General features: G+C 41.2%; 96 protein-coding genes, 1 tRNA gene and 4 pseudogenes (2 of these 101 running past the window's edge). 51 read left to right on the top strand and 50 right to left on the bottom strand.

Translation table 11 applies throughout. The features are described 5' to 3' along the window. The 3 genes from NLP_RS28020 to NLP_RS28010 form a co-directional block, all read right to left on the bottom strand. Window positions 1–446, bottom strand: partial view of a class I SAM-dependent methyltransferase gene (locus tag NLP_RS28020; protein WP_104909178.1) — the 5' portion only. Its footprint begins 277 nt before the window's first position; only the first 446 of its 723 coding nucleotides appear in the window; it begins with the start codon at window positions 444–446; its stop codon lies off the left edge, out of view. A gap of 154 nt (window positions 447–600) precedes the next feature. Next, window positions 601–1,305 (bottom strand): mobilization protein, encoded by a 705-nt coding sequence (locus NLP_RS28015; protein ID WP_104910072.1) that lies wholly within the window; start codon window positions 1,303–1,305, stop codon window positions 601–603. Window positions 1,306–1,567: 262 nt separating this feature from the next. Beyond that, a complete protein-coding gene (locus NLP_RS28010) occupies window positions 1,568–1,834 on the bottom strand; it encodes a DNA-directed RNA polymerase II (RefSeq protein WP_104909177.1) in 267 nt (88 codons plus the stop codon). Between the two features lie 407 nt (window positions 1,835–2,241). On the opposite strand from NLP_RS28010, the gene NLP_RS28005 reads away from it, so the two are divergent. Both NLP_RS28005 and NLP_RS28000 read left to right on the top strand, forming a co-directional pair. Continuing rightward, the gene (locus tag NLP_RS28005) at window positions 2,242–3,138 is read left to right on the top strand and encodes an NmrA family NAD(P)-binding protein (RefSeq protein ID WP_104909176.1); all 897 of its coding nucleotides are present in this window, start codon (window positions 2,242–2,244) and stop codon (window positions 3,136–3,138) included. Between the two features lie 12 nt (window positions 3,139–3,150). After that, window positions 3,151–4,071 (top strand): helix-turn-helix domain-containing protein, encoded by a 921-nt coding sequence (locus NLP_RS28000; RefSeq protein ID WP_104909175.1) that lies wholly within the window; start codon window positions 3,151–3,153, stop codon window positions 4,069–4,071. 175 nt (window positions 4,072–4,246) lie between these two features. Here the strand turns inward: NLP_RS28000 and NLP_RS27995 are convergent, their stop codons facing one another. After that, complete coding sequence (locus NLP_RS27995) at window positions 4,247–4,963, bottom strand: pirin family protein (protein ID WP_104909174.1); 717 nt, start codon at window positions 4,961–4,963, stop codon at window positions 4,247–4,249. A 973-nt stretch (window positions 4,964–5,936) separates the two neighbouring features. Between NLP_RS27995 and NLP_RS36255 the strand changes: the two genes are divergently transcribed. The 6 genes and pseudogenes from NLP_RS36255 (at window position 5,937) to NLP_RS27965 (ending at window position 12,447) form a co-directional block, all read left to right on the top strand. Then, window positions 5,937–6,158: a hypothetical protein gene (locus tag NLP_RS36255; protein ID WP_104909173.1), complete on the top strand. Its 222-nt coding sequence runs from the start codon at window positions 5,937–5,939 to the stop codon at window positions 6,156–6,158. 614 nt (window positions 6,159–6,772) lie between these two features. Further along, window positions 6,773–8,131 carry an APC family permease gene (locus tag NLP_RS27985; RefSeq protein ID WP_104909172.1) on the top strand — a complete coding sequence of 453 codons (1,359 nt, stop codon included), beginning with the start codon at window positions 6,773–6,775 and terminating at the stop codon, window positions 8,129–8,131. Between the two features lie 114 nt (window positions 8,132–8,245). Continuing rightward, window positions 8,246–8,908 carry a class I SAM-dependent methyltransferase gene (locus tag NLP_RS27980; protein ID WP_104909171.1) on the top strand — a complete coding sequence of 221 codons (663 nt, stop codon included), beginning with the start codon at window positions 8,246–8,248 and terminating at the stop codon, window positions 8,906–8,908. A 348-nt stretch (window positions 8,909–9,256) separates the two neighbouring features. After that, a pseudogene (locus NLP_RS27975) lies at window positions 9,257–10,067 on the top strand (glucose 1-dehydrogenase). Between the two features lie 62 nt (window positions 10,068–10,129). Next, on the top strand, window positions 10,130–11,533 hold the full coding sequence (locus tag NLP_RS27970) for a glycoside hydrolase 100 family protein (RefSeq protein WP_234017098.1): 1,404 nt from the start codon (window positions 10,130–10,132) through the stop codon (window positions 11,531–11,533). 611 nt (window positions 11,534–12,144) lie between these two features. After that, the gene (locus NLP_RS27965) at window positions 12,145–12,447 is read left to right on the top strand and encodes a hypothetical protein (protein ID WP_104909170.1); all 303 of its coding nucleotides are present in this window, start codon (window positions 12,145–12,147) and stop codon (window positions 12,445–12,447) included. A gap of 642 nt (window positions 12,448–13,089) precedes the next feature. Here NLP_RS27965 and NLP_RS27960 read toward each other — a convergent pair. The 7 genes from NLP_RS27960 to NLP_RS27930 all read right to left on the bottom strand — a co-directional run bounded on the left by NLP_RS27960 (window position 13,090) and on the right by NLP_RS27930 (window position 21,236). Then, window positions 13,090–14,142 (bottom strand): saccharopine dehydrogenase family protein, encoded by a 1,053-nt coding sequence (locus NLP_RS27960; RefSeq protein ID WP_104909169.1) that lies wholly within the window; start codon window positions 14,140–14,142, stop codon window positions 13,090–13,092. Window positions 14,143–14,154: 12 nt separating this feature from the next. Then, on the bottom strand, window positions 14,155–14,463 hold the full coding sequence (locus NLP_RS27955) for a putative quinol monooxygenase (protein WP_104909168.1): 309 nt from the start codon (window positions 14,461–14,463) through the stop codon (window positions 14,155–14,157). A gap of 102 nt (window positions 14,464–14,565) precedes the next feature. Continuing rightward, entirely contained in the window at window positions 14,566–16,206 is a 1,641-nt protein-coding gene (locus NLP_RS27950; RefSeq protein ID WP_104909167.1) for a lipoxygenase family protein, read from the bottom strand. A 92-nt stretch (window positions 16,207–16,298) separates the two neighbouring features. Further along, complete coding sequence (locus tag NLP_RS27945) at window positions 16,299–17,732, bottom strand: c-type cytochrome (protein WP_104910070.1); 1,434 nt, start codon at window positions 17,730–17,732, stop codon at window positions 16,299–16,301. A gap of 75 nt (window positions 17,733–17,807) precedes the next feature. Beyond that, window positions 17,808–18,233, bottom strand: coding sequence for a hypothetical protein (locus NLP_RS27940; protein ID WP_104909166.1), 426 nt, complete (start codon window positions 18,231–18,233; stop codon window positions 17,808–17,810). A 12-nt stretch (window positions 18,234–18,245) separates the two neighbouring features. Beyond that, window positions 18,246–19,712: a c-type cytochrome gene (locus tag NLP_RS27935; protein WP_104909165.1), complete on the bottom strand. Its 1,467-nt coding sequence runs from the start codon at window positions 19,710–19,712 to the stop codon at window positions 18,246–18,248. 66 nt (window positions 19,713–19,778) lie between these two features. Next, entirely contained in the window at window positions 19,779–21,236 is a 1,458-nt protein-coding gene (locus NLP_RS27930; RefSeq protein ID WP_234017097.1) for an NADH:flavin oxidoreductase, read from the bottom strand. Window positions 21,237–21,832: 596 nt separating this feature from the next. On the opposite strand from NLP_RS27930, the gene NLP_RS27925 reads away from it, so the two are divergent. The 3 genes from NLP_RS27925 (at window position 21,833) to NLP_RS27915 (ending at window position 26,520) form a co-directional block, all read left to right on the top strand. Further along, window positions 21,833–23,842 carry a hypothetical protein gene (locus NLP_RS27925; RefSeq protein ID WP_104909164.1) on the top strand — a complete coding sequence of 670 codons (2,010 nt, stop codon included), beginning with the start codon at window positions 21,833–21,835 and terminating at the stop codon, window positions 23,840–23,842. A 168-nt stretch (window positions 23,843–24,010) separates the two neighbouring features. Then, complete coding sequence (locus NLP_RS27920) at window positions 24,011–25,483, top strand: esterase/lipase family protein (protein ID WP_104909163.1); 1,473 nt, start codon at window positions 24,011–24,013, stop codon at window positions 25,481–25,483. 245 nt (window positions 25,484–25,728) lie between these two features. Beyond that, complete coding sequence (locus NLP_RS27915) at window positions 25,729–26,520, top strand: SDR family NAD(P)-dependent oxidoreductase (protein ID WP_104909162.1); 792 nt, start codon at window positions 25,729–25,731, stop codon at window positions 26,518–26,520. Window positions 26,521–26,690: 170 nt separating this feature from the next. On the opposite strand, the gene radC is transcribed toward NLP_RS27915, so the two are convergent. Next, on the bottom strand, window positions 26,691–27,422 hold the full coding sequence (gene radC, locus NLP_RS27910; protein WP_104909161.1) for a RadC family protein: 732 nt from the start codon (window positions 27,420–27,422) through the stop codon (window positions 26,691–26,693). A 225-nt stretch (window positions 27,423–27,647) separates the two neighbouring features. Here radC and NLP_RS27905 point away from each other — a divergent pair, with 225 nt between their 5' ends. Both NLP_RS27905 and NLP_RS27900 read left to right on the top strand, forming a co-directional pair. Beyond that, entirely contained in the window at window positions 27,648–28,064 is a 417-nt protein-coding gene (locus NLP_RS27905) for a toll/interleukin-1 receptor domain-containing protein (RefSeq protein ID WP_104909160.1), read from the top strand. Between the two features lie 21 nt (window positions 28,065–28,085). Continuing rightward, complete coding sequence (locus NLP_RS27900) at window positions 28,086–28,499, top strand: toll/interleukin-1 receptor domain-containing protein (protein ID WP_104909159.1); 414 nt, start codon at window positions 28,086–28,088, stop codon at window positions 28,497–28,499. Between the two features lie 161 nt (window positions 28,500–28,660). On the opposite strand, the gene NLP_RS35685 is transcribed toward NLP_RS27900, so the two are convergent. From NLP_RS35685 to NLP_RS27890, 3 genes are all read right to left on the bottom strand, one after another. Continuing rightward, the gene (locus NLP_RS35685) at window positions 28,661–28,783 is read right to left on the bottom strand and encodes a hypothetical protein (protein ID WP_267894896.1); all 123 of its coding nucleotides are present in this window, start codon (window positions 28,781–28,783) and stop codon (window positions 28,661–28,663) included. 9 nt (window positions 28,784–28,792) lie between these two features. Next, window positions 28,793–29,731 (bottom strand): phosphoribulokinase, encoded by a 939-nt coding sequence (locus tag NLP_RS27895; RefSeq protein WP_104909158.1) that lies wholly within the window; start codon window positions 29,729–29,731, stop codon window positions 28,793–28,795. Between the two features lie 214 nt (window positions 29,732–29,945). Beyond that, the gene (locus NLP_RS27890) at window positions 29,946–30,380 is read right to left on the bottom strand and encodes a CoA-binding protein (RefSeq protein WP_104909157.1); all 435 of its coding nucleotides are present in this window, start codon (window positions 30,378–30,380) and stop codon (window positions 29,946–29,948) included. 438 nt (window positions 30,381–30,818) lie between these two features. Here NLP_RS27890 and NLP_RS27880 point away from each other — a divergent pair, with 438 nt between their 5' ends. Beyond that, the gene (locus NLP_RS27880) at window positions 30,819–31,481 is read left to right on the top strand and encodes a class I SAM-dependent methyltransferase (protein WP_104909156.1); all 663 of its coding nucleotides are present in this window, start codon (window positions 30,819–30,821) and stop codon (window positions 31,479–31,481) included. 258 nt (window positions 31,482–31,739) lie between these two features. Here the strand turns inward: NLP_RS27880 and aroA are convergent, their stop codons facing one another. After that, window positions 31,740–33,020 carry a 3-phosphoshikimate 1-carboxyvinyltransferase gene (gene aroA, locus NLP_RS27875; RefSeq protein WP_104909155.1) on the bottom strand — a complete coding sequence of 427 codons (1,281 nt, stop codon included), beginning with the start codon at window positions 33,018–33,020 and terminating at the stop codon, window positions 31,740–31,742. Between the two features lie 196 nt (window positions 33,021–33,216). Here aroA and obgE point away from each other — a divergent pair, with 196 nt between their 5' ends. Continuing rightward, window positions 33,217–34,245, top strand: a complete 1,029-nt coding sequence (obgE, locus tag NLP_RS27870) for a GTPase ObgE (protein WP_104909154.1) — start codon at window positions 33,217–33,219, stop codon at window positions 34,243–34,245. Window positions 34,246–34,405: 160 nt separating this feature from the next. On the opposite strand, the gene NLP_RS27865 is transcribed toward obgE, so the two are convergent. Then, window positions 34,406–37,468, bottom strand: a complete 3,063-nt coding sequence (locus NLP_RS27865) for a PAS domain-containing sensor histidine kinase (RefSeq protein WP_104909153.1) — start codon at window positions 37,466–37,468, stop codon at window positions 34,406–34,408. A gap of 74 nt (window positions 37,469–37,542) precedes the next feature. After that, window positions 37,543–37,677, bottom strand: coding sequence for a hypothetical protein (locus NLP_RS35680; RefSeq protein ID WP_267894895.1), 135 nt, complete (start codon window positions 37,675–37,677; stop codon window positions 37,543–37,545). Between the two features lie 86 nt (window positions 37,678–37,763). On the opposite strand from NLP_RS35680, the gene NLP_RS27860 reads away from it, so the two are divergent. The 5 genes and pseudogenes from NLP_RS27860 to NLP_RS27835 all read left to right on the top strand — a co-directional run. Beyond that, window positions 37,764–38,369, top strand: coding sequence for a vWA domain-containing protein (locus NLP_RS27860; RefSeq protein WP_104910068.1), 606 nt, complete (start codon window positions 37,764–37,766; stop codon window positions 38,367–38,369). Window positions 38,370–38,428: 59 nt separating this feature from the next. After that, complete coding sequence (locus tag NLP_RS27855) at window positions 38,429–39,034, top strand: vWA domain-containing protein (RefSeq protein ID WP_104909152.1); 606 nt, start codon at window positions 38,429–38,431, stop codon at window positions 39,032–39,034. Window positions 39,035–39,061: 27 nt separating this feature from the next. Further along, on the top strand, window positions 39,062–39,457 hold the full coding sequence (locus tag NLP_RS27850) for a salt stress protein, Slr1339 family (protein ID WP_104909151.1): 396 nt from the start codon (window positions 39,062–39,064) through the stop codon (window positions 39,455–39,457). Window positions 39,458–40,303: 846 nt separating this feature from the next. Then, window positions 40,304–40,546 (top strand): annotated as a pseudogene (locus NLP_RS27840) (multidrug ABC transporter permease); the annotation flags it as partial. 469 nt (window positions 40,547–41,015) lie between these two features. Continuing rightward, a pseudogene (locus tag NLP_RS27835) lies at window positions 41,016–41,327 on the top strand (hemolysin D); the annotation flags it as partial. Window positions 41,328–41,393: 66 nt separating this feature from the next. Here NLP_RS27835 and NLP_RS27830 read toward each other — a convergent pair. From NLP_RS27830 to NLP_RS27820, 3 genes are all read right to left on the bottom strand, one after another. Beyond that, window positions 41,394–41,990, bottom strand: a complete 597-nt coding sequence (locus tag NLP_RS27830) for a Uma2 family endonuclease (RefSeq protein WP_104909150.1) — start codon at window positions 41,988–41,990, stop codon at window positions 41,394–41,396. A gap of 156 nt (window positions 41,991–42,146) precedes the next feature. Further along, entirely contained in the window at window positions 42,147–43,727 is a 1,581-nt protein-coding gene (locus tag NLP_RS27825; RefSeq protein WP_104909149.1) for an FAD-dependent monooxygenase, read from the bottom strand. A gap of 162 nt (window positions 43,728–43,889) precedes the next feature. Next, entirely contained in the window at window positions 43,890–44,702 is an 813-nt protein-coding gene (locus tag NLP_RS27820; protein WP_104909148.1) for a class I SAM-dependent methyltransferase, read from the bottom strand. A 388-nt stretch (window positions 44,703–45,090) separates the two neighbouring features. On the opposite strand from NLP_RS27820, the gene NLP_RS27815 reads away from it, so the two are divergent. The 3 genes from NLP_RS27815 (at window position 45,091) to NLP_RS27800 (ending at window position 48,162) form a co-directional block, all read left to right on the top strand. After that, the gene (locus tag NLP_RS27815; protein WP_199784710.1) at window positions 45,091–46,266 is read left to right on the top strand and encodes a WD40 repeat domain-containing protein; all 1,176 of its coding nucleotides are present in this window, start codon (window positions 45,091–45,093) and stop codon (window positions 46,264–46,266) included. A 400-nt stretch (window positions 46,267–46,666) separates the two neighbouring features. Then, window positions 46,667–47,146: an AAA-like domain-containing protein gene (locus NLP_RS27805; RefSeq protein ID WP_267894951.1), complete on the top strand. Its 480-nt coding sequence runs from the start codon at window positions 46,667–46,669 to the stop codon at window positions 47,144–47,146. Window positions 47,147–47,247: 101 nt separating this feature from the next. Further along, complete coding sequence (locus NLP_RS27800; protein ID WP_267894950.1) at window positions 47,248–48,162, top strand: AAA-like domain-containing protein; 915 nt, start codon at window positions 47,248–47,250, stop codon at window positions 48,160–48,162. A 134-nt stretch (window positions 48,163–48,296) separates the two neighbouring features. Here NLP_RS27800 and NLP_RS27790 read toward each other — a convergent pair whose 3' ends face one another. From NLP_RS27790 to NLP_RS27765, 6 genes are all read right to left on the bottom strand, one after another. Continuing rightward, the gene (locus NLP_RS27790; protein WP_104910066.1) at window positions 48,297–48,833 is read right to left on the bottom strand and encodes a universal stress protein; all 537 of its coding nucleotides are present in this window, start codon (window positions 48,831–48,833) and stop codon (window positions 48,297–48,299) included. Between the two features lie 549 nt (window positions 48,834–49,382). Beyond that, entirely contained in the window at window positions 49,383–49,892 is a 510-nt protein-coding gene (locus NLP_RS27785; protein WP_104909146.1) for a hypothetical protein, read from the bottom strand. Window positions 49,893–49,921: 29 nt separating this feature from the next. Next, complete coding sequence (thrB, locus tag NLP_RS27780) at window positions 49,922–50,836, bottom strand: homoserine kinase (protein ID WP_104909145.1); 915 nt, start codon at window positions 50,834–50,836, stop codon at window positions 49,922–49,924. Between the two features lie 98 nt (window positions 50,837–50,934). Continuing rightward, window positions 50,935–51,915, bottom strand: a complete 981-nt coding sequence (locus NLP_RS27775) for a thermonuclease family protein (protein ID WP_104909144.1) — start codon at window positions 51,913–51,915, stop codon at window positions 50,935–50,937. Between the two features lie 218 nt (window positions 51,916–52,133). Then, the gene (locus NLP_RS27770) at window positions 52,134–53,822 is read right to left on the bottom strand and encodes an NAD(P)H-quinone oxidoreductase subunit 4 (RefSeq protein ID WP_104909143.1); all 1,689 of its coding nucleotides are present in this window, start codon (window positions 53,820–53,822) and stop codon (window positions 52,134–52,136) included. A 187-nt stretch (window positions 53,823–54,009) separates the two neighbouring features. Further along, window positions 54,010–54,729: a response regulator gene (locus NLP_RS27765; protein ID WP_104909142.1), complete on the bottom strand. Its 720-nt coding sequence runs from the start codon at window positions 54,727–54,729 to the stop codon at window positions 54,010–54,012. Between the two features lie 721 nt (window positions 54,730–55,450). Here NLP_RS27765 and NLP_RS27760 point away from each other — a divergent pair. Further along, window positions 55,451–56,545: a hybrid sensor histidine kinase/response regulator gene (locus NLP_RS27760; protein WP_104909141.1), complete on the top strand. Its 1,095-nt coding sequence runs from the start codon at window positions 55,451–55,453 to the stop codon at window positions 56,543–56,545. A 621-nt stretch (window positions 56,546–57,166) separates the two neighbouring features. On the opposite strand, the gene glpK is transcribed toward NLP_RS27760, so the two are convergent. Then, a complete protein-coding gene (glpK, locus tag NLP_RS27755; protein WP_104910065.1) occupies window positions 57,167–58,681 on the bottom strand; it encodes a glycerol kinase GlpK in 1,515 nt (504 codons plus the stop codon). A gap of 732 nt (window positions 58,682–59,413) precedes the next feature. Here glpK and NLP_RS27750 point away from each other — a divergent pair. Beyond that, a complete protein-coding gene (locus tag NLP_RS27750; RefSeq protein ID WP_104909140.1) occupies window positions 59,414–60,103 on the top strand; it encodes a CPBP family intramembrane glutamic endopeptidase in 690 nt (229 codons plus the stop codon). Window positions 60,104–60,133: 30 nt separating this feature from the next. On the opposite strand, the gene NLP_RS27745 is transcribed toward NLP_RS27750, so the two are convergent. Next, window positions 60,134–61,294: a PAS domain-containing protein gene (locus NLP_RS27745; RefSeq protein WP_104909139.1), complete on the bottom strand. Its 1,161-nt coding sequence runs from the start codon at window positions 61,292–61,294 to the stop codon at window positions 60,134–60,136. A 987-nt stretch (window positions 61,295–62,281) separates the two neighbouring features. Between NLP_RS27745 and NLP_RS27740 the strand changes: the two genes are divergently transcribed. Beyond that, complete coding sequence (locus tag NLP_RS27740) at window positions 62,282–62,902, top strand: hypothetical protein (protein ID WP_104909138.1); 621 nt, start codon at window positions 62,282–62,284, stop codon at window positions 62,900–62,902. A gap of 224 nt (window positions 62,903–63,126) precedes the next feature. Further along, window positions 63,127–63,200: transfer RNA gene (locus NLP_RS27735), tRNA-Val, on the top strand. 385 nt (window positions 63,201–63,585) lie between these two features. Here NLP_RS27735 and NLP_RS36250 read toward each other — a convergent pair. Further along, window positions 63,586–63,714: a hypothetical protein gene (locus NLP_RS36250; RefSeq protein WP_442946634.1), complete on the bottom strand. Its 129-nt coding sequence runs from the start codon at window positions 63,712–63,714 to the stop codon at window positions 63,586–63,588. A gap of 1,107 nt (window positions 63,715–64,821) precedes the next feature. Then, window positions 64,822–64,995, bottom strand: coding sequence for a hypothetical protein (locus NLP_RS33690; RefSeq protein WP_158680556.1), 174 nt, complete (start codon window positions 64,993–64,995; stop codon window positions 64,822–64,824). 420 nt (window positions 64,996–65,415) lie between these two features. Here NLP_RS33690 and NLP_RS27725 point away from each other — a divergent pair, with 420 nt between their 5' ends. The 3 genes from NLP_RS27725 (at window position 65,416) to argJ (ending at window position 70,338) form a co-directional block, all read left to right on the top strand. Next, the gene (locus NLP_RS27725; RefSeq protein ID WP_104909137.1) at window positions 65,416–67,389 is read left to right on the top strand and encodes a PAS domain S-box protein; all 1,974 of its coding nucleotides are present in this window, start codon (window positions 65,416–65,418) and stop codon (window positions 67,387–67,389) included. A gap of 18 nt (window positions 67,390–67,407) precedes the next feature. After that, entirely contained in the window at window positions 67,408–68,922 is a 1,515-nt protein-coding gene (locus tag NLP_RS27720; protein ID WP_104909136.1) for a hybrid sensor histidine kinase/response regulator, read from the top strand. Window positions 68,923–69,174: 252 nt separating this feature from the next. Beyond that, complete coding sequence (gene argJ / locus NLP_RS27715) at window positions 69,175–70,338, top strand: bifunctional glutamate N-acetyltransferase/amino-acid acetyltransferase ArgJ (protein ID WP_104909135.1); 1,164 nt, start codon at window positions 69,175–69,177, stop codon at window positions 70,336–70,338. 1,101 nt (window positions 70,339–71,439) lie between these two features. Here argJ and NLP_RS27710 read toward each other — a convergent pair. From NLP_RS27710 to NLP_RS35670, 4 genes are all read right to left on the bottom strand, one after another. After that, window positions 71,440–72,390 (bottom strand): xanthine dehydrogenase family protein molybdopterin-binding subunit, encoded by a 951-nt coding sequence (locus NLP_RS27710; RefSeq protein ID WP_104909134.1) that lies wholly within the window; start codon window positions 72,388–72,390, stop codon window positions 71,440–71,442. 129 nt (window positions 72,391–72,519) lie between these two features. Next, window positions 72,520–73,017 (bottom strand): FAD binding domain-containing protein, encoded by a 498-nt coding sequence (locus tag NLP_RS27705; RefSeq protein ID WP_234017093.1) that lies wholly within the window; start codon window positions 73,015–73,017, stop codon window positions 72,520–72,522. Continuing rightward, the gene (locus tag NLP_RS35675) at window positions 73,004–73,096 is read right to left on the bottom strand and encodes a hypothetical protein (RefSeq protein WP_267894894.1); all 93 of its coding nucleotides are present in this window, start codon (window positions 73,094–73,096) and stop codon (window positions 73,004–73,006) included. Before NLP_RS35675 ends, NLP_RS27705 begins: the two co-directional genes overlap by 14 nt. 19 nt (window positions 73,097–73,115) lie before the next feature. Then, a complete protein-coding gene (locus tag NLP_RS35670) occupies window positions 73,116–73,553 on the bottom strand; it encodes a (2Fe-2S)-binding protein (protein WP_267894893.1) in 438 nt (145 codons plus the stop codon). Window positions 73,554–73,666: 113 nt separating this feature from the next. On the opposite strand from NLP_RS35670, the gene NLP_RS27695 reads away from it, so the two are divergent. After that, a complete protein-coding gene (locus NLP_RS27695; protein WP_104909133.1) occupies window positions 73,667–74,860 on the top strand; it encodes an FAD-dependent oxidoreductase in 1,194 nt (397 codons plus the stop codon). 423 nt (window positions 74,861–75,283) lie between these two features. Here the strand turns inward: NLP_RS27695 and NLP_RS27690 are convergent, their stop codons facing one another. Then, complete coding sequence (locus tag NLP_RS27690; RefSeq protein WP_104909132.1) at window positions 75,284–75,793, bottom strand: DUF6174 domain-containing protein; 510 nt, start codon at window positions 75,791–75,793, stop codon at window positions 75,284–75,286. A gap of 257 nt (window positions 75,794–76,050) precedes the next feature. On the opposite strand from NLP_RS27690, the gene NLP_RS27685 reads away from it, so the two are divergent. The 9 genes from NLP_RS27685 (at window position 76,051) to NLP_RS27645 (ending at window position 85,389) form a co-directional block, all read left to right on the top strand. Then, the gene (locus NLP_RS27685) at window positions 76,051–76,899 is read left to right on the top strand and encodes a CmcJ/NvfI family oxidoreductase (protein WP_104909131.1); all 849 of its coding nucleotides are present in this window, start codon (window positions 76,051–76,053) and stop codon (window positions 76,897–76,899) included. 84 nt (window positions 76,900–76,983) lie between these two features. After that, on the top strand, window positions 76,984–77,157 hold the full coding sequence (locus NLP_RS27680; RefSeq protein ID WP_234017092.1) for a hypothetical protein: 174 nt from the start codon (window positions 76,984–76,986) through the stop codon (window positions 77,155–77,157). A 58-nt stretch (window positions 77,158–77,215) separates the two neighbouring features. Then, complete coding sequence (locus tag NLP_RS27675) at window positions 77,216–77,725, top strand: gluconokinase (protein ID WP_104909130.1); 510 nt, start codon at window positions 77,216–77,218, stop codon at window positions 77,723–77,725. Window positions 77,726–77,863: 138 nt separating this feature from the next. Beyond that, window positions 77,864–78,187, top strand: a complete 324-nt coding sequence (locus NLP_RS27670; RefSeq protein ID WP_104909129.1) for a DUF1815 family protein — start codon at window positions 77,864–77,866, stop codon at window positions 78,185–78,187. 327 nt (window positions 78,188–78,514) lie between these two features. Beyond that, complete coding sequence (locus NLP_RS27665) at window positions 78,515–79,411, top strand: inositol oxygenase family protein (RefSeq protein WP_104909128.1); 897 nt, start codon at window positions 78,515–78,517, stop codon at window positions 79,409–79,411. 809 nt (window positions 79,412–80,220) lie between these two features. Beyond that, window positions 80,221–81,222: an ABC transporter substrate-binding protein gene (locus NLP_RS27660; RefSeq protein WP_104909127.1), complete on the top strand. Its 1,002-nt coding sequence runs from the start codon at window positions 80,221–80,223 to the stop codon at window positions 81,220–81,222. Window positions 81,223–81,347: 125 nt separating this feature from the next. Continuing rightward, a complete protein-coding gene (locus NLP_RS27655) occupies window positions 81,348–82,406 on the top strand; it encodes an ABC transporter substrate-binding protein (protein WP_104909126.1) in 1,059 nt (352 codons plus the stop codon). A 431-nt stretch (window positions 82,407–82,837) separates the two neighbouring features. Beyond that, window positions 82,838–84,394, top strand: a complete 1,557-nt coding sequence (locus NLP_RS27650) for a sugar ABC transporter ATP-binding protein (protein ID WP_104909125.1) — start codon at window positions 82,838–82,840, stop codon at window positions 84,392–84,394. Further along, window positions 84,391–85,389, top strand: coding sequence for an ABC transporter permease subunit (locus NLP_RS27645; protein WP_104909124.1), 999 nt, complete (start codon window positions 84,391–84,393; stop codon window positions 85,387–85,389). The genes NLP_RS27650 and NLP_RS27645 overlap by 4 nt, the downstream gene beginning before the upstream one ends. 55 nt (window positions 85,390–85,444) lie before the next feature. On the opposite strand, the gene NLP_RS27640 is transcribed toward NLP_RS27645, so the two are convergent. After that, complete coding sequence (locus NLP_RS27640) at window positions 85,445–85,756, bottom strand: hypothetical protein (protein ID WP_234017091.1); 312 nt, start codon at window positions 85,754–85,756, stop codon at window positions 85,445–85,447. Window positions 85,757–85,808: 52 nt separating this feature from the next. On the opposite strand from NLP_RS27640, the gene NLP_RS27635 reads away from it, so the two are divergent. From NLP_RS27635 to NLP_RS27625, 3 genes are all read left to right on the top strand, one after another. After that, entirely contained in the window at window positions 85,809–87,209 is a 1,401-nt protein-coding gene (locus NLP_RS27635; protein ID WP_104909122.1) for a sugar porter family MFS transporter, read from the top strand. 431 nt (window positions 87,210–87,640) lie between these two features. Beyond that, the gene (locus NLP_RS34410; RefSeq protein ID WP_199784709.1) at window positions 87,641–87,937 is read left to right on the top strand and encodes a Gfo/Idh/MocA family oxidoreductase; all 297 of its coding nucleotides are present in this window, start codon (window positions 87,641–87,643) and stop codon (window positions 87,935–87,937) included. Between the two features lie 128 nt (window positions 87,938–88,065). After that, the gene (locus NLP_RS27625) at window positions 88,066–89,682 is read left to right on the top strand and encodes an iron uptake porin (RefSeq protein ID WP_104909121.1); all 1,617 of its coding nucleotides are present in this window, start codon (window positions 88,066–88,068) and stop codon (window positions 89,680–89,682) included. 23 nt (window positions 89,683–89,705) lie between these two features. Here the strand turns inward: NLP_RS27625 and NLP_RS27620 are convergent, their stop codons facing one another. After that, window positions 89,706–90,182: a HEAT repeat domain-containing protein gene (locus NLP_RS27620; protein WP_104909120.1), complete on the bottom strand. Its 477-nt coding sequence runs from the start codon at window positions 90,180–90,182 to the stop codon at window positions 89,706–89,708. Between the two features lie 62 nt (window positions 90,183–90,244). Between NLP_RS27620 and NLP_RS27615 the strand changes: the two genes are divergently transcribed. Then, complete coding sequence (locus tag NLP_RS27615; RefSeq protein ID WP_234017090.1) at window positions 90,245–91,012, top strand: SDR family NAD(P)-dependent oxidoreductase; 768 nt, start codon at window positions 90,245–90,247, stop codon at window positions 91,010–91,012. 59 nt (window positions 91,013–91,071) lie between these two features. Continuing rightward, window positions 91,072–91,365: a hypothetical protein gene (locus NLP_RS27610; protein ID WP_104910063.1), complete on the top strand. Its 294-nt coding sequence runs from the start codon at window positions 91,072–91,074 to the stop codon at window positions 91,363–91,365. A 3-nt stretch (window positions 91,366–91,368) separates the two neighbouring features. On the opposite strand, the gene NLP_RS27605 is transcribed toward NLP_RS27610, so the two are convergent. Beyond that, window positions 91,369–91,944, bottom strand: a complete 576-nt coding sequence (locus NLP_RS27605; RefSeq protein WP_104909119.1) for a TIGR04376 family protein — start codon at window positions 91,942–91,944, stop codon at window positions 91,369–91,371. A gap of 176 nt (window positions 91,945–92,120) precedes the next feature. On the opposite strand from NLP_RS27605, the gene NLP_RS27600 reads away from it, so the two are divergent. Next, window positions 92,121–93,629 (top strand): DUF3131 domain-containing protein, encoded by a 1,509-nt coding sequence (locus NLP_RS27600; protein ID WP_199784708.1) that lies wholly within the window; start codon window positions 92,121–92,123, stop codon window positions 93,627–93,629. A gap of 273 nt (window positions 93,630–93,902) precedes the next feature. Here NLP_RS27600 and NLP_RS33685 read toward each other — a convergent pair. The 8 genes and pseudogenes from NLP_RS33685 to glmM form a co-directional block, all read right to left on the bottom strand. After that, window positions 93,903–94,013: pseudogene (locus tag NLP_RS33685) on the bottom strand (Uma2 family endonuclease); the annotation flags it as partial. A gap of 128 nt (window positions 94,014–94,141) precedes the next feature. After that, the gene (locus NLP_RS27595) at window positions 94,142–94,780 is read right to left on the bottom strand and encodes a peroxiredoxin (protein WP_104909118.1); all 639 of its coding nucleotides are present in this window, start codon (window positions 94,778–94,780) and stop codon (window positions 94,142–94,144) included. Between the two features lie 605 nt (window positions 94,781–95,385). Beyond that, window positions 95,386–96,558, bottom strand: coding sequence for a hormogonium polysaccharide biosynthesis glycosyltransferase HpsP (gene hpsP / locus NLP_RS27585; RefSeq protein ID WP_104909116.1), 1,173 nt, complete (start codon window positions 96,556–96,558; stop codon window positions 95,386–95,388). An 84-nt stretch (window positions 96,559–96,642) separates the two neighbouring features. Beyond that, window positions 96,643–97,818, bottom strand: coding sequence for a hormogonium polysaccharide biosynthesis glycosyltransferase HpsO (gene hpsO / locus NLP_RS27580; RefSeq protein ID WP_104909115.1), 1,176 nt, complete (start codon window positions 97,816–97,818; stop codon window positions 96,643–96,645). Window positions 97,819–97,877: 59 nt separating this feature from the next. Beyond that, window positions 97,878–98,858: a hormogonium polysaccharide biosynthesis glycosyltransferase HpsN gene (hpsN, locus tag NLP_RS27575; RefSeq protein WP_104909114.1), complete on the bottom strand. Its 981-nt coding sequence runs from the start codon at window positions 98,856–98,858 to the stop codon at window positions 97,878–97,880. A 271-nt stretch (window positions 98,859–99,129) separates the two neighbouring features. Beyond that, window positions 99,130–100,785 carry a hormogonium polysaccharide biosynthesis protein HpsL gene (gene hpsL, locus NLP_RS27570; RefSeq protein ID WP_104909113.1) on the bottom strand — a complete coding sequence of 552 codons (1,656 nt, stop codon included), beginning with the start codon at window positions 100,783–100,785 and terminating at the stop codon, window positions 99,130–99,132. 287 nt (window positions 100,786–101,072) lie between these two features. Continuing rightward, complete coding sequence (locus tag NLP_RS27565) at window positions 101,073–101,837, bottom strand: glycosyltransferase family A protein (protein ID WP_234017089.1); 765 nt, start codon at window positions 101,835–101,837, stop codon at window positions 101,073–101,075. Window positions 101,838–102,185: 348 nt separating this feature from the next. Next, window positions 102,186–103,658: a phosphoglucosamine mutase gene (gene glmM, locus NLP_RS27560; protein ID WP_104909111.1), complete on the bottom strand. Its 1,473-nt coding sequence runs from the start codon at window positions 103,656–103,658 to the stop codon at window positions 102,186–102,188. 572 nt (window positions 103,659–104,230) lie between these two features. Between glmM and NLP_RS27555 the strand changes: the two genes are divergently transcribed. Further along, on the top strand, window positions 104,231–104,947 hold the full coding sequence (locus tag NLP_RS27555; RefSeq protein WP_104909110.1) for a biliverdin-producing heme oxygenase: 717 nt from the start codon (window positions 104,231–104,233) through the stop codon (window positions 104,945–104,947). A gap of 212 nt (window positions 104,948–105,159) precedes the next feature. Here the strand turns inward: NLP_RS27555 and NLP_RS27550 are convergent, their stop codons facing one another. Beyond that, entirely contained in the window at window positions 105,160–107,178 is a 2,019-nt protein-coding gene (locus tag NLP_RS27550) for a LysR family transcriptional regulator (protein ID WP_104910061.1), read from the bottom strand. 171 nt (window positions 107,179–107,349) lie between these two features. Next, window positions 107,350–108,423 carry an LLM class flavin-dependent oxidoreductase gene (locus tag NLP_RS27545; RefSeq protein WP_104909109.1) on the bottom strand — a complete coding sequence of 358 codons (1,074 nt, stop codon included), beginning with the start codon at window positions 108,421–108,423 and terminating at the stop codon, window positions 107,350–107,352. A 571-nt stretch (window positions 108,424–108,994) separates the two neighbouring features. On the opposite strand from NLP_RS27545, the gene sfnG reads away from it, so the two are divergent. From sfnG to NLP_RS27530, 3 genes are all read left to right on the top strand, one after another. Further along, complete coding sequence (gene sfnG, locus NLP_RS27540) at window positions 108,995–110,092, top strand: dimethylsulfone monooxygenase SfnG (protein ID WP_104909108.1); 1,098 nt, start codon at window positions 108,995–108,997, stop codon at window positions 110,090–110,092. Window positions 110,093–110,243: 151 nt separating this feature from the next. Then, window positions 110,244–111,452 carry an SfnB family sulfur acquisition oxidoreductase gene (locus NLP_RS27535; protein ID WP_104909107.1) on the top strand — a complete coding sequence of 403 codons (1,209 nt, stop codon included), beginning with the start codon at window positions 110,244–110,246 and terminating at the stop codon, window positions 111,450–111,452. 195 nt (window positions 111,453–111,647) lie between these two features. Next, window positions 111,648–112,697 (top strand): hypothetical protein, encoded by a 1,050-nt coding sequence (locus tag NLP_RS27530; RefSeq protein WP_104909106.1) that lies wholly within the window; start codon window positions 111,648–111,650, stop codon window positions 112,695–112,697. Between the two features lie 268 nt (window positions 112,698–112,965). On the opposite strand, the gene NLP_RS27525 is transcribed toward NLP_RS27530, so the two are convergent. Then, window positions 112,966–114,651: an iron uptake porin gene (locus NLP_RS27525; protein ID WP_104909105.1), complete on the bottom strand. Its 1,686-nt coding sequence runs from the start codon at window positions 114,649–114,651 to the stop codon at window positions 112,966–112,968. A gap of 660 nt (window positions 114,652–115,311) precedes the next feature. Between NLP_RS27525 and NLP_RS27520 the strand changes: the two genes are divergently transcribed. Next, a protein-coding gene (locus NLP_RS27520; RefSeq protein WP_234017088.1) for an acyl-CoA dehydrogenase family protein crosses the window boundary here: on the top strand, window positions 115,312–115,343 show its 5' portion. The gene runs 1,144 nt beyond the window's last position; only the first 32 of its 1,176 coding nucleotides appear in the window; it begins with the start codon at window positions 115,312–115,314; its stop codon lies off the right edge, out of view.

Here is a 115,343-nt window from a genome sequence, read left to right as displayed (position 1 = left end):
ATCGCAATATCAAACTGCTCTGATGCGTAGTTTAACTGATGAGCTGCTCCCAACTCAACACCTTTGAACAGCTTAGAATTCAACTGTGGTCCGCGAGAATTCAGTGTATCGCGTGCCACATTACTGATTTCTTGCCCATGAAAAAATGCTTGCCAATCCCGCCAAGGATAGATTAAAAAACTGATCCCACAGCCAATATCTATGCAGTGTTGGTTTTTTTGAGGTTTAGCAATTTCCCAAAAAGGGGAAGCAATTCTCCCTGAGAAACTCCCCCCAATCCACTCCCGGAATATCGGCATCGCCTGTACTTCTGCTGGGAGTTCAAAGGTTTCGCGTTGATATTCTCGGTTAAAGCGATAGGCTATTTGAGCTAATCTTTCGTCCCAGTTGGTTGATTTGGGTGAACTAAAGAGATTTTGGAACTGCGAATCGGGCTTTTTAGACATTTAAGTTTTTGCTACTCTTTTTAAGGATTGTAGTCAAATTTGCAAAGCGATCGCTACGGCGGGCGGGTACGCCATTGCACCCCCATCCAATCTCCTGCTAAGGTTTGTCCGAAGTCATTGGTACTAATGACCAATGACCAATGACTAATGACTACTATTCAACTTTTTCATACCAGATACCTACTTTCTCAAAAGCACCATAAGCAAGCTTCAGAAAATTCACTATTCTCTGTTTCCCAATTATCCCAAATTCTTTATACTCTCTAGCCTCTGCAAAAGTCAGGCGATTTTGGTCAATTATGTTTCTTTCTCTGTATGCTAACTTCGGAAAATCTATAACTTTTATCTGATATTTATTTACTATGTTCTGATAGTTAGAGTCTGACTCTAAATGCTCCCAATCATCACACAGCCCTAAATTCCTCACCAGAATATGAGGAATTTTCTCACCATAAGTATTCACTGACTGAGCAAACAAGTTGATGCTGTCGTATCCTCCAGTCGATACAAACCATTTGCAAAACAGAACTCCCTGCGAACTTCCTAGCTCAAGTAATTGATTAGATTCAATCCACTCTTGTACTGCTCTATGCGATTGTGCTGCTAAATTCACAATTACTGGCTTATCTATCGCCCACTCAAATATTCTATCTGCCTTATTTGCCTGTCGTTCGTTCTCACTAAACACAGCATATTTACATATCTCCTTATATATCCCTGCAACATCTGGATTCGATCTATCTGTCTCTACTGGTACAAATGGGATTCTCTTATCCAGACAATACTGAATCATTGTCCTGGCAAAGAGAGACTTTCCTACCCCGCCTTTTTCACCATCCACAAAATGAATCGTCGGCATTACAGCCACCTCTAATAGTTATTAAAGTCTGATACATCTTTCCCAAACTAAGAACTTTTTGGCCATTACCCCCAAGTATTTTGGTGGTTTTATGAGAAAGTATAACCGTGATTTGGATATATTCCAACAGTCTCATTTTACACAGGTAAAGTCCGTCTGCGCAGACTAATATCATGTCCGGTTCCGCCCGGACAGGTGAGGACACCCATCCCACAAGAAAATTTATTGCAACATTTGAGTAATGACACGCCAGTAGAGTGCGTTATGTCCACGCCAAATCAACAAATGCGATCGCCAAATCAACAAATGCGTTCGCTAAATCAACAAATGCGATCGCCAAATCAACAAATGCGATCGCTAAATCAACAAATGCGATCGCTAAATCAACAAATGCGATCGCTAAATCAACAAATGCGATCGCTAAATCAACAAATGCGTTCGCCAAATCAACAAATGCGATCGCCAAATCAACAAATGCGATCGCTAAATCAACAAATGCGATCGCCAAATCAACAAATGCGTTCGCCAAATCAACAAATGCGTTCGCTAAATCAACAAATGCGTTGCCGTAGCCCGCACTTCTCTACGAGACGCTCTTGCTAGCTTGCTTCTACGTTCGCGTAGCGTCCCGCAGGGAAGTGGTACGACAAAGCTCAGTGACCACCGCAGGCATCGCCATGATTGCAACTATTCAGAACTTACGCATTGACAAGATAGACAAGAAGTGCATACCAATAATAGAGACAAAAACAAGCGAACGCTATTTACCAGAGGCGTGAAAAACAGATAATTTACTTATCTAATTAGTTAAGCAGCAAAATTCCACATTTTGGATACAATTACCGATAATTCGGCTAACTTTAAAGATAAAAAATTACTTACCATAAATAGAGAAATTCAAATTTTAATTTAGAAATAGTTTGTGAGTAAATATTTATGAAAGTTATAGTGACAGGTTCTTTAGGAAATATTAGTAAACCACTGACACAAGAGTTAGTGAAAAATGGGCATCAGGTGACAGTTATCAGCAGCAAAGCCGAAAGGCACAAAGATATTGAAGCTCTAGGCGCAAAAGCTGCCATTGGCACAATGGAAGACGCTGGCTTTCTATCAGCGACTTTTAAAGGCGCAGATGTCGTTTATGTGATGGAATCGCTTGCCCCCGATGCTTTCTTCGACCCGAATGTTGATGTTATCGCGGCTATCACCGAGATTGGCAAAAACTACAAACAAGCCATTGAACAATCGGGTGTAAAACGTGTCGTGCATCTGAGCAGCATCGGTGCTGACAAAGGAGTTGGCTTGCTCCGGTTTCATTACAATGTCGAAAATATTTTAACAGAGCTGCCGGAAGAGGTCTTTATTAAATTTGTGCGCCCAGTCGGTTTTTACACTTACATGTATACCTTTATCCAAACCATCAAATCACAAGGCGCGATTGTCGGCAACTATCGCGGCGATGAAAAAGAACCGTGGGTCTCCCCTTTAGATATTGCTGCCGTGATTGCCGAAGAAATTGAAAAACCTTTTAATGGTAAAGAAATTCGTTATATTGCAAGCGATGAAGTTTCGCCAAACGAAATCGCCGAAATTCTGGGCGAAGCCATCGGAAATTCCGATCTCAAATGGCTGGAAATTTCTGACGAACAATTTTTAAATGGTCTATTGGAATCAGGAATGAACCCGCAAACTGCACAGGGTTTTGTGGAAATGAATGCCGCTAGGCGTGGAGGCAGATTGTATGAAGACTATTTCCGCCATAGACCAATATTGGGTAAAGTAAAGCTGAAAAATTTTGCGAAAGATTTCGCGGTTGCTTACAACCAGCAATAATTACATTTCGATATGACAAACACACAACCGCGTAGATTTAAAACGATCACCGAATATCATCGGATGCTGGAGCTTCCTAAACCTGAGCATCCTTTAATCAGCGTGATTAATTTAGAATCCATTAAATATGTGCCTCCCCAAGAATTAATAAATCTTGTCTTTGATTTCTACGCAATCGCGCTCAAAAGAACACCGAACACTAAATATAAATACGGTCAGCAGGAGTATGATTTTGATGAAGGCGTAATGTTTTTTATGTCGCCTGGTCAGGTTTTCGGAGTGGAGATTGATAAAGATGCAGCATCAAAGCGTAGGGGATGGTCACTACTAATCCATCCCGACTTTTTATGGAATACATCGCTAGCCAAAACGATCAAGCGATATCAGTATTTCAACTATTCGGTCAATGAAGCTTTGCACCTCTCGGAAAAAGAAGAAGCAATCATAAACGATATTATCGAAAATATGGAGCAGGAATATCGTTCCAATATTGATAACTTTAGTCAGGATGTAATTGTTTCACAACTTGAATTACTGCTTAATTATTCAAACAGATTTTATCATCGGCAATTTATCACCCGTAAAAAAGCGAGTAGTGATTTGCTGGTGAAACTGGAGGATTTATTAAACGAGTATTTTGACAGACAAAATGAATTACAATCGGGAATTCCAACCGTCAAGTATATTGCCGATAAATTAAACGTATCGCCGAATTATTTAAGCGATATGTTAAGAACGCTGACGGGACAAAACGCCCAACAGCATATCCACAATAAATTAATCGAAAAAGCCAAAGAAGCGTTATCCACAACATCGCTTTCAGTCAGCGAAATCGCGTATCGGCTCGGTTTTGAACATCCGCAGTCGTTTAATAAATTATTTAAGAATAAGACAAGCGTCTCGCCACTAAAATTTAGAAACTCGTTTAGTTAGACTAGTTTTTTGACAATGCGTAAGTTCTAGTATTGTCGCATTCTTTTTTCAAATTGGTATAATTATGCAGATATGATATAAGACAAAACAAGGGGCTTAAGCCCCTTGTTTTAACCTGCAAAAGCAGGTTTTGTTTGTTTAGATGCGGTTTCTTACTGCCCTTTTGGCTGCAATATTAGCCTAAATCGAAAAGCAAGATTTCGCCGCCGATGTTGGTGCTAATTTCTAGCTGTTCTTCGCCGTTGATTTGTACACCATCACCGGCTCTGAGTTCTTCACCATTTAAGTCAACTATGCCTTGCGCTATTTGTAACCAGGCATAGCGATCGGGTTTGACTTGATAATTAACAACATCACCATCCTCTAAAACAGATGTGTATAAATCAACATCTTGGTGAATTGTCACAGCACCATCACGCCCATCTTTAGCAGCAATCAAGCGAAGTTTGCCACGCTTTTCTTCTAGAGGAAAAGTTTTTTGTTCATATCTTGGTGCTAACCCTTGTTGATCGGGAAGAATCCAGATTTGCAGCAAGTGTAGTGGTTCAGTTGGCGAAGGATTAAATTCACTGTGGCTGATTCCAGTTCCAGCGCTCATAATCTGGGCATCACCAGGGCGAATCACTGAGCCAGTACCCAAGCTATCTTTATGCTCTCCAGCACCTTCTAAGATATAGGTGAGGATTTCCATGTCACGATGACCGTGGGTAGGGAATCCAGCACCAGGGGCAACGCGATCTTCGTTAATTACTCGCAGAGAGCGAAATCCCATGCGGTTGGGATCGTAAAAACTACCGAAGGAAAATGTGTGATAACTATCGAGCCAGCCTGTTTGAACGTGACCACGGGCATTGCGATCGTGAATTAAGTGGGTAATTGTATTTTGAGACATAAATCTACCTCGTTGTTAATTGTTTTTAGAATAATTTATCAGAACAGAATTCAGGAGTCAGGAGCCAGAATTCAGAATTGAATTCTGTGCAACTGGTGGATAAATAAATGGATTGAAGACCCCCACCACATTTACGATTTGGTGGTCTACAATCAGTGGCGGGTCTGAATCCCCCACTGATTTATTCTGACTCCTGAATTCTGACTTTTGAATTCTTCTTCAAAATTCTTAGGACTTACGCAATAACTCTCTGAAACCCTCTTGCCTTCTCTGCAAGACGCTGCGCGAACGTGTTCTTTGCGTTCTTCTCCCAAGAGAAGACGTTAACGCGAATGCAGTTAGTTTTTTCACAATTTGGCGTAAGTCTTAGTTCTGATTGATTAGACCTAATTTGTAACTATTTAAATAGTAAAGTATATACATATAAAATGAGAAGTACGGTTTACCCTATAATGCTTATGTATCAGTTACTATAAAACTTAATTCCACACCTTGAGCATCAATTGAAGTTACTTTTGGCGCCGCATGAAAGGGAAAGAAGAGTAAGTAAAAAAATCTATTTATCGGCATTGTTCCGACATTGATTCAACAAGGCAAACTCACAAAGTATTTACCGCCCTACAACACGCGGTACACGTTTATTATCCATGCTGTTTACGACTTAGGGATTGATGAAAAGATAGTTAGTGAATAGTGTGGGCACAAGGTAGACATATCTAACAAACACTACCAAAATGTAGCTATTTTCGCGGGGAAAACTAACCCACATCTACCAGCTATCACTAATCAGCAGGTACAACAACAATTCAGGATGGAACAGCTAGAGGAACAGTTACGCCAACAACAAGAACAAATGGAAGAGATGAGAAAGCTACTTCAAGATAGAGATAAATAAACCTTATCATTCAATCATCAATTATCCCTTGAAATAAGCACTCAAGGGGTTTTTTAGTGTCTATCTCTCAAACTTGAATTGGAAACAGTAAAAGGGTTTAGTCGCTACGGTGCGATAGTTGAGTGGTTGAAAAAAGAATATGGACTTGATATCGAGTATGGAACGGTTTATGCATTGGTTCGGTATCGATTAGGAGCAAAACTCAAAGTACTGGTGCATTCCTACTTAATCGAAACTATGGAGCGATCGCTGTCTGTAGTACAGCAGGGTGTAAATAAAGCATCCATTTTAAATCAATGAAACGTTTGCGGTATAAAAATTACGCGTAGCAGTACCAGCTTTTCAATCAAACAACGCACGATTACCCCTTATGAGTCAATCATTCTTTAGATAACAATAAATCTCACTAGTGGAAGACGTTTTACCCTATTTGCAGAATGATGTTGTCTAGCAAGAGAATTTAGAGCGATGCCTACGGCGGCAAACTACGCAGGGAGGTTAATCTTAATGTGGTCAGATGGATATTACAGTTTGAAGACATACAGCAGAATTCAAAATTTAGGAGTAAGACACGCTTTATACCTGGGTAACAGACTTAGCTTGTGTACCTTACCAACTTGAAATATTCTGTATCACTGGTGAGTGTCACTTTTCGATCACATTTATTGTTAACCATAGAAGTACAGGTAAAACAGTGATTTAAGGTCTTATTGAATTGTGAGTTCCTAAATCTGGAGTACATAGATGATTCCTCTGTTGAACAAAGACTGTAAAACAAGGCGTTGCAAAATTATGGGGTGATTTCGCCCAATCTGGAACGAATTTTCAATGGTTTCAACCGCCAAATCATCCCGCATTTATGCAACGCCTAAAACAAAGCCAAAAGTCCCAACTCAACACTAATAAGGAGTAATGTGAGTAGACGTAAAAACTACAATTTGCTCGCTCAGACAATATCAACTGAAGTAACAACACCCAAACCATCCCTGACATTACCAGACGCAGTAGCTCTAATTGTCGGTGTTGTCATCGGAGCGGGAATTTTTGAAACTCCGGCTCTAGTGGCCAGTCAGGCAGGTAGCAATATTGCTGTACTGCTTTTTTGGCTAATGGGTGGTGTGGTATCTCTGGTAGGAGCACTGTGCTATGCAGAGTTGGCCACTGTCTATCCCGATGTTGGTGGTGTCTACTATTATTTGAAACGTGCATTCGGGCGGGGAGTCGCCTTTTTATTTGCCTGGGCGCGGATGACAGTGATTCAAACTGGTTCCATTGCTCTTTTGGCATTTGTTTTTGGCGATTATGTTTCTCAGATATGGCGGCTAGGCACGTTTTCGTCTTCTATATATGCAGCCATAGCGATCGCCCTTTTAACTGTTTTGAACATCATTGGTTTGCAACAGGGTAAGTGGACACAAAACTTGCTGAGTGCTGCGAAAGTTCTAGGTTTGTTGCTGGTAGTCATTATTGGGCTTACTGCCATTCCTAATTCTGCCACTCCTGTAGAATCTACATCATCAGGAACCTGGGGACTAGCAATGGTGTTCGTGTTCCTATCTTACGGTGGCTGGAATGAGGCGGCTTATATCGCCGCAGAAATTCAAGATGGACGACGTAATATTGTGCGATCGCTAATGTGGAGTATTGGTATCATCACTGCCATTTATCTGCTAATCAATCTGGCTTACCTGCGGGGACTGGGATTAGCAAACATGGCACAGTCAGAAGCAGTAGCCGCAGATTTAATGCGCTCTCTTTGGGGTGAATCGGGAGCTTTGTTTATCAGTGTGCTGATTGCGATCGCTACTTTGGGAGCAACTAACGCCACAATCTTTACTGGAGCTCGCACCAATTACGCACTGGGGCAGGATTTTTCGCTATTTGGTTTTATGGGACGCTGGCAACAACGTCCTAGCAGTCCTACCTATGCTTTATTCTTGCAAGCAGCGATCGCCTTAGTATTGGTTTTTTTAGGCACGCTCACCCGCAAAGGCTTTGAAACAATGGTGGATTACACTGCCCCGATCTTTTGGTTTTTCTTCCTGCTTTCCGGCATATCACTGCTGGTATTGCGCATCCGCGAACCCCACATAGTTCGCCCTTTCCGTGTGCCATTTTATCCTTTCACTCCATTACTGTTTTGCGCTGTCTGCGCTTACTTGCTGTACTCCAGCTTGGTTTATACAGGTGTGGGAGCAATCGCAGGTATTTTAGTGGTGGCAGCAGGTATTCCCCTGTTGTTCTGGAATAACTACCGTCAACGTAGGACTTAATACAATTTTGGATTGTGCAACCTAAACCTCACACAATAAGCAATTCAAAATTCTATGACTATCAGTTGTTTTACTAACTACTGACCACAAGCTACTGAATTAAGGAGAAAATTCATGAACTTCAAAAAAATTCTGTTTTTATTAGTTACAAGCGTTAGTATTACCAGCTTGGGAATTGCTGGGTGTACGCCACCACAACAAGATTTGGAGTCCGGGACACAACAGCCTTCTACTTTAACAGGTCAGACCGAAACCGAAACACCATCGGCGACAACTCCCACAACTCAAGTCCAAGAACGTCCTGGAGATGTTCCTTATGTACCGACACCACAGCCAGTGGTAGATGCAATGCTGCAAGTGGCAAAAGTGGGTAAAAATGATGTGTTGTACGACCTTGGTAGTGGTGATGGAAGAATTGTCAATACTGCGGCACAAAAGTTTGGTACGCGCGGCGTTGGTATAGATATTGACCCCGAACGCATCAAAGAAGCTAATGCTAATGCCCAGAAGGCAGGAGTAACCGATCGCGTCAAGTTTGTCCAACAAGATTTGTTCAACACTGATTTTAGTAAAGCAACAGTAGTTACAGTTTATTTACTGCCAGAGATCAATGCCAAACTCCGTCCCAAGCTCTTGAAAGAACTTAAACCTGGGACTCGCATTGTCTCTCACGCCTTCGATATGGGTGATTGGAAACCACAGCAGACTCTCAATGTCGAGGGCAAAACTATTTACTATTGGGTAGTTCCCGAACAAGTGCCAGCGAATTTGCGATAGGGATTAATAGCAATTCGTAATTAAGAGGTGTCAGATTCAAGCTAATACCAATTTGAAAAAAGGATGCGACAAATAGACCATTTGTAGAGACGCGATTCATCGCGTCTTTACCCAAGGATGTGTTGCAATCATTAATTGAATTGGTATAAGTTTCCATCTCTTGAATCTGTAGCCTGAGTTTTGAGAATTGTTTTCAGAGATTCAAAATTATTAAATACCTATTTTTTAACTTTAAAATCCCTCCAATAGGGGTTGACAGTAGCAGCCTTAAATTTACAAAAGAGTAATCTAAAATCCAAAATTGTTTGACTGGTGCAAATTCAAATCAGGGCAGCTTTGGGAGGAAATATGATAGGCTTAAAAGGGAAAAATGCTTTAATTACAGGTGCAACTTCAGGTATCGGTCAGGCGATCGCTATCAGACTCGCTCAACAAGGGTGCAACATTGCCATCAATTACCGCTCATACCCTGAAGCCGCGGCAGACACGGAAGAGATGGCATTGCGAAAATCTTGCGGAAATATCGAAAATTGTGGTGTAAAGTCGCTGCTGCTTCAGGGAGATGCCTCCCAAGAATCAGACATTGTTGAGATGGTCAACACCGTAGTCAAGGAATTTGGCAGTTTAGATATTCTAGTTAATAATGCTGGCATTCAAACAGAAAGTCCATCTCACAAAGTTACCACAGCAGACTTTGACCGGGTAATTGCAGTCAATCTCCGGGGTGCTTATCTCTGCGCCCGTGAAACTATTAAACACCTCCTGTCTGTTAATCGTCCGGGAGCGATCGTTAATATTTCCAGCGTTCACGAAATTATTTGGCGAACGATGTATATCAGTTATTCCATTAGCAAAGGCGGGATGGAAAACCTAACCAAAACTTTCGCTTTGGAATATGCAAGCCTTGGTATTCGTGTCAATGCCATTGGTCCCGGAGCAACGATTACGCGAATGAATCAAGCCTGGATAGACGATCCTGAAATAAAAGGCAATTGTGGAAAGTCACATCCCAATGGGACGTGCTGGCTTCTCTGAGGAGATAGCAGCCGCAGTAGCTTTTTTAGCTTCGGATGAAGCCGCCTACATGACTGGACAAACGCTATTTGTAGATGGTGGATTGACTCTATATGCTGACTTCCAAGAATCTTGGTCAACTTGAGGTTAGGCTGGCGTACTTTCCACAATTAAGCCGATACATACCATTAGTGGAATTAAACGCCCATGACTAGCGCGATCGATAAGAACAGTCAGATGGAAGCAGAAGCCTGGAAATTATTGGAAGATTCCGTAATTTATTACCAAGGAAAACCCATTGGTACTGTAGCCGCCCACGATCCGGAGTCAAATACACTCAATTATGACCAGTGCTTCCTCCGCGATTTTGTCCCTTCTGCCTTGGTGTTTCTTATGCACGGTAAAGCAGAGATTGTGCGTAACTTCTTAGTAGAAACACTGAAATTACAAAGTCATGAAAAGCAGATAGACTGCTTTGAACCGGGAGCGGGATTAATGCCTGCCAGTTTTAAAGTGCATTCTAAGGGGAATGAGGAATTTTTGGTCGCTGATTTTGGAGAGCAAGCGATCGCTCGTGTTCCCCCGATTGATTCTTGTATGTGGTGGATTCTCCTGCTACGAGCTTATGAAAAAGCTACAGGCGATTTGACCCTAGCGCGTCAGCCAGATTTTCAAGCTGGAATCAAACTAATTTTGGATCTTTGCTTGGTGCATCGGTTTTCCATGTATCCAACAATGTTAGTTCCTGATGGTGCATTTATGATTGACCGTCGCATGGGAGTTTACGAACATCCTTTAGAAATTCAGGTGTTATTCTACGCGTCTTTGAGGGCTGCTAGTGAATTGCTTTTAGCAGATGGGGATGGCAATACTTACCTCAACAAAGTCAATAGACGATTGGGATCTTTGAAATATCATATCCGCAACTATTATTGGCTAGACCTGAAACGATTGGGGGAAATCTATCGTTACAAAGATAACGAATTTGGTAAAGAAATTGTTAATAAATTCAACATCAACTCAGAATCAATTCCTAGTTGGTTGACCGAGTGGTTGCCCGAAACAGGAGGATATTTAGCAGGAAATCTGGGGCCGGGACGGATAGATTTTCGCTTTTTTGCTCTGGGAAATCTGATGGCAATCTTAACTTCCTTAGCCAGCGTTAAAGAATCTCAAAGCATTATGAATTTATTCGCCCAACGTTGGCAAGACTTAATCGGCTATATGCCTGTTAAAATTTGCTTTCCCGCTTTGGAAGGTTTAGAGTGGAGGATTGTTACAGGATGTGACTCTAAAAACAGGGCTTGGTCTTATCACAATGGCGGTAACTGGCCCGTTTTACTGTGGTTATTTACCGCTGCGACACTGAAAGCCGGTCGAACAGAACTTGCTCAAGCAGCGATCGCTATTGCCGAAAGGCGTTTATTTAAAGATAAATTCCCGGAATACTACGATGGCAACAATGGTCGTTTAATTGGCAAAGAAGCCCGAATTTATCAAACTTGGAGCATTGCCGGATTGCTAGCTGCTAAAAAGCTTGTGGAAAATCCAGAGTACTTGGAATTAATCAGTTTTGCAGAGGGTCTTGAAGGCCCAGGCTGTAGCCTGTAGGTAGCGAATCAATACAGTTCGGTTAAGGTTTTTTGATGAAAATTCTAACTCGCTAAAGGCCCGATTAATCCCCGTCAAGACGAAAGACTGATTATTGTAGAGACGGCGATTCATCGCGTCTCTTGCCTTAACCGAACAGTATTGCGTAGTGAATACCTCGCAATATTTTACCCCAAAGATAATTTAGTGGTGTAATTATACAGGGTGTTTCTGCTAACTAGTACAGCGGGCGCTTAAATCCAGCTACCATCTCAATTCAGCAGACAATAGGCAGACAAGTTGTTCTGAGCAACTGGTTAAAGGTAGGCAAACTTTCGGCTGTACTAGCTATACTGACATAACATTAGAAGCGGGCAAACTTTTAGTAAGTATAATCTAGGAAATAGTATATTTGTTCCATAAAAATCCTAATTAAAAGGTTCCAGCGATCGCACAGCCTGCTTCTCCATCAGAGAGTAAGCCAACGATTGACCCTGCCTCTGAATAACCTTCTCAAATACCCGATAACTGATACACTATATTGTAAGAAGTATCTGAAGTGTCATACTTAGTAATATGTAATATCACCAGATAGTCTTTGCATAATTATCACGTTTTAACGTGTATTAACCATGAAAACTACTTCAGATTTAATTCCAGAATTTGAAAAACTATTCAGACAAAAATTACAACTAAATAATTGTAAACTAAGAAAGAAAAGACAAGAGAATAATTATGAAATTATTACTCCAGCTAAAGACATCTTTTTGATGTATTGGTCTGAGTTTCCAGAAGTTAACTTAATATATCAGGCTATAGGGGTACGCACTCAACAAACTGGAGTTTATGAGCGAGCTATTCGCTCCCACATTAGTTTTTGTGTGAGTAGCATCCAAGAAAATCCTAGCCCGGAATCACCATTATTAATGAAATAGCTAATACTCAGATAACACAGACAATATTTACTAAGCTCTCGCCAGTTCTGTTATATAACTGACGAGAGTTAATTGCCGAAAATGTGTTTATCAAGAGATAAAAATGCAATCAGAAAAAGATCGAGATCGGCTAGATTATAAAACCTTGTTAGCCAATGTAAAGCAAGCCTTAAAACTGGTAGCGATGTCTAAGACGGGCTACGCCTACGCCATCTGACCGAAAAAGACTCATGATACAAGCCCCTAAATTTATTTATGGAGAAGAAAAAAATGTACTTTGAGACGCGTTGCACGTTCGCCCTTGGCGTCTCGGAGAGAGAAATACGGCATCCGTTTACTTGCCCCTAAATTTATTTATGGTATTAGTTTTGATTTTTGACTTTTGACTTCCCCGTTCGCGTAGCGTCTCGCAGAGAAGGGGCTGACTCCTTTCACCAAAATGTAGAAAATCGCGTTGAGAACCTCCCACATCTCAACTTCAAGAAAAGCGACCACTCGGTTTCACCTTTGAATTAGGTCACTAATCAATTTATATTGTGTCAGGGTTAAGTTGCTAGGGTAAGCTTTGCTCATATCACTCTCTATTCACAGCCTATACTAATAAAGCTTTTTTACAACATTCTCGACTTTTCAAACAACCTCTTAATTGAAACCGATAACTCCCGGAATTTCAAGAACAAAATCTGCCCCATATACGGATGCAGGAGTCTGAAATCCGACCCTAACTTCGCCTTTAATCACCCGTTTAATAACTGCTACAGCCGCTAATGCCGTAAAATCGTATGCTTCCGGCCCTAAGAGCTTTGCACTTACTTGTTGACCAGTTTCATCCTCAGCAAAACCAATTACTCTAACTTGACCCTTCGCTCGTTCTGCTGCCGTTGGCCCAGTCGGTAGAGTTTTAATTAGACTTGCTAAAGCACTTTGGAATAAAGACGAGTTAAATAACCATCCCAAATACTGGCTCGACTCCATCAGGAAGCGCACAGGATTAGGAAATACGGTGTAAACCTCGATGTTGGGAATACCTGTAGTCTGGAATGCAGTGATAATATCTGCACGCCAAGGGTTTGTTACTGCTGTTACCGGGCCATAACCAAAATCAATTTTACGTCTTTTTGATGCTGGTCGTGATGGGATGAGCTTACTCGCTTCTCGAACTACCCCGATGTGATGTAAAGTTGGCAGCACCGTATTTGCGGTTCCCTGAGATACACCGCCCACTGTTTCATAGACTAAAATCAGTCGCGTTGCGCTCACTAAGTGGTCTTTGAGGTAAGCAGCTACACAATCAGTAGGGACAACCCCAAATCCCACACCAGGAAGAAGCATTATCCCTGCACTTTTAGCCTCAGTATCTCGTGCCTGTAGCGCCTGAAATTCAGGTACTTCGCCAGCTATGTCTAAATAGTGAGTTTTAGTTTGGAGACAAGCATCGACAAGTGGCTTTGAGGTTTTGGAGAAAGGCCCAGAGCAGTTGATGACAGCAATTATATCCTCAAGAGAGCGAGCGATCGCTTGCGGATCGTCTAAGCCAAAAACCCGAAAGTCCAAACTTAATTCATTGGCTACTGCTGCTAGTAAACTTTGATTACGTCCAGCTAAAATTAATTCCAGTCCGTTATTTTTAGCAGATTCAGCAATGAGTTTTCCAGCATAGCCAGTTGCACCATACAATAACACCCTTGATGTCATTATTATCACCAGCTAGGAGTTGTTCGCAATCTGCTGCCATAACCTGACTTCAGGTGGTTCAACTAAAAATTGTGCTGATTTTTCCCCTAAAGCTTTAATATACGGCTGCTCTAGGTGTTGAGCCAAAATTTCCTGGCTGACCCAGTTTTCATGTAACAGAAACAAAGATGGATCTTCAACAGATTGATGTAAATCGTAATTAATACAACCTTTTTCTGCAATTGTAAGAGCTATTACAGATTGAAATTCCTGTTTGAATCCCTGCTCCAAACCTGGCTTTACTTTTAATCGAGCGGTGACAGTTACTTGCTGATTTGACATTGTTATCCCTCTTTTTTATGAGATTAGTTCAACGGGTCGCGTTCAAGATTCTCCAATTTCAGCTAAGAAAAGTTCGGGGTCGAAGTGTCCCCAATCCCCAGTTCAAGTATTGATACTGTTAATAATTTGCGAAGGCTTGAAGTAGTTGTAAGGTATGGGACGAGTTTGATTTCTAATGTCTATTTGCCGTTCTATTTCATGTAAATTCTGTTGGAATTGCACCACAATTTCCTGCGCCAATGGATCGGCAAACTCCTCATCATAAAAACCCAATTTGTCATAGTGGTACGATGTTAAAATCTCAGTCCACATTACTTGGTCAGCAGCTTGTTTAAAGGGAGGAAGTATCTTCATAATAGTTTCCAAGTCCACACCTTTAATTTCTGGAATTGGGTGGTAGGCTGCATAGGGCATATTGGGTACAAAAGCCATATATTCGTACTGAGAAAAATTCAAAGCAGAGTGTAGAGGAGCGCAAGTGAATACTACCACACTGATGATTTCAATCAGTTGTTCTAAGGTCTCAATCTTGTCTGGCATTCCCTTGACTTTACCACCATCTTGGGCCACTAATTCTCTAGCCCAATTTTGCAACTCATAGTCATCAATTAACTCTTGTGAGGTTTTGTAATAGAGTTGCAAGTATTCAGCCACAAACTTTTCGACAGCATTCCAAATTAATATGCCATCGTCCCGGAAAGGAAAGTGCGGTAAAATTTCTGGGTCATCCGTTCGGCGACTTTTTATTAACCGAGGGAAGGTAAACTTTTCAACACTCCATTCTTCATAAACCTTCGCCACAAAGCCAAGAGACTCTGCCAATGAGCCTGCCATAAACTCATCAACCGGGCCTCCCGGCTGTAAAAACTGAGTGCGTCCCAAATCGTTATCAAATAGCATAAAACGGAAGTGAGGTTTTAACAGTAAGGCGATGGGATGATTTTCTGCTAGTTGCCGCGCAGTTACAATTGCAAACGGAGCCATAACTGCATGGGTATAGGCAAAATGACTACCCAATTCTTGATGGTTGCCATCAGCAATTTGAACGCAGGTTTTTGCCAAAAACCAATCTAAATGGGGGTCATCTGGTGTATAAATCACGCTTTTTGCACCAGAGTCATGATTAATCTGGATGGCAACAGGCACTAGAGAACCACCATTAGAACTATCATTACTTTGCCAATAAAATAGAGCTTGTGGCTTGGGAAGGTACTTTTGAATATTATCGTAGACACCACCTTGAATATCAGATAACAGAGGGTAATCTAAGAAATACAGCTTGCCTTCCTTGAGTGCCTTTTCCAACGTCAATTTTGTACCTGCAACCTTCTGAAAATGGGAATCTGTGACAGCAAAATTATCAGGTAATACATCAATTCTTTGGATAGCTAGTGGGTTCGCTCCAGAGAGTCTTTGTTCCGCAAAACAAGAGTCTGTTTTGTAATTCTTTATAACATCGGGTTTTGGTAGTAGTGATAAAAGTTCTTCATATTCTTCCAATTCATCTAATGGGTCTAAGAAGTTTCTGGCTTTAGCAGCTAGCATATTTGGTGCAAGAGTTGCCATACTTGCCAAACGTTTAGCAGTATATTCCGCCGAGAATATTTCCTTATGAGGAACTTTATCAATAATTGGTAGAGGAGCTAGATAATTGTAATTAAATTTGTACTCTTCTCGATTTTTATCTAGCCAATTGATTCGGACATTAACATCAGGATCTTTTTGTGGTAAGTATGGTTTCACGATTATCTCCAATTCGGTTTTTGAGCGTTTGGTAGTTAATGATTAACGTCAGAAAGGTGCTGAATCACATCAGGATGTAGCAACGACTTGAATTACAGAGTTTTCAGATACTCAATCAAAGCTTTTTTATTCTCATCAGATAAATCAGTGCCATAAATATGTCCCTGATTTGAATTAGCTGTTACTGTCGTATCGTATTTAAAACCTATAGCTTTGGCTTCATCTCCTTCAGTAATAAAACCAACTTTTTTCGGGTTGTAGACATCATATCCCCGATAGAAAAGTTGAGGACGATTCTCTGGTTTTTCTAACAAATCTTGTAGAGATGGGACTGAACCATTATGTAAATAAGGCGCTCTTAACCATAATCCATCTAGAGAAACAGATACATACCCATTGGTTTTGCGTAAGTTTTTGAAGTCCCAAGGGTAGCCATCACCAAAATGATTGTAAGTATCTGCTCCTTCTTGCGTCCACATATCTAACCGATGGCGGTCAGTTCCCACTTCTTCCACAGGGATAACAGTACCTGTTCTTTCCCCACCAAAAGCGTGACAAGATGCACAAGTATTAGCAAAAATTTGACTTCCTTTTGCAGCTACTTGCTGATCAATAGCAAATGGATATTTAGGAGGTGATAGTTCTTGAATAAAATCTTCTACCCGTTGTAAATCGGCTACAGGAAGTGATTTTTTGGTAGCACCATCACCAATTGCTCCAGTTTGAACAGTTTCTGTTAGTGAAGTTTCTAACCCATCCCAATGGAGTGCAAACCCTTTGTGCATTTTTTTATTCCAAAGAGGCATCATATCAGAGTTGCCTATAGTGTTATCTTTGGGCAACTTCAAAGTATTGAATTTAACCGGATTAAAAGGATCAATTCGACCAGGGCCCCAGTTAGGACGAGAATCTGTCCAACTATAGTCTTCTTTTTGTTGCAGCAGCGCTTTCTTAGTTTGAGGAATTAGCAGATAGCGATAAAGTAAATTTTCTAACCACGAAAGCTGATAATTATATTTGATTTCGTCAAGGATATAATCTGCTGTGAATCTAGGATCGCCAGCAGTTGCACTTAAAAATCGTAAATAGCCTTGTGAATCAAACTTATTAGCAGGAGCAGCGGCCACAATTGTGGGTTTATCTTTCTCTGTTTTTCTATAAGTGGCAGTATGGCAAACAGCGCAAGTTATACCGACGCGAGGGAAGCCAATAGTTTTTTTCGTAAACCCAACTGGCATTTCTTTACCTTCTTCCCATGTGATTCCCAAGGAAGTATAACCACCTGGTCTTGGTAACTTATCAGGGAATATTCGTGGTAGTACCAGCCAAATCCAATAGGGAACACCTTGTGCTTCTTCTGTACCAATAGAACCATATTTAAAATGTTCTTCAGGCGATTCATAATATGTGGGAACCTCTCGAAAAAGGTTGTACCATCCCACATACCCAACTACACTAGCTAAAAGGATCGCAATTAAAACAATGCTTGCGATTACCCTACCTATTTTATTTTTGAGTATTGTCATGGCACTCTTTTGCTCCTTTGCAGAAGAATCTGTTTGTAGTGCAGGCAATATACCCACACTAGACTAGGGATAAAATTAGGAGAATTGCTTCACAGTAGTTGCAGCAATTGCATTTTGATTGCGCATTGCTAGTGTCAGAAGAATTACTTCCACTAATCCAAAAAACAGGTCTACAAAGGCAATAGATAAAAATCCTTTATCTTGACCAAATAAAAACACTGCACAAATGAAAAATGTTGACCCAAAAGCTCTTGAAGGAAATATTGATATCCAGGCGGTTGCCTGATATCGGTATGGGTCAAGTGCTCCAGGAATATAAAATGCACTAATAATAAATAACAGCATTCCCGCAGCGCGAACCCAGATAATTGGCACTGGTATATGCATCTGAAGAAACGTCAGCATTAGTTCTGGAAAGAAACAAGAGGGAATGACAAAAAACATATTAACGATAATGCCGAGCCAAGTAACGCGACTAAACCATTTAGCGTAATTATTCATTTTTTTTTCCTTTTAAAGCTTTTTCATGTACTCAACTAGTGCATCTTTATCTTCTGTGGGAAGATCGACACCATACAAGTGACCACTATTACTATTTCCAGATTTTGTGGTATCGAACTTAAAGTATTGCTTACCGTTTTCTACACCGACATCAGATACAAAACCAACTTTTGCTCTGTCAATCACATCGTAGCCACGATAGAATTCTTTTGGTCTGTTCTCTGGTTTTTCTAGTAAATCCCGTAGGGTGGGGACTGAACCATTGTGCAAATAAGGGCCGCGTAACCAAACACCATCAAGGGGCATATTTGCATATCCATTAGTTTTGCGGAAATTCTTAAACCGCCACGGATAACCTGCATACAAGGTATTTTGGTTAGACATCGTTTCGTAGGTATATGAATCGAGACGATGGGGGTCTGTACCAATTTCTTGAATTGGTACAACTTTGCCTGTATACGCACCACCAAAAGCATGACAACTAGCGCAATTACTCTCAAAAAGCTGTTCTCCCTTCGCTGCGATCGCTTCGTTAACTTCGTAGGGATATTTTGGTGGTGGTAGTTCCCAAAGCCAATCGGCAACTCTCTGAATTCGAGGCAAATCAATTGTTGTAGGTGTAACTCCAGCACCTAAAGCTGCACTCTTATTTCGTTCATTAACGGAAGTGTTATTACCATCCCAATGTAATTGCAATCCTTCACGGGGTTTTTGATTCCAAATTGAGGGAAAATCAGAAGTACCAATCAGTTCATCCTCACGCAATTTATCCATTGGAAAATGGAATTGAATTGCTTTATAAGGATTAAAAGTATCTACTCTTCCTGGGCCCCAATCTGGTTGTTGTGCAACGAAATCAAGTCGAGATGCCTGATTAATTAGTGCATCTCTAGTTTGGGGAATTGCTATGAAGCGATAAAGTAATTTTTCAATGGGATTAAGACCACCACTGATTTTTTCAATTTCTGGCAACATCCGGTTAGCAGTAAAGCGCTCATCTACACCAACTGCTGATAAGAATTTGATATATCCCTGCAAATTAACCACATTTGCAGGCATTGTCGTGATGACTTGATGTTCGCTATTAGGCGTATTTCGCAGCGTTCCTGTATGACATACAGCACAATTCAACCCAACTCTATCGATAAAGACTTGCCGTTGCGAAAAACCTATAGGCAAATCTTTGTCAGATTCTTTGATAAATCCCAGAGAAGTATAACCTTTTCCAGGTAATTTATCTGGGAATAATTCTGGTAAAACTTTCCAAATCCAGTAAGGAATGCCATTGACCGGTTCGCTGCCGATTGAACCATATTTAAAGTGGTTTTCAATATCAGCATAATCCACTGGGGAGTTAGACAAAACAGGCCAAAGGAAAAATACTGCTACTGCTCCAATACCTACAATCACAACCCAAATTCGCTGGAAGACTCCCTTGATTGAGGTTGGAAGTAGGGTAGGGTTTGTTTGTTCAGTCATGAAACACTCCCTATATCGTCGAGATTATTTGTAAGCGAAATTGTCGATGTGATACGCATCGCTTTTTTATCTAGATAAATTTGCAAACTGAGGTTCATGAAAGACTGACATTACTTCTTCCATCATCTCTTCATAACTATTGAAGCGATCCTGCTCGTAACAACCTAAAGGATTTTCAATTACATTCAGTAGGCATTTATTACAATAGGTACAGGGTTTATCTGCCAAATCTTTACCTGCTTTAAAAGATTTAACTAGATCGTTGTTAGCAATTAATGTACGAGCCATTGTAACGCCATCACAATAATGCTCGTTAATTGCCTGACGAATATAAGAAGCCTGCTGCAAACCACCTGTACATAATACGGGAATATTAACGTGCTTTTTAATTTCTCTCGAATCTAGTAAGTTTCTGCCTTGGTTCTCTATCAGTAACTGCTTGATTTTGGGGTCTTTTACATAATCACCACTAAATACCTGAGGAGGCAATTGCTTTTTGACGCGGTTCCATAAAAGATTGAAAATTGGATGCAAAAATGCTTTGCGGAATAAAATGTAGTTGCGTGTAGTCTCTATGCCACTCGACAACATAGCGTCATAAGTTTTAGTAATGATATCAAAATTAAAATCACCAATGGGATTGAGTGGGTGAGGAAACAAGCTACCAGTTGATACATGTACGGCATCAGCTCCGGCTTCTTCTGCCCATTGACAAACTTGGATGGAATCTTCTATGGTATTACCTGGTTTTTCCCAAAAGGTGACGGCGTTGTTATAGTCAACGGCACTAATTTTGAATTGCAGATGAAAGTCATTGCCTACTTCTTTGCGGATTGCTCTAATGACATCTAGCAAAAACCGCGCTCGATTCTCTAATGAACCACCGTATTCATCTTGACGGTCGTTAATTCCAGAACTGAGAAATTGGTTAAAAAGATATCCATTAGCACTGTGCAATTCCACTCCATCTAAACCTGCTTCACGAGCACGTCTAGCACCATCGGCAAAGTATTGGATTGTTTCTTTAATCTCTGCTAATGTCATCGCTTGACACAGAAACCCGTGGAATGGCTCAGTTTGGCTGGTGGAACTTAACGCTTTTTTTCCTGAGTTTTCTACACCACCAATATCTTGCTGTCGCCCAGAATGACTTAACTGCAAAATCAATTTACAGTCATATTCGTGGACTTTTTCACCTACTTTTCGCCAAAAAGGAATGCGATCGTCGCAGTCAATGGTGGCGTAATTGGGCATAATTCGTCCCCGGATGGCGACTGGCACAAAGGAAGTAATAATAGCTCCTACACCACCACGAGCAAACTTTTCTTCCCAGTTAATTCGGGCTTGAGTGCCTGAACCATCATAGTTATCCCATCTTCCAGAAATGCTTGAGCGGAATATTCGATTTTTTACTGTGAGATTACGGAATCTCAATGGCTCAAAGATAATATCGTTTTCCATGTGTTCCTCTGTCTTTCGTGTTGTTTCGGCAATAAAATTAGGTATCAGAATTGTTCGTAGCACTAATAGCATCGCCAGAGAACTGTTATTTCTAGTGTCTCTGCGAGGGTAAGTTATTTAGTTCTACAAATCAACAGTGCAGGTTTTCGGATGCGATGCCTACGCTAAATATTAAGTTTTTGTTACTTAGGTTTACCTACCAACTTTCAGGATGTTGGTTTTTACAGTTATATAAAGACTTTTGCAGTTTGTAAACCTACACCATCAACCAACAAATTCTTAAAAAAGTGAAAACTTTCGCATTTTATTTCTCTTAAAAGGTTAAGGCAAGCTTAAAAGTAGCTTCTAACAATTTGTTACAAACTTAACCAACTATGCAGTAAATCGATATAACCATAACAAACTGGTTATTGAACACCGTTGTTAGTTTACAATTTTTTAACTTTTTGGTTTAAAAATGTATAAAGGTTTATTGATGACGTTTTGCAAACTTGTGTAGTAAGTTCATATATAACCAACGTCAGTAGGGTACATTTTAAATCATCAAAATATCCCAAGGCTAAATCCGGAAAATGGGAAATCAATGATGGAGCATTAGTGTACCTCTGCAAACGTGAGGTGCAGTGGAAAAGGTTTAGGTGTTACAACCAGAGAGTTTTATGAAAAAGACAAGTCTAATTTTTAAGGGCTGTCTGCTCCTCCTGTTCGTGACTATGTTTATAGTCTGCGGCTTTTATGGAACGCCTACAGCTCTAGCCAATAAGTATAGTGAGACACCTGCGCCCATAATTACTGACTATTCAAATACTGATGTATCTGAATACCCTAATAACTGTGAGGGTATCGGTTATCTCCCAGACTACACCAAGGAGAAGTTGACAGATGCCGAGAAACGGGGTCGTTGCACTTGGTACTTATGGACTGGCGGTAACGCTAAGTACTATCGTGATTTAGCGAAGCGAACACGTGGCGGTGCTGATCTGCTAAAGCTGATTGACTCGCGTGTGCATGACGAGCGATTTCAACGTTATGGCGCAATTAACGATCCTGGATGTGAAAAAGCGACAGCACCAGATGAATACGGATTGCTGCTAGATAAATGTAAAGATCCGCTCTCAACTGGCGTTATTGGGTTGCGTAAGTTCCCCAACCCCAACTTCGACCGGGCAAAATGGAACTCCGTTGAATATGCCAAAAACTCACAAGTTGAGCCTCCTTACGTGATTGGGCAGTCCTGTGCTATCTGTCACGTAGCATTAGATCCGCTCAACCCACCCAAAGACAAGGAACATCCAAAATGGGAAAACCTGGTAGCAGCATTGGGTAATCAGTACATCAAGGAAAACAAATTCTTTGATACTAGTGTCGCGGACAATAGTTTTATTAAGCAAGTACTTAACTCTCAGAAACCGGGGACTTCTGATACTTCTCGGATTGCCACCGATCATATCAACAATCCGAATGCGATCAATGCCATTTTTAATTTAGGCGATCGCCCCAAATATCCAGAGGTGATGAACGATGGTTCAACCAAGGATGTCAATCATATTCTCAAGGATGGTGCAGACTCTACAGGAGTGCCAATTGCCTCATTACGCGTCTACGTCAATATTGGGATGTGCGGCGATTACTGGACAAGTCTCCATGAGCCTTTATTAGGCAGAATTCCCCAAAAACCTTTTGACATCGAAAAGGCGCGGAAGGAGTGCGAAGGCTGGAGACAGACAGAAACACGTATGGCTGATGCCGAAGCATTCCTGAAAAGCATCAAGCCGATGCACCTGAAAGATGCACCAGGTGGTGAAGAGTTCTTGACTAAAGATGAGGAAGTTCTCAAACGTGGCAAGCTGGTTTTTGCTAGCACTTGTGCTAGTTGCCATTCCAGCAAAAAGCCATCGGCTGCGATCGCTGCTGACCCCGAACAGGCTCAAAAATGGTACGAAGAGTCTGTACTCAGTAGTAATTTTCTCGACCACAACTTCTTGTCTGATGACCAGCGTTATCCAGTTACACTAATTGGTACTAATGCGGCGCGATCGCTAGGGACAAATGCCACTAAAGGGCATATTTGGGATCAGTTCTCGTCGAAGACTTACAAAGAACTACCTTCACCAGGTACTTTGACGCTGTATAACCCCTTCGATCAGAAAAAACCCATCGAATTTAAGATACCTGACGGCGGTTTGGGATATTACCGTACACCTTCGCTAGTGAGCATTTGGGCAACAGCACCACTTCTTCACAACAACATACTAGGACTTTACAACGAAGATCCTTCAGTGAAAGGACGTGTAGAAGCCTATACGGATGCTATGGAAAAGCTGCTGTGGCCTGAAAAGCGTGAGGGAATTATCAGCAGGACAGATCGAGATACCAAATTAGAGCTTCCCCCAGGAGATCCAAATCCGAGATTGAAACTTCCTGTTCCTAAAGGTACGCCTGTGAATTTGCTAGCAAGCATCAATATGAGAGAGGCAATTACATCTCTCAATCTCAGTAACCTTTTCCAAGACTTGAAACCGGGCGGTGGAATTAAGGGTAAGTTGGCACGCGTGCTTTTAAGAGCCAACAAATCTCCTGACTTTGTGGAAGATGAGGGTCATTATTTTGGCTCAAATCTGCCAGATGAAGATAAGAAAGCGCTAATTGAGTTCGTGAAAACGTTCTAAGTACAGCTCACGTGTAAAACCGTAGTGTTTTGAACGCTCCAGGGGCGCAGAGAATTCGCTACGAATTAATAAAATGTTGTACTAAGATAACTTGTTTGGATATTTTTTCTCGTTCCTAGATTTAACCTGAGAACGAGAAAAAATATTTATTAAATAAGAAGGACATATATGCAGTATTTACCAATCATCTTTGTTCGTGGATATGCAGGTACACAAAAAGATGTTGAGCAAACAGTTGACGATCCCTTTTATGGATTCAATAGTGGTTCAACCCATATTCGAGTAGATGAGAAGGAAAATCCTCAGAAGTTTTTTTTCGAGAGTCCATTGCTGCGGCTAATGACCGATCATGGTTATCAACCGATTGTTGACAATCAGAATGTGAGCAATCAGATTAAAAGATTGTCCGATCAACTTCATAAAACTATTTGGATCTATCGATTTTATGATATATCTACACCTAGCTTTGGCTCCTCAAGTGTAGTCCGACAGGAGATGGAGGACATAGCTAAGGGTTTAAGAGACTTGATCCAGAAAGTCAAGGAAAAGACTGGTGCTAATAAAATTTATCTAGTTGCCCACTCGATGGGCGGCCTTGTTTGTCGCAGCTTGATTCAAAAGATTTATCCAGAACAAGGCGAGCAAGCTGCTGATAGCATTGACAAATTCTTTACCTACGCTACACCTCATGGCGGTATTTATTTTGATGTTGGGAGTGGCTTGCTTGAAAATCTCAGGGACAGGTTTCAATTGAATAATTCTGATGACTTTGGCCCTCAGCGGATGTATCAGTATTTAACACCTGATATCAAGCCAACGGCTGATTTACCCGATAACTTTCAGCTAGAAAAACTACAAAGCATAGAGAATGCATTTTCGCCAAACCGTGTTTTTTCTTTGATCGGCACGAATGCACATGATTATGAAGAAGCTTTTGGTCTTTCACGCAATCTTGTTGGGGTGAAAAGTGATGGTCTAGTTCAAATTGATAAAGCTTATATCCTTGGATCTCATCGTGCTTATGTTCATCGCTCTCATGGTGGGCCTTATGGCATATTGAACTCCGAAGAAGGTTATCAAAACCTGCAACGATTTTTGTTTGGTGATATCCAAGTGAAACTGTCTCTAAGCAATGTTGAGTTAAAAGACCTGGACAATAATTTTTATCAACTGGAAACTAGGGTGGCTTTGCGTGGTCTTCCTATTCCTATATATGAGCAAGCGATCGCTCATTATTGCCCAATTACACAAGAGTTAACCCGAACAGATAAACCTGTTCCTCTATTTACAGCTTTCTTAATTCCAAAAAACTCAGCCAGTGATGATAATACCTGTAGATATGCCCTGCGTTTAGCACTGCATTCCTTCACAAAACAAGAGAAGAATTGGTTACGTGACCATCATCTCGACCAAGTGCCCGTGTGGTCTGACTATCTAATTACTGATGTTGCCGAATCAAATAGTACTTATGAGGCTAAATACAGTTGGAATTCTGATGAAAAAGAGCCAGTCACAAAGTTAAATCCGACTTCTGAATCCAGTTCGGGTGTATATGTTGCGTATGTTTCCTTACCTGAACGTGGGCAAAAAGTCTTAGGAACCAATGCGGCAGTTCGCTTGGAAATTTCCCAATGGCAATAAATAAGTGCTTATTGTTATGTATTCAGTGATTAGTTATGGTTACTTAACACTTTTTAATTATTTTAGAGAGAGAATAATCAAAGCTAAAGAGCGTTAGGTTAATAATGACTAATAACTAATGATTCATAAAAGACATGAGTGAAAAAGAATGGAGAGATGCAATCTACGTCTCTATAAAGGTTCTGGATTAACACATAGTTATTTCACCTGTCTATTTGTTTTAAAGCTGTTAAGAGAGGAAAATTATGCAAAGTAATCGCAAACAAACGGCTCTTATTACTGGTGCATCTGGCGGCATTGGTTATGAATTCGTTAAATTATTTGCTCAGGATGGTTACAATCTTGTGTTGGTAGCTAGAAGTGTGGAAAAGCTGAATAAAATCGCCAATGAATTTCAAAATAAATTTGGCATTGATGTCAAAATTATTTCCAAAGATTTATCTAACCCATCAGCCCCAGAAGAAATTTTCAGGGAGCTAGAACAAGCATCGATCAACGTTGATGTATTGGTGAACAATGCTGGGTTTGCTACCTACGGATTATTTAATGAAATTGATCTGAATGCTGAAATACAATTGCTACAAGTCAATATCTTATGTCTGACACATTTAACCAAGTTATTTCTTAAAGGTATGGTTAAGCGGGGGTCTGGAAAAATATTAAACTTGGCCTCCACTGCTGCTTTTCAACCAGGGCCACTGATGGCAGTATATTACGCTAGTAAAGCCTATGTTTTATCGTTCTCAGAAGCGATCGCTAATGAATTAGAAGGTACAGGCGTTTCTGTAACAGCACTTTGTCCAGGGCCTACAGAATCTGGTTTTCAACAAAGAGCCGCAATGGAAGACTCAAAGTTGGTAAGTGGTCAAAAAATTATGACTGCGGAAACAGTAGCCCAAATCGGCTATCGTGGTCTATTTGAAAACAAAACTGTTGTCGTTCCTGGAATTAAAAATAAGCTACTCGCTGAATCTGTAAGATTTACTCCTAGAAAGCTGGTAACAAAACTAGTCAGAAATATGCAAGAAAGCAAGTAATAAGTCGGTCGGCGTAAATAATTATCAGAAGGCAGGGAGCAGGGGAGAAGGTACAAACCTAGTAAAATAATGGGCGAAAACACCCTTGCTCCTTTTCTCACTAGGGTTGAGAGCAAGAATCTTTATAGATGGTTTTTCTCCCCCTGCTTCCCTGCCTCCCTGCTTTTTCACTAATCCCCCTGTGGATGCTCATCCCACAAGGTTGTCAGTTCCCGTAAACTTTGATGATTGCCATTGCCCAAAATCAGATGATCTAGTACTGGAATGCCCAAAAGCTGCGCCCCTGCTAACAACTGACGCGTCAATTCTATATCTTCCTGGCTCGGTTCAAGGTTCCCAGAAGGATGATTGTGGGCAACTATTACCCGCGTTGCACCTTGACGAATAACTTCTCGAAAAATATCACGGGGAGAGGCTAGGGTTTCGGTTGCAGTACCAATGGTAATTACTTGCGTACCCAATAAGCGATTCTTGACATCTAACAGCACCACTGCAAAACGTTCTTGTGTCTGCCACATTAAATCTTGACTGAGAGTAGCAGCAGCAGCAAGTGGGCTATCAATTAATGTGCCATCATTAGGACGAGATTGAAAAGCGCGTTTACCTAATTCAATTGCTGCTAAGATACTTGTCGCCTTCGCTGGGCCAACACCAGAAATTTGCATTAACTCAGCAGGGCTAACTTCTCGCAGAACTACCAAAGGATCGCGTTGGTGTTTGCCTAATTCGCTCAAGATATATTGTCCCAAACCCACAGCAGATAGTTTTCCCGGCCCTTGACCAGTGCCTAGAAGAATTGCGATTAACTCTGCTGTGGCTAAAATTTTTGCACCATGCGTCATTAATCGCTCACGCGGACGCTCATTTGTAGGTAGGTCGGCAATTCTGAGGCAATAGGTCATATTAAACTAAGAAAATCGTCACCAGACATCAAACTATCCTTATTTATCCCTGGTTTGCTTTCAAAATCATCTTTATTTGAGAAAATCTTTAATTTTGGGGAATTTTACCTCTAGTTCCTATGTAGAGATACCTTTGATAACACCATCTTCTCAAATACTTGCCACAAGATTTAGATAAAATTGGATTTAGTCTATTAATCGAACAAACTTGAGATAGGAGATGAGATGAAGGTATTTATCAGCTACAACTCCCAAGATAGAAAGTTAGCTTGGCAAATTGCTGATGCTCTGCGAAATGCAGATTTCCAAGTTTGGGACGAGACTCAACTCTTCCCAGGCGATAACTGGGCAGAAGTTATTGCTAATGAGCTTCGAGAGTCTGATGCAATGGTTATTTTACTAACGCCTAACTCAGTTTATTCTCCCTACATGAGTGCCGAAGTAGGCTATGCTATAGGCGAACAGGGCTATAAAGGTCGGGTAATTCCTGTCATTGCTGCTCCTTCTGAAGAAATTTCTCAATTAGAACTAGAAATTCCCTGGATTCTGAAGAAATTTGGGATAATTTACTTATCAAATCTTGAGCATGATGAGGAAGGTTTGAGAAATATTACCCAAGCTCTCAAAAAAGCTGCTGCTTAACAGGAGTGGATTTTCTAAATAATGATTCCAAGTGAAGCTTTTCTTTCCCATTCAAGCCAAGATCAAGAATTTGTTTCTAAATTAGCAGAAGTTCTGCGTCATCATGGCATTCCAGTTTGGTACAGCAAAACGAACATTTTAGGTGCACAGCAATGGCATGATGAGATTGGAAATGCGCTAAAAAGATGTGATTGGTTCCTTGTAGTACTTTCTCCAAACTCAGTAGATTCAATGTGGGTTAAGCGGGAGTTAATATTCACCCTGCAACAGAATCGTTTTGAAAATAAGATTGTTCCAATTATTTATCAACCTTGCAATTATGAGCAGCTTTCTTGGGTGTTATCGAGCTTTCAAATGATAAATTTTCAAGAAGCTTTTGAAGATGGTTGTCGTGATATTTTACGTATATGGGGCGTAGGCTACCAGTTACGTTAGTAATTCTATGGCTACAGAATCAGTCCAGAAGGGTCAAGCATCCCGCTATTTTATGCAGAGGAATTGATCCAGAAAATCGATACTAGCTTATAAAGTTATATTTACTTATTCAAATTAAGAAGAGGATCAACTCTGGTTGCTAAAAGATGAGTATAAGCCGATTAAAGGGTGTGTTTGTGCATCTGAAGTTTGAGTAAGCAAAGTGCGTAGTTTACTACAGTAGGCATCGCATAATTCAGCAGCCCAACACTATAGGCGATCGCAAACACTTTTAACCCCTTCATTTTCGCTAATTACTGATAAATTTGCGTTGCTTTGAGCATGTGGTAGGTAATGATCAACTGAGTCAGAGCCAGAGGATAACTTTGGAGTGCTTCTCCAGTTGTACCAGCAATTTTACCCAGTTCTGGATTACTTTCGCGATCGCAAATATTTCGTAAATGAGGCATATCAGAACAAATAATATGCTCTAGCTTATTTACCTGTTCTAAGGTGGCATGACCATCAACTTCTAAGACATCTACAGGTTTACTCATATCCCTGTCTAGCCCCAGGCGGATCGCAGAGTCAGAATTACCATAGCCAGAGTTGATAATCTCGGTAAAATCTGGATGGGGAATTGTCGGACGAAGTACCAGACGAACATTCAGGTGTCCATTGGTTTCATCATCTTCCCCAGTGGGTGGATAAAAACTAATGACTATATCAGACCATTGCCGCTGCGGACGGATAAACTCTGCTGAATCTGATTCGCGCTTTTCTAATTCCGCGATTACCTGTTCAGCAGTGTAGCCGCGCTTTTGCGTATCCCGCTTGACTTTCCACTTAGTGCGTAGTTCTTCAGGGGGTGCAAGGTAAACTTTCACGTCGTAGGAATCACGAGCAGCACGGGTAGAATAACCGAGTAATCCTTCAATAATGACGAATTTATTCGGCTTGATATAGTGCGGTGGCTCGAATTTGCCGGTTTTATGGCTGTAAACTGGCTTAAGAATTGGTTGTCCTGTGCGTAGCAGCGACAGATGTTGCTGCATAATATCTAAGTGATTGCAGTTGGGGTGAAGGGCAGTGATGCCAATTTCTGCACGTTGTTGGCGATCGTAACGGTGATAATCATCTGTACAGATGATTGTGACATTTTCTGGGCCGAGTACCTGAGCAATTCCTCGCGTTAGTGTTGTTTTACCAGCCGCGCTGTCGCCGACAATACCAAGAATTATTGGACGGCTCATCATAACCTCCCACAATAAAAATAACTTTAGTAATAAAATTACCTACAATAGTTTTTATTTTAGAAGGGTTTAAGCAAGTAAATCAAACAAACACTTAGTATGCAATATCTCTACACATAAAATGTTTGTGCGTAGGCGCAGCCCGTCGTAGACATCGCTTTTTAGATAAAAATAACAATTTACATTCTTGTTAGAATATCTGTACGCATAAAAACTAAACATCCCCTGTTGAACCTACTCTCAGCCGCAGATATTCAATTTTGATACAAGCATCCATAACCACATTGAGTCCTGCATCTATAGCTTTTTGTGCTGATGGTTGATGGCAGATACCCAGTTGTGTCCATACAGTTTTAGCATTGATAGAAATTGCTTCATCCAAAATTTCTGGCAAGTACTCAGAACGACGAAATATATTAACAATATCCACGGGTTCGGGTAATTCTGGGAGTGCAGCATAACTGCGTTGACCGTCAATTTCTTGAATTAGGGGGTTGACGGCATAGACTGTATAGCCTTTTTGCCGCAAGAATTGGGCGATTTGATAACTGGTGCGATCGCGTTTATCAGAGTGACCCACAACAGCGATGGTTCTGGCTTGGATTAACACCTCACGCAGGGCGTTATCATCTTCTTTAAGGTTTGGCATGATTTAAAATATCCTCAGCGATCGCTTTGTTTATCATACTGAGTTGCATTTACAGCAGAATTCAAGTATTTGAACCCTGTTGTAGGGGCGCAAGGCCTTGCGCCCCTACCGCATGGTCTATTTACCTAAAAATAGCTGTAAATATAATTTTGAATTCTAAAAAATCATTCACGAATATAAAAGACTCGTCGGCGAGTATAAAAGACTCATTCACGAGTATCAAAGACTCGTCGGCGAGTATAAAAGACTTGTCGGCGAGTATAAAAGACTAATTCACGAGTATCAAAGACTCGTCAGCGAGTATAAAAGACTCATTCACGAGTATCAAAGACTCGTCGGCGAGTATAAAAGACTCGTCCACGAGTATAAAAGACTCGTCCACGAGTATCAAAGACTCATCCCCTATTCTCCATGCCCAATGCCCAATGCCCAATACCCATGACAACTAAAACATTAGGACTCGAACAAAACCTCCACGACTATTTACTGTCAGTCTCTCTCCGAGAACCGGAAATTTTAACCCAGCTGAGACAGGAAACAGCCCAGTATCCGATAGGGAGAATGCAGATTGCTCCCGAACAAGGGCAGTTTTTAGCGTTACTGGTGCAATTATTGGGAGCTAAGAAAACTTTGGAAATTGGGGTATTTACAGGTTATAGTTCCCTGGTGGTGGCATTGGCATTACCAAAAGACGGTAAAGTGGTAGCCTGTGATATCAGTGAGGAATTCACAACGATCGCTCGGCGCTATTGGCAGCAAGCAGGAGTGGCGGATAAAATTCAACTGCACATTGCCCCAGCTTTGCAGACTTTGGATCGGCTACTGGCAACAAAAGAAGCAGAAACTTTTGATTTTGCCTTTATCGATGCAGATAAGAGCAACTATGATGGCTATTATGAGCGATCGCTGCAATTAGTGCGTCCGGGAGGATTGATTGCGATCGATAATGTCCTCTGGTCAGGCAAGGTTGCCGACCCCCAAATGCAAGATAATAGAACTAAAAGAATTCGTGCTTTTAATCAAAAACTGCATCAAGACCAGCGAGTTAGTCTTAGTTTAGTAGCGATCGCAGATGGCTTAACTTTGGCACTGAAAAAGTAATGTCTTTTAACATCTGTCGATTAACATACAGCAGAATTCAGAATACACAATTCATGAGTAAAACACGCTTTATATCTGAGTAACAGACGAATCGTTGTCTACCTTGCCAACTTGAAATCTGCTGTATTTGTCGTTTTTAGGACTTACGCAATAACTCTCTGAAACTCTTATTCCTTTGCGTCCTTTGCGGTTCGTTTTTTCATTATTTTGCGTAAGTCCTGGTTTTAACTAATTATTGTCCTTTAGCGAAAATAGCTCTTATTGCTCTAACATTTGGAAAAATCGGGTAAAGTAATCTGGAAAAGTCTTCGCTGTACAACCAGGATCTTTAATTACAATCCCTGGAACCTTCAAGCCAGTGACAGCAAAAGCCATCGCCATTCGATGATCGTGATAGGTTTCAATTGCTGCCGGGGTAATGGGGCCAGGCTGAATTTTCAGTCTATCTGCAAATTCTTCAACCTCAACACCTAACCGACGCAACTCTGTGACAACAGCTTTAATTCGGTCGGTTTCTTTATATCGAATATGTTCCACGTTACGAATGGTAATTGGGGAACTGGCAAAGGGGGCGATCGCTCCTAATGTTTGCACTAAATCTGATATATCATTCATATCAATGTCGATGCCTTGCAATTGCTTTGGCCCCGTCACTTCGGTGTAATCATCCGAATCCTTAATTTGGCAACCCATTTGTTCTAAAACATTCAGCCACAAAATATCACCTTGACAAGATTGTTTAGTCAAATGTTTTACCCGCACCCGTCCACCCGTGACGGCGGCGGCGGCAAAAAAGTAAGAAGCATTTGACGCATCGGGTTCTACAGTGTAATGTCGAGCTTGGTAAAGTTGACCTGCTTTAATCTGAAATTGATTATCGCCGATTTGAATCACCTCCACGCCAAAGTCTGCCATCAGACGACAGGTCATTTTGACGTAAGACTGAGAAACCAACGTACCTTCAACCTCAACAATTGTGTCTTGTTGAGCATAAGGCGCAATCATCAGTAATGCCGAAAGTTGCTGACTTGTTTGGTTGGCTTTTAAGCGAAAATTGCCGCCAGCGAATTGCCGACTATAGATGGTGTACGGCATAAACCCGGAGTTTCCCTCAAAGTTAATGGTTGCTCCACCCGTTTGCAGCACCGTCAACAAGTCACCCATCGGTCGTTCTCGCATCCGAGAAACGCCATCTAGGCGATATTCGCCATTCCCTAGTGCCACCAGCGCCGAAATAAACCGTGCTGCTGTACCTGCCAAACCCACAAATAAATCTGCCTGTTTAGCTGGAATGTCACCTCCCCTTCCCGCCACTTGAATTTGTGCCAGTTGAGGATTCAAAGTAATGGGAATGCCCAACTGCTCTACGCATTTGGCAAAATACTCGCTATCTTCACTAAATAAGGCATTTTCTAAAATGGAGTCACCTTGCGCTAACGCAGCGACAAGCAACGCTCGATTGGTAAGACTTTTAGAACCAGGAATTTCTACCGTGGCATCCACTGGCCGATTCAGAGCAGGAATTGCAATGGTATCCACTTTAAACCTCTACGTAGGCGGTTAGCTACAACTTTCTTTATATATTCCCATATCTTGAGCAAAAGGGGCAGGGGAGTAAAGAGTGTGAGTTACAAGTAAATAGTGAGGAATAAGATTTTAAAACTTATAATTTATAACTCGCCTATAACTCAGCACTGGCTTAAAGCCAGCTATCCGCTAACAGGACTATAGAAAGATGCAATTTATCGATCAAGCAAAAATTGAAGTTGAAGCTGGTAAAGGCGGCGATGGTATTGTCGCTTTCCGGCGAGAGAAGTACGTGCCGACTGGCGGCCCCTCTGGTGGTAATGGGGGACGAGGTGGTTCGGTATTATTCGTTGCTGAAGAAAACCTACAAACTTTGTTGGACTTCAGATACAACCATCGCTTCCAGGCAGAAAAGGGTACTCGTGGCGGGCCAAATAACTGCACTGGGGCAGCAGGAAAGGATTTAATTATCGAAGTTCCCTGCGGTACAACCATTTATGATGCTGAAACTGGCGAACTATTGGGGGATTTAATTGAACCTCAGCAGACTTTGCAGATTGCCCAAGGTGGTAAAGGCGGACTGGGAAATCAGCATTTCTTGAGTAACCGTAACCGCGCCCCCGAATATGCCCTCCCAGGATTACCAGGGGAAATAAAGCAGCTGCGTCTGGAGTTAAAACTTTTGGCAGAAGTGGGGATTATTGGCTTACCAAATGCTGGTAAATCCACTTTAATTTCATCTTTATCAGCTGCACGTCCAAAAATCGCAGATTACCCTTTTACTACCCTCATCCCAAATTTGGGTGTAGTGCGGAAACCTACTGGCGATGGTACTGTTTTCGCCGACATTCCCGGACTAATTGAGGGAGCAGCGCACGGTGCAGGTCTGGGACATGATTTCTTGCGCCACATCGAGCGCACGCGGGTGCTACTTCACTTAATTGATGCTACTAGTGATGATGTGCTTAGAGATTACTACACAATTAAGGAAGAATTACAAGCTTATGGACGGGGTTTAGCAGAACGTCCGCAAATTTTGGCGCTGAATAAAATTGATGCAGTCGATCGGGAAACTGTCGATTTGGAGGCGTTAGCCACCCAACTTAATCATCTCTCCTACGCCCCGGTTTTTGTGATTTCAGCAGTTACTCGCACCGGGTTAGAGCCGATGTTACAGGAAATTTGGGGAATTCTCGACCAAATGAAGGTTCCTGAAGAAGTGGAGGCATTTAGATAATTACTAATTCATAATTCGTAATTCGTAATTCGTAATTACTACTTTCTTTCTGAAAGTAGCTGTTGGCAGCAGAAATACTTTTTTTTACTTACAGGATCAAGCTTTTAAAATTACGAATTACGTAGCTTGCTTCTCGCCAGCGAGTATTATCGATTACGAATTATGTTGATGTATCTTGGCTCAGGGGAATCTTAATCACAAACTCAGCGCCTTGTTCTAGCTGCGAAAAACATTCTAAGGAACCGCCATGTCTTTCTGTAATGATTTGGTAGCTAATGGCAAGACCCATTCCTGTACCTTGACCGATGGGTTTGGTGGTAAAGAAGGGGTCAAATAGTTGTTTTTTTACATCTTCTGGTATTCCCAACCCATTGTCGGTAATCCTAATTATTACCTGATTTGGCTCCTGTAGTTGGGTGCAAATGCAAATTTGCGGGGAAGTTCTTTGCTCTATGTTTCGGGCATTTTCCCAAGGGATAGGACAAATCATGAATGACTCTTCCAAGGCATCGATCGCATTTGACAAAATATTCATAAATACTTGATTTAGCTGCCCCGCGTAACATTCAACCAACTGTAGCTTACCGTATTCTTTGATTATTTCAATTGTCGGACGTTGGTCATTACCCTTGAGGCGGTTTTGCAAAATCATCAAAGTACTGTCGATTCCCTGATGGATATCAACAGCTTTCATTTCGGCTTCATCCAAGCGCGAAAATGTTCGCAGGGAAAGTACAATCTCGCGAATGCGGTCTGCCCCAACTTTCATTGAATTGATTATTTGTGGGAAATCTGATTTCAAAAAGTCTAGTTCGATTTGGTCTGCAAAATCCTGAATTTCTAGCACAGGTTCAGGATAATGACTTTGGTAAAGTTGCAAAAGTGAAAGTAAATCTTGGGTGTATTCCTTGGCAGGGCTGAGATTGCCATAGATAAAATTGACTGGGTTGTTGATTTCGTGTGCCACTCCTGCAACTAGTTGACCCAAACTGGACATCTTTTCAGTTTGAATTAAGTGAGTCTGGGTGTGTTGAAGTTCGCGGAGTGCAACTTTAAGTTCTTGGGCTTGTTGTCGTAGTTGCGCTTCCGACTTTAGCAAGGCTTCCTTGGCTTGTTTACGTTCTGTGATGTCCCTAACAATAGCTACCCGACAGAAAGGCTCTCCTGTTGCAGGATGTTTAACCATAAACAGGCTGCAATCAGTGGGAATTTCTATACCCGTTTGAAAATGCCTATAGTGAAACTCGCCTTGCCAGGAACCATGTTGAAATATCAAAGGAGTAATTTGCTCTATGAACTCTGCAAAAGCTTCTGGAGAATAAAAATCAACCAAGGATTTGGTTTTGGCTACTTCCAGGCTACTAAGTCCCACCATCTTGAGTCCGGCAGGGTTCACATAGACAATTTGTCCTTCCATTGAAGCAATGCCAATAAAGTCGCTGCTATTTTCAATCAAGGCGACAAATTTTTGCTGTTCCTCTTCAGCTCGTTTGCGTTCTGTGATGTCTAACACCATTGAGGCAACACCAAGCAGCTGGCCATCAGCAGCCACTAACGGGTTGTTATACCACTCACCGACTATCGTCCTACCATCTTTAGTGACGTTCTCATTCACACTAAAACTCCCTCCTTGTTGTGTTAACAGGGCAATGAGAATCTCATTTACGTGCTTTCTAGCGTTTTCAGGTACTACGATCTCAAAATGATTTCCCAGCATTTCCTCTGTGGTATAGCCAAAGATTCTTTCTGCTGCTCGATTCCATGTCTGAACCTGAAAGTTGGTATTCCATTCAATAATGGCTAAGGGTGTTTGTTCAATTAGCAACGCCAGTCTTTGCTGTGAAGCCCTAAGTTGTGCCTCTGCTTGCTTGTATTCGGTAATGTCGCGATAATACCAAACCCTACCGTAATAGTTTTCTAAAGGTGATGTATCACTACAAGCCCCTTGCTGTTTACGCACGGGTGCAGAATAGCGCTCAAAAATCTTTCCAGACTTGAGGAAAATTTCATCATGGCTGCTTTCCTCTGGATGCTGGTAAAGATACTCCACCTTAGCCAGAAATTCGTCTGGATTTACTAGTTTGTCTAGTACCCATCCCAGAAGTTGGCGATCGTCGCGTGTTTCGAGGATTGCAGCAGGAATTTGCCATAACTGGGAGAATTTCTGATTAAATGATGTAACTGTAAGATTTTCATCAATAATCAGAATTGCGTCGATGGAAGCTTCATGTTGAGCTTGGAGTACAGCATTCATGCGGTGTAGGTTTTTCTCTGCTTGCTGGCGATCGCGCAGTGCAGCTTGCTGTTCGCTGATGTCGCCAAGCAACCAACGCCAGCCGACCTGCTGACCCTGTGAATTATACATCGCAACCATCCTGATCCGAGCCGGAAAAGCTGTACCTCTTCGTGGCTGTAGATAGACTTCCCAATCCTGCACCTGCTGCAAATTTGCCAGTTGGTTCATGAAGGTTTGGTGGTCTGATTCAGTGATAAACAGGATGAATGGTTTACCTAGTAGAAATTTTTGTTTCACAGATAGTAAAGCTGCTGCTACATAGTTAGCCTCTTTGATGATGCCGTCTACATCAGTCACCAAGTAAGCATCTGGGGCGAGATCAAACAAATCCTGGTAACGCCGATGCTCAAATTCAGCCGTTTCACGAGCGATCGCTAGTTCTTCGTTTTGTAGGCGCAGTTCTTCTTCAACTACTTGGAGTTCTTCTAAGGTTTCCCGAAGTGCCTCGCAGGTTTCCATAAGATTAGTAGTATCAGTAACTCTGCCAGTCACACTCGGAATTTTACCGACTTCATTCTGTAAAATGATGTCACGAATACTACCCACCAGAAATTTATTACCAGTCTCATCTTCAAAGCAAGACTTTTTTGTAGAGATGAGATGAGTTATACCCTGAGCATCAGTAAAAATATTCTGGTTCTCATTAGGAATATTTGCGGTGAAAACCAGTTCATCTTTTTCCCGCAACACATCAGCTTCTGCTTGCGGAAAAAAATCATAGTCTGACTTGTCAATTAATTCTTCTCGGCTATGACCGACGAAATCACAGTAGGTATCGTTAAGTAATACCCAGCGATGTTGACGGTCTTTGACAAAAATTGGGTCAGATATGCCGTTGATTGTCTGATACAGAAATGCTAAGGAAAAGTTTTGCTGCTGCGTGTTTTGTTTTGGCGCGGATTTATCTAAAAATCTAGAATGGTTCATACCCGAATTTATCTCTAAAATTGAGCTAAACAAAAGCTGTTTAGATCCGTGAGTGTCAGCATTAGTATGATTTATTATTCCCAGACTAAATATTGATGCAACAGGGAATTGGGGACTGGAAAGATTTTGTTCTCTAGGGGAATAAAGAGATTAGCTTTGGTTAGGCGATTAGCATTCATCAACTGTGGCGCGGCTTTTTTGAGTAGCATAATTGATACGAAACCTTAAAATGCTTGCTGTATCGTTAAAATCCTGGACTAGACTAGAACCACAGGGTAACAATCAGAGAAAGATTATGATGAGCGATCGCGACTATACCTTAATCATTGACAAAAGCGGTAGTATGTCTACACCCGACCAAGTGGGCGGTAGAAGTAGATGGGAAATCGCGCAAGAGTCTACTCTCGCTTTGGCCAGAAAGGCTGAACAGTTTGATCCCGATGGCATTACCGTTTACGTGTTTTCTGGGAGATTTAAACGTTATGATGATGTCACCTCAGCCAAAGTCGCCCAGATATTTCTCGAAAATGACCCTTCTGGCACAACAAACTTAGCAGGTGTACTTCAGGATGCTCTCAATAACTACTTTCAACGCAAAGCAGCTGGTAAAACCAAGCCAAACGGAGAGACAATTTTAGTCATCACCGATGGTGAACCAGACGATCGCAAGGCTGTGTTTGAAGTCATCATTCATGCTACTCGCCAGATGGAGCGTGATGAAGAATTAGGAATTTCGATTATTCAAGTAGGTTCAGATGCCCAAGCAACTAAGTTCCTCAAAGCTTTGGATGACCAGTTACAAAGTGTTGGCGCTAAATTTGATATTTGCGATACCGTCACTTTAGACGACTTAGAAGAAATGAGTCTTGTAGATGTATTGACGAACGCAATAACTGACTAATATGTTTGTCGATCGCCCGTAGTTCAGCAACTGTTAATTCTTAATTGGAGAATTGAATAATGCTAGAAAATCGTGATTATACCTTGATTATTGACAAAAGTGGTAGTATGGCAACCCAAGATCAAAAGGGTGGTAGAACTAGATGGGTTGCAGCCCAAGAATCAACTTTAGCTTTAGCTAGTAAATGTGAGCAATTTGACCCAGATGGTATTACTATCTATGTATTTTCTGGGAAATTCAAGCGATACGAAAATGTCACATCCAGCAAGGTATCACAAATTTTTCGAGAGAACGATCCCTCTGGTACAACTGACTTGGCAGGTGTGTTAAAACATGCAACTGATGATTACCTTCAACGCAAAGCAGCCGGTCAAACCAAGCCAAATGGTGAAACAATTTTAGTAGTTACTGATGGTGAGCCGGACGATCGCAAAGCAGTCATGAGGGTGATTATTGAAGCTTCTCGGCGCATCGATCGAGATGAAGAATTAGCCATTTCTTTTATTCAAGTTGGTACAGATCAGCAAGCTACCCGCTTTCTCAAAGTCTTAGATGATGAACTCCAAAGCGCTGGTGCTAAGTTTGATATCTGTGACACAATTACTATGGAAGATATGGAAGATTTGAGTCTATCGGAAGTGCTGCTCAATGCCATTAATGACTAGCTATACTATTTATTAGGAATTGCCAAAATGGATTCTATTGATAAGCTATTAGCTGAACTCCAAACTGAATACAAAGAAGTACAACCACAACAGCAGCAGTCAAAATCAGTTGTAGCCAAATCGTTTATTTCATCATCGCCAAAGTCGGCATCTTTAATGGATAATCTTTTGGCAGAAGTTAAGGCTAATTTTGCCCAAGAGGATGCTGCTATTGAGTTAAAAAGACAGCAAGAAGTAGAACAAGAACGAATTCGACAAGAACAATTCAAAGCCAAACAACTAGAAGCTTTGAAAGTGCAAGCGAAAGAATGGTTAGCCAAAGTAGATCCACTTTCGTCTGAAGGACTTTGGTTTGAAAGGTTTGCGGAAAGTTACTCCTCAAAATTAGAGGCAGCGATTGAATATTTAAGAAGCAATGAATAAACTCACAATAAATACACTGTAATTTTTATTTTTCTATAAAACCATATCAATTCTGCATAAACAATCCTTAACTCAAGCGGCATGATTTTTATGCAATAAAAAATCATGCCGCTTTATCGTCCAAACATTCTTTTTTATCCGGTGCATCTGGAGTTGGGAAGACAACAATAGTCAATGCCCTTTGATCCCAAAATACAAGTGCATCTCACTTTTTTTTGCACTTTGATTCTATAGATGTTCCGTCTTTAACTGATATGATTGAGTACGCAGGTTCAGTAGAAAGATGGCAGGAAATAATAACTTACAAATCTTGCGAACAAGGGTATCAACTTGACCACGATCAAAAAAATTACTGGTCATTCTGACTTAAAAGTGGTTTCAGCATACATCAAGGTTAGTGATAACGACGTAAAGAGCGCGATCGCAACTCTATGAACGCCAAACTCTTATTCCTCCAAATCGAGATTTTCTCCCTTGCGCTTGCAGCAAGGTGAGTATGACCATCCTGTAATGAATGGCTATGGCACTGGAGAATCTTGCAAATCAGGTATGGGAGCAGGTTGACGAGATTTACCCTAACTTATGACAAAGCTTGGGGTTGCGGATAAGCTGAAAATCTCAAATTTCAAAACTATCTGCGATCGCAATTTCCACATCTGCCTTTTTACGCTTGGCCCTGATACTGTCCACGCTACCCAAGTAAACGCGATTTTTCTTGCGGCCTACCATCCAGCAATAGCGGTATGATTCTTGATCAGGACTTACGCAAAATCATGAAAAAACGAACCGCAAAGGACGCAAAGGACACAAAGGAATAAGGTTTCAGAGAATTATTGCGTAAGTCCTATTGATGAAGCGATTAGTGCCTTAGATTACAATGCCGAAGCCCAAGTTTGCCGTAACTTGGCGACAGCTTTCCAAGATAAAACAGTGTTTTTCATTACTCACTGCCTTAGCACAATTCGCAATGCCGATGTCATTCTAATGATGGATCAAGGTGCTGTAGTAGAACAGGGAACTCATGAAGAATTGATGGCGCTCAAAGGTTATTACTACTGTCTGTATCAGCAACAGGAAGCGAAAGTGTAGGCAGGGGGCAGGGAGCAGGGGGAAATATTGTTGCTTTGACTTCTGAACTGTGAAGTTTAACCTCTGAACTTGGAACTTCGACCTCTGAACTCGGAACTTCGACCTTTAAACTCGGAACTTCGACTTCTGAACTCAAAACTTCAACCTCAGAACTCGGAAGTTCGACTTCTTAACTCGGAACTTCGACCTCTGAACTTGGAACTTCGACTTCTGAACTCAAAACTTCAACCTCAGAACTCGAAATGTCGAGACTATAACTTGGAAACTCAGCCTTAAAACATAGAACGCAGCACTTTTACTTATGAATATTCAATATAAATTCGATCAACCAGTACTTTTACAACAAACCCCTACTTGGTCACGAGCGATCGCTTGGACTATTTTTGGAGTTAGCACCTTCACAGTAATTTGGGCTTCAGTCTTCCAAATTGATGAATCAATTCATGCGATTGGCAAGTTAGAACCACAGGGTGCAGTCAAAGAAGGGCAACAAGTAGATGTGAGAATTGATTCCTTTCCCTTCCAAGAGTATGGTGATATCAAAGGCGAACTAATTGAGATTGGCTCTGATGCCTTACTTCCAGACCAAGTTTATAATTTCTGGCGTTTTTCCGCAAAAGTCCGCCTACATGGGTAGAAGTTACTGATTAATCAGCGTCAAATTCCATTGCAATCAGGGATGTCCATTAATGCTAATGTGAAATTGCCTCAGCGCACGATTATGAGTATCTTCACTGATTTCTTAGTGCAAAAGACTGAAAGCTTAAAGTCTCTACGCTGAGCAAAATCGTTTTTCATAGCAGTTTTCAAGCGTGAAACCCAGCATCCCATAAGTATGTGCGATCGCTTATTTCTGGAGCGCCTGTTGAAAAGTCTTGATCGCCTCTACGTGATTCACCATATTCATGCAACGTAACAACAAATCTAGATCGATTCCTTTCACCTCTTCACTACTAGAAACCTTTTCATAGTGAAGTGTATTGCCTTCTCCCCGCAGATGATAGACTTCTAACACACCATCTTCCCAAAACCACACTTCCTTGATCTTCAACCGCTTGTATGCGTCCAGTTTGTTGATGCCGCCACTGGAAAATACCACCTCGATCGCCAGATCGGGTAGCATCCGACCAGGAGCAAGTTTATAAGATTCATCCGCCTCTCGCTTGACGGCGACTGTTTCACTTTCCAGAGTCCTTGAGCCAGTTGGAGTAAAGTCGAACCCTGCCATGAGCAGGTAAAGTTCCAATAATGCAGCAATCCTCTTTTTAACAGTTTCGTGGGGTTCTCCAGGCATTCGTCGTATTTCCAGAATTCCATTCAGAAAAGAGAGCCGATATCCTGGACGGTCTAACAATTGCTCAACTGCTTTGAACTCTCTCCAGGTCATTCCCTCAAACAGAAGAGGTGATTCTTTTTTTGGTGTTGCTATCGTTGCTGGGGTCATTTGAGTCTCCAGTTTGTTTCCAGATTAGAAATAATCAGGTTTGGAGGGCGATCGGGCGATCGTTTCATTATTCTACTTGCATTGAGAGATCCGATCGCGATCAATAGAAATTCCTGCGTTTCTTGGGTTACAGAACCTCTACATCACAATCTTGTCTTAAAGTTGGATCTGAATTTTTGTCACGAACGATGACAGTGCTAACCACAGAGCAACCGCTTGTCTGATTGATTGCTCATCAGGTTCGCTGTCAGAAGCCCAGGTGATAATCCCATCAGGACGTATCAGTACAGTGCTCAAGCCTAATTGTTCTTTCGCCCGGCCCGAAACATACTTCATTCGGTCGCCGTATTCACTCGCCAAAGTTTTAAGTGAAGCATTCATATCGAAATCAAGCAGTATCCCGTGGCCATCGTGCATTAGCTCGCCAATCCTCGTACCGTCTTCGAACTCAAAATTGGGAACGCTGTGGCCTACTAAAGGGTGGGCGCCACCGAGATTGTAATGCATGAAAACACCCCAAACCCTTCCTGCAATATAGGTGGCACCATCGCGCGTGTTCATAAGGTCGCGGACAATTGCATTCAGCGCGCGCGCATGTGGGTCTGGTCTCATGATTGCAACCTGGGCGCGTGACCAATCCAGAACCTGTGCACCAATTAGGTGTCGTTCAGTATGATAACTGTTCAACAAGCCTGACGGCGCAATATTATGGATGGTTGCGGCGAGCTTCCAGCCCAGGTTCATGGCATCGCCCAGTCCAAGGTTAAGCCCTTGACCTCCCAACGGCGAATGAATGTGCGCGGCATCGCCAGCTAAAAGAATCCGTCCGTTGCGGTAGGTTGTGGCCTGCCGTGCTCGGTCAGTCCATGTGGTCACGATATGCAGAGCATTGATAGTAACGTCGGTGTTCGAAATGCGGCGTAGAACCTCCTGCACGTGTTCAAGCGTGATTGGCTTTTCTGCATTATGAAATGCCCCGCCATCAAAATCCTGCATTATTAGGTAACCTGGCTGGGATTGGAAGTACATGCCTGTTGGCGTCACGTTTCGGCCTGGACTGAGCTTCTCCAGGTCGCCAATGTCAACCTGAGCAGAGTAGCCGGTAAATTCTGGCTCCGTACCGGCGAATTCAAAACCGCCCACCTTGCGAACAACACTACGGCTTCCATCGCAACCCACGAGCCATTTACTTTTAAAAGATTGGTCACCTGACTGAACAGTTACTCCGTCCTCGGTTTGATGAAAGTCAGTAATGGCAAGCCCGCGCTTGATTTCTACACCCAAGACTTCTGCTCGGCGAGACAGCACAGATTCAAGCTCCTCGATTTCAGATATCAAACTGGTGTCGGTTGAGCTTGGGAGGCGATACTTCCATTGTGAAGGGTCAATATTGCTGTCAAGAAATGGAATGCCCGCGAAGTGTCCTCCCTGACGACGGGGTTGTGACCCTTGTCCAAGGGCTGAGGTTTTGTGAGGGTCTTTAAGGCGTTTATGTATCTCAAGTTCTTTTAGCAACCCACGACGGTAAAGCGCTTCAATAGTAGGCGCCGAGAGTCCCCGTATCCCAAAAGGAAGCTGCTTTAAGGGCGAGTGCGGATTCTCCGCCTTTTCCAGTATCAGGACTGAACATTTGGCCAAGGCCAGTTCACAGGCCAGGAAAAGTCCTACTGGACCGGCCCCGGAAATGATTACGTCGTAAATCGATTGGCTTTGGTTGTTATTCGTGAGTGTTTCCATTTGTATCACCTATTGGTCTTTGTCACAAGTTCTACGACAACAGGCAAACTCTTAAAACCCTTCTGCCTTAAAGCGCCTCACCTTTAATGATCACCAAAAGTTGCCAAGAACCCAACCTGTATCTTAGTTGCATCGACTTAGTATAAAGTGCTTGTTTTATCCTCACATTTCTAGCTTCCGGCCAACCATATACCACAAACCCACGGCATAGCGGATGTAATTGAGTTTTGTAAAACCTGCTTTCGCAAACTCGTACTCGAAGTTGAAATGGATAAAGTCATCCAACCACGGTTCTTGAAAAGAAGCGCTCAGGGCGTATTCACCCCGATAGGTGTCAGCGTATAGTACCCAACCTCCAGGTTTGGTAATCCGGTACATCTCTTTAAGAATCTTAGGCGTCCACTCTTTAGGCGTCTCGTGGAAGAGTAGTGATGACGTGACAAGATCGAAGGAGTTGTCAGGGTAGCCAGTGTTACGGGCGTCCACCTGCTCAAAAGAAGCTCGCTCACTAAATCCAGCCTTGTTAAACTTGTGCTGACTAATCACCAGCATGTAAGGCGAAACATCAGTAATGCGAAAAGTGGCCTGTGGAAACCGCCGTGCTAGGGCCAGCGCTCCACCAGCCGTACCTGCACCAAGCTCTAGCACCGTCTCAATTTGAGTGTCTTGAGGAATTAGTTCAGCCATTTTCTCGCGCAACTGCTGACAACTAACATTGTGGCTGAGGGGAATAATCGCATCCATAGCAGCATCCCAACCTAAGCACGATTGAGGGTTGGTGTAGGAATCAGTTGCCCCATGAATGGGAGCGTGGATGTAGTCAGGGTAATATTCATGCTCGGTACGGTAGCCTTTGAGTTCCTCCGCCCAATTAATTGAGGCATATTCCTGCATTACTGAGGGCATCGCTGCGGTAATGCGTTGAATTACCTCGGTTCGATACGCTTGTTTTTTCTCTGCGTTCCATCTCGGCATAAATTATCTCCTACTTACATTCGTTACTGGCGTTTCTATACTCCAACTTGAGAAGGAGAAATAAACTGCAAATACAATATAGTCTAGTCTCTTTTTTGTATGAGATGCATAGGATGCTTGGCAAACTGTTAGTTGTGAAGATGATGCCACGTATAAATTGCCTGTTGTTTTGTTCAGCTTGGAAAGCCAAATCCGGAATGCCACAAATCAATGTTGTAGCCCTATACAGCTAAACTCAGTAAACCAAAAAGTTTTCCACCTTAAGCGAGCATTAGGATATTTTGTATTCTCTAATCCTTTTACTTGAGCAAATCTTGAACCAGGAAAATTTTTAGACAAAAAGGTTCTACAAAAGTCCTAGCAAATCTTCTGTTCTAATAGAGGCAAAATGAAACAACGACAAATATTGACGCAAGCAAAAAAGCAGGCACAGGTGTTGTCAGCGAACCACAAAGCGCGGCGGATTCGGTTGGGGGCAATTGCGCTGAGGGTAATGCTGATGGGGGCGATCGCATCAGGATTTGCGGCTTGGCAAAGTCCGAAAACAGTGATTGCTGCCAATAGCGATCGAGCGGTTGCAGAGGTTAAACCAGTGCGGCGAGAGAAGGAACATTTATTGAAACACTCAGCAGTTTCTGAGCGAAATGTGAGCGTCACGAGTCAGAAGCAGGCGATTAATGGAGTAAGAGAGCAAAAAAGCCGAAACGGCGCACTGATCGCCACGCTGAGGGGACACAGTGCTGATGTGTGGAGTGTCAGCTTCAGCCCTGATGGACAAACAATCGCCTCTGGCAGTTACGACAAGACCATCAAGCTGTGGAAGCGAGACGGCACACTGATCAACACGCTAAAAGAAGACTCGCTTGTGCTCAGTGTCAGCTTCAGCCCTGATGGACAAACGATCGCCTCTGGCAGTTGGGATGGCACCATCAAGCTGTGGAAACGAGACGGCACGCTGATCAACACGCTGAAGGGACACACTGATTTTGTGTACAGTGTCAGCTTCAGCCCAGATGGACAAACGATCGCCTCTAGCAGTGGGGATAACACTATCAAGCTGTGGAAGCGAGATGGCACACTGATCAACACGCTGAGGGGACACACTGATCTTGTGCACAGTGTCAGCTTCAGCCCGGATGGACAAACGATCGCCTCTGGCAGTGGGGATAGTACCATCAAGCTGTGGAAGCGAGACGGCACACTGATCAACACGTTGAGGGGACACAATGCTGATGTGTGGAGTGTGAGTTTCAGCCCAGATGGACAAACGATTGCCTCTGGGAGTTGGGATGGCACCATCAAGCTGTGGAAACGAGACGGCACGCCGATCAACACGCTCAAAGTAGACTCTCTTGTGTACAGTGTCAGTTTCAGCCCAGATGGGCAAACGATCGCCTCTGGCAGTGCGGATGGTACCATCAAGCTGTGGAAGCGAGACGGCACGCTGATCAACACGTTAAGTGGTCACGATGATTTTGTGCTCAGTGTCAGCTTCAGCCCAGATGGACAAACGATCGTCTCTAGCAGTTTGGATAAGACCATCAAGCTGTGGAATTTGAACTAGGCTAGTTTAACCAGACTCGGCTGTTATCGGCTGCGAAATTAGCTAGAAGAACCTTGAGCGGGATTGAAGCAATGAATATGATGCAAAAAGGACAAGTGAATGGAATTGACCAAGCCAACAGTGTGTCTCAAGCGAAGTTTATCAAAGAAATCTTTGGAGTGAGTACTTAATGTAATACGAGTGACACAGATTGATTTAGGATTTACGCATCGTACATAAGTACTACACGCAATTTGGGTGTTTCAGCCATGTTTAGCACCTAGTGATGGCTACGCCCGCCAAAGGCATCGCAAAGGAAGCGAATAAATCGGGGTTATGCCAAGCGCCTGAAACGACTAAATACCGTAATTAACATTATGGTTAATTTGTACAGTGCGTAAGTCCTAATTTTTAAGCTTATATCCCGTTAGATATTAATCAATTTCCTTTCAATGTGGGGCTACCGATTAAGTTACCAGAATTTAGTTTAGAGCAGATGCAAGAATTGCCAGTGCGTCATGGACTCGATTGGGCCAAAGGTGAGAAAGGATTAGAAAAGCTGGCTCCTCTACTAGCAATGATTGGTGGTCATCCTTATTTAGCTCGTCTGGCTCTTTATAACCTGGGACATCAAACAGTAACTCTAGAACAGCTACTAAAAGAGGCTCCCACAATTGCCGGCATCTATAGCAACTATTTACGGCATCATCTAGCAAATCTCCAAGAACATCCAGAACTGGCGATCGCGCTCAAACGGGTAGTTACCTCTCCAACAAGTGTGCAATTAGAAGCGATCGCTGCTTATAAATTAGAAAGTATGGGTTTGGTAAAACTTGAAGGAAATCAGGCAATGCCTAGCTGTGAGTTATATCAGCTGTATTTCCGAGAGCAATTAACTTAAACGCTATGAATAAATACGAATATCAAATTGGCGGTAGTCTCAAAGTCGATGCTCCTAGCTATGTAAAAAGACAGGCTGACTTTTAACTTTATAATGCTTTAATTCAAGGGAAATTTTGTTATGTATTTAGTTCCCGACAGATGGGTAAATCTAGCTTGCGGTTACAAACAAGGCATAAATTAGAACAAGCAAGCTACAGTTGTGTTTCTATCAACATGACTCGCATCGGCAACGGCAATATTACTCCTGCTCAATGGTATAAGGGCATAGTAGTTGACTTATTAAGGAGCTTTAACGTCTTTAGCAAAGTTAATATAAAAGCCTGGTGGTCGGAGCGTGAAGATTTACCTGCATTACAGCGATTGAGCCAGTTTGTTGAAGATATTTTATTAGTTGAACTAAAAACTGAAAAAATATTTATTTTTATTGATGAAATAGAACTGCTGTTGTCGGGTTTAGTAACCAAGCAGCAAGGGCAACTAATAGTAAAAAACCGGATTTATGAAGAGGTTTTCAACCAAACTTGGGTAGAAAAACAATTAGCAAAATTGCGACCCTACTCCCAAGCATTGAATGCTTGGGTAGCCTCAGAACACCGTGATAATTCCCGACTATTGCGCGGGACAGCCTTACTTGAAGCTCTAGCTTGGTCACAAGGCAAAAGCTTGAGTGATTTGGATTATCAATTTTTAGCAGCTAGCCAAGAATGCGATCGCCGAGAAGTTGAGACATGGCTAGAAGCAGAACGAACTAAAGAAGTTAAAGCTCGACTAGTTCAAGAGCAAAAAGCAGCTAGATTTCAAAGATTATTTTTTCTAAAGGTGGTTTTACCAACACCGCCTTCACCCTGGATGAGGATAACTTTTGCTCCCCGACTGATGAGGGTGTGGAGTTCGGCTATTTGGCGATCGCGCCCCACAAAGTTAGAATCTAAATCTTGGGGTTTAGCGTCATTGCCTTCTATATTGGGAATATGGCTAATTTTTAGCGAATGTTGGGTTGTTCTAAATCCCTGAACCACACTTTGCTTTTGGGGGATAGGCAGCATACTGAGCGTCGTCGTTAGCGCAGCCTCTCCAAGAGTTGTAGCGCTCACGCCAAGGTATTGCCTACCCTAATTATGCAAGTTAAATGTGGAATAGCTTAGTAGTTAGTTAACGCTGAAAGCGCTTGTAGTTTCTTTGACAACTTCATCTATTTTAGGAGTAGCTGAAAGATGCACAACATGCACTGAACAAGGACCATGGTGAAGAACGTAGTTACTCACACTACCGAGAAACAGTTCCATCAACCGAGAATGACCCCGACGCCCCATAACAATTAGGTCAGCGCCACAACTATGGGCTAAATCACAAATAATGCGACCAGGATTACCAACATTTTGTGTAAATTCCGTAGTGACACCTGCTGTGTTTGCTTGAGCAGAGAAAGATTGCAACATCTGGATTCCTAGATTTTTAAAGGTATCCCACTGTTGTTGGTATAACTCAAAGCTTTGACTGGTCATTCCTGGATAGTAGTCCATATTAGACAGCATAGGTACATAAGGACTACCCTCTTCTTCCGAAGATAGGACATGAAGTAACATTAAGCTAGCTTGTGTTAATTTTGCTAAATCCAATGCTTCTTTAAAAACCTGTTGCCCTATTTCCGAGCGAGCTAATGCAACTAGAATCTTTTTAAAGATCATAATAGACCTCCGATTTTATTGGTAATTGGTCTTTACGGTTTTGGGTTTCCAGATGCTGGATTGTCAAAAATGACTAATCCCTCAACTATATTTAGCGACTTTTGAATTTTAAATCTCTTAAAGGTTTTCGCCCTATATTTATATTTATAGCAAAACAATTTGAGAAACTTGTGAGGAAAGCGAGCATTTATCTTTGAGCATCAGAGAGCATCCAATTTTGGAAGAAATATTTTTGAACCCTGAGCCTAAATCCCTCTCTCAAAGTTGCTATGCATTAGTCACATTTTTCTTAAGATTGCTGTAAAGAAGTCAGGAACAGGATTGTAGAACAAGGCGATATATGGATATTTGACAAAAGCAGAAGAATGTAAATGACGAAAATTTTCTAGGCGATCGCTAACCACAAACCGGAGAATTTGAGTGGATAACTATCAATGCTTTTGCTCTTGTTTTAAGTAAGTTATATTTTTGTTGAGAAAGATTAGGGTAATGGATAGCCTAAAAGGAGAGATCAATGTATTGCATACAAACGAAAAGGGTAAAGCATTAAACAATCCGGTTAACAATTGTCCACACTTCTCCATCAGAGCGGACATAGGGAACGGAGATTGTCTTAAAGCCAGTAATAAAGGGCTTGTAATAAATCTGCCAATACATTGGACTCAGTTGATTGGCACAAGCCTTCAGAAAACGCACTTCTGCGGCCAGTTCACTTGCTAGTTGATTAATGCGTTGAGCATGAACCTGAGCCACTTCTTTGGCTTCCTCTAGCTGCTGCTGTTGGATAAGTTCTTTAGATTCCCCTTGCCAACGCACTAATTTAGTTTGTTTTTGTTTGATTTGGGCTTCCAAGGCAGCGATCGCTGCATCTATGCCTTGGAGTTCAACTGATAATTGGGCATTTTCCCTGGCTTGACGGCGGTACGCTTCAACCATTGCTTGGGGTGAATCATTCTCGCCAGAGATGACATTATTAATAGTGAGTGCAGCGCGTTCTTCTAAGAGAATCTGAATTTGAGAGTTAAGCGCCGCCATTTCATCCTGAATTTGCTCCATAAATCGAGTTTTAAGTGCTGAGTAAAATATTAAAAGCTTTTTGCGCCTTGGGTATCGAGAGAAAGCGATCGCACCTCGGCTGTAATTCCTTCTTCTTGCCAAGCAGCTAGCATCGCCGCCTCTACTGCCTTTGAGTGTAACTTATCCACCAAAGCTAACAGTGTCGGTCCCGCACCACTAATCACCATACCATAAGCACCAGCACTAACAGCTGCGATGTTGAGAGCATCATAACCAGGAATCAAAGCTTTGCGATAGGGCTGATGCAACTTATCTTGTAAAGCTGTCTTTAACCATTGTCCGTTACCAGTTTCCAAGCCGCGCAATAATAACCCCAAATGTGCCGTATTAAAAATCGCATCGGCGCGACTTACTTCAGTTGGCAGAACGCTCCGCGCCTTTGAAGTGGAAAGTTCAAAATCAGGAATAGCCACAACTGGTACAACATCTTTATGCCAGGGAACATCACAAATTTCCCAACCTGCGCCACTGGTAGCAGCAAGACGACATCCTCCCAACAAAGCTGGAACTACATTATCAGGATGTCCTTCCATTGCGATCGCTAACTCCATCACCTGCGACTGACTCATAGGCGTACCCTCAAGTTGATTAGCCGCAACCAACCCACCAACAATTGCTGTCGCCGAACTACCCAAACCCCGCGCCAACGAGACACCTAACTTAATCTCTATTTTCACAGTCGGCGGTGTTTGCTCTATATGTTGATAGAACTTGACAAACGCTTGGTAAAGAAGATTGTTCTCATCAGTTTGAACTCGTTCAGCTTCTGTACCAGTGATATCAATAGTTAACCCACCTTCTTCGAGCCGAGTGAACTTGAACTCGTTGTACAGCTTTAATGCTACACCGATGCAATCAAAACCAGGCCCCAAATTTGCAGTTGTGGCGGGAACGGTAACAGTGATGGCAGAAACAACAGACATTGGCAAAACTCACTAATCATCAACCAGCATCCCATGTAAAGGGTTGATTTGCTCATGAGTTATGGTAATTGTCTGTAAGTTAGTAAACATCAAGCTCATTAATCAATCACACTGCTACTTTTAATAATCCAATTTTCTACCCTACGAATAAGAGTATCTACCCATTCTTGGGTTAAGCGTTTTTCATAGTATCTTGGCAGATGGACTTTACCCACAGCTTTGTACAAAGCTCTTTTCCAAGCCGTGTATTCATAAACCGCTTCCTCATCTCCCTTAGCTGCTTTCACTGCTATTTGGAAGAACAGGATGTTAACCTCGTCTCCTTCTACACCGTTATACCCACTTTTTAAATCCCAATCTACACCTTTACACATTATGGCTGTATATTGTATTTGATCCAAGTAAACCTGTTCATAATATCGCATTGGACAGTAATTACGATTAAATTCGCTGCGATTTTCTAGGTCTATAATCTTCTCTTGAATATCTTCGGATTTTTTTATCATTGATTCAAGCGTAGCCCTTGAGGTACGATTAGGTTCCATCAAAAGACTTATCTTTTCACCCTTTTCTTCTGCTCTATAAATCCAAGGTGGAGTAGGAAATAAATTGTTAGTCCATAGTCCTAATCTATATTTTTTTCTAGCAAAGTATTGAGCATCTAAGTAACTGGCTTCAATTTCTGTAGTTAAAAAATCATAATAAGCCCAAGCATTGCCTGTTATGACCATAAGCCAGCTTAAGGAATAACCATTTATAAAAACATCAGCAATATGGCGTCCGTGTTTTTCGTCAAGAGCAATAAATCTTATGGCTATTACAGACGCTGTATTTGAGAACTGATTTTCTAACCATTTTTTTGAGTCTAATCCATATTCTTGATTATGCTCAGGTGCATCGATGTAAGCAAGACGAATATTTAGGCTCTCTTCACCCTTACGGACTAGTAAACCATCACCATCTATAACTTTTATGACTTTACCAGTTTCTAGGTCTCTATACGAGTCAGCATAAATAACTGAAAGATGTTTTTTAACAAGCAATAGAAACTCAGTATTTTTCTGATATGATTCAACCATAAGTATGCTTAGATACACAGAAATATAATCTGTTGTAGCATAGCCTTTGTGCCTCACTCTAATTTAAACAATTGACACTTAGCTACAGACGTAGCACCAAAAATACCCGCAACCAATATAAAAGTGGTAGCGGGTTAAGTAATATCAAAGCTACTTAGATGCCAAAAACTATCGAAAAAACGCTCACCAGATTTTCAACATTTCTGGGTTTAATCAGTTTACTTAATAACTCCCAAAACGGGCGCTACCTCAACCTCTGAAATTTGCGGAACCAAGAAACCCTCGGCATAAATTTGGGGATTTGTTTGCGAGACTATGGCATAAGACTGGCGAAGATTAGCATTGACTGCGACAGTCTTCACGTCGTACATCTGCATCGCCATCTTCGGATAGAAACCAATACCAATAATCATCAGTAGAAAACAGGCAGCGATAAATACCTCACGCGGTCTAGCATCGTCGTAGACTGCATCTTCTGGTACGAGACAGTCCGTACCAAAACAAACTGTTCCCTCATCTTCTTGATTTTCCGAACCTGCATTATTAATGTCACAGATGAGTGCTGCACCCTGACCATAAAACACCTCTCGCAGCATGGAAAGTAGATAAATCGGTGTGAGGATAACTCCAACTGCGGCGAGAAAAACTGTAACGGTGCAGAAAGTGGAACTGTAAACGTCACTGCTTGTTATACCAACAAATACTGATAGTTCGCCAGCAAAGCCGCTCATCCCAGGAAGTGCCAGAGATGCCATTGCTGCGATTGTAAACAGGGCAAAGACTTTGGGCATGGCTTGAGCAATACCGCCCATATCTTTCATTACCATTGTGTGGGTGCGATCGTAAGTAACACCTGCTAAGAAGAACAGCACTGATGCAATCAAACCATGCGAAATCATCTGCAACATCGCACCGTTGATTCCCAAATCAGTGAAGGAGGCAATCCCAAGCAATACAAACCCCATGTGAGAAATCGACGAATAAGCTAAACGCCGCTTCATATTGGTCTGAGCAAAGGAGTTCAAGGCACCATAGATAATGTTGACAACACCCAGAATGGCTAGAACCGGGGCAAAGTAAATATGTGCATCGGGAAGCAACTCAAGATTCAGGCGAATCAGTCCATATCCACCCATCTTCAGTAACACACCAGCCAAAATCATCGATACAGGAGAGGATGCTTCGCCGTGGGCATCAGGCAACCAAGTATGCATGGGGAAAACAGCAAGCTTGACACCAAATGCAATCAACAATCCTGCATAAAGTAGCAGTTGTAGACTAAGAGGATATTCCTTCTTGGCGAGGGCGGTTATATCAAATGTCATATCACCGCCGCCATATAACCCCATTGCCAGGGCTGCCACTAAAATAAATATAGAAGCCGCTGCGGTATACAACAAAAATTTCGTAGCTGCATAACGACGCCTTTGCCCACCCCAAATGCAGACTAGTAGGTAGACGGGAATCAGTTCTACTTCCCACATGATGAAAAATAGCAGCAAGTCTTTAGCAACGAACACCCCTACCTGTGCCGAATATAGCACCAGCATCAAAAAATAGAAGAGGCGAGGTCGGCGATCGACTTGCCAAGCTGAAAATATCGAGAGGGTGGTGACAAATCCGGCTAAAAGCACAAGTGGCGCTGAAAGCCCATCGACTGACACCGCCCAGTTAAAACCTAACTGAGGCACCCAGGCATAATTTTCCACCATTTGAAAACTAGCACTGCTGGCATCGTAATGCTTCCAAAAGGCGTAGCACATTAATGCAAAATCTGCAATACCTACACCCAGTGCATACCACCGCACGCGCTTACCATCTTTATCAGGCAACACAGGGATGAGCAGGGAAGCAACAAGTGGCAGTAAGACAATCGCGGTAAGCCAGGGAAATTGATCCGCTATCATGTATGTATATAAAAATACTTATTTAGTCAATTATGTCATTCTACTAAACTTTGTAACAATTTCTTCATAAATCTTTGTCCCAGTTAACCGCTTTGACCGAAAAACAATTGACTGGAGACTGGGAAAGAAATATTTTTATTTGTTAAGTGTTCTGGTGTGTGCAGTTGATGATAGCTATTTACGTTACTCACGGTACTAATCCCGCCCGCAAAGCACGGACAGCAGCTTGTGTCCGGTCAGCAACACAGAGTTTATTGAGAATACCTCGAACATGAGTTTTGACAGTACCGACTGTTAAATAGAGCCTTTTCGCAATTTCTGCATTGTCACACCCAGCGACAATCAACTCTAAAACATCCATCTCTCTATGAGTTAAAGGATAGCTGACTATACTTTTTTCAGTATCTGGGTCAATACCTTCAATTAAGACTCTTTTTCCAGATGCGCCTCTGTTGCCATCGGGGAAATCTTGACGTATTTGTTGTAGTACAAGGTCTGCGATCGCTGGATCGATCCATGAGCTACCTGCATAAGTCGTTTGTACAGCCTCTACTAGTTTCTCTGTTTCTATATCCTTCATGCAATAAGAATCTGCACCTGCTGCAAATGCTGCTAAAACTGCTTGTTCGCTATTTTGCATCGTTAAAATTAGCAGCTTTGTTGTGTAGTCTTCATTCTCTGCCTGATATTGCCTAAATGTGCGTGTTAGCTCAATACCATCCATGTCAGGCAAACCAATGTCAATAGTAGCAACATCCGGCTTGAGAGTTTTCAGAAGCCTAATGCCGTCGGTTGCATTAGCTGCTTCACCAACAATGTTAAACTCTGCCTGGGTTTGTAAAGCAGACCGCAAGCCGATTCTTGTCAGGTTGTGATCTTCAATTACAAGGATCTTGATTTCACTCATAGTTGTTTAACTTTACTGTTATTTATCTAAAGTACAGATTAAAATAATCTCGTTCTTCTATTCGGGATCTTATACAAAAAGCAATGCGTTTGGTATTATTCTCTGAACTTCATCTACCATTAGACATAGATAACCTTATCTCGTAAGCTTTTTTAAGGCAAGAGTTTCGATATGACAATATAAGTAGGTGGGCGGAAGTAAATATTTATCGTTGGGATAAGGCAGGAGGCCGGAGGCAGGAAGCAGGAGGGAAGAGGATTTTAGCCTCGTTCATTTTTGTTAACATAGTTTGGTTTTATTCTGCCGACCTACTTAAGTTAATCAAAAAATATTTCTATACATTAACCTAACGCTTGATGTTTTATGCTAAATAATTTTTCATGAAAAATCTGGTAGCAAGCAAAAGTAGGTGACTATTGAGTAGTTACCCTTGCTTTGAGTGGGATTATGCACACAAAAGGGACTAAAATAACTCACTTTAGTACCCAGGTACTGATATTAATTGGATAATTCAGGTGGCTAAGATACTTATAAAAAGATATGTTGCTTTAATTAATTGGCACATTAAATATATAAAAAAACAGTTTAATTACGTAGAAAAAAGGTATTCAACTCAGGAAACTCTAAAAGAAAATGTTAATCCTTAATAATCTCAGCACTGGTGAAGTAAGCTATTACTAGATTTGCTAGGGATAGCCAAGCACTTCTTTTTTATTTAGCCATGTTTTTACCTAAAACTGTCAAAAAAGATAAAATTCTCGTTGTCGATGATATTTTTGACAATCTACTGGTCTTAGAAGCAGTCCTAGAAGATGAGGACTATGAAATTAGCTTGGTAGAAGATAGTAAGATTGCTCTGGCTATGGTTGAAGAGTCACCGCCAGACATAATTCTCTTAGATGTGATGATGCCGGAGCTAGATGGCTATGAATTTACTCGGCGCATCCGACAGAATCAGGCGTTGCCATTTATCCCGATTCTGCTGCTCACGGCTCATTATGAGTCTAGCGTTGTTGAAGGACTTGACGCTGGTGCAGATGACTTCATTCGTAAACCATTCGATCCTGATGAACTACATGCAAGGGTGCGATCGCTCCTGCGCCTCAAGCATAGTATTGACGAACGAGATCAGATGGCGAACCTCCGGGCAGATTTTGTCTCGCGTTTTACTCACGATTTACGTATACCATTGGTAGCCTCCAACCGCGTATTAAAATTATTGCTGGAAGGCAGATTTTGCGATGTTTCGCCACAATTGCAAGAGATAATTGATACCATGATTGGCAGCAATCAAGACCTGCTGGAAATGGTAAATACCTTGTTAGAAGTTTATCGTCATGAAGCGGGCTGTAAAACCTTAAAAATTTCTCCCTGCAATATTCAGGAATTAGTTAGTGAAGTTTCCCAAGAATTAACTCCTTTAGCTGAAGAAAAAGGATTAGCTGTAAATATTGATCGAGGTGAAACTGCAAGCACCATTATGGGCGATCGCTTAGAACTGCGGCGAGTTTTGACAAATCTCATCGGCAATGCTATCAAATTTACAGACAAAGGTTCTGTAAATATTCACTGTTATCTGACTTCGGTAGCTGTGAATATTGATATCCAAGATACAGGACCAGGAATTTCTAAACCAGATCAGGCAATATTATTCGAGCGATTTCGTCAAGGGAAACACCAACGTTCTGGTAGTGGTTTGGGACTATATCTCTCTCGCTGTATTATCGAAGCACATCAAGGCACAATCGATGTGACATCTGAACCAGGACAGGGTAGTACATTTACTATACGTTTACCTGTAGCTGAAGAAAACTAAAAGTAGGCAGACAAAAAATTATTACTTATTAATTACTGAAACAATATTGGGACGTTCTTTATCTTCGCAGCCGACATGAGGACTTTTCAAACATCCATTAAGAAAATATTTTGCGATCGCTATTGTCAAAATGCCTAAAAACCTCAGCTAAAACATAGACTTAATAAAGGGAGAAGGTTCAGTAAATAATTATTTAACTTAAACCTTCTTCCTAAATAAAGTTTCACCTAGTACAGTACCGCTTAAATCTAACTACTATCTCAATTAACTAGACAAATTGCTTGATTAACTTGTTGCAGGGAGAAAAACCCCTGGTTCCAGGCGGGTGAGGAAACCAATCAATACGATTTGGTTAAGCCCAAAAAATAAAAATGTATAGGTTGAGGTTGAGGAACGAAACCCAACATATTGCAGGGTTTGTTGGGTTTCACTACAAATATTCTTAACCGAACCGTATTGGGGACTGCCTCGCCAACCTAGAATTCGCTATCCCATCGTTAAAAAGCGTACTTCCCCTTCACGTAAAGCCGAGCCAAAACCTGCTTGATTGTAATAGTGTTTGTTCCTTAGACTTTCCCTTTTCAGGATATGAATTTTTGCTTTAACTCGTTTTTGGATCGACTACTCCTCCCAAGCCAGAGTACGTTTCACTGCCTTTTGCCAAATACCAAAGTTGGACAACGGGAAATCGCTCCTCGGCTCAAACACACGCTCAATTTGCCGTTGTTCTACCAGTGCTTCATAGCTCTGCCAAAATCCTACAGCTAAACCTGCCGCAAATGCTGCACCCTGAACGGTCGTATCGCGCATTATCGGACGTTCAACTGGAATACCTAATACATCAGCTTGAAACTGCATCAGGAAATTGTTCTCACAAGCACCACCATCTACAGTTAATCGCCCAACTGGAGTACTGCAAGATGCATTTATCGCCTGCACCACCTCCAGAACTTGATAAGCGATCGCTTCCAGGACGGCGCGAACCAGATGCTCTGGTTGTACACTGGCGGTAATGCCGAAAAAAGCTCCCCTGGCGCTCATATCCCAGTAGGGTGCGCCCAGTCCACTAAATGCTGGCACAAAGTAGACTCCGCCATTATCTTTTACCTGATTGGCCATCGCTTCAGTTTCAGCAGCAGTTTTAATCAACTTCAGACGATCGCGCAACCATTGAATACAAGCGCCACTAGTAAACATACTGCCTTCTAAGGCATAGCCTACATCTAAAGTCTCCCTGGAATTTGCTTGTGTCCATGCCACTGTAGAAATGAGTTGATGGTGCGATCGCACAATTCGATTGCCTGTATGAGCTACCAAAAAGCTACCAGTACCGTAAGTACATTTCATCAAACTGGGGCGATCGCAGCCATGACCAAATAGAGACGCTTGCTGATCTCCCAAGATGGCAGTAATGGGAATTTCAGCACCCAACAAAGTTGCATCAGTGACTCCAAATACTCCTAAACTCGTCTGAATCTGGGGTAAAATGTGAGCCGGAATCTGAAACAGATCCAGTAAATTCTCATCCCATTCACAGGTTTTGAGATTCATCAACATTGTACGGCTGGCGTTGCTGTGGTCAGTGGCGTGGACTTTCCCACCTGTGAGGTTCCACAGCACCCAGCTATCAATAGTGCCTGCTAAGACATTGTTCAGGTCAATATCAGTAAAATTGTCTAATAGCCATCTGAGCTTGGAAGCCGAAAAGTAGGCATCAATGATTAATCCGGTGCGATCGTAAATTTCTTCAGCGTAGCCTTGTTCTTGTAACTGGTGGCAAAGGGGAGCAGTGCGGCGATCTTGCCAGACGATCGCTCTATGGAGTGATTTACCAGTAGTTTTGTCCCAAATCAAACAGGTTTCGCGCTGTACAGTCAGTCCCAAGGCTGCGATCGCTGATGGCGCAATCTGGGCATTTTCAATTGCGGTTTGCATCACCCAAAAGGTATCCTGCCAGATTTCTTGAGGATCGTGTTCTAACCATCCTGGCTGAGGATAATACTGAGTTAGTTCTTTATATGCCTGTCCAACAATCTTGCCATCTGCGTTAAATACAAAGGCGCGGTTGCCTGTCGTACCTAAATCCAGTGCTAAGATGTAGCCCGATGATGGAGTTTTTTTGCCAAGTGTGTGCATAGCTGCTTTGAATGCTGCGTAGGCGTAGTCCGCCATAGGTATCGCGATTTTAGCAATACGCCCTCAACCACATATACATTATTTTGGGTACATTTTGAATTCCTTGTTTGTATCACACTAGGATTTGACGAAAAGCTATACTTAGCACGATGGGTATTAATGTCCGCCTCAAATCCCATATCCTTTACAGCATTGCAGCAGGCTGTGCATTTTAATTATGTGTAAGTAAATCGGCACAGTAAATTATTATAAAAATGCTGCATTCGAGGGAATATTACACACAAATTCATCCGAATTCTAGTATTAAATTAATGTAACATTCATGTGACAACGTACAAGGTGTCACCTTATTCAAGTCTGATTATGACACTCAAGTTTTATAGTTTGAATATAAAAAGTAATAGTAAACCTCATCAATTTTGAAACTTGGAGTATTGTGGGCAAAATGTCTGATACTTCTAGATGGGATCGAGATGTTTCCACTACGTTTAATATCATGTTAAGTTAAACCCTTGTAATATCTGTAGGTTAGGTTGAGGAACAAAACCCAACATTTTATCCTTATTAATGTTGGGTTTTACTACCATATCCCTACGGAAAAGCAAGCTCTAGCACAACCTACACTGATAGATTTTATTACAAGTAATCACCCTAACCTGACATCAAAACTATGGATTTCAAAATAGATGTAGTTTAAAAGTTAAAACCATCGAAATACAACAAAACTTTCCCATGTTAAAACCTAACCAAAATCAAAATGCACTACTAGCTCTGTTGTTACTTGTGCCAGTTCCGAGCATTGGTATTACAACTCAACTGTATATACTTCCTGGCTTCCAAGGACATTTAGTAGCTTTATTATCTAAAATCTGGTTGTTGGTACTACCCATTATCTGGTTGTTATTTATCGATAAAGAGAATTTAAAAGTTGAATATCCTAAAAGACGCGATTTATTAGCTGGAGTTGGATTAGGGCTATTAATGCTAGGCATCATTTTGATTGTTTATTGGCTGCTGGGGGCAAAATGGATAGATGTTGAATATGTTCGCGATCGAGCAAGGCAAGTTGGATTGAACAGTTTTGCGATCTACTTAGTAGGTTCAGGATATTGGATATTTATCAACTCTTTGCTTGAGGAATTTGTCTGGCGTTGGTTTGTCTATCGTAAATGTGAAATTTTGGTATCAAGTCCTTTAGCTATAGTACTATCTGCACTGTTTTTTACGATTCATCACGTTGTTGGTTTGGCAGCTTACTTCGACTGGCGTGCGACAACATTATGCTCATTGGGGGTGTTTCTAGCAGGGGCGGTTTGGTCATGGTGCTACTTGAATTATTGCTCGATTTGGCCTGGATACATCAGCCATGTTTTTGCAGATATAGCAATTTTCCTGATTGGCTGGCAACTTATCTTTGCTTAACAAAAATGTCATCAATCTATAGCGAACTAATTAATCAACATCTCTCAAGATAATGTGTTTTTTTAAGTCGAAACCGATCGTACCTTCTTCTTGTAATTTACCCATCAATCTTGTAATTGTTACCCTAGTAGTACAGCAGGCGCTAGCAATATCTTCGTGAGTAAAGCGAACACTTAGGCGAGTTCCCTCTGGTACAGTTTCACCCACTTCTCGTTTCAAAAGTTGTAATAGATGGTACAAGCGATCTTGTACTCGCCGTCTTCCACAAATGACTAAAAAAGATTCTGTTTGCTGTAACCGCTGATTAATTTTTGGTAAAAGTGTATGGCTAAGTGTTGGAGAAGCTGCTACCTCTACCGTGTAAATTGGCACCAACTCAACATCAGCGAGGGCTGTTGCTTGGTAAATGTTTAAAGATGTCAAACTAGAACCAAAAACCATTCCTGCTGTTGCCAATCCTATCAGCACTTCTTCACCCGTTTCACAGTAGGTACTGAGTTTGACAAAACCCTGAGAAACATACCAAATTACTAATGGGTTGAGGGCAATAGTTTCTCCTTTAGCATATTTATGTAGGAGGCGCTGGTTGAAAATTTCACTGTCGTCCTTAACTGCTAAGTGCTGACGCCCAGTAATATTACGCAGTATCCAACGTAGAGAGATTGCCTTACCCTGGTGATTGCGGACAACTGCAACTGTCAAAGCTGCATCAAAGGACTCGCCATGACGTTGCTGCAAACGTACCAATAACTCTCTAACTCTGTCTGATTGCGATAAATGTATCAGTTCGTTGCGAACTTGCTGACGTTCTTCTAGAGGGACAAAGTTAACTATTGGTTTGCCCACTAAAAAATGCTTTGCAACATTCAACAACTTAGCTGCGGTGAGGTTAGCTTCTTGGATGATTCCTTCTGTATTAGTCACTAAATAGCCGTCTGGCGCCAACTCGAATAAATCTTGGTAGTGGTGGCGTTCTCCTTCTAGCCAATTCCGTGTTTTTACTAGTTCCTCATTTTGCTGATAAAGTTCCTCTGCTGCTAACTGTACTATCTTTGAGGTGTTATAGAGTTCCTTAAAAGCTTCCGGCAACAGATCGGGGGAAATCCAAGGTAGTATACTAGCAGTTTGGTATAAATCTGCTAAACGCTTGTGCAATATTTCTGTGCGTTGGATAAATTTTTCTATGTTCACCTTAAATAACCGCTACTTGCTTGCAGAAGTTGAGCAAAAAATCTACTAGGTAAATCTTTGAAAAAGTTGCAGCATTCCTAATTTTATTGAGTGATAAATTTAACTGGTTGTAAACTGCAATTTTTATGCAATTTAACTTATAAAATTACATTTATTTTAGGTTTTTGATAATTTATATCTTACAGTCGCTACAGATGGGCCAGTTTTTAAATGACACGTGTCGCATTCAACCTAGAAGCTCAAAGTAAATTTAATCTAGCAAATTACAAAGTGTTTATTATAACTGTTGCTACTCAGATATTTTTTTATAAGAAATTGTACGGTATTTTGCTAAGTATTACTTCTACCTTTGGTGGTAAAATTCTGTAAAATAAGCTAAATACTAGTGCCAAATCTGCCATCTAACGATTGTGCTAATTTTTGACTAAACTGATAAGCCAGTCAAAATGATCACTAGCAAAGAGCAGATACCTACCACAGTTGGAAAACTCTACATCTCAGCCGTAATTTCTAACTATTATTGTTGAACCCGCTTTGTCATTCCTCCAATGAAGGATTCAGTGCTAATGATAATTGTTTCCATTGTTACTAAGAGTAACTGATAACAGTTTCCCCAACTTCCATCACAAGAATCAAGCAAATACTACTAAAGACATAGAATCTAAGTTAAGTTTGTTTGTGATTATGAATACGTTGCCTATTAATAAAAATCACAACAAAATTCGGCGTTGCATAATGGAGTATGAATTAGTGGGTACTTGAATATGAATTGTCCAAGTTGTAATTCCAGGCATATCCGTAAGAACGGGAGAAAAAGTGGTAAATAGAATTACATATGTGTTAGACGCAGAATTAATATTACCACTAGTAACTTAAATCGAGCGACATACTTCTAGTGGATACTACGGATGAAAGATGTGCCTTGTTGCAGATGAACGCTACAATTTATCAGTAAAGCAAAGAAATAGTTAAATCTAGAGTGGCTTCATGACGGCTAATTTAACACCTACAGCAACATTTGACTTTGTTACCGTGCTATCCCAAGCTGCGGTTACGTATCGACAACCACAACGCATACGCCCTAGTGCTGAAATATTAGTAAAGGCGTTGCTACAAGCAGAAAAAACTGCCAAGCAGCAACGGTTGACTTATCCGTTTGAGTTTCTTCTCGGTAAATGGCAACTTTGCTTTGTCACTGGCACTAAGAAAAACAAAGGTAGCGGGGGAATTGTATTAGGCAATGGTTTCTATGTACCCAAGTTTATAGCAATCCATGTTTCTTTTAATGCCACTTTGGAACAGGATTCAAACATAGGCGAAATTGCTAATCAGGTTGAGTTTAACCCAGTTTCACTGAAGCTCACGGGGCCAGTGCAATATTTCGCTAAGAAAAATTTATTAGCGTTTGACTTTAACCAGATGATTATCAGTTTGTTTGGTCGTGTTGTTTACAACAGAGCAATCCGTGCTGGTAAAGTTCAGACAGAAGATTTCTACAACCAACCTATAGCGAAATTACCCTTCTTTGGCTTCTTTTTAGTGACAGAAGATTTCATTGCAGCTCGCGGTCGTGGGGGAGGATTGGCATTTTGGATTCGAGAAACTTAAAGACGCTTTCAGGAAATTAGGTAGTCTTGCTGGAGGCAAAAGGGAAGAGAATTTGACTTATTTGTTTGATTTGTAGCAAGTGGTGCAAGCTCCTTTACAAATCAAACAAATACTTCACATCATCTGCGCTTGATTACTTAGGGAGTGATAGAGTTCGCCTGATTTTGTCTTTTATCTTGCCTTATCAGAGAAGTATATGCTACTATCGGTAATTGTGTGGTTAAGGACGTATAGCTCAGTTGGTTAGAGCGCTACGTTGACATCGTAGAGGTCACTGGTTCGAATCCAGTTACGTCCATTCTTGTTGTACAGTGACTAATTATTTGTCATCGGTGACAGATTAATGTCGTTGAGACTAATTATCTGTCGTCGGGACAAATTGATGTCGTTTAAGTGCCAGTGACAGATTAATGTCATTTATTTTCAGAGACTATAGCGATAATGTCAACGTAGCGCTCTCTTTCAACCCTCCCTATAAAAATTATGATAACCCACCTAGTTAGTACCTGGCGGGTTATTACAACATTTTTGCGTGCGTAATAGTTTCAGATTTGGCTTTCAACCCACCCAGTACCTGGAGGGTTGTTGCCACCAATAGCCGCTCATCCCCTACGAGATTTGAGCGCTTTCAACCCACCCAGTAGCTGGAGGGTTGTTGCCACTTTACGGCAATTTTTGATAGCCTACCAACCCAAAACTTTCAACCCACGCAGTACCTGGAGGGTTGTTGCCACATCAAAGCACTCAACTACGAGCGATCGCACCCAATCAATATCTTTCAACCCACCCAGTACCTGGAGGGTTGTTGCCACTTCGGCTAATCAGATGGATTTAGATTTTACAAAGTCCTTTCAACCCACCCAGTACCTGGAGGGTTGTTGCCACAAGACTCATGTGAAGTTGTAGCATGACACCTACTCTTTCAACCCACCCATGTACAGTGACTAATTATTTGTCGTCGTGACAAATAATTAGTCACTGTACACTTGTTGTGCATTCACAAATTGAATGTCGCTATTTCACAAATTAGTGTCGTTACTTCTTCTAGATAACCGTTCACAAATTAATGTCGCAACATTTGAGGCTAGTCAACTATTCACTCTGGCGAGACAGAATCATCCCAGAGTGAATAGTTGACTATAGACTCAATTTTAACTTAAGTTAAAAAACTTTATTTACAATCAGTAGACCGAAAACTTCTGCGATCGCTAAAAAATAGTAGTGTATGATACCGTTTTTGGAGAATTGTCCAAAAGGTGATTGTGAGGCATGAATAATAAGATTCACTTATAAATAAGCCCCGGAAATCAACCAAAATATTGATTAATTTTACTTATGTAATAGCTCTTAACGAGTTTTCACAAAGCGTATTAAAAAATACAGTTTTTTAGGCAATAATCAGATTCATAGGTATCAATCATAGAGCGATCGCAGAAGTTTTCGGTCTACTGACATTGATTATTTCCAGTCAAAGCCCGTTAATATTCCCAAAATCACCATTTTGCTAGACCACGGTTATCACCCGGAACATCTGAGGGAAGAGTTAGAAAAGTTTTATCCCCAGATTATCACGAAAATCAGGTTTGAACTTTCGCCAAAACCATCAAAACAAGAAAACAAAGAATTAGGGCAGTCTGGGTTTGTTCCGGTTGCTGCGAGGTGGGGGAAGAGAACGTTCAAATGCAAGGATTGCGAGATGTAAAATTCTCGTTAAGAACTTTGAGAGAACTCTAGCTAATGCCATTATTCGGCTTATGGTTAAGAGGCTTGCAGCACCTTCTTAGATGTCAAATGGGTTCTATACCTAGTCCAAACAAATATACTCTGAAATGCTCAGACGCACCTATTGAGCTTCGAGCCAACTTTACCGATGTAGCGATGAAAACACCTAGATTTTTGAGAGCTACAAGAGCATCGGGTTACTGATAGTTTTGCCACTCGGTACAGATGCGATTTGCTGCCTCAGCCTCATCTAATGCCAGTTGCTCTGTCTCCAAATCTTGATCGTGAGCTTTTCCCCTGCTCTCTGCGGTGTCAATGATAAGTCTTTGACCGGACACTATATGACAGATTAATAGTGCTGACCTAGCCAAACTGAGTTGAGTTAGCCCGCAAATACACGTATGCAACTAGATTAAAATTAGATTATTATATAACCGAAATATTACTGTGATTTTTGAAGGTTTTTATCTATGTAAATGGTTGATTTCAGAGAATATACGGTAACAATAACCAAAGCGATCGCGGTACTTTAATTTTAATAAATCTTATATTAGTCAGATTAAAAAACTCAGAGAAGATGACGAACACAGAATATAGAAGCTCAAGCTACTACTCGATTCTAACCTAAAACTAGTACGGGAAAACTCTGACGAATGCCAAACGTAGTTCTCCTTTAGAATGTGAGAGCTAATCTCTAGGCATTTGCGCGTCTACAGAGGTCTAAGGTTAAAAAGCTCTTCTTTCGCACTTCAGGCTTTGGTGAAGACTTGTGCAATGTATAGGTTTTTATAATGGAATTTTTAAATAATTTTTTCTCTACTAGCCAGTTTATTCCCCACGGACATTGCTACCTTTGGAAACCAGGATTGGTGTGGTTACATCTGATTTCAGATGTGTTAACTGGACTTGCTTATTATTCAATTCCAGTGATGTTGGTTTATTTTGTTCGTAAGCGGCGAGATATGCCTTTCGGCTGGATATTCCTAATGTTTAGCACATTCATCGTTGCTTGTGGCACAACTCATTTAATGGATGTATGGACGCTTTGGTATCCTACCTATTGGCTATCAGGGTTGCTCAAAGCTATCACTGCTTTTGTCTCCGTATTAACGGCTATACAGCTTGTGCCATTAATGCCGCAGGTGCTGGCTCTATCGAATCCTGCCCAACTAGAGGCTGCAAACTACCAACTAGCAAGGGAAATTGCTGAACGCATACGGACTGAGGAGGTGTTGAGGGAAAGCGAACAACGCTGGCAATTAGCTTTGCGCGGCAATAATGATGGAATTTGGGACTGGAATGTTAAAACCAATGAAGTTTTCTTCTCGGCTCGCTGGAAAGAAATGCTTGGTTACGAAGATAATGAAATTTCTAACCATTTAGATGAATGCGTAACACGAGTGCATCCGAACGATCTTGATTGGGTGAAACAAGCGGTTCAAGATCACTTTGCTCAGAAAACACCGTTTTACATTGCCGAGTATCGAGCTTTATGTAAAGATGGCACCTATAAATGGATTTTAGATCGAGGGCAAGCACTGTGGGATGAAGATGGTAATGTAGTACGAATGGCAGGATCGCATACTGATATTACCGATCGCAAGCAAGCAGAGGAGACACTAAATAGCCTACTTAACCAATTAGAAAGCATGGTTGAGGAAAGGACAGCAGAGTTAACAAAAATCAACAAATCACTACAGACAGAAATTACTGAACGCCAGCGAATAGAAGAAGCATTGCGAGAGAGCGAACAGCGATTTCGTGCTGCATTCCATCAAGCTGCTGTTGGTATTGCCCATATCGCAATCGATGGAAGCTGGTTGTTAGTTAATCAGAAGCTTTGCGATCTTCTCGGTTACACACTCGAAGAACTACAGTTGCTAACTTTCCAAGATATTACTCATCCAGACGACCTTAATACTAACCTGAAATATGTTGAGCAGATTTTAGCAGATAATATTCAAACTTACTCGATGGAAAAGCGCTATTTCCGCAAAGATAATTCCATAGTTTGGGTTAATCTCACTGTGTCTTTAATGCGCGAATCTAGTGGGGAGCCAAAATATTTTATTTCTGTAGTCGAAGACATTAACGAACGGAAAGCCGCGCAGCGCGAACGCAAGCAGTGGGAGGAGCAAATTAAAGCATCACTATTGGAAAAAGAGGTGTTATTAAAAGAAATTTACCATCGAGTCAAAAATAATTTACAGGTTATTTCTAGTCTGCTAAACCTGCAATCTGCATATATCAAAGACAAAGAAGATTTGGTAATATTTCAACAAAGCCAGCAGCGGATTGCATCAATGGCTCTCGTTCACGAAAAATTGTATCAATCTCAAGACTTAGCAAAGATTAATTTTGGTGAATATATTCGAGATTTGGTAGCAAGTTTATTTACTGCTTATGAAGTCGATGAAAACGCGATCACTTTGACAATCAATACCGAAGATTGTATCTCCCTCGGTTTAGATACAGCAATTCCTTGTAGCTTAATTATCCATGAACTTGTATCTAATTCCTTAAAATATGCATTTACCAAAGGCAGTAATGGTGCAATTCATATTGAAATCAAGAAGATAATTAATAACAAATTGACACTGATAGTTAGTGATAACGGTATTGGCTTACCACCAAACTTTGATTTAAAAAAACTTGCATCATTAGGCTGGGAGTTGGTAGATGCTTTAACCCATCAGCTAGCAGGAAATATCAATATTACAGGCGCTACTGGAGTAGAGTGTCAAGTGACATTTCCTTTACCATAAATACGCAATTAATAAAAGATGACAAACGCAAAAATTTTAGTTGTGGAAGATGAAGCTATTGTTGCCAAAGACTTACAATATCGGCTTAATAAATTTGGTTATACAGTACCTGCTATCGCTTCTTCAGGAGAAGAAGCGATTAATATAGCAAGAGAAATATCTCCAGATTTAGTCCTGATGGATATCAAGCTTAAAGGGTCAATAGACGGGATACAAGCTGCTGAAGAAATCTATAAGCGTTTGGATATTCCAGTAATTTATTTGACTGCTTATGCAGATGAGAACACATTAGAACGAGCTAAGATAACTGAGTCGTTTGGATACCTACTGAAACCTTTTAAAGAAAGAGAATTACAAACAAATATTGAAATAACTTTGATTAAACATAGTTTGGAAAAGCAATTAAAAGTTAATAAAAAATGGCTGGATGCACTTTTAAAAAGTATCAGTGATGGTGTGATTGCTAGCGACTTACAAGATTTAATTACTTTTATGAATCCGGTTGCTGAAAATCTGACTGGATGGAAACAGTCAGAAGCTTGTGGCAGAAATTCCTCAGAAGTATTTAATATTGCTAATGGCAAAACTCATAACCCTATTGAAAGTCCGATTATAAAAGTTCTTCAAGATGGTACGATCGTTAATCTTCCCGCAGAAACAATTTTGATTACTAAAGATGGTGCAGAAATACCAATTGATCACAGCGCTGCACCGATTAAAGATGACAAAGATAATATTACAGGCGCTGTATTAGTGTTTCGAGATATTACTGAGCGCAAACGAGCGATTGAGGCGCGTCAAAAGCAAATTGAGCAAGAACAACTTGTGGTGCAATGGGAAGAGATAAATCAACTCAAAAATGACTTTTTGAATTTAGTTTCTCACGAACTGCGATCGCCTCTGAGTAGTATCAAGATGATGATTCAAATGATACAACTATCTAATAATGCTGAGGATGCTCAACGCTATCTAAAAGTAATGGAAAGCGAGTGCGATCGCGAACTAGAATTAATCAACGATCTACTAGACTTACAACGGCTAGAAAGCTCATCCTATCCAGTTATTACACCTGATACGTTGCTCTTACAACAGTGGTTACTTTGGGTTATTGAGCCGTTTCAAATCCGTGTTCAAGAACATCAGCAAACTCTACAGCCGAATTTCCCTGCAAATCTCCCGCCGCTATTCTCAGATGGCATTAGCTTGGAACGCATCATAGTAGAATTGCTCAATAATGCCTGTAAATATACACCTGCGGGTGGTGAAATTGTCTTAAGTGTAAGTCACAATTCCTCGGAAGCACCTGCAAAAACTATTATTACTGTCAGTAATTCAGCAGAAATTCCGGTAACAAAGTTACCACGGATATTTGATAAATTTTATCGTATTCCCAATGCAGATATCTGGAATCAAGGTGGTTCGGGATTAGGTTTATCTATAGTACAGAAATTAGTCGAACAATTGCAAGGAAATATTCAAGTAGAAAGTGGCAATGGATGGACTACATTCACTCTTGCATTAACTGATTTATAGTACTCGATAATCCAGAAATTGCTAGGTGAGGTGGGGAGTAAGGAAAAATTTTTATGTTGTCAAATTTTTGGAGACTTAGCAAAGTTGCTTTGAAATACTAATAGGTTTTTGATATTAAAATTTCATAAATTTGAGAGTTGTTCGTGTTGGGTTTCCCTGCCATCCAAACCAATCTATATTAATAGAATTTATGATAAGTTATTACCCGAACTTGCTATGAGATAATTAAAGGAAATTATTAAATATCAAAAAATGTCATTAACTATATCTTCCACGCCTCAAGGTTTTAGTGCATTCATCACTAATTTGGGAATACGAGATACAACTGATGATTTTGTCTTTATTAAATCATCAGTTCCTTGTGTTGCAGATGGAGTCTTCACTCAAAGCCTTTTTGCTGGGCCAAGTGTTACTATTAGCCGCGGGAACTTAAAAGATTCACAAGCACAAGGAATTGTCGTTATATCTAAAAATGCAAATGTAGCTAATGGTTCTGTTGGCATCGCTGACGCCCAAGAGGTTCTGCAATTAGTTGCAACTGAAACTGGAATTACTGCACATAATATTGTGATAGCTTCTACAGGTGTAATTGGCAGACGTTACCCTATTGAAAAAATCCGGGCTGGTTTATTAGGATTGGGTAAAAAATTGACTGATGCTGATTTTCATGCCGCAGCTCGTGGTATTATGACTACTGATACAGTAGCGAAACTAGCTACACGGCAAATAGGAAATGCCAAGCTAGTAGGAATTGCCAAAGGTGTTGGCATGATAGAGCCTAATATGGCTACCCTCTTAACTTTCTTTTTTACTGACGCTGCAATTTCTGCGAATAACCTTCGTTCTATTTTTCGCTCTACTATAGATAAAACCTTTAATTGCCTGAGTGTAGATACGGATACTTCTACTAGTGACTCTGCTGTGATTCTTGCTAATGGAATAGCCGGTGAAGTTTCAGAACCAGATTTTGCTAGTGCATTGCAAGAAGTTGCACAGGAATTAGTGCTGAAAATTGCACGAGATGCAGAAGGTGCTACTAAGATAATTGAGGTGACTGTAGATTCAGCGATTAACTATGCACAAGCTAAAACAGTAGCTAAAGCAATTGTCAATTCACCATTAGTAAAAACTGCTGTTTATGGAGCCGATCCGAATTGGGGAAGAGTTGCTATGGCTATAGGTAAATGTGAAAACGAACATCAGATCAATCCAGAAAGAGTTGTTATTCGTTTTGATAATGTGAAAGTTTATCCTAGTAGTTTAACTGATGAAAATTTGGAACAGTTACGCAAAATTATGTCTAAAGATAAAGTAAATATTCATGTTAGCCTTAATATTGGCGAATCCTCTGCAACTGTATGGGGTTGCGATCTTTCAGAGGGTTATATAGAAATTAATGGTAAATACTCAACTTGATTAGACTTCTTGCATAAATGCAAAATTTGCCTGCAACTCCTTCTCCCAAAATTGCGAGAGGGGAGCGTCTCGTAGATAAGGGTCGATTAGGGACGATTTCTCATTATACCTTTTGCAAAAGTCCCTAATATCATGTCCGGTTAAAGACTTATCATTAAGACCGCAGGGGGCCGAGGTGCAGAGGGGAAGGGTTTTTCATTGGTGTCAACTTAACGTATAAGCTAGATTTGGCGAACTTTTCAGGTTTGACCCTCACCCCCAACCCCTCTCCCAAAATTGGGAGAGGGGAGCAAATTCTCTAGTTCCCCTTCTCCCTACTTGGGAGAAGGGGTTAGGAGATGAGGGTAAAACGTCCTCTCAAAGCAGATTTTTTCTTAAGTTAACACCAATGAGGGTTTTTGGGCTTTTTTTTAACGAACCGCAGAGGCGCAGAGGAAACAGAGAGAAGAGAAAAAATGCTTAACCCAAGCGTATTGGTTTATATGTAGTAGATGAAATCCAGTTCAATTCGCAACAAAAAACGATCGCCATTCTGGCAAAACCTTATCGATCGTGAATTATTTCATCTATAGGGGTGTATATTTATGCTCCTGAGCTTTTAGAGATTTATAACGACAAACACGATATTAATAAGAAACATTGGAATGTTTCTCACAAACATTCCAACATTCCTTACAAACATTGCAATATTAATACGAAACATTGCAATATTCCTCACAAATATCATGATATTAATAAGAAACATTGCAATGTTTATAAAAAACATCATGATGTTGGTAAGAACAGCTTCTGTTAAGACCTAATTAAAACAGCTACCTCTGCGCTATTTTATGAAAAAATTTCTTACCAGTCTTTTGACTGTGGGTGTTTGTCTAACGCCTTTAACAGTAATGCTCATAGCTCAACCCAGCTGGGGACAGACTCAAAACTCGCGATCGCAAGAAGCACAAAGACTGCTAGAGCATCTTATGTATTTGAACCATATCTGTTGTAGGGGGGCACAGCATTCCTCATAGGTGTATTCAGGTAGAAGTTATGTAAGAGAAAGGGTTTTAGGGTTGCCCTCATGTCCTAACCCCTTCTCTGTACAAACCGATTTACTCACAGCAACTTATCTGGTGTAATTGGCAGATCGCGAATCCGCTTACCTGTGGCATGATAAACTGCATTAGATATGGCAGCAGCTAGCCCAACAATCGGAAGTTCCCCCAAGCTTTTGGTTCCTAGTGCATTCACATAAGGATCGCGTTCTTCAATAAATTGCACTTCCATATTGGGGATATCTGCATGAACCGGAATCAGGTAATCGGAAAGGTTAGCACCAACTATTCTGCCCTGATTAGCATCCATTACAGTTTTCTCCATCAGCGCCATACCGATTCCCCAGGTAATCCCGCCGATAACTTGACTCCGCGCTGTCTTGAAGTTGAGAATTCGCCCAGCACCATAAACGCCTACGCAACGTCTAACTTTGATTTCTCCCAACAATTCATCAACTGCAACTTCGATAAATATCGCCCCAAAAGAGTGTTTGGCGTATTCTTGGCTCTCTGGCTTGAGTGACGATTCCTCTGTAACTTCTAAACTTTCTAATCCATGACGGCGCAGAATATCGGTGTATCTGTCTCGCTTCGATGGGTCTTGTTTTAAGAATATTTCCCCTGACTCAACGGTAATATCTTCTGCTTGCGAGCCATAAAGCAGAGAATTTGCATCTTCGATCGCCATTTTAATTATCTTATCCCGTGCCGCGATCACTGCTTTATACACCGCCGGAGAAACACTCGCAACTGTCATTGAGTTTCCTGTAATCGGGAAGGGTATTTTTACCAGAGATGGGGTTTGTTGGTGAGTAACAACATCTAGCACACCAGGGGCGACTGCGGCTGCGGATGCGTCTATTTGGATAATTTTACCACTGGCGATCGCGCTTTGAAAAATCACTCCATAAGTTAAATTCTCTATTGGCACATCGGCTGTGTAAGGTGCTTCTCCCGTTACTTTCAGCCTACCATCAACGCGATCGAGTGGTTTCCCAATAATTTTATTCATAATTTTTCTGCCACAACTGAGAGGGCGCGTACCAAAGTGCGTTTGACTAACTCAATTTTGAATTCATTGTGTGTTTGCGGTTTTGCTTTTTTGACGGCTACTGCGGCTGCGGCTGTAAAGATATCTTCGTTAAGCTAAATCGGAAGGATGAACGGCAATACAATGTTCGCTAGCTGCGAAAATAGCGTGCATTCGATTGTAACCTGTAATTGCCGAACAACCTATACCGGGAATACGTTTATTACAAGGAAAAACTGGATCGCGAAAATAAGCACAGCGAACTCGTTGTAGTAAATTCCCGCCTACTGTTGCTATATTTCGCAGTTGCGGTGAAGCGCTTTGTAATAAAGCTTGGCTAATTACTGGATAACATTCCTGAATTTTGGGATGAAAAGCCACGTCGCTCATTCGAGAGATAGCACCAATGCGGATTCTCTGAGGTTGAGATTCAATATCTGCTAAGGGCAAACTATTAATATCAATTAATATATTCGCTGTTTGAACTCCATCTTTCATTAATCCCAGCAAATCTGTGCCACCAGCAATAAATGCAGCAGTTTTGTCTTGCTCAACTGTGGCGATCGCCACTTGTTCTGAGGTAACTTTAGCATAACTAAATGGCTGCATCTTCTATTTCCTCTAGCACATCCCGAATCGCTGCAATAATATTTAGATATGCTCCACAACGGCAAAGGTTTCCACTCATTTTTTCTCGAATTTCTGCTTCATATTTTGGCGGTTATTCTAATATCTATTCCTACGGCTGAGATAATTGGGCCTGATGTACAGTATCCACATTGAAAAGCATCATGGGTAATAAAGGCTGTTTGCATGGGGTGGAGTTTACCATCTTGTGGTAATCCCTCAATTGTGGTAATTTCAGTACCAATATGCATGATTGCCAAAGTCATACAAGAGTTAATTCGCCGATTATTAACTAATACAGTATATGCACCACATTCACCGCGATCGCAAGCTTTTTTAGTGCCCATCAAACCCAGCTTTTCTCGAAGTGCATCTAGTAATGTCACACGAGGTTCTAGCTTCAGGGAGTAAGATATATTATTAACATTCAGTGATAATTCTACTTCCTCTGAACCGAATATTTTCGTTTGCTGGGTAAATGAGTCTGAAGTTATTAACGCTAAGGAATTTTCTTGCATATTTCACGTAGATAATAATTACATAATTTACTATAGTAACGATAAAAAGTCTGCGATTATTCTAGCTAGACTTCCTGAGATTTATAATCAAGAGTGAATTCTGACTTAATAATATGAACACAAATCTCACTCAGAAATTATCCCAACCCATAGTGAAGAAAGTTGCGATTGTCGGTGCTGGCCCAGGCGGTTTGGCTACTGCGATCGCACTGATAAGCCAAGGGATAGAGGTTCAAATATACGAAAAAGCCCAAGAATTTCGTCCGGCGGGAAGTGGACTAGGACTAGCTCCGAATGGCTTAAATTCTCTAGATGCGATCGCACCGGGAATTGTCGAAACTCTCAAAAGTTCAGGATGCGAGGTTCACCACACGGTTTTAAAGAATATTCAGTCTGAGACAATCCGAACTAACGCAACTAAATATATAGAACAATACGGACAACCGTTGTTAACTATTTGGTGGTATCGTCTACAGCAAGTCTTAGCATCGAGATTGCCATCTGATATCATTCACCTCAATCATCGCTGCATCGGCTTTGAGCAAGATGCAAACGGTGTAGAAATTCATTTTGATGGAAAAAAATCAGTAGATGCAGATTTGCTGATTGGGGCTGATGGGGTTAACTCTGCGATCAGAGAAACTTTATTTGGCGAGGGTAAGCCTAATTATATTGGTAGTATGTGTTGGCGTGCCGTCATTAAGTATCGCCACGAGCTATTTAATGACTATGAACTAGTTTTTGTCAAAGGCAATCAACAGTTTATGTACCTTCTTAATGTGGGCGGCGGCTATACCAGTTGGATTAGTCGGAAGTTTTCGCCTGAGTACTCCCTTTCCCACAGCACCAATGAAGTGAAATCTCGCATTCTCGATGAATTAGCCGACTGGGATAAATCCTTCCGAGTGGTGGTAGAAGCGACACCAGCCGAGGAAATTTGGGAAGGGCCAATTTGCGATCGCCCACCGTTAACTCAATGGAGTCAAGGCAGAGTCACTCTCTTAGGCGATGCCGCTCATCCAATGGCACCTGCAATGGGACAAGGAGCCAATACCACTTTTGAAGATGTATACCAACTGCGAGAGTGTTTTTCTGATTCAGCTAATCTCCAAGAAGCTCTGACTAGCTACGAACAGTGTCGCATTGAGCGCACAAAACTCATCCAAGCTCGTAGTGCCTTAGGTGAAATGCGGTACTATGACATTAACACCCTGGCATCTACTGGACAGACGCAAGAGCGCCAAATGAGTCTTAATGATGATTTTCACAAATGGGTGTACAACTTTAAGCCATCTGTAAAAAGTTAAATTATTAGTGTGGTATTAGTAAAGTTACTTTTATCACAACTAGCGCCTAAATTTACAGCAAGTGCTAATCTTATCGAGTAATTTTAGGTTATCAGAAGTGACTGTTTTTAGTCAAGCCCTCAAACACAACAAATTCGTTGAGTAATTGAGAATTACTCGCACACAATCAACATAACTTCATCTAATTGTTAATTTTCATGAAAAGTTAATAGCGATCCAATAGAGTTCAAAATGAGTAACAAAACCCAGATGTAGAGACTCAATTTGTCGCGTCTTGAAAGACCAATTATCTACACCAATAACCCTTAACCCAAACCTATTGGATTGCTATTAACTTTTTGGCTAAAAGTGAAGTATTAAATCTCGCTTTGGAGGTGCTAAATTACCCCTATTTTTGGTCGACATTGAGCGCAACTAATCAGTTTAGCGTCTAGTTTTAAGTTCCTGAAAATTCTCAATTGTCAAAAATATTTCTTCATCAGCTATTTGACTATTGTAATCGATATTAATTTTAGTTGGATAGCCAAGTTTAGCATTGTATTCTACATCCAGATTGGATGCCTTACGGTTGATAGCATCTTGAATCACATTAAAGAGTTCGGGAATTGTGTCGTATTTTTGAAAGAATTGCGGATTAACTGGTTTCCCAGTAGCTACAGAAGTGATTGAAGTTGTTTGACCATTACGTACTTCAATAACTACTGGCCCTCTAGCATCTTGTATACAGAAGCAACTGTTGCTAACTGTAATCCGATAGTTAGAAATATTTGCTTGTTCCCACAAACGTTTATTAAATCTTAACCGTCTTGAATTCAAGTTATTATTCGTTTGTGTCTGGCATTGTGCTTTATCTGCGGGAGTTTCGGACATTGCTGTTAGGTTCAGACCTAGAGATAGCAATAGTGTTGCACTAAGAATGATAGGTAAGCGCATATTAATCGATTTATTGTTTTTTCAAACTATAACTATTATTATAATACAATAGATTTCAACTTATTTACGAGAGGCTGGTTAAATAAATTTTATCTTTGTAATTAATTTTATTCGTAGATAAATCTGCATTTTTAAGAATGCTCTTCAAAACAACAGAATTCACTGTTAAAATACGACCAGTCCGCTCACTCAAACCGGACACACAGCTTATAATTACTCAAATTTAATGATCTAACTATACTGGAAAAGGATGTTTTATGAGCTTAGACAGTCGTTTTTTACTTGACCTGCCGCACATTGAGGCAGAACTGACTTACTTTACGCCAATGGCAGAAAAACCTGTCATCTATACCTATGAACGACCACCAGGGATTCCACCATCCAACCGGAAGTTCGAGACACACAAGGTGCCAATCCATAACATACGGGCGGTTTCGCAAGACATATCTCTAGATCGAGAAGGCTTTAGACTTGTTGTAGCCCATAGCAATGTCCGTAATTTTTATGACGAAGATGAGATTCTTCGTGTCTATTATCCTGAAGCCGAGCAACTCTTGAAAGAGGTAACAGGTGCCACTCGGGTGGTGATATTCGATCACACTCTCCGTAACGCTCAACGCTTGCAGAACGGTGAAAGCGGGATCAGTGAGCCTATTAAGCATGTACATAACGACTTTACAGCCAAATCTGGCTATACTCGCGCACGTAAAGAGTTGACAGCACAAAGGGTAGATAACATTGATGAATTACTACAGCAAAGGTTTGCTTTGATTAACATTTGGCGAGCGATCGCCCCAGTTTCTAAGTCACCATTAGCAGTATGCAACGCTCTTAGTATCGCACCAATAGACCTAGTAGCTAGTGACATAGTGTACCGCGATTACGCTGGTGAAAGCTACTTAATAACCTATAACCCAACACATCAATGGTTCTACTTCCCCCAAATGCAACCCTCGGAGGCACTATTGTTTAAGTGCTTTGACTCCGCAGAGGACGGACGGGCGAGGTTTCCTGCTCATACTGGCTTTGATGACCCAACTAGCCCACCAGATGCTCCAGCTAGAGAGAGTATTGAATTGCGGACGCTGGTTTTCTATCCTACATAAGGATGATGACAGCTGGTATCCACATCATCGGCTTCGGAAACTGTCCACCGTCAGCACGCTGATCTGTGTTTTTCGCGCACAGGTGTGGCGCGAGTCGGAACCGCTCAACACAGCAGCAGACATACATTTGCGACGTTAGCGATCGCGTCTGGAGTCACGGCGGATAAAGTGGCGCTGTGGATCGGCGATGACGTGACTACAGTCTTAAAGTATTACTGCCACCCAGAAACAGTTTTGGCTGAGTGTCCAGACTTTTGATTTATGCTACTCAAAATGCTACTCAATTTCTGTTGAAATCTTTGGGAAATAAGTATTTATGATTATCCTGGTAATGGGTGTGTCTGGTTCTGGGAAAACCACCATCGGAAAACTGCTAGCAGACTCCTTAGAATGGAAATTTAACGACGCTGATACTTTCCACTCGCCAGAGAATGTTGAGAAAATGCGCCGTGGTATCCCTCTGAGTGAAGATGACAGGATGCCTTGGTTACAAGATTTGCAAACAGCCATAAAACATTGGCTGCAAGAAAAAAAAAATGTGGTGCTGGCGTGTTCGGCTTTAAAAGATAGCTATCGGCAATTTTTGGTATTGGATAGCGATGGCTCCGCCAACGCCAAGGGCGATCGCATCAAGCTAGTTTACCTCAAAGGGTCTTATGAGTTGATTCAAATGCGCTTGCAAGAACGTAGCAATCATTACATGAGCGAAAAACTGCTCGATAGCCAGTTTTATACACTTGAAGAACCAGTAGATACTCTATGTATGGATATTGAACAGCCACCCGATAAAATTGTCCAAAACATTAGAACGGCTTTGGAAATTTAGCTTATTGGTGACAACCGTAATATTAAGATTAATCACGTATCTAGGAAAACACGAACTTTTAGCAACTAAATCACATCAGATGTTAAGTCTAAAGAAATATCAAAGCAAGCTGATAACTGTAATGGTAGGAGAAAACTAGTGTTTATAAGATTAGCGCAACAGCATCAGCAATTCGTCCAAGACTTGGTAATGAACCTGCAAGCCTTGACAATTATACTTGAGCGGCGTGGCTATACTGCGTCTTGTTATACATGCGGCGAGCAAATGAAGAGTGCTTCATTTATGGTTAGCCTAAAAGAAAAGCACCTGATTCGGTTTTTAGTGTCTGATTACGGAATTACTTGGATGGAATTGTGGGACGATCGCGAATTAATGAAATTGGAAGGTGCAGAAGCGATAAACCAGTTACAAGAGTTGGCTAATCTTGTTAAGTATTCCACTACTGTACAATTGACAAATTGATACTAGACTGATTGAATCACACATAAAAATTAATAAGTATAACTTTTGCACAGGTATGTAAAATAAAATATTAGCTTATATTTAGTAAATTCATGCACGGATCTGCAAAAAACAAAAGCACCATTTTATTCTGAACCAAATAGGTCATATAAGACACTTAGGCAAGTGGATTATGCATAGGTATGCAAAGACGAAATGAAACTTATTATTTATTTTTGCACACGTGTGCAAAAATAAATAATAAGTCCAAAACAGGTTTTGCACACCTGTGCATAATAGAGTGCGAAAGTACCATTTAACAAATACAATATCGACAAGTAGAAAGATATGTCTCAAACTCTAAATAATGCCATTCTTCAGGTTCAAAACAATCCCTTGCATTCACTAGAAGAATGGGAAGAAGACTTACTTAATCGCTATCCAGATCCAGATAGCATAGTTAAAGAAGGTAAAACTAGCGAAGAATATAGGAATTACGAAACGACTATTAGAGATACGGTGAAAGAGTTTTATCGGTTAAATCATATTAATCAAACATATAATTTTGTGCTTCAAAAAGAAAAAGAATTTTTAAATTTTGATAAAAAAGAAATGTCTGTTTGGGATGCGGTCGAATTTTTGAATCAATTGGTTGATGATTCCGATCCTGATACAGACATCGATCAGTTACAACATCTATTGCAAACATCAGAAGCTATTCGCGCCGATGGTCATCCTGACTGGATGGTACTTACTGGCTTCTTTCACGATATGGGGAAAGTGCTTTGTCTATTTGGTGAGCCTCAATGGGCTACTGTAGGAGATACTTATCCTGTAGGTTGTGCATTTTCTGATCGAATTGTTTTCTCAGAATTCTTTAAAGAAAATCCTGATTATAATAACCCCGATTACAACACTAAATATGGCATTTATCAGCCTAACTGTGGATTGAGTAATGTACATCTTTCATGGGGTCATGATGAGTATTTTTATCAGATGATGAAAAACTATTTGCCTGAACCTGCATTATATATGCTTCGCTATCACTCATTTTATCCTCAACATCGTGAAAATGCGTATGAACATTTGATGGATAAACACGATCGAGAAATGTTTAAATGGGTAAGTTTATTCAATCCATACGATTTGTATTCAAAAAACCCTATTTCTTCTGATTGGCAGAAATTAAAACCATACTATGAAGATTTGGTAGCTCAATATTTACCTTCAACATTAAAGTTTTAAACTGCATGAAGAAAAATTCAAAAGTCAGAATTCAGAATATTCTATTTCTGAAAGGATATAGTAATAAAAAAATATTATATGTATAACAGTTATGCAAATGTTTTTTATCCTTAATCAGGCTTAAAAATATTATTTTGTTTACTCCTCTATTGCTTTCAAGGGATGGAGGATCAATAACAAATAAATATGCTTAACAAGCAGATTTGAGTTAGTTTAAAAAATCTAACTAAAGGATGTTTGCATTTATCCAAATCTAGCTTTTATAATTAAATAGTTCTCTACTAAAATAGTATCTTTTCTGAAAGCGGTTGATTGATAAATGTTAACGTTTTTAACATTGACTCTAATATTGAATAGACCAATTTATGCAGATACCTCGAAATGAAGACTTTGGATTTGATTAAGAGATTTAAAATCTTTTTTATTTGTAAAGTTCAATAAACAAAATTAATTTTTGCACGGAAGCGGGATAAAATGAAAAAAGTCAAAACAAATAAAAGATTACAAGTTTAATAAAACTAACTAATTTTTGAAAATTTCACTTAAAAGCTGTTTCCAGGCTACGCATTACGAAATAATTCCACTAAAAAATAATGTAATTATTTGAAGTAGTGTAATATTCATGATTTTGTTTTAACAATAAACCATTTATCGTGAAACTAATAGCAATCACTCCAATTATGTCAAATCACAAGACCTTTGGAGTTTAAATTCCAAAAGCTAGTGCGATCGCTAGGTTAGGTCTAAGTTTTTCAGACCTAGTTTAGATTGTGATGACATCGCTTAAATTTCAATCCGTTATTATAAATATGAAGAGAATTTCACTGATAGTTGGCATATTAGGTTTCGCGGTTGTTGGTTGCACAAATGGCGCTCAAAATAACAACACTGCTACTAATACTACTAACAAGGCTACTAATATAAGTGCAGAGAATCTTAGTACTTCAAATAGAGAATTGCAAACAATCGGCGTAGCTTTGGGTGACTTAGGCAATCCCTTCTATGATGCTGTGCAGAAGGGGGCTGAAAAAGAAGCTCAAAAAATTGGAGGTAATATCAAAGTTAACGCAGTTTCTAGTGCCTTTGATCTGAACCAACAAAGCAACCAAATCGAAAATTTTACGGCGGCGAATACCGATCTAATTATCCTCAGCGCTGTTGACAAAAAAGGAGTTAAACCAGTTATCGATCAAGCAAGGCTTGCAGGTAGAGTTGTTATTGCATTAGATTCAGCTGTTGATGCCGATGTGGATGCGATGATTAGTTCCAACAATATCCAAGCTGGTGAGATTGCTTGCCAATATATTGCCGATCGCCTCAAAGGTCAAGGCAGTGTAGTCATTCTCAACGGTACTCCGATGGACTCAATCAATCAGCGAGTAAGTGGTTGTGAGAAATCATTGTCTAAATATCCTAATATCAAACTCATCTCTAAAGAGCAAAACGCGGAAGGGACAAGGGATGGCGGACTGAGAGTCATGAGTGATTTGCTGACAACCTTTCCCAAAATTGATGCCGTTTTTGCTACGAACGATCAAAGCGGTGTTGGTGCAGATTTAGCAGCTAGACAAGCAAGACGCAATGAATTTTTTATTGTTGGGGTTGATGGATCGCCAGATGCAACCAAAGCAATGGAAGACAAAGATGGTGTCTTTGCTGCAACTGCTGCTCAAAATCCCGCAGGGATGGCTCAAAAAGCGGTTCAGATTGGCAACGATATCATCCAAGGTAAAAAACCTGAGTCATCTGAGATTCTAATTCCAGTCAAGTTGGTTACTAGAGAGAACCTTAGCAGCTACAAAGGCTGGTAATTTGTAATTCGTAATTACAACACAGAAAAGGCTTGATACAGGAGGGATACAATACTTTACTCTATTTTTTGAACAATACATCGTTTCTAAATTTGGTGTAAATAAGCATGACTTTTAGGAGATATATGAATGTGAAAAAGATTGTGTTTACCTCTGGTGTTGCGCTTCGTGTAATCGCAACAAGCATACTAGGTATCATCAGTAGTAACCTTGTCGGCTGTACAAATGGTTCTCCCGATGGCAACACTGCTACTAACACTGATATTAAACCTGCTACCAATATTAGTGCAGAAACTAAAACCGCCACTGGGAATAGAAAGTTGCGATCGGTTGCCTTCACCGTTGGCGATCTAAGTAACCCTTTCTTCGTCGTTATGGGACAAGCAGTTGAGGCAGAAGCGAAGAGAATTGGCGGAAAAGATGTCAATGTTATTATAGCTTCCAGTGCTTATGACCTTAACCAACAAGCCAATCAAATTGAAAATTTTACTGCGGCGAATACTGATATCATTGTTTTGAATGCTGCTGATAAAAGTGGAATTAAGCCAATAGTTGAAAAAGCTAAACTTGCAGGTAGAATTGTCATTGCCGTAGACACAGGTGCTGAGGGAGGTGTGGATGCCACTATCACTACTAATAATATCCAAGCTGGAGAAGTTAGTTGCAAATATATTGCTGACCGCCTTAAAGGCAAAGGCAATGTCGTAATAGTTAATGGCCCACCAGTGGACTCGGTGATTCAGCGAGTTAGTGGCTGCGAGAGTGTATTGTCTAAATATCCCGATATCAAAATCCTCTCTAAAAACCAGAATGCAGATGGTAGTCGGGATGGAGGACTGAGAGTTATGACTGATTTGCTGACAACCTTTCCGAAAATTGATGCTGTTTTTGCCATCAACGATCCGAGTGGAGTCGGCGCAGAACTAGCAGCTAACCAAGCACAACGTAAAGATTTCTTTATTGTCGGGGTTGATGGTGCGCCAGAAGCAATAACTGCGATCGCAAATAAAGATGGTTTATATGCAGCAACTGCTACTCAAAATCCGCGAGGAATGGCCGAAAAAGCAGTTCAAGTTGGCAACGACATTTTAAATGGGAAAAAACCTAGCAATCCCACCATTTTGATTCCAGTTAAGTTGATCACAAAAGATAACGTCAGCACAGAAAAAGGCTGGGAGGAATAAAAATTGTGAATTTACAATTGAAAATTATGTCTTTTGATATAAACCCTTTGGTGCATTTGTAAAGTTTTTGCACATACCTAAAATGTCCAGCAGTTTTCACTTAAATTAATACCAAACCTCATCTCTATTCCTATCTTTTTTTAATAGAAAGATGGGTTTAGAAAGAGGTTAAAACTCTGCTGCACTCAATTGAGAACCGCTATGTATGTGCATCAGGGGAAAGTCTGAGTGTCTATTTATAGCACTCAAATTTTCCCCACAACCTCTATTAAGTAACGTTAACAACAAAGGATGAAAATATCTCTTCGTTATTCCCTATTTTCAAAATAGTATTCAGCTTTTAAAACATGATTTTGCAAGCAATCAAATATGAGTTTATTAGTTTCTAATTCACAATCGCAAATTTTAAATAGTTTTTACAGGTTTTGCTGATGACAACAAATATTGAAACCTCACTTTCTGATACACCAACCAGCACCCCAGTGTTAGAAATGCAAGGGATTACAAAACGATTTCATGGTGTATCTGCGCTGCAAAATGTTAATCTCACCATTTACCCAGGAGAAGTTCACGCCCTCATGGGTGAAAACGGAGCAGGCAAAAGCACATTGATGAAGATCCTGGCTGGGGCTTACATTGCAGATGTTGGAGAAATTCGGATCAATGGTCAACCCTTGAAAATTACCGATCCAGCAACAGCACGCAAATCGGGTATTAATCTCATTTATCAAGAACTGAATGTTGCACCGAATTTAACCGTTAGCGAAAATATGTTTATGGGTAGCGAGTTGCGGCGAGGTCAGTTTTTAGACCGCAAAGCAATGCAACTGGAAGCAGAGGAAGTGCTGGAAAGCCTAGGAGCCAATTTTACCGCGCAGACTATAGTTGGTAGCTTATCGATCGCTGAACAGCAGCAAGTGGAAATTGCCAGGGCATTAAAGGATAAAAGCCGCGTTTTGGTGATGGATGAACCAACAGCAGCATTGTCTGACCGCGAGAGTGACCATTTGTTTGAGGTAATTCGTAAACTGCGGCGTGATGGCATTGCGATTATTTACATCAGCCATCGCATGGAAGAAATCTATGCTCTAGCTGACCGAATTAGCGTGTTGCGCGATGGTCAATATATTGGCAGTCTCACACGCAGTGAAATTTCTCCCCAGCGATTGGTGCAGATGATGGTCGGTCGCTCTATGCAAGACTTTTACGAACATCAACGGCAAATGAATCCGGGCCCCGTCGTGCTGTCAGTCAGAAATATGAGCGACGCGCGCAAGAAGATTGAGCCAGCTAGTTTTGAACTTCATGCTGGAGAAATTCTCGGTTTAGCGGGGCTGGTTGGTGCTGGACGCACAGAACTATCCCGGCTGATTTTTGGTGCAGACCGCAAGGCCAGTGGTGAAGTATTTTTGAATGGCAAAAAACTGGAAATTAATACCCCCAGTGATGCCATTGCTGCCGGAATTGGCTACGTCCCGGAAGACCGCAAAGACCAAGGTTTATTTCTGGAGATGAGTTCCCGCAAGAATATTGCCATCAACACACTCAAGCAAGATGCCAAAGCTGGAATTGTTAACTGGGGTTCAGTGAATCGGCTGTCAACAGACGCGGTGGAAAACTTTAATATCCGCCTAGCGAATTTGGAAATTAGAGCATTGGATCTTTCTGGTGGTAATCAACAGAAACTACTGCTAGCGCGTTGGTTAGCCATTAAGCCGAGAGTGTTGATGTTAGATGAGCCGACACGCGGCGTAGATATCGGTGCTAAAAGCGAAATTTACCGAATTATGAGCGAATTAGCAGCGCAAGGTGTTGCTATTTTAATGGTTTCCAGCGAACTATCGGAAATTGTCGGCATGAGCGATCGCGTCTTAGTGATGCGAGAAGGACAGCTGGTAGGCGAACTGGATGGCAGTCTTGGCAAAGAAATCACCCAAGAAAAGATTATGCACTATGCAACTGGAGCATCGGAGGTATTAGCATCATGAGTCAGACAGTCAGACCGCCTATCAATAAATCAGCCACCAATCCCGTATCTGGCAACCGGAAATCAATCAGCACTCTGTTGGAAGTTGCGGGTATTCTGCCAATCTTAGTAATTATCTGCATCTTATTTGCATTCCTTTCTCCCAACTTCCTCACAAGCGGTAACATCGTCAATATCTTACGTCAGGCATCAATCAATATTGTGCTGGCGACAGGAATGACCTTTGTAATTCTCACTGGAGGTATTGACCTTTCCGTTGGGTCAATCTTAGCTGTTTCTGCCGTAGTTGCCCTGCTGGTATCGCTATTGCCGGCTTTAAGTTGGGCGGCTGTACCTGCTGCCTTGCTAGCAGGATTACTTTTAGGCTTAGTCAACGGCGCTCTCATCACCTTTTTGGATGTACCACCTTTTATTGTGACGCTGGGTTCACTTACAGCCTTGCGGGGTGTTGCCTTTTTAGTTGCCAAGGGGACAACGCTGATTAACCGTGACATAAATTTTGCTTGGGTGGGTAATACATATATTGGCCCCTTTCCTTGGCTAGTGATCATTGCGCTACTGACTGTGATAGTTAGCTGGTTTGTGCTGCGGCAAACTGTTTTAGGAGTGCAGATATATGCCGTCGGTGGTAACGAGCGGGCAGCCAGATTAACTGGCATTAAAGTTAATCGTGTCTTGCTATTCGTCTATGGTATTAGTGGATTACTGGCAGGTTTAGCAGGAATCATGAGTGCTAGCCGTCTTTATAGTGCTAGTGGCATCGTCGGTACTGGTTACGAATTAGATGCGATCGCAGCTGTTATTCTAGGTGGAACCAGCTTTACAGGTGGTATTGGTACCATTGGCGGCACTCTTCTAGGTGCATTAATCATTGCTATTCTCAACAACGGTTTAACTCTGTTGAACCTATCTTACTTCTGGCAACTAGTCGTCAAAGGACTAGTAATTATTTTGGCAGTAACGATCGATCGCTTACGCAGACGTTCTAGACGGTAAAGAATCAATGTATTTGGGCATTGGGCATGGGGCATTGAGAATAGGGGATGAGTCTTTAATAACTTGTGAATGAGTCTTTGAACTCCATTAATGAGTCTTTAATACTCGTGAATGAGTCTTTGAACTCCATTAATGAGTCTTTGAACTCCATTAATGAGTCTTTGAACTCCATTAATGAGCCTTTTAACTCCGTTAATGAGTCTTTGAACTCCATTAATGAGTCTTTGAACTCCATTAATGAGTCTTTGAACTCCATTAATGAGTCTTTGAACTCCATTAATGAGCCTTTTAACTCCGTGAATGAGTTTTTGCTTTCTACTTCTCCTGCTCCCCACTCTCTTATCTCTCTCATCCCCCCAATGCCCAATGCCCAATCCCCAATGCCCTATGCCCAATTCCCAATCCCCAATATATAAACTATGTCTTCCACTACTGTTCGTCGTAAAGCCAACACGTTTTATGTCATTTTGATTGCTGGTGCTGCGGCACTCGGCGGGTTTTTATTCGGTTTTGACACTGCTGTAATCAATGGCGCAGTTTTCTCTCTAGCAAAAGCTTTTAATACCAGTAGTTGGGTAACAGGGCTAGCAGTATCCCTAGCGTTGCTGGGGTCTGCGGTAGGAGCCTTCTTTGCCGGACAAATTGCAGACCGTTATGGTCGAGTCAACGCAATGGTGGTCGCTTCGGCGTTATTTACTATCAGTGCCATTGGCTCTGGGTTTGCCTTCACTATCTGGGATTTTATCTTTTGGCGATTATTGGGTGGGATTGGCATCGGCGTTGCTAGCGTTATCGCGCCGGCTTACATTGCCGAATGTTCTCCCACCCATTTGCGCGGAAGGTTAGGATCTCTGCAACAATTAGCGATCGTAGTGGGAATTTTCGCCGCCTTATTGAGCGACTACTTTATCGTCGCTCTGTCAGGAGGTTCAGCAGATTCGCTGTTGTTGGGGGTTCCAGCCTGGCGCTGGATGTTTTGGACAGCAGTCCCACCAGCAGTATTCTATGGGATGGTAGCTTTAACAATTCCTGAATCCCCCCGTTATTTAGTTGCTAAAGGACGAGAGCCAGAAGCTGCTAACGTTCTGACCAAGATTTTAGGGGGTGACGTACTGCCAAAAATTGAAGAAATTCGGCAGACAGTGCTTCGTGAACGCCAACCCAGCTTTTCTGACCTCTTAAGCAGAAGTGGCGGACTCTTGCCAATTGTTTGGATAGGAGTAGGCTTATCTGTATTACAGCAATTTGTTGGGATTAATGTAATCTTTTACTACAGCAGCGTTTTGTGGCGTGCAGTCGGGTTTTCCGAAAAAGATTCCCTATCAATCACGGTGATTACAGGAGCCGTCAACATTATTACAACACTGATTGCGATCGCCTTCGTAGATAAATTTGGCCGCAAACCCTTACTCATAATCGGGTCAATCGGCATGACTTTGACCTTGGGGACGATGGCTTATCTTTTTGGCAATGCTCCCCTCGATGCTGCTGGGAACCCCAATCTTACCGGAAGCGCCGGGACTATAGCTCTCATCGCCGCCAACCTCTATGTATTTTGCTTCGGTTTCTCCTGGGGGCCAGTGGTTTGGGTGCTGTTGGGAGAAATGTTTAATAACAAAATTCGAGCCGCCGCACTTTCGATTGCTGCTGCTATGCAATGGGTTGCCAATTTCATCATTTCCACAACATTTCCTCCCATACTGCAATATTTCGGTCTAGGTTCTGCCTATGGACTCTATACAATTGCGGCAGCTACCTCATTCTTTTTCATTCTCTTTTTTATTAAAGAAACCAAAGGAATTGAGTTGGAAGATATGTAATTGACATCCATTTAGTACCTCTGTGCGTAATTCATAATTCGTATCTCTGTGTCCTCTGCGTCTGGAGCGGTTATTAAAAAAAGACTTTAACAAATAGTTTTAGCCTTATACCGATTACCGGCTTTGTTGAATAGAACAAGGGGCTTAAGCCCCTTGTTCTATTCAAGCGTGATTTTATGGAGTTTTATAAACAATTGGCTTGGGATTAGATGGGGTTGAGAGCAACAGATAAATTCCAACCTTCTGCCTCCTGCCTTCTTCAGAACTGATAACTGCAAAGTAATTGAAAAGTATGCAGCAGTGTGTTGATAAATACAGCATTTTCCTAATTGTTATTATGAGTCTGTATTCCCATCTGTGATGCTACATCCCAGAAAAAATATTAGACAACAACTAAATACAAACTCTCGCTTCAGTAAATCAGTAAAAAGATGGAAACTATCAATACGGCTCTTTGTTCTTCTGGTTTATCCGGCATGGTATTTCATGCGCCGTTTATTGATTTGCATCCCGGATTTAAATTAGTCGGTTCTGGGGAAAGAAGCAAAAAGCTGATACAGCAACATAGTTCACAGGGCAGTTATTTAGGTTATTACGATGCAGTGTATAAATCTATTGTTAATAATCAGCCAACTGCTGTTACTGCTGAAGACGGAATTAATGTAATGCGGATTATAGAAGCGGCTATTAAAAGCAGCAATGAGCAAAAAGTCATAGCGTTACTTTAAGTGAGCTAAAACCCCAACTTAAAATATGTAACTTTAATGCTGATTAGCTTAGAAGCTGGAAGCTTTGGTTCGAGTGCGATCTATTTAGTTACAAATTCAGAATTAAACCATTTTAAAGTTATAAACCAATGCTAAAAATTATTTTTCATAGCTTTTTTCTCCTATTTTTGGCAATTCCAGCAGTTTGGGCAGCACCTCCAGAAGATGATTCTAATGCAGCAGATGCTAATCGGAATTTGCAGGGACAAGTAAATTCTGTTTCCCAGTTTTCTGATGTACAACCAACCGATTGGGCGTTTGGTGCATTGCAATCGCTGGTGGAACGCTACGGCTGTATTGCAGGTTATCCCAATTCCACCTATCGCGGTAATCGTGCCTTAACCCGTTATGAATTTGCCGCAGGTTTAAATGCTTGTTTGGATCGGATTAATGAGTTAATTGCTACAGGTACTAGCAATTTAGTTAATAAGCAAGATTTAGCAGTGCTGCAAAAGTTGCAGTCAGACTTTGCCACAGAACTGACAACTCTGCGCGGACGAGTAGATACTGTAGAGGCACATACAGCAACATTAGAGGCGCAGCAGTTTTCCACTACTACTAGGTTGAATGCTCAAATTATTACCGCCATTAGTGATACCTTTGGTGATAGAGTAGGTGGCGATCGCGATGAATCCAATCTCTACTTTTCAAATCGGGGTCGTCTCAACTTTGAGAGCAGTTTCACTGGCAAAGATTTATTGCGAGTCCGGCTAGAATTTGGTAACTTTGCCAATTCCACCAATGGTGCAAGCCAAATTGCCGCAGCCACTGGCACTGGAATGACACGCCTGAACTTCGACTATGACAGCAACGATACACTTTTTGTCCCCCACATCCGTTATTACTTCCCAGTCAGTGATTCCCTTAACTTCGTTGTTGGGCCTACAGGCATTGGTTACACCGACATTTCAACCACCGTCACTCCCCCCACAATTGCTGATGACGGCAATGGAGTTCCCTCACTATTTGGGTCATACAGTCCCTTATTCCGGCGAGGTGGCGCTGGTGGAGCCGCTAACTGGAACATTACTAAAGACTTGGTTCTCACTTTGGGCTATTTAGCAACCAGTTCTAATGTGCCATCGGCTAGCAACGGCTTATTTGATGGTGGCTACAACGCCCTAGCGCACTTAGCTTATTACGGTAAGCAAGGAGCAATTGGTGTTGCCTACTCTCATGGCTATAGCCCTGCTGGAGCAATTGAACTCTCTGCTGGGACGGGTAGCGCTCTGTCAAACGCTCCTTTTGGCAACAATATTGCTACTTCTAACGATATTGTCGGCACACAGGGATACTATCGCTTCTCCCCGAATTTCCAAGTCCACGCTTGGGGTGGATATATTTGGGCAAATGCCAAGAATTCTGGTTTGAGTGATATTTCCAATGGTAGAGGTGGAACAGATTCTCTGTTTGTGAACAATGGTGATAATGCCAATGCCTGGTTTGGGGCGATTGGTGTGTCGTTTCCCGATGTGGGTGGTAGAGGCAATCTGCCGGGAATTCTCTTTGGTATACCACCCCATATCTCTAACAGTGATGTTCGTCAAGAACGAGACAACGCTTATCATATCGAAGCATTTTATCGTTATCGACTAAATGACAACATCTCAGTTACTCCTGGTTTTTGGGTGATTCTCAACCCAGAAAACGACAACAGAAATGATACGCAGTATGTGGGTGTACTTCGCACAACCTTCGATTTTTAACTGAATATGAATGGTTTGCTTGATCAACAGAGTACTGAGTATTCAGAACTCTTTAGCAACTTCCAGTGAAAAAACAAAAATTCTTCTTCTGTTACTACCAAATTCCACAGCGCATCAATCCCATTTCCTACATATTCTGAATCCTGGTGTTGTGAAATCCATTTGGCGACAGTAGCAGTAACATTGCTGGAGTTTTTGCCCAACTTGCCCAATGCTTGAGCAGCAGAGTAACACACAATCCCACTCTTATCTTGGAGTAAACCCAGCAGTGCTTCAACTACCTGTGGCGAGGCGTTGCCCAACTTGCCCAATGCAAAAGCAGCACGGTAACGCACACTCTGACTCTTCTTTTTGAGTAAATCCAGCAGTGCTTCAACTACCTGTGGCGAGGTGTTGCCCAAGTTGCCCAATGCAAAAGCAGCAGAGTCACGCACACTCTCACTCTCATCTTTGAGTAAACTCAGCAGTGCTTCAACTACCTGTGGCGAGGTGTTGTTCATAGTTTCCGAACTTGCGATATACTCCCTATGAGTCGGTTCATCTGAAGATCAGTTTAGCGCTCATGGATGTTGCCACGATTACGAAAGGGATGGTTATGGGAAAGCTTGATGGCAAGGTTGCGGTGATTACGGGTGGAACAAGCGGAATGGCGCTGGCCACTGCCAAGTTGTTTGTTGAAGAAGGTGCCTATGTGTTCATCACGGGAAGGCGCCAAGAAAAGGTCGATGAAGCTGTCGACCTAATCGGACGGAACGTAATCGGCGTGCAGGGAGATGCGGCCAACCTGGACGACTTGGATCGCTTGTTCGATCAGGTCAAGCGGGAGAAGGGAAGGATCGACGTGCTGTTCGCGAGCGCCGGTTCGGGGGAGTCCGCCAAGCTCGGCGACATTACGGAAGAGCACTTCGATGCAGTCTTCGGTTTGAACACGCGTGGCACGCTTTTTGCTGTGCAGAAAGCGTTGCCCCTGTTCAACGATGGTGGATCGATACTCATGACCGGCTCGATCGCTTCAGTTAAGGGCTTTCCTACTTTCGGGGTGTATTCCGCGAGCAAGGCTGCGCTACGCTCATTCGCCCGCACATGGCTGAACGAGCTGAAGGACAGGAGGATTCGGGTAAACGTGCTGAGTCCGGGACAGATCCAAACACCGATTCAGGAGCAGTTGTTCGACGCGGAGACGATACGGCAGTTCGAATCTTTGATCCCGCGGGGAAAGATGGGTCGCCCTGAGGAGATTGCGACGGTGGCGCTGTTTCTTGCTTCAGACGACTCGAGTTTCGTGAATGGGGTGGAGTTGTCGGTCGACGGCGGCACGTCGGCCATCTGAATCGGTCAGCGAAAGAGCCACGGGAGGCATTTGTTACTTTGGCGTTCGCATTTGTTACTTTGGCGAACTCATTTGTTATTTTGGCGATCGCATTTGTTAATTCGGCGATCGCATTTGTTAATTCGGCGATCGCATTTGTTAATTCGGCGATCGCATTTGTTACTTCGGAGTTCGCATTTGTTATTTCGGCGATCGCATTTGTTACTTCGGAGTTCGCATTTGTTACTTCGGAGTTCGCATTTGTTATTTTGGCGAACGCATTTGTTACTTTGGCGAACTCATTTGTTATTTTGGCGAACGCATTTGTTATTTCGGCGAACGCATTTGTTATTTCGGCGTATTTTAGCCAATAGGCGCTACTTCTGCATATTCCGCTTCATTTGTTCTAATTCATCCTGAGTTTCCCAGCTACGGAACTTCTCTTCTAAGTCATCAAACCCACCAGAATAACTGCTAGTTTGATTCGACCAGCCACTGGTTTCAAAACGCTGCTGGGTTTGGGCTTTAGCACGGACTGTCTGTGCAACGGCTGCTTTAGCTTGCACCTCCTGTCGCCGTTGCTGAATTTTTTGCAGTAGTTCCTGAGATTGGTTAATGCGTTCTTTTAGCCCTTGCATGTGTCCCCAGCGCTGATTTCCTTCGCGCAACAGGGCTGCTTCTCGCTCACCCGCCGCACTCGCCAAATCCTCTCTATTGGCGTTTTTGGCTTTTTGAATGCGGATATGCCAACGCTGAATTTCTTGCGCGGTGGAGAGAATTTCTTCTTGCGATCGCTTTTCTTGTAATTTTAAATCTGCGATCAGCTTTAACGTGTCTTCTTCTTGCTCACGCAGCTGTTCTAGCAGCGCCTCTAACTCCAAATGTGGATTGTTACGCAAGAATTCTTCTAAACGGTTTTCTAAAAACCGACTGAAATCATCAAATAAGCCCACTGCTAGAACTCCAGAGATCGGGTGCGTGACTACTTTATTGTAGTGGGCGGAATGTAAATTTTAATAGTTCCCATCGGGTGAACTTCTGGGTGTTAGTTAGATTTCAAAATTGGGAAGAATGTATTTGGTGAAACTACGCAAATAACCCTGACTTACAAAATAAGGCTTTAATCAGTATGAGTTCTGATTTTCAACCACCACCTAAGAGCTTGTCCATACTAGCTTCTGTAGGAGGAGTCCTTACCGCTGCGATCGCGATCGTAGTTTTAAATGGTTGGTCTAAGCAACTTTCCCAGACTTCTATAAAAAAACCTGAAATATCATCAACATCCCCAACTGCTTCCCAACCACAAAAAACCCAACCTCCTGTCTCTGGTGCGAAAGAAGCTGAAATAGTTGCCAGTCTTGATGCTAAATCCGTAGTTTTGCCAGGTCAACCCATTCCTAAGAACCAATTAACAGTAGCCATAATTCCCTATACTGCTCCTGGAGTTGGAAAACTGACCCCAGAAGAAATGACAACGGCCCGTCAGGCTTGGTCATACTTCCAGCGCAACTGGAACGATGAAACTGGCTTGATTAATTCCGTTGATGGCTTTGCCTCTATAAGTATGTGGGATCAGACAGCAGCGATCGCAGCCTTAGTCAGTGCTAGAGAACTCAATATTGTGCCTGCGGCTGAATTTGAAGCCAAAATGAGCAAAATGTTGAAGACATTAGCATCAATGCCTTTGTACAAAGGAGAACTACCCAACAAGGTTTACAATGCGAAAACTCTCGTACCCGTTAATTATGGTCAACTAGAAAAACGGGAAGAAATTGGTTGGTCAGCCATTGATTTGGGAAGAATGGCAATCTGGTTGAAGATTGTCGAGGCAAAGTATCCAGAGATGCGATCGCAAACAGCAGCAGTTTGGAAACATTGGCAAGTTAAGCGTCTGACCACAAATGGCCAAATGTACGGTACTGCTGTCATCAAAGGCAAAGAACAATACAATCAAGAAGGTCGCTTGGGCTATGAGAATTATGCTGCTTATGGTCTGAAGCTTTGGGGCTTAAATGTTAATAAAGCCTTAGATTATCAGTCTTATACTGCCTTTGTCGATCTTTATGGACAGGGAATTCCTTACGACAAACGTGACTATAAAAACTCTGGAGCGAATAACTACGTTCTTAGCGAACCCTATATCTTAGATGGCATCGAAACAGGGTTTCAAGCTTTGCCTAAAGCTTATGCCGATCGGATTTTAGCTGCTCAAGCAGCACGTTATGAAGCGACAAAACAATTAACTGCCGTCACAGAAGACAACTTAGATCGCCCGCCATACTTTGTTTACAGCAGCCTATTTGTCAACGGAGAACCTTGGGCAACCATTGCAGATACCAGAGAACAGCACAACGATTTGCGATTTCTCAGTGCCAAAGCTGCGATCGGCTGGCATGTACTTTATAATACTGCTTATACCCGCCAGTTATTTGATTTCGTTCAAGCCAACCTTAAGTCTAACGAAGGCTGGTACAACGGCTTTTATGAGTCTCTGCATCAACCAAATAAAACTCTCACCGCTAACAATAATGGTGTAATTCTGGAGAGTTTACTGTACAAGCAAGTTGGGCAGCCACTTACTGTTTGGGCAGGAGTCAGGAGTCAGAAGTCAACTGAGAGGACTATAAAAACACCGTAAGTTATATCATGTCCGTATAATTAGTTATAATTCCCACAGTCATTACACCCCACACTCCAGATGCTCGACTTGGAAAGACCCCAGATGATTAGAAAACGCTATAAAACCTGCGAACGCTAAAATAACAAATGCGGTCGCCGAAATAACAAATGCGTTGGCGTAGCCCGCCGCAGGCATCGCTGAAATAGCAAATATAGCGCTTCTCGTTTGCGTGAGGTACACCCGTAGGGGCACGGCAGTGCCGTGCCCCTACACCCCACGATATAATGTTAATTTATTTCGCTCAATGCGTAAATCACGATTCACCTGACAGAATTCAAAAAATTGTTCGTCTGTCATTTGCATTGATGACGGAATTTTCAAAACCAAAGGGGATGAAAACATTGAGATATCCTCCAGGTTCGGATGCCTAGCCAACTGACTATATTCTCAGCCAAAAAGACAAAGAAAAGACAAAGACGCAAAATTATATCTTTGCGTCTTTGCTTTTGTATCCAAAATCATTTTCAGATTTACTTATTAGGCTGAGGAGTTAGCCGCAGATAAGGTTTAACTTCCTCATAACCTTTGGGGAATTTCTCTTTGAGTACTTCTGGATCTTTCAGTGAGGGGACAATTACAACATCCTCTCCATCTTTCCAGTCAGCTGGTGTCGCCACGCTGTAGTTATCAGTCAATTGCAGAGAATCAATCACCCGCAAAAGTTCATCAAAGTTGCGTCCGGTGCTGGGAGGATAGGTGAAAGAGAGACGGAGTTTTTTATTGGGGTCAATCACGAAGACCGATCGCACTGTCACAGCCGCATTAGCATTGGGGTGGATCATGTCGTAAAGGTCAGCAACCTTGCGATCTGCATCCGCCAAAATTGGGTAGTTAAGGGTGGTGCTTTGAGTTTCTTCAATGTCTCCCACCCAGCCTTTGTGAGATTCTACGTCATCAACGCTGAGTGCGATCGCTTTGACATTGCGCTTGTCAAATTCTGGTTTGAGCTTGGCAACTGTGCCGAGTTCTGTTGTACAAACAGGTGTAAAATCAGCAGGGTGAGAGAACAGCACAACCCAGCTGTCACCTGCCCATTGGTAAAAATCGATGTCGCCGTGTGTTGAGGCTTGCGTAAAGTTGGGTACTGTGTCACCTAGACGGAGAGCCATGTGAGATTCCCTGTAGTTAGAAAGACATATATATTCTAGTATGCCATCATGACACAAAACCCCTATTCCCCAATCGGGCTTTAGCGGTTTGAAACAAAATTTTAGGTTGTCAGCACTCTCGTACCTTATCCGAGAGTGAGGTAAAACTTATTGACAAAAGTACACATATATGCTTTTAATTAGTATGTTTTCCCTACAGGTTTTTCTTTACATTTCAAAAATCAAATAGGAATCCTATAGTTATAAATTTCCACGCCGACTTACTTATCTTAGCTGTGAATGTGTAAGTCTATATCAACTTTACCTTGTTTGACTTGAGCAACGCATCGTAACCACTCATGCCAAACAGCAAAATCAGCAGTTTCACTATCTTCTATAGTACTCATGTCTCCAAGTAATCCTCCCAAGTCATTTGATTGGGTTCTTTCATACACTTGAACTAAGAAGGCGTACATTGCAGTATAAGCTTATTTTTCAGTCAGATTGATACTCATTAATTACTTCCTCCTGGTGTGAGACTGGATAAGCCTGTATTGGGATTATATTATCAAAGCGGTTCTAGCACCTATTTGGCAAAAACTTTTATTATCTGCATTGGGTTAAATTCATTTGTTTGCCAGAATTTTTTGGTACGCTTGGATTGTTTGCTTGGCGATCGCATCCCAGCTAAAATTTTCTAATGCATACTTTTGGGCATTTAATCCCCGTCGTTGGCGTTCTGCGGGATTTTCCAAAGCTTCTTGCAGTAACTTTACTAGTGCTTGCACATCTGTTGCGCCTACCCAACCCGACTCACTATCACGTATCTGTTGACAAATATGCACTTGGTCAGAAATGACTACGGGTACACCTGCTACCATCGCTTCAGCTACAGCAATCCCAAAGTTTTCGTAGTAGGAAGGCAAGACAAATAAATCAGCAGCTTGTAGTAAACTAACTTTGAGTTCACCAGTGACAAAGCCTGTAATTGTAGTGTGCGATCGCAATGGTGAATTTTGAATTTGGGATATTATCTTTTGTTCATAATCTGGTTCTTGGGGATTAGTACCAGCTAAGACAAAATGAAACTTATAACCAAGCGCTAACAGCTTCTCTAGCGCTGGAATCAATAAATTCAACCCCTTTTTCGGGTCAATTCGTGACATAAATAGCACCAAAGGTACATTTTTTGGTAGTTCTAACTGACTACATACATTTTTAAAAGAAGATTCAGGGGGAATCACACCCAATGGAATCACCATATCTGGTGTAGATACTCCAAAACGTTCTGATATTTTAGCTTCTTGGTCGCTGGTAAAATGAATTGCTGCTGCACTAGCTAAATTTTGACGTTCTATAATTGCAACATAAAGCTGTTTTAATTGCTTTTTCTTCTGTAAATCAGCCGGATCGAGAGTACCCAAAGGACGGAAAATATAAGGTAGCTTTTGCTGACGACAGACAAGAGCAGCAGCACTAATTATTGGCGAAAATAGAGCATGAATATGTGCTATGTCAAACTCGTGAGCGTGACGTTTTAGCCAGTTTAATAAATCTAGGGAAAATTTGTAGCGACGAAACGGCGCGCAACGAAAGTAAATTATTTCATAGCCATCTTGTTTAATTGGGCGATTTAAAGGGACATCCAGAGGTGTTTGACCATTATCACCATTACTATCAGTTGTGAGAATTGTAACTTCTACTCCCTCTTTTACTAACGCTGGAGCTAATCCTAGTACCATTTGACTAGGCCCACCGTAAATTAGAGAAATTGAGGGAACAATTTGTAATATTTTCATTCTTTTGTCATTTGTCATTTGTCTTTTCCCCTTCGTCCTTCGTCATTTATCCTTTATTATTCACTAATGACCAATGACTAATGACTAATGACTAATGACTAACTCTTGATAAAACTCTAATTGCTGTTTAGCCAAAGCTTTATTTGTATATTGAATCATTGCTTTTTGATAACCCATTTCACCAAGAGTATGAGCAAAATCTGGTTTATCCATTAATTGTACTAAGCAATTAGCAAGAGCTTGAACATCACCTTCAGCAAATACTAAGCCAGCATCACCAATTACATAGGGAATTTCACCGGAATCAGAACCAATCACAGGAACTTGGCAAGCCATCGCTTCAATTAGCACATGACCAAATTGCTCTTTCCAGCCAACAGAAGTTAAGGTTTTAAACTTGTAAGTTGTTTCTGAAGGCAGTACTAAAGTACTCATTAAATTGATATAACTTGTAACCTGATCATGGGGAACACTTTCTATCAAAATTAATCGTTCTTTAATATTGTTTTCTGCCGCAATTTTAATTAATTCACTTTGCAACTCTCCCCGTCCCAATAACAGTAGTTTCCAAGGTTTATGTTTCAAAATAGTTAAGGCTTGCAAAAGCGTTAATAAACCCTTCTCTTGCACAAATCGCCCAACAAAACCTACTACAAAATCCTTTTTTTCAATGCCCAACTTAGCTGCTAACTCTGGCTGGTTTTTGGGAGTAAATAAACTTTCATCTACACCCAGTTGTGGCATGACTTTAATTGTCCCTTTATATCCTCGTTGTCGCAAAACTTCTGCTCCATCTTGATTGCCAGAAATAATGCCCTGGCTATGGTTGAGGTTATATTTTTCTAATAAAGAAATTGGTAGTTTCAGTTCATAAGGAAGATTCCACCAGGTAAAAAATACATTTTTTGCCTTGAGTCCTAATAGCTGATTTAAGGCAATCATTTGAGTATAAGCCAAGGCTCTAGACCCTTGTTCTACTTGGATGATTTGCGGGCGAAATTGTTTTAATAAAGATATCAAATCAGCGCCAAAGGTAAGGAGTCCCTGATGATTTTGACTAAAATTAGAAACTGGAACTATTCTAAATGTGCCTTCATCACGGTATTCAGTTTCAATAATTCTGTTTTGCACGCCGCCTGGTTTCCAGCGCTTTGGGACTACAACTGTAACTTCAATGTCAGGTTCTAGTTGAGATAAAGCGCGTAATTTTTCACAGTTGAGGTCTACGATATAAGTGTGGCTAGCAACTAAGATTTTCATTTTTCATTTATTCTTTGTTATTCACTAATAACTAATGACCAATGACAAATGACTAATGCCTAAACTTGTTCATCCAATCGACTGTAAATTTGACCATCGTTCCATAGTGATTGGATCATAGTACCCAAGGCTTTGAAAAAACCCAAAGTGTAGAAAATAGCGCGAGTGGCAATTTTGATGGGGGAACCGCTTTTGTGACAAGGTGGGCGTCCGAGAACGTGACAGTCAAATAAACGACCATATAAGCGTAAAGCTTGAGTCACAGTCAGGTTTTTCAGCCCCAGTAAAAAATGGTTGTGGTAGAAGGTGAGTTGATATTTTAGCGATCGCATACTAATATCATGACAACCTCCTGTTTCTTCGCCTAAATGTACCAAATGGGCCTCTGGGTCGTACCAAATCTTATACCCCGTTTGTCGCAACCGCAAACAAAAATCTGACTCTTCGCGTACTGCACTCCCACCAAATCTCTCATCAAACCTCAATCCATACTTAGTAAAAATTTCGCGGCGAAATGACATATTGCAACCCCTCGCTGTCAGTACTTGTTGGGGTTTAATGGTATGTACTAGATCAATATGATACCAAGCAATTCCTGGGTCCATAGCTTCGGGAGGCAAATATTCAATCTCTAAATCTCCTCTAGAATCACCTAATTTCATTCTGTCAAATACCCGACCAGCGACAGCCCCCACCTCTGGGTTTTGCACATAATTTTTCGCATGGGCTGCTAACAATCCAGGGGTTAACTGAACATCATCATCAATAAACAATATTATTTCACCAGATGACCGCCGGACAGCATAATTCCGCGCCCCTGGCAAACTTGCCCAATCTAAGCGCAACCATTTAATTTTACCTGCCTCCAGCATCTCTTCTAGGTAGGCTTGAATTTCTGGTTGGTGTTTTGGAGTTTGGTCTACAATTAAAACTTCAAAATTTGGATAGTCCTGTTTTAAGACATCCACAATGCTATCGCGTAGCGCTTCTTCTCGTCCGTAGGTTGCGATAACTACACTAACTAATGGCCAATTATTCATAATTTTTATTAAGTAATTTTACTACTTCTATAATAGCCTTGTAAAAATTAATTTTCATGAAATTCAGTAAGTGGCTATTGCTTTAATTTACACACTGTCTTTTCACGGCTTCTGGAAAACCTCGCTTTCATTCCTTTCTCTGACTACGAAATTGCTTATCCATCAATAAGTATCATCGAAAAATAAGTGTATGGCGATAATTTCGAGGTAGGTTTGAAATACTGAGGTATTTTTGACCTTCAATGATATTCTTTGGCCATTTTTATTTCATTTAAATTGTTTTTAGACGTTTTTTCTTGTTTTTTTGTTGAGGGTTGGCATCTTCTTTATCTTGTTTCTCCAATTCTGGCAATTTAAAAAGAACTCCCGCAAAAAACCAATAATAGGCAGCAACAGGATCGACATCCAGAGGATAATAGTAAGTGTTGTAACTAATAAACAATATAAACACCCACAAAGCTGCTCCGGAACTGCGGAAATTACGGTTCTTTATGGAGCGATAGGTTTTAAAGCCAAGAATTGTTAAACTTGTTACCAAACCCAGAAACGCTAATAATCCAAAAATTCCCACTTCATAAAGCACTTTCGGGTAATAGGTTTCTACAAGCTTAGTTTCACCCATCACACGGGCAGAGTTTGTTGCTCGTCCTAAGCCACTTCCCAATGGCCCGTCTACATTTTTCCAATTTTCTTCAAATTGCTGGATGATAAAATCTTGAGGTGGTGAGGCGTTCCAACGACTGGCAAAACTATCGGTTCTCTCTTGTACGACAGCAGGGTTAGTCACCATCGCAATTCCCAGAATGAAGGCAAGTCCCACGCCTATGGGGATAAATCGTTTCAGGTTGCCAAGTTGTCCGGTGAGCAATAGCAAAATCCCGAAGCAGATTGGTACTAAAGCTAAGGCGATTCTCTGTCCAGAGATTACAGCATCGATAAAGACTCCCACTAAAGAAGCTAAACCGATTATCCGCCATATTGGGGAGGGATCGTTGAAGCCGGTGGCAAAAGTAAAAAAGGTGCTAGAAATTAAGAACCATGCCCACTGCCAAGGAGCTACAAATGTCCCTGGCAGGCGAATAATCCCTTCTTCGGGACTATATACTAGCGCTCCACCAAAATAACACCGAGCTTCGAGTGTTGCTCTAAATAAGGCATCTCCTTCAAGACCTCTAGTGCCTTGACATACACCAGTTAATAGTAAAAAATATTGAATAAATCCCAGCGCGCAGCAAATCAGTGTGAGGACAATCTGGAGGCGCAATAAAAATAGAAAATCCCGCTTATCGCGAATTAGATAGTAGGCACAACCAATCAGGGGGACATAGCCTAAAAATACTTTTAGTCCCAGAATTCCCATACCTAATGGTATTTCTTGGCGTGCTTTTTCTAATAGTCCTGCGCTAGGCGGGTTAAATTGCTGTCCACCATTGACAAACAACAGTGTTAGCAGACTGCAACCCAAAACAATATAAAGTGGGATTTTAATGCCTTTGGGAATAATTAAGGGTAGCCCCTGTCTACGGCAAGTCTGCCAAAGTCCAATTAGTGCTGGAACGTAAAAGGCATCTTTAGCTAATTGGAGTATGGGACTATTGCCCAAGTAGTAGGTGACAGTACCTCCCACAGGTATGTAAATGATGAAGGCATATAGGGCTTGGCGCGGATATTTGTAGGAAAGGGACATGACTATTATCCCTAACACACCAGGGACTGCTGCTTTAATTCCAGCTACGAAAAAAAGTAGAATGCCAACGAAGATACCAGCAAAAGTGGCGGTGATGAGTAAGCTAGTGAGTTCTTTACGTACTTGAGCAGATTTGCGCTTTTGGGCTAACTGTTCTTTGAGGCTAAGGGTAGAAGTTTCCTTTTTAGCCTGCTTTTTCGATTTTTTAGATTGCTGAGATTTTGATTTGAATTTTGGCATATTGGCACTGTAGCCTATCAGCCTCGCAAAATACTCCATTATATAGGACTAATATTTGATTTTGACATGTAGGGTGTGTTAGCGCCGAAACTACGGCATAATTTCAAGTTTTTGGTGCGTTCCACTCCGCTAACACGCCATATATAGCAATCCGATTTGATTTCTGAAATTACTTGCGTAGGGAGATAACAGAGAACAGAGAAGAAGAAATAAAAGTGTACGGAGTTCTATTCAAAAATCAAATATGAGTCCTATAAGACTAATTATTAGAATTTTTCAAAAACAATTTACAATTCTGATAGTTGATAAATCTCTTTGGATTGCTGTAGCTTATATAATCCGAATTCGTCTCGAAATGATTCATTTAATAATTTGCGATTAAAAATGCTAAATCTTAATCTTGTTGAATTTTTAAAAAGATTTTCTCCTGTTGCTAAAATATAAACCGCACCTGGAAATGGTAACGATTTAATTGATTTTCCTTTGCTCTTTAAAATGTCTCTAACTTTAGCGTGGTCTATATAATATTTATAGTATCCGTAGCCACGATTATATTCTGCGGTTTCTGGCAAATAATTCAAATCATATCGAAGAATATTACAAGTACCGCACATTTTATAAAAATTGCTTCTCTTGATATATATGTAATTACTGTCTTCTTGATATTTATAACCTTTATTTATAAACCATCCATTAGAATCAGGATGTTGTTGAATAAATTTAGCCAACTTTTCACTAACACAATCGTCAGCATCAACTGTCATGGTGTGAGTGGGAGAAAATTGACGAGCATAAACCAATCCTTTTAAGATTTTACGCCCTTTATCTGTGTCTCCTTTGGCTTCAGGGGTAGGCTCGTTTGGATGGGAAAAATCAACTGTAATGTATGTGATTTGAGGATGAGTGAATTCTATTTTGGGCTTTTCGTGACAAACAACAATAACGTGAAAGTTAGGTGAGGTTTGATTGCAAACTGATTTAATGCATCTTTCAAATAATTGTGTAACACGTTCCCAGGAATTGGAAACTTTTGCACTTTTGAGTGGGATCACAAAAACAAGCACTGTATTTTATTAGAATAAATAGCTAGGAATCTCGAGGTAAATAATACCATGTTCCGACTGACGCTAAGACTGAATTCATATAATGTTCGCATAATTTAGTTGTGATTCCCACAGTCATTGCACCCCATACGCCAAGGGAGAAGACCGCGCTGGCTTTTCTTAATCCTCTCTCGGCAAACGGTGAGGGGAGATGAAGCATAGCTTTGGCTCTTTGGGATTCTTTGGGTTTAAGAAGTAATCAAAATGTCACAACTTCTAGACATAACCAAGGGTGGTTAATTCGTAGAAGCTGTGAACTTGGCGTTTTTTTAAAGCAAAGATGAGATATTAGCTAATTTAGTCCATCAGATGCTGCTGGACTTGCGAAACTAGTTCATTTGTCCAGTAGTTGGCGAGTTCGGCATTGGCTGCTTCCACCATTACTCTGATGACTGGTTCTGTGCCAGAGGCGCGAACTAAAATTCTGCCGGAATCGCCCATTGCAGCTTCAGCAAGAGCGATCGCTTGTTGCACAGGTTGGCAATCTTGCCATCCCAAACGGCGATCGCGATCGACAACTCGCACATTCTGCAACAATTGCGGATAGGTTTGGAAGCTTCGATCTACTAATTCGCTCAAGGGAACACCCGCCTCTCTCACCAAAGATGCTATGTGTAATGCTGTTAACAAGCCATCTCCAGTTACGGCATAGTGACGGCAAAGAATATGACCTGATTGTTCGCCACCTAACATTGCTCCAGTCCGCTGCATTTCGGCTTGCACGTATTGGTCGCCAACTGCGGTACGAATTAAGTTACCACCAATTTGCAGCCAAGCTTTCTCAAAGCCTAAGTTGGCCATGACTGTAGATACAATCAGGTTGTCTGGCAATTGTTGGTTTTGTTGTAAGTGCCGTCCCCACAGGTAAAGAATGTAATCGCCGTTAACTTGCCTGCCTGTATTGTCTACTGCTAAGACGCGATCGGCGTCGCCATCGAAGCCAAAGCCGATATCGGCGTTGTGTTCTTGTACCGTTGCTGCCAGAATGTCTAGGTGCGTGGAACCGCAGTTAACATTAATGCGATCGCCATCTGCTTCGTTATGCAAGCAGATGACCTCCGCCCCCATTTGTGTAAATACTAATGGTGCTAACCCAACTGCTGCTCCCCACGCCAAATCTAAAACAATCTTCATTCCCTGAAGATTTCGGGCAATGTTCAAGGTTTTTTTCAACGCTGAACTATAGTTTTTCACTAACTCAAAACGTGAGTAATGCCGTCCGCAATTACTGACTCTAGTTATTGGTGATATCTTGCCACGCAGTCCTGCTTCTATTTCTGCCTGCAATATTTGCGGTAACTTCCCACCATTGCCAGCAAAAACCTTAATCCCATTGTCTTCTGGGGGATTGTGACTGGCAGAAATCATCACTCCGCCGATGGCATCAGTGACGCTGGTGAGATAGGCAATGGCAGGAGTGGGGCATAATCCCAAATACCAGACTTCTAACCCTGCTGCTGTTAACCCTGCACTCAAAGCCATTGCCAGCATATCGCTGGAGTTTCTAGAGTCCTGTCCGAGAATGACTGGCCCTACTTGAGTCGCATGGTTACGTAAAACAATCCCCGTCCAAAAACCAACTTGCAATGCTAGGGGCGCACTCAGTAATTCTCCCACTCGTCCGCGAATCCCATCTGTACCAAATAAGGGATTTGCTGGTAGTGGGATTAAATTCATTCCAAAACTGCTCTCAATCCCTTTGCCCAATCCCTCAACTTCGGAAGTAGAACCCCCAGAAATGCCTGATGTCCGAGTTATAGATGAAACCATATTTTTAAACACTCCACACAATCACACTGAAAAATAAATAGCACTTAAGACTTTATTCAGCAATTTTGACATGCTTTTTCTCTTTAAGAAATTCATTTTAGATCGAGCTAACTTTACGTAATAATACTGAATTTAGCTGTCTTTGATTGTAAATCTTTGATAAAGTCAATATTGGTTTTTACGTTATTAATAAAGTCTCCACATCTTAGCCAATTATTCCCTTTATGCTGGCAATTTTAGTTTTGATTTTTATCTGTATTAGTTCACACATTGCAATGCTACTAACCAATAACTATGTAATAAATATTACTGTGACTGTATCACAAAAATTCTCAGCTTTGCTGAGAATGAAAGCGAGATTCAGCTAATAACAACAAAAAATCAAAAAACTGAAATCTAAATTTATGTTCTCTTAGCCTCGTTGCTGTGTAAAAAACAACAAAATCATTGCAGCTTAAAAAATTTTAATATAAATTCTCATCAAATAGTTTTAAGGTAACGTTTTAATGGCCTTTTAGCCGTTAGTGAATCAAAACTCCGGCAGTTAACTTTTTAAAGTTGAGAAATTTAGCATGAGCAGCAATTTAGCAACCAAATTACGTGTAGGCACTAAAAAAGCCCACACGATGGCAGAAAATGTAGGTTTTGTCAAGTGCTTTTTAAAAGGAGTAGTGGAAAAAAACTCTTACCGAAAACTTGTTGCTAACTTCTACTTCGTCTACTCAGCGATGGAAGAGGAAATGGAAAACCACCGCCAGCATCCAATAATTTCTAAAATTAACTTTCCTCAGTTAAATCGCAAGCATAGCCTAGAGCAAGACCTGAGTTATTACTTTGGTGCAAACTGGAGAGAGCAAATCAAACTATCTCCGGCGGGTGAAGCTTATGTAGAGCGCATCCGAGAAATATCTGCTACAGAACCGGAATTGTTAATCGCCCATTCATACACTCGTTACATAGGTGACTTATCTGGGGGACAAATTCTCAAAAATATTGCTGTAACAGCGATGAATTTGTCTGATGGACAAGGAACAGCCTTTTATGAGTTTCCAGAAATTACTGATGAGAAGGCATTCAAAGCCAAATATCGGCAAATTTTGGATGAATTACCCCTTGACGAGGCGGCAACTGATCGCATCGTTGATGAAGCTAACGCTGCCTTTGGCACGAACATGAAGCTGTTCCAAGAATTGGAAGGTAATTTGATCAAGGCGATCGGTGTAATGCTGTATAATAGCCTCACACGGCGTCGTACACGTGGTAGTACTGAACTCATCACTGCTGAATAACCGTGTTGAGATTGCGGAGTATGGTGTGTGGAGTCATAAATTCAGATAGCCTGATGAAGGATAATTCATAGGTGTTTCTGGGGAAAGAGCGATCGCAGCTCAAAATATTTAGGGGCAATAGCCTTGTGACTGCTTTTGATTCGTGAAAGCAAGCATGGGGAGATTGCCCCTCAATTATGATTGAAGGAGTCAACTACCTCAGACCTGAATCATTACAGAACTTTTATGTGTCGGCTAAACTGTTCCTCAATAAAATAGCTGCTAGAAAATTCACTTGCAAAAGAAACTTGATGAAAGTGATAATCTAGATTTAGCAAATTATAGACAAGTCTTAAAAAATAATCATCTATCCAGAAATCTACATCAAATAGTGAAATACCATATTTTCCTTCTAACCTGCGATTTAAAGTCTTCAGCAACCAAGACCATTGAGGTTTCAGGGTTGGATCGATGCGGTTCCCAAATACCGGATTAAAAAACTGATTTACTTGAGTTGTTCTCACATCAATCACTTTAGTTAATAAATCTGCTGCCTTGATTGGAGATGAATTAAACCAATAGTTAGCAACCACTAAATCATGTAAATAAGCAACTACAATTTTAGGATTTTCTTTAATGAACTGCGAGCGACAAACAATTCCTCTGATTGATGGAATTCTTAAAGTAATTGTTTGAGATAGAGGCAGCTTTCTGACAAAAGCATAAGCTTCTAAAATTGAGGCAAAAGTGTGACAACATACGTAAGCATCTATAGTTTTATTTGCCAAACTCTTACTTGCTCTACGAGGATCTTCATTCACTAATCTGCAATCTTTACTGACATCCATATCATAGAGGTCAAAAAGAGTAATGACGAACCTATGGGCATTTGAACCAAATAAAGTAGAAATTCGTTTACCTTTTAGATCCTGGATAGTGTTTATAGAAGAATCTTTATGCAAAACAATATTTATATCTTGACCCAAAAGATTATACGAAGCAATCCCAATTAATTTAGAACCAAAACTTAAATCATCAAAGAATTGACTACCATTATTCAAGAGAGAAATATCATCTAAAATACAAATATCTAGTTCTCCCCGTTTCATCTGTCGGTTCATTTGTTCCCCAGAAGCAAAGGGTAGAATTTGTAACTCGAAATCTCGATTAATTTCAATATTTTTCAAAATAGGCTGTTCAAGTGATGAGGTTTTCTGTAAATCAGAAATATATTTAGTTCCATATCCAGCAATAAACTGTCCTATGGAATCTCTCTGAATACCTATCCTCAGAACATTTTCTTCTTTGGGAGAACAGCTACCTAAAAATAGATTTACGTTGGGCAAACTTTCTAAGTTATCCGGATCTAGTCTAAAACTTCTTACCAAACTCTCTGCGGATATTAACAATTCACTAAAGCGAGGAACATGAAGATAAATTCCATATTCATTGACATCTTGAATCGGAAAAGTTAGGACTTTGTATTGAGATATTATATCAGCTTGACAAAAGTCAGGTAAAATCGTTAGCTTTTGATTTTTGTCAGCGTAGTTTAGTAAATCTTGATAGCTGTGTAGCACCTGTACACCAGTTAATTTATTCATCAAAAATTCATTTTTAGATAGTTCCTGATGAACCTCATCTAAAAGTACAACATCAGCCAGATCGATATCATTTATTTTAACTAAGCTATGCTGATTGAGATATTTACTTGCCCCAAAGGATACCAACAGCATTTTATGAGTTTTTAATCTAGTGCAGTGGTGTTCTTCTTTGTATCCAGCGCAACTGTTGAGCAAAAGATCCATTTCTAGGAGTTGAGAATTGGAAAAAAATCTGCTATTTTTAATCGCAATCTCTTTAAGATTTCTACCTGGGAAACAAAGCTGAAATCGCTGCAAATATTGTTTGAGCCAGACTTCTAAAATGAAACTAGTAGCTCCCAATATCAAATCTTCGCCCTCAGCGCTAAATGTTGCCTGAAATTCTTCTTGCAGATTTTCTACAGTTTCTACGACATTAAGTGTCTGGGAAATCAATTTCCTGCCTTTATTAGTCAAACCTATAGAGCCAGGAGAGCGATTTAGGAGAATTACTCCGAAACAATCCTCTATTTGTTTGACTTTTTTACTAATTAATGCTTGACTATAACCTAGTTTTTGTGCTGCTTTAGAGAAGCTACCACAGTCATCTACTGCTTTTAAGATTTTGAGGTGATTTAGGGTAATGTCTTCGAGTTTAATCTTATTCATGCTAGGTAAGGCAAGATTTTTAATTACAAGGTAATTAAACCTCATCTATGTTGAGAACCGTAGTTTTTGCCCTCACCCTAAATCCCTCTCCCAAGTAGGGAGAGGGACTTCTTTCCGGCTCCCCTTCTCCCAATATTGGGAGAAGGGGCTGGGGGATGAGGGTTTTTCTATTCATACAGAACTACGGTTTTCAACGTGGACGCAGTTTAAGCTACTCTGCTGTCTATATTCGGAAATCACTAGTTTGTGGAAGCGAATAGTGTCTTCCAACATAGATTCAAATTTCAGTACTATTAAGTCAACGCCAACGGCTTCATATTCTTTCAGGCGGTTAATAACAGTATAGCGATCGCCAACCAGTTGAGCAGACAAACCGAGATTGGCTTCAATGGTTTGACTGATATCTAGTTTGTTATGGGCAACTACGTTAGGATCGATTTGCTCTTGAAAGTACTCGATTTGCTGCCAATCGGCAGAACGATAAATCGCTTCTAATCTGGCTTCGGCTTGGGCTGTATGTTCGCGAACGATCGCAAACGCACTCATTGCTACTTTAATCTGACGACCGTAGCGATCGCTAGCCAATCTTTTCACTTTCTGCACCAATGCTGCCGTTTTTTCTGGTTCATCAGCGTTGATAAATAGATAATCTCCCAGGCGAGCCGCTAGGTTAATTGCCCTGTCTGATTCCCCAGCAATGAAAATGGGTGGTGTTGGTGTCGGCTGATCTGCAAGAATACCACCCTTAATAGTGTAGTATTTGCCAACATAATTAAAGCCTCCGACTGTCCACAGCCCCTTGATTACATCAATGTACTCTTCTAATCGTGCGTAGCGATCGCTGTGAGGTAGCCAGATATCTCCATAGCTTTCTACTTCTAATTTCCACCAACCTGCAATACCACTGAGAGCAAATCTGCCGTTACTAAGCTGATTTTGAATGTTTGCACTCAAATTGGCAACTACCGCAGGCAGTTTAAAACCAGGTTGTACAGCCGCAACAATCTTGATATTCTTGGTGTTCAAACTTGCTAAAGCTGCTGTAATCCAAGCGTCAGCGACATTATAGTTAGGCCCATGAACTGCATTTAAGTAATGTTCGGGAATGTAATAGAAGTCATAACCTAACTCGTCTGCCTGAACTGCCAGCTTTACCAAATCTTGTGTAGATAAATTAGCTTCATGGTTGACAACCCGCAACCATCCACCACAGACCGGCGACCAAATTCCAAACTGAAGTGGCATAAATGTTTTTCCTGTGCTTTTTTTTACGAGGCATTCATCAAATTACGGTAACTACATAGTTTTACCGTAATTTAGTAGTTCACACTACCACATTTATTTCTGCTGTGTATAGTTGCAGATGACAGATGAGAAGCATTTATTTATCACGATCTGGAATAGTATCGATACTCTGTCGAGTCCTGATTCCTAATTGCTCTGACTGAATCAGGATAATAGCCAGCAGGTATAAAAAATAATTAAATACCCAGGAAAATTGGGCAGTATTCCAAAATGGAATATGGAAATGGAATTTAAGTATATCGAGTCACGACATCAGAAAAATTGTTGTGATAAAGTCTGATTCATTAAAAACTACGGTAGCACAGTCGAGTTATGGTATATTATTGCCATCAAAGAATTGTCTACTTGTAAACTCAAAGTAGTTTGCAACCACTCTCAAGCTTTCGATTTTGACTAAAATTTTGCCCGATCAAGTTTTAGCTGATTTGTTAGTGATCACAAATTAGATTTTGTTACTTCACTTGCAAACTTAGACAAATAACCAAGCAATTTCAATTACAAACGCACAATTATGGTAGATATTAAGTTCGCGTACTGGATTCCCAACGTCAGCGGTGGGTTAGTTGTTAGTAAAATTCCCCAACGCACAGATTGGACTTACGAATATAATGCTCAACTAGCTCAGACGGCTGAAGAAGTTGGATTTGAATATGCTCTAGCACAAGCCAGATTTATCGCTAGCTATGGCGCTGAGTACCAACTAGAGGCACTTACAACTGTGTCGGCCTTGGCTCCTGTCACCAAGAAATTGAAATTGATTGCAGCAGTTCACCCTGGATTGTGGCATCCGGGAGTAGTTGCCAAAATGGGTGCAAGTATTGATTTTCTCTCTAACGGTCGGTTTGCTCTGAATGTAGTTAGCGGCTGGTTCAAAGATGAATTCACTATATATGGTGAACATTGGTTAGACCATGACGAACGCTATCGTCGTTCAGAAGAATTTATCCGCGTTCTCAAAGGTTTATGGACTGAGGAGGAGTTTCACTTCAAAGGCGACTTTTATCGCATCAACGGTGGTTGGGTAAAGCCTAAACCAATTAATCAGAATCCCCACCCAGAGATATTCCAAGGTGGTAACTCCAAAGCAGCACGGCGGATGGCTGGCCGGGTGTCTGATTGGTATTTCATGAATGGTAACACCATAGAAGGCGTGAAAGAGCAGATTGAAGAAGTGTCTGAATTAGCGAGTCTTGAAGGACGCACAATTAAGTTTGGTTTGAATTCCTTTATCATCGTGCGAGATACGGAAGCAGAAGCCCATGAAGTATTGCGCGATATTATTGCCCAAGCTGATGTAGAGGCGGTGAAAGGATTTGGCGAAGCCGTGAAACAGGCGGGATCTTCTACTCGTGAACGTCAGGGAATGTGGGCAAATTCCAATTTTGAAGACTTGGTGCAGTATAACGATGGCTTCCGATCGGGCTTGATTGGCACGGCTGAACAAGTAGCTGAAAAGATTCGCCAGTTCCATGAAGCGGGAGTCGATCTAATTCTCGGTGGCTTCTTACACTACACAGATGATTTGCCTGCATTTGGTAAGACAGTAATACCGATTGTGCGCGAACTTGAAGCTAATCGTCGGACAGCGGATGAGTTGGTTGGAGTGTAGATTAACAGCAACATACTTTGTAGGAGCGGGTTTTGTGGATTGAAACTGTTGTAGATAACAGCTATATCCGAACGGCACTAAGAAAAACCTAAAGGCTGTCTCATAGTAGTGACGATTATCAGTCACTCAATCACAATCAAGGAGTTTTACTATGACATCAGTAATTAATACTGACCAGAAGGCGCATATTATTCGGGATGACAAAGAAGCGATCGCGATCGCTCACGAATTAGCAGCTGAGTTTGCCAAGGGAGACTCAGAGCGCGACCAAAATCGGCGTTTACCTGCCCAAGAGGTAGAAAAGTTTTCCCAGAGTGGATTGTGGGGAATTACAGTCCCGAAAGAGTATGGCGGTGCTTTTGTATCAAGTGCCACTCTAGCAGAAGTCATTAAAATCATCTCCGAAGCTGATTCTAGCCTCGGTCAAATTCCCCAAAACCACCTCTACATGGTGGAAGCAGTCCGGTTAGATGGTACAGATGAGCAGAAGAAGTTCTTCTTTGATTTAGCTCTACAAGGTAAGCGCTTTGGTAACGCCTTCTCGGAAATTGGCACTAAGTCTGTCAACGATGTGCAGACGAAATTAACACCAGATGGATCTGACTTCGTACTCAACGGACGCAAATACTACTCTGCTGGGGCACTACTGGCACATTGGGTTCCCGTTATTGCCAGTAATCCAGATGGTAAGACAGTGGTGGCATTTGTCGAAAGAGATGCCGAAGGACTAACCCTACTTGATGATTGGACGAGCTTCGGACAGCGTACCACTGCTAGCGGCACTACCATTATTGAAAATGTGAAAGTTAAGGCAGAACACGTCATTCCGCACTACTTAGCCTTTGAGAGGGCAACACCAATGGGTGCGATCGCCCAAATTATCCAAGCCGCCGTAGATGTGGGAATTGCTAAAGCCGCAGTCCGTGACACCATCCACTTTGTTCGCAAGCATACCCGCCCTTGGGTTGACAGCAATTTAGAAAAAGGTTACGAAGACCCACTGACGCTCTATAACTTAGGCAATGTCCAAATTCAGGTTCACGCTTCTGAAGCATTGCTGCGTCGTGCAGGCGAATTTCTTGACATCGCCAACGAGTCAGGCTTAGAAGAACCCAAGGTAGTTGAAGCATCGATCGCAGTTGCTGAAGCCAAAGCCTTAGCCACCGAAGCAGCATTACTAGCTACCAACAAATTGTTTGAACTAGCAGGTACTAAGTCCACATTGGAGGAATTCAACTACAATCGCCACTGGCGAAATGCCCGCGCTCACACACTCCACGATCCCGTGCGTTGGAAGTACTACGCTGTTGGTAACTACTTCCTCAATGGTGTCTATCCCCCGCGCCATCCTTGGTTGTAATTGCAGCATTCTCTACTGGGGTGACTCAATTTTGGATTTTAGATTTTGGATTAGGAAATTTTTTCAATCTAAAAATTTAAATATTTTTTGAAGTTTTAGATTTTAAATTATTCAATCCAAAATCCAAAATTTAAAATATAAAATGTATCAAAATGCTTTACCCAGGGTAAATCCAACATTATTTAAGTTGATACTATGAGCGTTGCAAACCCAACCCAGAGGCGGAGCATTTGGAAAAGTCAGCCATTTAAGGGGCTGTTTTTTATTGCTGTAATTGCTGTCATTAGCTATATTTTTGAACTCATCTTTGGTCAAATTATTCAGCTGAATGTGGGCACAAAATTGACTTACATCACGATATGCTTCGTCTGGTGGTGGCATCTAGGTTTTTCCCTCAACGGCTATCCAGGTTCTCGCTTTTCCTCCACCCGATTTGGACGAGGAACAGTGAATTTAGTAGTGCTTTTAACGCTAGTTTATATTACTGGAGAAGCTTGGAAGTTCATTTCTGCAAAAGCAATTCTCACTGATACACCCGTTGGCTTGTGGGGACAAACAGCAATCATTACCGCCGCCGCCAGTTTGTTCTTCTTTGACAATACGATTGTCACCACTAACGAAGTACGCAACTGGCATCCAGTTAGCGGCTTTCTTAATATCTTTTTTGCCATCTTCTTTATTGCCCCTGCCCTCACCTTTTTGCCGCAAATGTGGGGATTTCAACCGTTTTACATTCCTTGGTATTGGTTTCCTTGTTCGACAGTATTCGGCAGTTTCTTTGAACGTTGGCCTTTGAACAAATTGGAACTAGGAATGCCACGTTTGGGGTTACTTCATACAGGTATTATTTTGTTACTTACTCTGATTACAGAATTGTTCCTCAAACAGCTAGGACTGGATTTATTTACAACAACGACAGGCCCAACCTTTGCAGCAATTTGGACAACTGTTGGTTTAGGATTTGTCTGGCAATTCAATATGTGGCCTTTCACAGAGTTGTCACAGCCCACAAAAGGCATAGTTGCATCTGTTACTAGTTTAATAATTTCGGTCTTGTTGTACCTGCTGACAGTATATCTGGTAGGTCAGGAAAATATTATCCAAGGGCTTTACTGGTGGTTCAATATTCTTTGGGTTCAAGTATTCTTAATGGCTCCAGGATTATACGATGGAATTAGCCTTTGGCAGGATGTGCTGCCACTAGTTGAAGAACAACCTCTGAGCTTGAATCGTGAAGGACGTTAAAATAATTCGTAATTCGTAATTCGTAATTCGTAATTCGTAATTCGTAATTCGTAATTCGTAATTCGTAATTATATTGTTAACTACGAATTAGGAATTAGTAATTTGGCTTTCATATCTGCATTTGTTATCTCGTGCAGAGGCGCAGAGAAGAATATAGGAGTGCGATCTAAATAAATGAAAACATTCTCAAATCTTACTCTCTGCGTCTGTGCGTTAAGCAAATTCACATTCTCAATCAGCAACGCATTTGTAACGTTGCTGAGATGATTTAAAACGTGAAGGTTGTCCTGAGAGTGCCAATTACCGCATCCTGATTGTCATTGTTTTGAGCAGGAGCTGTAATCCAAATTACACCAGGGGTTATAGCAATGTTATCTGTAAGCTGATACTTGTAAAAGCCTTCAATATGTAAGGATAAATCATTTGCAGGTTCAGGATTACCACCCCGATAAGGTTCTGCACCCACAAGGATACCACCAAGGTTGCCTTGTTTCCCTAAATCTGGGAATGCCAATCCTAAAGCATAGTACCAAATATCTGCACTACCACTCCCTGCCAGATTTTTGGCGTTGGTGTAACCAAAGAACCCATTCACCGCAAATCGAGGACTAAATTTATAGAAAGCTTCAACTCCGTAAGAGTTGGTAATCGTCCGCTCAAATGGAGTATTAGCTTGTTCTGTTCCGACTAGTGTAAAACCACTACCCAGGTCAAATATTCCTCCCCGATTTTGGTAAGCATTTACATAAGTCAAACCAATGCCAGAGTTACTGTTGGGGTTCCATGTTATTTGTCCAAATGCGCTATATTGACCATTAAAAAAACCGCTATCGAGCTGAGGATTGGCATGGTCTCCTGCTAAGTAAGCCAAGCTCAATACCAATTGGTCACTTAATCGATAATTGAATCCCCCACCAGCACCACCACCAATACGATAAATAGGACTAGAGGAAGCAAATTCTGTCAAAGCGCGACGGCCTCCTGTGGCACTATCCAAATAAGGACTCAGAGTCGGAACAAAATCAAAATATACTCCGTTCACGGCTCCTATATAAGCATCAATTTTGCTACCAACTGGGAAATAGTAAGAGAGCCAATCTACGGCCAGGTTGTTGTTACTAGGAGCAAGATTGAAGGTTTGCAAACCTTCAGCTGAACCACCAGGAAGCTGCAAAATATTAGTATTTCCAGTACTTAGACGAGTATATAGAGAGTCTTTACCTGTAAAGCTAGTTTTGAATACGAGGCGAACTCTATCTTGAAAAACTGTGTTATCACCATTAACTGAGCCTTGGAAGGCATTCGTAATCACAAAGATGGCTTCGGTAGAAAGTTTTGTAGTTGTGGAAAACTGATTTGCTTCTAGTTCCGCAGTTCTAGGTTCTAAATTATCAACGCGACCCCGTAGAGTTGCTAGTTCAGCACTAAATTCTTCTTGCAGTCTTTGTAGGGTAGTTAAGTCTTGTTTGGTAACTAAGTCAGATGTAGCTGTTGCAATTAGCTCGTTGATCCGAGATAAACAAGCATTTAAGCCTGCTGCAAATTCATAGCGAGTGATGGCGCGGTTTCCCCGATAAGTACTATTTGGATACCCTGCAATACATCCATAACGCTCAACTAAAGACTGGAGTGCAAGAAACGCCCAATCAGTTGGTTGTACATCTGAAAACTGAGATACAGAAGTTACCTGAGACATACTATTTGTCTGTTGGACAATTGCATCAGTATTGATTGCAGGAATTTTAGGCGTTTGTGTTATGGTTGTTACCGAAGAATTGTTTCTAAAATTGGTGATGCTTGCGGCGGGCTGCGCGATCGCAATTGGTATATTTGTTTGAGTCTCAGTCCTAGCCACTAAATTCTTGTCTTCAGCATGGGCTGATGTAGTGGCTAGCAAAGTAGCCCCCAAAACCATCGATTCTATGAATAAATTATGAAATGAACGATTGAACATTTCTACCACTCCTCATATTTTTGGTTTGAAAAATTTAGTGAAAGCATCAGACATTTCAGTAACTTGTCAAGCGAAAAAATCATGACTAGTCCTGATAATGTTGAATTAATTTAACACTCGAAATTTTTAACTAAGATTGCTACACTTCCAGATATAACCAGATGTATCAGTTAATTTCTGGTATTTTTATCTGCATATTCAGTGTAGAAAAAATTTGTTCTCACACAAATAGATTTCTTGCACAAGCTAATCTATTTGACAAGAGAATATCTATCTGTAAAATTACAATGGTTTTACAGAATAATCAGATTTTATCGGCAATCGAACATAAACTACTATATAAACATCAAGTTTAAGTAGATTTTGCCTTTAGATTAATAATATTGCATATATATTCTATAAAGACAAGTAGAATAGAAAAAATATTTCAAATTATGATTCGGCTTTATTCTCGATAAAATATTTTTTAGGTTGCATTAATAACTTAGATAATTTAGCAAAATTTATTTTATTTTGGCTTGCTTTGTTAGTTAGTATATGCAATACTACTTTTATAGTAAAATAGTCTTACAAAACTATTTTAAATTCAATTTTTCTTAGCCATTTTTATAGTTACTTCTCACAGTAAGGTTACAGGAGAAGTGGTAAAGTATGCAATTAATGGAAACGAAAGAGTCTCAAAATTATCTCGA

This window comes from Nostoc sp. 'Lobaria pulmonaria (5183) cyanobiont' (assembly GCF_002949795.1).
Taxonomy (GTDB): domain Bacteria; phylum Cyanobacteriota; class Cyanobacteriia; order Cyanobacteriales; family Nostocaceae; genus Nostoc.
The sequence above is the reverse complement of the archived record's forward strand: the minus strand, read 5'-3'. Positions and strand labels throughout refer to the sequence as shown.

What these genes read in the sequence shown, in the direction of transcription:
- NLP_RS28015 (WP_104910072.1), bottom strand. Translation starts at nt 1,305, where the DNA reads ATGCCGACGATTCATTTTGTGGATGGTGAAAAAGGCGGGGTAGGAAAG.
- NLP_RS28005 (WP_104909176.1), top strand. Translation starts at nt 2,242, where the DNA reads ATGAAAGTTATAGTGACAGGTTCTTTAGGAAATATTAGTAAACCACTG.
- NLP_RS28000 (WP_104909175.1), top strand. Translation starts at nt 3,151, where the DNA reads ATGACAAACACACAACCGCGTAGATTTAAAACGATCACCGAATATCAT.
- NLP_RS27995 (WP_104909174.1), bottom strand. Translation starts at nt 4,963, where the DNA reads ATGTCTCAAAATACAATTACCCACTTAATTCACGATCGCAATGCCCGT.
- NLP_RS27980 (WP_104909171.1), top strand. Translation starts at nt 8,246, where the DNA reads ATGAACTTCAAAAAAATTCTGTTTTTATTAGTTACAAGCGTTAGTATT.
- NLP_RS27970 (WP_234017098.1), top strand. Translation starts at nt 10,130, where the DNA reads ATGACTAGCGCGATCGATAAGAACAGTCAGATGGAAGCAGAAGCCTGG.
- NLP_RS27965 (WP_104909170.1), top strand. Translation starts at nt 12,145, where the DNA reads ATGAAAACTACTTCAGATTTAATTCCAGAATTTGAAAAACTATTCAGA.
- NLP_RS27960 (WP_104909169.1), bottom strand. Translation starts at nt 14,142, where the DNA reads ATGACATCAAGGGTGTTATTGTATGGTGCAACTGGCTATGCTGGAAAA.
- NLP_RS27955 (WP_104909168.1), bottom strand. Translation starts at nt 14,463, where the DNA reads ATGTCAAATCAGCAAGTAACTGTCACCGCTCGATTAAAAGTAAAGCCA.
- NLP_RS27945 (WP_104910070.1), bottom strand. Translation starts at nt 17,732, where the DNA reads ATGACAATACTCAAAAATAAAATAGGTAGGGTAATCGCAAGCATTGTT.
- NLP_RS27940 (WP_104909166.1), bottom strand. Translation starts at nt 18,233, where the DNA reads ATGAATAATTACGCTAAATGGTTTAGTCGCGTTACTTGGCTCGGCATT.
- NLP_RS27935 (WP_104909165.1), bottom strand. Translation starts at nt 19,712, where the DNA reads ATGACTGAACAAACAAACCCTACCCTACTTCCAACCTCAATCAAGGGA.
- NLP_RS27925 (WP_104909164.1), top strand. Translation starts at nt 21,833, where the DNA reads ATGAAAAAGACAAGTCTAATTTTTAAGGGCTGTCTGCTCCTCCTGTTC.
- NLP_RS27920 (WP_104909163.1), top strand. Translation starts at nt 24,011, where the DNA reads ATGCAGTATTTACCAATCATCTTTGTTCGTGGATATGCAGGTACACAA.
- NLP_RS27915 (WP_104909162.1), top strand. Translation starts at nt 25,729, where the DNA reads ATGCAAAGTAATCGCAAACAAACGGCTCTTATTACTGGTGCATCTGGC.
- radC (WP_104909161.1), bottom strand. Translation starts at nt 27,422, where the DNA reads ATGACCTATTGCCTCAGAATTGCCGACCTACCTACAAATGAGCGTCCG.
- NLP_RS27905 (WP_104909160.1), top strand. Translation starts at nt 27,648, where the DNA reads ATGAAGGTATTTATCAGCTACAACTCCCAAGATAGAAAGTTAGCTTGG.
- NLP_RS27900 (WP_104909159.1), top strand. Translation starts at nt 28,086, where the DNA reads ATGATTCCAAGTGAAGCTTTTCTTTCCCATTCAAGCCAAGATCAAGAA.
- NLP_RS35685 (WP_267894896.1), bottom strand. Translation starts at nt 28,783, where the DNA reads ATGAAGGGGTTAAAAGTGTTTGCGATCGCCTATAGTGTTGGGCTGCTG.
- NLP_RS27895 (WP_104909158.1), bottom strand. Translation starts at nt 29,731, where the DNA reads ATGAGCCGTCCAATAATTCTTGGTATTGTCGGCGACAGCGCGGCTGGT.
- NLP_RS27890 (WP_104909157.1), bottom strand. Translation starts at nt 30,380, where the DNA reads ATGCCAAACCTTAAAGAAGATGATAACGCCCTGCGTGAGGTGTTAATC.
- NLP_RS27880 (WP_104909156.1), top strand. Translation starts at nt 30,819, where the DNA reads ATGACAACTAAAACATTAGGACTCGAACAAAACCTCCACGACTATTTA.
- obgE (WP_104909154.1), top strand. Translation starts at nt 33,217, where the DNA reads ATGCAATTTATCGATCAAGCAAAAATTGAAGTTGAAGCTGGTAAAGGC.
- NLP_RS27865 (WP_104909153.1), bottom strand. Translation starts at nt 37,468, where the DNA reads ATGAACCATTCTAGATTTTTAGATAAATCCGCGCCAAAACAAAACACG.
- NLP_RS35680 (WP_267894895.1), bottom strand. Translation starts at nt 37,677, where the DNA reads ATGCTACTCAAAAAAGCCGCGCCACAGTTGATGAATGCTAATCGCCTA.
- NLP_RS27860 (WP_104910068.1), top strand. Translation starts at nt 37,764, where the DNA reads ATGATGAGCGATCGCGACTATACCTTAATCATTGACAAAAGCGGTAGT.
- NLP_RS27855 (WP_104909152.1), top strand. Translation starts at nt 38,429, where the DNA reads ATGCTAGAAAATCGTGATTATACCTTGATTATTGACAAAAGTGGTAGT.
- NLP_RS27850 (WP_104909151.1), top strand. Translation starts at nt 39,062, where the DNA reads ATGGATTCTATTGATAAGCTATTAGCTGAACTCCAAACTGAATACAAA.
- NLP_RS27830 (WP_104909150.1), bottom strand. Translation starts at nt 41,990, where the DNA reads ATGACCCCAGCAACGATAGCAACACCAAAAAAAGAATCACCTCTTCTG.
- NLP_RS27825 (WP_104909149.1), bottom strand. Translation starts at nt 43,727, where the DNA reads ATGGAAACACTCACGAATAACAACCAAAGCCAATCGATTTACGACGTA.
- NLP_RS27820 (WP_104909148.1), bottom strand. Translation starts at nt 44,702, where the DNA reads ATGCCGAGATGGAACGCAGAGAAAAAACAAGCGTATCGAACCGAGGTA.
- NLP_RS27815 (WP_199784710.1), top strand. Translation starts at nt 45,091, where the DNA reads ATGAAACAACGACAAATATTGACGCAAGCAAAAAAGCAGGCACAGGTG.
- NLP_RS27785 (WP_104909146.1), bottom strand. Translation starts at nt 49,892, where the DNA reads ATGGAGCAAATTCAGGATGAAATGGCGGCGCTTAACTCTCAAATTCAG.
- thrB (WP_104909145.1), bottom strand. Translation starts at nt 50,836, where the DNA reads ATGTCTGTTGTTTCTGCCATCACTGTTACCGTTCCCGCCACAACTGCA.
- NLP_RS27775 (WP_104909144.1), bottom strand. Translation starts at nt 51,915, where the DNA reads ATGGTTGAATCATATCAGAAAAATACTGAGTTTCTATTGCTTGTTAAA.
- NLP_RS27770 (WP_104909143.1), bottom strand. Translation starts at nt 53,822, where the DNA reads ATGATAGCGGATCAATTTCCCTGGCTTACCGCGATTGTCTTACTGCCA.
- NLP_RS27765 (WP_104909142.1), bottom strand. Translation starts at nt 54,729, where the DNA reads ATGAGTGAAATCAAGATCCTTGTAATTGAAGATCACAACCTGACAAGA.
- NLP_RS27760 (WP_104909141.1), top strand. Translation starts at nt 55,451, where the DNA reads ATGTTTTTACCTAAAACTGTCAAAAAAGATAAAATTCTCGTTGTCGAT.
- glpK (WP_104910065.1), bottom strand. Translation starts at nt 58,681, where the DNA reads ATGCACACACTTGGCAAAAAAACTCCATCATCGGGCTACATCTTAGCA.
- NLP_RS27750 (WP_104909140.1), top strand. Translation starts at nt 59,414, where the DNA reads ATGTTAAAACCTAACCAAAATCAAAATGCACTACTAGCTCTGTTGTTA.
- NLP_RS27740 (WP_104909138.1), top strand. Translation starts at nt 62,282, where the DNA reads ATGACGGCTAATTTAACACCTACAGCAACATTTGACTTTGTTACCGTG.
- NLP_RS27725 (WP_104909137.1), top strand. Translation starts at nt 65,416, where the DNA reads ATGGAATTTTTAAATAATTTTTTCTCTACTAGCCAGTTTATTCCCCAC.
- NLP_RS27720 (WP_104909136.1), top strand. Translation starts at nt 67,408, where the DNA reads ATGACAAACGCAAAAATTTTAGTTGTGGAAGATGAAGCTATTGTTGCC.
- argJ (WP_104909135.1), top strand. Translation starts at nt 69,175, where the DNA reads ATGTCATTAACTATATCTTCCACGCCTCAAGGTTTTAGTGCATTCATC.
- NLP_RS27710 (WP_104909134.1), bottom strand. Translation starts at nt 72,390, where the DNA reads ATGAATAAAATTATTGGGAAACCACTCGATCGCGTTGATGGTAGGCTG.
- NLP_RS27705 (WP_234017093.1), bottom strand. Translation starts at nt 73,017, where the DNA reads ATGCAGCCATTTAGTTATGCTAAAGTTACCTCAGAACAAGTGGCGATC.
- NLP_RS35675 (WP_267894894.1), bottom strand. Translation starts at nt 73,096, where the DNA reads ATGAGTGGAAACCTTTGCCGTTGTGGAGCATATCTAAATATTATTGCA.
- NLP_RS35670 (WP_267894893.1), bottom strand. Translation starts at nt 73,553, where the DNA reads ATGCAAGAAAATTCCTTAGCGTTAATAACTTCAGACTCATTTACCCAG.
- NLP_RS27695 (WP_104909133.1), top strand. Translation starts at nt 73,667, where the DNA reads ATGAACACAAATCTCACTCAGAAATTATCCCAACCCATAGTGAAGAAA.
- NLP_RS27690 (WP_104909132.1), bottom strand. Translation starts at nt 75,793, where the DNA reads ATGCGCTTACCTATCATTCTTAGTGCAACACTATTGCTATCTCTAGGT.
- NLP_RS27685 (WP_104909131.1), top strand. Translation starts at nt 76,051, where the DNA reads ATGAGCTTAGACAGTCGTTTTTTACTTGACCTGCCGCACATTGAGGCA.
- NLP_RS27675 (WP_104909130.1), top strand. Translation starts at nt 77,216, where the DNA reads ATGATTATCCTGGTAATGGGTGTGTCTGGTTCTGGGAAAACCACCATC.
- NLP_RS27665 (WP_104909128.1), top strand. Translation starts at nt 78,515, where the DNA reads ATGTCTCAAACTCTAAATAATGCCATTCTTCAGGTTCAAAACAATCCC.
- NLP_RS27660 (WP_104909127.1), top strand. Translation starts at nt 80,221, where the DNA reads ATGAAGAGAATTTCACTGATAGTTGGCATATTAGGTTTCGCGGTTGTT.
- NLP_RS27655 (WP_104909126.1), top strand. Translation starts at nt 81,348, where the DNA reads ATGAATGTGAAAAAGATTGTGTTTACCTCTGGTGTTGCGCTTCGTGTA.
- NLP_RS27650 (WP_104909125.1), top strand. Translation starts at nt 82,838, where the DNA reads ATGACAACAAATATTGAAACCTCACTTTCTGATACACCAACCAGCACC.
- NLP_RS27645 (WP_104909124.1), top strand. Translation starts at nt 84,391, where the DNA reads ATGAGTCAGACAGTCAGACCGCCTATCAATAAATCAGCCACCAATCCC.
- NLP_RS27635 (WP_104909122.1), top strand. Translation starts at nt 85,809, where the DNA reads ATGTCTTCCACTACTGTTCGTCGTAAAGCCAACACGTTTTATGTCATT.
- NLP_RS34410 (WP_199784709.1), top strand. Translation starts at nt 87,641, where the DNA reads ATGGAAACTATCAATACGGCTCTTTGTTCTTCTGGTTTATCCGGCATG.
- NLP_RS27625 (WP_104909121.1), top strand. Translation starts at nt 88,066, where the DNA reads ATGCTAAAAATTATTTTTCATAGCTTTTTTCTCCTATTTTTGGCAATT.
- NLP_RS27620 (WP_104909120.1), bottom strand. Translation starts at nt 90,182, where the DNA reads ATGAACAACACCTCGCCACAGGTAGTTGAAGCACTGCTGAGTTTACTC.
- NLP_RS27615 (WP_234017090.1), top strand. Translation starts at nt 90,245, where the DNA reads ATGGATGTTGCCACGATTACGAAAGGGATGGTTATGGGAAAGCTTGAT.
- NLP_RS27600 (WP_199784708.1), top strand. Translation starts at nt 92,121, where the DNA reads ATGAGTTCTGATTTTCAACCACCACCTAAGAGCTTGTCCATACTAGCT.
- NLP_RS27595 (WP_104909118.1), bottom strand. Translation starts at nt 94,780, where the DNA reads ATGGCTCTCCGTCTAGGTGACACAGTACCCAACTTTACGCAAGCCTCA.
- hpsP (WP_104909116.1), bottom strand. Translation starts at nt 96,558, where the DNA reads ATGAAAATATTACAAATTGTTCCCTCAATTTCTCTAATTTACGGTGGG.
- hpsO (WP_104909115.1), bottom strand. Translation starts at nt 97,818, where the DNA reads ATGAAAATCTTAGTTGCTAGCCACACTTATATCGTAGACCTCAACTGT.
- hpsN (WP_104909114.1), bottom strand. Translation starts at nt 98,858, where the DNA reads ATGAATAATTGGCCATTAGTTAGTGTAGTTATCGCAACCTACGGACGA.
- hpsL (WP_104909113.1), bottom strand. Translation starts at nt 100,785, where the DNA reads ATGCCAAAATTCAAATCAAAATCTCAGCAATCTAAAAAATCGAAAAAG.
- glmM (WP_104909111.1), bottom strand. Translation starts at nt 103,658, where the DNA reads ATGGTTTCATCTATAACTCGGACATCAGGCATTTCTGGGGGTTCTACT.
- NLP_RS27555 (WP_104909110.1), top strand. Translation starts at nt 104,231, where the DNA reads ATGAGCAGCAATTTAGCAACCAAATTACGTGTAGGCACTAAAAAAGCC.
- NLP_RS27550 (WP_104910061.1), bottom strand. Translation starts at nt 107,178, where the DNA reads ATGAATAAGATTAAACTCGAAGACATTACCCTAAATCACCTCAAAATC.
- NLP_RS27545 (WP_104909109.1), bottom strand. Translation starts at nt 108,423, where the DNA reads ATGCCACTTCAGTTTGGAATTTGGTCGCCGGTCTGTGGTGGATGGTTG.
- sfnG (WP_104909108.1), top strand. Translation starts at nt 108,995, where the DNA reads ATGGTAGATATTAAGTTCGCGTACTGGATTCCCAACGTCAGCGGTGGG.
- NLP_RS27535 (WP_104909107.1), top strand. Translation starts at nt 110,244, where the DNA reads ATGACATCAGTAATTAATACTGACCAGAAGGCGCATATTATTCGGGAT.
- NLP_RS27530 (WP_104909106.1), top strand. Translation starts at nt 111,648, where the DNA reads ATGAGCGTTGCAAACCCAACCCAGAGGCGGAGCATTTGGAAAAGTCAG.
- NLP_RS27525 (WP_104909105.1), bottom strand. Translation starts at nt 114,651, where the DNA reads ATGTTCAATCGTTCATTTCATAATTTATTCATAGAATCGATGGTTTTG.